The sequence below is a fragment of the Dickeya sp. NCPPB 3274 genome, from assembly GCF_000406205.1.
GTDB lineage: Bacteria > Pseudomonadota > Gammaproteobacteria > Enterobacterales > Enterobacteriaceae > Dickeya > Dickeya fangzhongdai.
Genome location: NZ_CM001979.1, coordinates 1,054,965 through 1,170,307 on the forward strand (window position 1 = coordinate 1,054,965; position 115,343 = coordinate 1,170,307).

The 115,343-nt window shown below is 55.8% G+C and carries 101 protein-coding genes and 1 pseudogene (2 of these 102 cut by a window edge); 56 read left to right on the forward strand and 46 right to left on the reverse strand.

Going from position 1 to position 115,343, the window contains the following annotated elements; genetic code table 11:
• The 15 genes from ispC to tilS form a co-directional block, all read left to right on the forward strand.
• Positions 1-1,036, forward strand: partial view of a 1-deoxy-D-xylulose-5-phosphate reductoisomerase gene (gene ispC / locus DXX3274_RS05515; protein WP_042858990.1) — the 3' portion only. 158 nt of this gene lie to the left of the window's left edge; the window shows 1,036 of its 1,194 coding nt (coding positions 159-1,194); the start codon falls outside the window, past its left edge; its stop codon occupies positions 1,034-1,036.
• Positions 1,037-1,217: 181 nt separating this feature from the next.
• A complete protein-coding gene (ispU, locus tag DXX3274_RS05520; protein ID WP_038661506.1) occupies positions 1,218-1,979 on the forward strand; it encodes a (2E,6E)-farnesyl-diphosphate-specific ditrans,polycis-undecaprenyl-diphosphate synthase in 762 nt (253 codons plus the stop codon).
• A 9-nt stretch (positions 1,980-1,988) separates the two neighbouring features.
• On the forward strand, positions 1,989-2,846 hold the full coding sequence (gene cdsA / locus DXX3274_RS05525) for a phosphatidate cytidylyltransferase (RefSeq protein ID WP_042858991.1): 858 nt from the start codon (positions 1,989-1,991) through the stop codon (positions 2,844-2,846).
• Positions 2,847-2,867: 21 nt separating this feature from the next.
• The gene (rseP, locus tag DXX3274_RS05530) at positions 2,868-4,223 is read left to right on the forward strand and encodes a sigma E protease regulator RseP (RefSeq protein WP_013316757.1); all 1,356 of its coding nucleotides are present in this window, start codon (positions 2,868-2,870) and stop codon (positions 4,221-4,223) included.
• 34 nt (positions 4,224-4,257) lie between these two features.
• A complete protein-coding gene (gene bamA, locus DXX3274_RS05535) occupies positions 4,258-6,675 on the forward strand; it encodes an outer membrane protein assembly factor BamA (protein ID WP_042858992.1) in 2,418 nt (805 codons plus the stop codon).
• Between the two features lie 139 nt (positions 6,676-6,814).
• Complete coding sequence (gene skp, locus DXX3274_RS05540) at positions 6,815-7,312, forward strand: molecular chaperone Skp (RefSeq protein WP_024104884.1); 498 nt, start codon at positions 6,815-6,817, stop codon at positions 7,310-7,312.
• Between the two features lie 3 nt (positions 7,313-7,315).
• On the forward strand, positions 7,316-8,338 hold the full coding sequence (lpxD, locus tag DXX3274_RS05545; protein ID WP_042858993.1) for a UDP-3-O-(3-hydroxymyristoyl)glucosamine N-acyltransferase: 1,023 nt from the start codon (positions 7,316-7,318) through the stop codon (positions 8,336-8,338).
• Positions 8,339-8,487: 149 nt separating this feature from the next.
• Positions 8,488-8,943 carry a 3-hydroxyacyl-ACP dehydratase FabZ gene (fabZ, locus tag DXX3274_RS05550; protein WP_013316761.1) on the forward strand — a complete coding sequence of 152 codons (456 nt, stop codon included), beginning with the start codon at positions 8,488-8,490 and terminating at the stop codon, positions 8,941-8,943.
• A 3-nt stretch (positions 8,944-8,946) separates the two neighbouring features.
• The gene (lpxA, locus tag DXX3274_RS05555) at positions 8,947-9,735 is read left to right on the forward strand and encodes an acyl-ACP--UDP-N-acetylglucosamine O-acyltransferase (RefSeq protein WP_042858994.1); all 789 of its coding nucleotides are present in this window, start codon (positions 8,947-8,949) and stop codon (positions 9,733-9,735) included.
• A gap of 3 nt (positions 9,736-9,738) precedes the next feature.
• Positions 9,739-10,887 (forward strand): lipid-A-disaccharide synthase, encoded by a 1,149-nt coding sequence (gene lpxB / locus DXX3274_RS05560; protein ID WP_042858995.1) that lies wholly within the window; start codon positions 9,739-9,741, stop codon positions 10,885-10,887.
• Positions 10,884-11,480 carry a ribonuclease HII gene (gene rnhB / locus DXX3274_RS05565; protein WP_042858996.1) on the forward strand — a complete coding sequence of 199 codons (597 nt, stop codon included), beginning with the start codon at positions 10,884-10,886 and terminating at the stop codon, positions 11,478-11,480. The genes lpxB and rnhB overlap by 4 nt, the downstream gene beginning before the upstream one ends.
• 75 nt (positions 11,481-11,555) lie before the next feature.
• The gene (gene dnaE / locus DXX3274_RS05570) at positions 11,556-15,038 is read left to right on the forward strand and encodes a DNA polymerase III subunit alpha (RefSeq protein WP_042858997.1); all 3,483 of its coding nucleotides are present in this window, start codon (positions 11,556-11,558) and stop codon (positions 15,036-15,038) included.
• A gap of 12 nt (positions 15,039-15,050) precedes the next feature.
• Complete coding sequence (accA, locus tag DXX3274_RS05575; RefSeq protein WP_038661476.1) at positions 15,051-16,010, forward strand: acetyl-CoA carboxylase carboxyl transferase subunit alpha; 960 nt, start codon at positions 15,051-15,053, stop codon at positions 16,008-16,010.
• Between the two features lie 185 nt (positions 16,011-16,195).
• Positions 16,196-16,585, forward strand: coding sequence for a VOC family protein (locus tag DXX3274_RS05580; protein WP_042858998.1), 390 nt, complete (start codon positions 16,196-16,198; stop codon positions 16,583-16,585).
• The gene (tilS, locus tag DXX3274_RS05585) at positions 16,575-17,933 is read left to right on the forward strand and encodes a tRNA lysidine(34) synthetase TilS (protein ID WP_042858999.1); all 1,359 of its coding nucleotides are present in this window, start codon (positions 16,575-16,577) and stop codon (positions 17,931-17,933) included. Before DXX3274_RS05580 ends, tilS begins: the two co-directional genes overlap by 11 nt.
• Positions 17,934-17,978: 45 nt before the next feature.
• Here the strand turns inward: tilS and rof are convergent, their stop codons facing one another.
• Positions 17,979-18,239 (reverse strand): Rho-binding antiterminator, encoded by a 261-nt coding sequence (gene rof, locus DXX3274_RS05590; protein ID WP_038661467.1) that lies wholly within the window; start codon positions 18,237-18,239, stop codon positions 17,979-17,981.
• Complete coding sequence (locus tag DXX3274_RS05595; RefSeq protein WP_042859000.1) at positions 18,226-18,426, reverse strand: YaeP family protein; 201 nt, start codon at positions 18,424-18,426, stop codon at positions 18,226-18,228. Before DXX3274_RS05595 ends, rof begins: the two co-directional genes overlap by 14 nt.
• Positions 18,427-18,665: 239 nt before the next feature.
• Here DXX3274_RS05595 and DXX3274_RS05600 point away from each other — a divergent pair, with 239 nt between their 5' ends.
• Both DXX3274_RS05600 and DXX3274_RS05605 read left to right on the forward strand, forming a co-directional pair.
• Positions 18,666-19,214 (forward strand): YaeQ family protein, encoded by a 549-nt coding sequence (locus DXX3274_RS05600; protein ID WP_042859001.1) that lies wholly within the window; start codon positions 18,666-18,668, stop codon positions 19,212-19,214.
• A 45-nt stretch (positions 19,215-19,259) separates the two neighbouring features.
• A complete protein-coding gene (locus tag DXX3274_RS05605; protein WP_042859002.1) occupies positions 19,260-19,862 on the forward strand; it encodes a copper resistance protein NlpE N-terminal domain-containing protein in 603 nt (200 codons plus the stop codon).
• 76 nt (positions 19,863-19,938) lie between these two features.
• Here DXX3274_RS05605 and mutS read toward each other — a convergent pair whose 3' ends face one another.
• The 3 genes from mutS to DXX3274_RS05620 all read right to left on the reverse strand — a co-directional run bounded on the left by mutS (position 19,939) and on the right by DXX3274_RS05620 (position 24,221).
• The gene (gene mutS / locus DXX3274_RS05610; protein ID WP_042859003.1) at positions 19,939-22,494 is read right to left on the reverse strand and encodes a DNA mismatch repair protein MutS; all 2,556 of its coding nucleotides are present in this window, start codon (positions 22,492-22,494) and stop codon (positions 19,939-19,941) included.
• Positions 22,495-23,015: 521 nt separating this feature from the next.
• Positions 23,016-23,651, reverse strand: coding sequence for an NAD(P)-dependent oxidoreductase (locus DXX3274_RS05615; protein WP_042859004.1), 636 nt, complete (start codon positions 23,649-23,651; stop codon positions 23,016-23,018).
• A 159-nt stretch (positions 23,652-23,810) separates the two neighbouring features.
• Positions 23,811-24,221: a DoxX family protein gene (locus DXX3274_RS05620; RefSeq protein ID WP_042859005.1), complete on the reverse strand. Its 411-nt coding sequence runs from the start codon at positions 24,219-24,221 to the stop codon at positions 23,811-23,813.
• Between the two features lie 94 nt (positions 24,222-24,315).
• Between DXX3274_RS05620 and DXX3274_RS05625 the strand changes: the two genes are divergently transcribed.
• Positions 24,316-24,690, forward strand: a complete 375-nt coding sequence (locus tag DXX3274_RS05625) for a helix-turn-helix domain-containing protein (RefSeq protein ID WP_042859006.1) — start codon at positions 24,316-24,318, stop codon at positions 24,688-24,690.
• A 226-nt stretch (positions 24,691-24,916) separates the two neighbouring features.
• On the opposite strand, the gene DXX3274_RS05630 is transcribed toward DXX3274_RS05625, so the two are convergent.
• The 5 genes from DXX3274_RS05630 to DXX3274_RS05650 form a co-directional block, all read right to left on the reverse strand.
• On the reverse strand, positions 24,917-25,477 hold the full coding sequence (locus DXX3274_RS05630) for an NADPH-dependent FMN reductase (protein ID WP_042859007.1): 561 nt from the start codon (positions 25,475-25,477) through the stop codon (positions 24,917-24,919).
• A gap of 73 nt (positions 25,478-25,550) precedes the next feature.
• Positions 25,551-28,592: an efflux RND transporter permease subunit gene (locus DXX3274_RS05635; RefSeq protein WP_042859008.1), complete on the reverse strand. Its 3,042-nt coding sequence runs from the start codon at positions 28,590-28,592 to the stop codon at positions 25,551-25,553.
• Positions 28,592-29,692: an efflux RND transporter periplasmic adaptor subunit gene (locus tag DXX3274_RS05640; RefSeq protein ID WP_042859009.1), complete on the reverse strand. Its 1,101-nt coding sequence runs from the start codon at positions 29,690-29,692 to the stop codon at positions 28,592-28,594. The genes DXX3274_RS05635 and DXX3274_RS05640 overlap by 1 nt, the downstream gene beginning before the upstream one ends.
• Before the next feature lies 1 nt (position 29,693).
• A complete protein-coding gene (locus DXX3274_RS05645) occupies positions 29,694-30,656 on the reverse strand; it encodes an efflux RND transporter periplasmic adaptor subunit (RefSeq protein ID WP_202960830.1) in 963 nt (320 codons plus the stop codon).
• Between the two features lie 166 nt (positions 30,657-30,822).
• On the reverse strand, positions 30,823-31,551 hold the full coding sequence (locus tag DXX3274_RS05650; protein WP_042859011.1) for a nitroreductase family protein: 729 nt from the start codon (positions 31,549-31,551) through the stop codon (positions 30,823-30,825).
• Between the two features lie 128 nt (positions 31,552-31,679).
• Here DXX3274_RS05650 and DXX3274_RS05655 point away from each other — a divergent pair, with 128 nt between their 5' ends.
• Positions 31,680-32,294, forward strand: a complete 615-nt coding sequence (locus DXX3274_RS05655) for a TetR/AcrR family transcriptional regulator (RefSeq protein ID WP_042859012.1) — start codon at positions 31,680-31,682, stop codon at positions 32,292-32,294.
• A 165-nt stretch (positions 32,295-32,459) separates the two neighbouring features.
• Here the strand turns inward: DXX3274_RS05655 and DXX3274_RS05660 are convergent, their stop codons facing one another.
• On the reverse strand, positions 32,460-33,296 hold the full coding sequence (locus DXX3274_RS05660) for a helix-turn-helix domain-containing protein (RefSeq protein ID WP_042859013.1): 837 nt from the start codon (positions 33,294-33,296) through the stop codon (positions 32,460-32,462).
• A 184-nt stretch (positions 33,297-33,480) separates the two neighbouring features.
• Here DXX3274_RS05660 and DXX3274_RS05665 point away from each other — a divergent pair, with 184 nt between their 5' ends.
• The gene (locus tag DXX3274_RS05665; RefSeq protein WP_042859014.1) at positions 33,481-34,059 is read left to right on the forward strand and encodes a YbhB/YbcL family Raf kinase inhibitor-like protein; all 579 of its coding nucleotides are present in this window, start codon (positions 33,481-33,483) and stop codon (positions 34,057-34,059) included.
• Positions 34,060-34,225: 166 nt separating this feature from the next.
• Here DXX3274_RS05665 and DXX3274_RS22375 read toward each other — a convergent pair whose 3' ends face one another.
• The 13 genes from DXX3274_RS22375 to DXX3274_RS05725 all read right to left on the reverse strand — a co-directional run bounded on the left by DXX3274_RS22375 (position 34,226) and on the right by DXX3274_RS05725 (position 47,615).
• Entirely contained in the window at positions 34,226-35,014 is a 789-nt protein-coding gene (locus tag DXX3274_RS22375; RefSeq protein ID WP_050569815.1) for an aspartyl/asparaginyl beta-hydroxylase domain-containing protein, read from the reverse strand.
• A 14-nt stretch (positions 35,015-35,028) separates the two neighbouring features.
• Entirely contained in the window at positions 35,029-35,589 is a 561-nt protein-coding gene (locus tag DXX3274_RS05675; protein WP_042859015.1) for a GNAT family N-acetyltransferase, read from the reverse strand.
• Positions 35,590-35,611: 22 nt separating this feature from the next.
• Positions 35,612-36,946: an MFS transporter gene (locus tag DXX3274_RS05680; RefSeq protein WP_042859016.1), complete on the reverse strand. Its 1,335-nt coding sequence runs from the start codon at positions 36,944-36,946 to the stop codon at positions 35,612-35,614.
• A gap of 3 nt (positions 36,947-36,949) precedes the next feature.
• Complete coding sequence (locus tag DXX3274_RS22380) at positions 36,950-37,618, reverse strand: TfuA-like protein (RefSeq protein ID WP_050569816.1); 669 nt, start codon at positions 37,616-37,618, stop codon at positions 36,950-36,952.
• Positions 37,619-37,620: 2 nt separating this feature from the next.
• A complete protein-coding gene (locus DXX3274_RS05690) occupies positions 37,621-38,787 on the reverse strand; it encodes a YcaO-like family protein (RefSeq protein WP_042859017.1) in 1,167 nt (388 codons plus the stop codon).
• Positions 38,784-41,801, reverse strand: a complete 3,018-nt coding sequence (locus DXX3274_RS22385) for a carbamoyltransferase C-terminal domain-containing protein (RefSeq protein ID WP_050569817.1) — start codon at positions 41,799-41,801, stop codon at positions 38,784-38,786. Before DXX3274_RS22385 ends, DXX3274_RS05690 begins: the two co-directional genes overlap by 4 nt.
• A 43-nt stretch (positions 41,802-41,844) precedes the next feature.
• Positions 41,845-42,678 (reverse strand): DUF692 family multinuclear iron-containing protein, encoded by an 834-nt coding sequence (locus tag DXX3274_RS05700; protein ID WP_042859018.1) that lies wholly within the window; start codon positions 42,676-42,678, stop codon positions 41,845-41,847.
• On the reverse strand, positions 42,675-43,259 hold the full coding sequence (locus DXX3274_RS05705) for a hypothetical protein (RefSeq protein WP_038661417.1): 585 nt from the start codon (positions 43,257-43,259) through the stop codon (positions 42,675-42,677). Before DXX3274_RS05705 ends, DXX3274_RS05700 begins: the two co-directional genes overlap by 4 nt.
• A gap of 2 nt (positions 43,260-43,261) precedes the next feature.
• The gene (locus tag DXX3274_RS05710) at positions 43,262-43,528 is read right to left on the reverse strand and encodes a hypothetical protein (protein ID WP_042859019.1); all 267 of its coding nucleotides are present in this window, start codon (positions 43,526-43,528) and stop codon (positions 43,262-43,264) included.
• A gap of 9 nt (positions 43,529-43,537) precedes the next feature.
• A complete protein-coding gene (moeB, locus tag DXX3274_RS05715) occupies positions 43,538-44,623 on the reverse strand; it encodes a molybdopterin-synthase adenylyltransferase MoeB (protein ID WP_050569818.1) in 1,086 nt (361 codons plus the stop codon).
• A gap of 101 nt (positions 44,624-44,724) precedes the next feature.
• Positions 44,725-44,847 carry a hypothetical protein gene (locus tag DXX3274_RS24390; protein ID WP_022632489.1) on the reverse strand — a complete coding sequence of 41 codons (123 nt, stop codon included), beginning with the start codon at positions 44,845-44,847 and terminating at the stop codon, positions 44,725-44,727.
• Between the two features lie 685 nt (positions 44,848-45,532).
• Positions 45,533-46,459 (reverse strand): ornithine cyclodeaminase family protein, encoded by a 927-nt coding sequence (locus tag DXX3274_RS05720; RefSeq protein ID WP_042859020.1) that lies wholly within the window; start codon positions 46,457-46,459, stop codon positions 45,533-45,535.
• A 10-nt stretch (positions 46,460-46,469) separates the two neighbouring features.
• Entirely contained in the window at positions 46,470-47,615 is a 1,146-nt protein-coding gene (locus tag DXX3274_RS05725; RefSeq protein WP_042859021.1) for a DSD1 family PLP-dependent enzyme, read from the reverse strand.
• Positions 47,616-47,716: 101 nt separating this feature from the next.
• Here DXX3274_RS05725 and DXX3274_RS05730 point away from each other — a divergent pair, with 101 nt between their 5' ends.
• The 4 genes from DXX3274_RS05730 to DXX3274_RS05745 all read left to right on the forward strand — a co-directional run bounded on the left by DXX3274_RS05730 (position 47,717) and on the right by DXX3274_RS05745 (position 53,499).
• Positions 47,717-48,628: a LysR family transcriptional regulator gene (locus DXX3274_RS05730; RefSeq protein WP_042859022.1), complete on the forward strand. Its 912-nt coding sequence runs from the start codon at positions 47,717-47,719 to the stop codon at positions 48,626-48,628.
• Positions 48,629-49,829: 1,201 nt separating this feature from the next.
• Complete coding sequence (locus DXX3274_RS05735) at positions 49,830-50,858, forward strand: L-tyrosine/L-tryptophan isonitrile synthase family protein (protein ID WP_238556086.1); 1,029 nt, start codon at positions 49,830-49,832, stop codon at positions 50,856-50,858.
• 13 nt (positions 50,859-50,871) lie between these two features.
• Complete coding sequence (locus tag DXX3274_RS05740) at positions 50,872-51,540, forward strand: HAD family hydrolase (RefSeq protein WP_042859023.1); 669 nt, start codon at positions 50,872-50,874, stop codon at positions 51,538-51,540.
• A 177-nt stretch (positions 51,541-51,717) separates the two neighbouring features.
• Positions 51,718-53,499, forward strand: a complete 1,782-nt coding sequence (locus tag DXX3274_RS05745) for an L-tyrosine/L-tryptophan isonitrile synthase family protein (protein WP_042859024.1) — start codon at positions 51,718-51,720, stop codon at positions 53,497-53,499.
• A 63-nt stretch (positions 53,500-53,562) separates the two neighbouring features.
• On the opposite strand, the gene DXX3274_RS05750 is transcribed toward DXX3274_RS05745, so the two are convergent.
• Positions 53,563-54,783, reverse strand: coding sequence for an MFS transporter (locus tag DXX3274_RS05750; RefSeq protein ID WP_042859025.1), 1,221 nt, complete (start codon positions 54,781-54,783; stop codon positions 53,563-53,565).
• A 349-nt stretch (positions 54,784-55,132) separates the two neighbouring features.
• Here DXX3274_RS05750 and DXX3274_RS05755 point away from each other — a divergent pair, with 349 nt between their 5' ends.
• Complete coding sequence (locus tag DXX3274_RS05755) at positions 55,133-55,474, forward strand: zinc ribbon domain-containing protein YjdM (RefSeq protein ID WP_042859026.1); 342 nt, start codon at positions 55,133-55,135, stop codon at positions 55,472-55,474.
• 64 nt (positions 55,475-55,538) lie between these two features.
• On the opposite strand, the gene DXX3274_RS05760 is transcribed toward DXX3274_RS05755, so the two are convergent.
• The 4 genes and pseudogenes from DXX3274_RS05760 to DXX3274_RS05775 all read right to left on the reverse strand — a co-directional run bounded on the left by DXX3274_RS05760 (position 55,539) and on the right by DXX3274_RS05775 (position 58,506).
• Positions 55,539-56,264, reverse strand: a complete 726-nt coding sequence (locus tag DXX3274_RS05760) for a GGDEF domain-containing protein (protein WP_038661390.1) — start codon at positions 56,262-56,264, stop codon at positions 55,539-55,541.
• A gap of 4 nt (positions 56,265-56,268) precedes the next feature.
• Positions 56,269-56,689, reverse strand: a pseudogene (locus tag DXX3274_RS24520) (DUF1987 domain-containing protein).
• 2 nt (positions 56,690-56,691) lie between these two features.
• Complete coding sequence (locus tag DXX3274_RS05770; protein ID WP_042859027.1) at positions 56,692-57,243, reverse strand: SiaB family protein kinase; 552 nt, start codon at positions 57,241-57,243, stop codon at positions 56,692-56,694.
• 27 nt (positions 57,244-57,270) lie between these two features.
• On the reverse strand, positions 57,271-58,506 hold the full coding sequence (locus DXX3274_RS05775; RefSeq protein ID WP_042859028.1) for a SpoIIE family protein phosphatase: 1,236 nt from the start codon (positions 58,504-58,506) through the stop codon (positions 57,271-57,273).
• A gap of 457 nt (positions 58,507-58,963) precedes the next feature.
• Here DXX3274_RS05775 and DXX3274_RS05780 point away from each other — a divergent pair, with 457 nt between their 5' ends.
• The gene (locus tag DXX3274_RS05780) at positions 58,964-59,557 is read left to right on the forward strand and encodes a hypothetical protein (protein ID WP_042859029.1); all 594 of its coding nucleotides are present in this window, start codon (positions 58,964-58,966) and stop codon (positions 59,555-59,557) included.
• A gap of 82 nt (positions 59,558-59,639) precedes the next feature.
• On the opposite strand, the gene DXX3274_RS05785 is transcribed toward DXX3274_RS05780, so the two are convergent.
• A complete protein-coding gene (locus DXX3274_RS05785) occupies positions 59,640-60,521 on the reverse strand; it encodes a LysR family transcriptional regulator (protein WP_042859030.1) in 882 nt (293 codons plus the stop codon).
• Between the two features lie 156 nt (positions 60,522-60,677).
• Here DXX3274_RS05785 and DXX3274_RS05790 point away from each other — a divergent pair, with 156 nt between their 5' ends.
• Positions 60,678-61,208 (forward strand): GNAT family N-acetyltransferase, encoded by a 531-nt coding sequence (locus DXX3274_RS05790; RefSeq protein ID WP_042859031.1) that lies wholly within the window; start codon positions 60,678-60,680, stop codon positions 61,206-61,208.
• On the forward strand, positions 61,201-62,397 hold the full coding sequence (locus DXX3274_RS05795; protein WP_042859032.1) for an MFS transporter: 1,197 nt from the start codon (positions 61,201-61,203) through the stop codon (positions 62,395-62,397). Before DXX3274_RS05790 ends, DXX3274_RS05795 begins: the two co-directional genes overlap by 8 nt.
• A gap of 44 nt (positions 62,398-62,441) precedes the next feature.
• Here the strand turns inward: DXX3274_RS05795 and DXX3274_RS05800 are convergent, their stop codons facing one another.
• Together DXX3274_RS05800 and DXX3274_RS05805 are read right to left on the reverse strand one after the other, a co-directional pair.
• Entirely contained in the window at positions 62,442-63,713 is a 1,272-nt protein-coding gene (locus DXX3274_RS05800) for an MFS transporter (RefSeq protein ID WP_042859033.1), read from the reverse strand.
• Between the two features lie 8 nt (positions 63,714-63,721).
• The gene (locus tag DXX3274_RS05805; RefSeq protein ID WP_042859034.1) at positions 63,722-65,149 is read right to left on the reverse strand and encodes a M20 family metallopeptidase; all 1,428 of its coding nucleotides are present in this window, start codon (positions 65,147-65,149) and stop codon (positions 63,722-63,724) included.
• Positions 65,150-65,575: 426 nt separating this feature from the next.
• On the opposite strand from DXX3274_RS05805, the gene DXX3274_RS05810 reads away from it, so the two are divergent.
• Entirely contained in the window at positions 65,576-66,523 is a 948-nt protein-coding gene (locus tag DXX3274_RS05810; RefSeq protein WP_042859035.1) for a LysR family transcriptional regulator, read from the forward strand.
• Positions 66,524-66,530: 7 nt separating this feature from the next.
• Here the strand turns inward: DXX3274_RS05810 and DXX3274_RS05815 are convergent, their stop codons facing one another.
• Entirely contained in the window at positions 66,531-67,187 is a 657-nt protein-coding gene (locus DXX3274_RS05815; RefSeq protein ID WP_042859036.1) for an HAD family phosphatase, read from the reverse strand.
• Positions 67,188-67,359: 172 nt separating this feature from the next.
• Positions 67,360-68,499 (reverse strand): alpha/beta fold hydrolase, encoded by a 1,140-nt coding sequence (locus DXX3274_RS05820; protein WP_042861914.1) that lies wholly within the window; start codon positions 68,497-68,499, stop codon positions 67,360-67,362.
• A 442-nt stretch (positions 68,500-68,941) separates the two neighbouring features.
• On the opposite strand from DXX3274_RS05820, the gene DXX3274_RS05825 reads away from it, so the two are divergent.
• From DXX3274_RS05825 to DXX3274_RS05850, 6 genes are all read left to right on the forward strand, one after another.
• Complete coding sequence (locus tag DXX3274_RS05825; RefSeq protein WP_042859037.1) at positions 68,942-70,042, forward strand: methionine synthase; 1,101 nt, start codon at positions 68,942-68,944, stop codon at positions 70,040-70,042.
• Positions 70,043-70,142: 100 nt separating this feature from the next.
• Entirely contained in the window at positions 70,143-71,819 is a 1,677-nt protein-coding gene (locus DXX3274_RS05830) for a multidrug ABC transporter permease/ATP-binding protein (RefSeq protein WP_042859038.1), read from the forward strand.
• 181 nt (positions 71,820-72,000) lie between these two features.
• The gene (locus DXX3274_RS05835) at positions 72,001-73,047 is read left to right on the forward strand and encodes an asparaginase (protein ID WP_042859039.1); all 1,047 of its coding nucleotides are present in this window, start codon (positions 72,001-72,003) and stop codon (positions 73,045-73,047) included.
• Between the two features lie 301 nt (positions 73,048-73,348).
• Entirely contained in the window at positions 73,349-73,870 is a 522-nt protein-coding gene (aroL, locus tag DXX3274_RS05840; RefSeq protein ID WP_042859040.1) for a shikimate kinase AroL, read from the forward strand.
• 36 nt (positions 73,871-73,906) lie between these two features.
• A complete protein-coding gene (gene ppnP, locus DXX3274_RS05845) occupies positions 73,907-74,191 on the forward strand; it encodes a pyrimidine/purine nucleoside phosphorylase (protein ID WP_012770784.1) in 285 nt (94 codons plus the stop codon).
• 609 nt (positions 74,192-74,800) lie between these two features.
• Positions 74,801-76,591, forward strand: a complete 1,791-nt coding sequence (locus DXX3274_RS05850) for a methyl-accepting chemotaxis protein (RefSeq protein ID WP_042861916.1) — start codon at positions 74,801-74,803, stop codon at positions 76,589-76,591.
• A 407-nt stretch (positions 76,592-76,998) separates the two neighbouring features.
• Here the strand turns inward: DXX3274_RS05850 and rdgC are convergent, their stop codons facing one another.
• The gene (gene rdgC, locus DXX3274_RS05855; RefSeq protein WP_039691541.1) at positions 76,999-77,910 is read right to left on the reverse strand and encodes a recombination-associated protein RdgC; all 912 of its coding nucleotides are present in this window, start codon (positions 77,908-77,910) and stop codon (positions 76,999-77,001) included.
• Between the two features lie 170 nt (positions 77,911-78,080).
• Here rdgC and mak point away from each other — a divergent pair, with 170 nt between their 5' ends.
• A complete protein-coding gene (gene mak / locus DXX3274_RS05860) occupies positions 78,081-78,992 on the forward strand; it encodes a fructokinase (RefSeq protein ID WP_042859041.1) in 912 nt (303 codons plus the stop codon).
• 37 nt (positions 78,993-79,029) lie between these two features.
• On the opposite strand, the gene DXX3274_RS05865 is transcribed toward mak, so the two are convergent.
• Positions 79,030-82,713 carry an AAA family ATPase gene (locus DXX3274_RS05865; protein WP_042859042.1) on the reverse strand — a complete coding sequence of 1,228 codons (3,684 nt, stop codon included), beginning with the start codon at positions 82,711-82,713 and terminating at the stop codon, positions 79,030-79,032.
• Positions 82,710-83,942 (reverse strand): exonuclease subunit SbcD, encoded by a 1,233-nt coding sequence (gene sbcD, locus DXX3274_RS05870; RefSeq protein WP_042859043.1) that lies wholly within the window; start codon positions 83,940-83,942, stop codon positions 82,710-82,712. Before sbcD ends, DXX3274_RS05865 begins: the two co-directional genes overlap by 4 nt.
• Positions 83,943-84,319: 377 nt before the next feature.
• Here sbcD and phoB point away from each other — a divergent pair, with 377 nt between their 5' ends.
• The 6 genes from phoB (at position 84,320) to proY (ending at position 91,930) form a co-directional block, all read left to right on the forward strand.
• The gene (gene phoB / locus DXX3274_RS05875; RefSeq protein WP_012770778.1) at positions 84,320-85,009 is read left to right on the forward strand and encodes a phosphate response regulator transcription factor PhoB; all 690 of its coding nucleotides are present in this window, start codon (positions 84,320-84,322) and stop codon (positions 85,007-85,009) included.
• A gap of 27 nt (positions 85,010-85,036) precedes the next feature.
• Entirely contained in the window at positions 85,037-86,359 is a 1,323-nt protein-coding gene (gene phoR, locus DXX3274_RS05880; protein ID WP_039691534.1) for a phosphate regulon sensor histidine kinase PhoR, read from the forward strand.
• A gap of 81 nt (positions 86,360-86,440) precedes the next feature.
• Positions 86,441-87,451, forward strand: coding sequence for a PstS family phosphate ABC transporter substrate-binding protein (locus DXX3274_RS05885; protein WP_238556089.1), 1,011 nt, complete (start codon positions 86,441-86,443; stop codon positions 87,449-87,451).
• A 172-nt stretch (positions 87,452-87,623) separates the two neighbouring features.
• On the forward strand, positions 87,624-88,730 hold the full coding sequence (locus DXX3274_RS05890; protein WP_042859044.1) for a cobalamin-independent methionine synthase II family protein: 1,107 nt from the start codon (positions 87,624-87,626) through the stop codon (positions 88,728-88,730).
• A gap of 429 nt (positions 88,731-89,159) precedes the next feature.
• Positions 89,160-90,479: a branched-chain amino acid transport system II carrier protein gene (brnQ, locus tag DXX3274_RS05895; RefSeq protein WP_042859045.1), complete on the forward strand. Its 1,320-nt coding sequence runs from the start codon at positions 89,160-89,162 to the stop codon at positions 90,477-90,479.
• Between the two features lie 98 nt (positions 90,480-90,577).
• The gene (proY, locus tag DXX3274_RS05900) at positions 90,578-91,930 is read left to right on the forward strand and encodes a proline-specific permease ProY (RefSeq protein ID WP_042861918.1); all 1,353 of its coding nucleotides are present in this window, start codon (positions 90,578-90,580) and stop codon (positions 91,928-91,930) included.
• Positions 91,931-92,023: 93 nt separating this feature from the next.
• Here proY and DXX3274_RS05905 read toward each other — a convergent pair whose 3' ends face one another.
• Together DXX3274_RS05905 and DXX3274_RS05910 are read right to left on the reverse strand one after the other, a co-directional pair.
• Complete coding sequence (locus DXX3274_RS05905; RefSeq protein ID WP_038661321.1) at positions 92,024-92,626, reverse strand: peroxiredoxin C; 603 nt, start codon at positions 92,624-92,626, stop codon at positions 92,024-92,026.
• Positions 92,627-92,804: 178 nt separating this feature from the next.
• Positions 92,805-93,410, reverse strand: coding sequence for an ACP phosphodiesterase (locus DXX3274_RS05910; RefSeq protein WP_042859046.1), 606 nt, complete (start codon positions 93,408-93,410; stop codon positions 92,805-92,807).
• A gap of 160 nt (positions 93,411-93,570) precedes the next feature.
• Here DXX3274_RS05910 and queA point away from each other — a divergent pair, with 160 nt between their 5' ends.
• The 5 genes from queA (at position 93,571) to secF (ending at position 99,206) form a co-directional block, all read left to right on the forward strand.
• Positions 93,571-94,638, forward strand: a complete 1,068-nt coding sequence (queA, locus tag DXX3274_RS05915; protein WP_042861919.1) for a tRNA preQ1(34) S-adenosylmethionine ribosyltransferase-isomerase QueA — start codon at positions 93,571-93,573, stop codon at positions 94,636-94,638.
• A 96-nt stretch (positions 94,639-94,734) separates the two neighbouring features.
• Entirely contained in the window at positions 94,735-95,898 is a 1,164-nt protein-coding gene (tgt, locus tag DXX3274_RS05920) for a tRNA guanosine(34) transglycosylase Tgt (RefSeq protein WP_042859047.1), read from the forward strand.
• 114 nt (positions 95,899-96,012) lie between these two features.
• Complete coding sequence (yajC, locus tag DXX3274_RS05925; RefSeq protein WP_042859048.1) at positions 96,013-96,348, forward strand: preprotein translocase subunit YajC; 336 nt, start codon at positions 96,013-96,015, stop codon at positions 96,346-96,348.
• A gap of 28 nt (positions 96,349-96,376) precedes the next feature.
• A complete protein-coding gene (secD, locus tag DXX3274_RS05930) occupies positions 96,377-98,224 on the forward strand; it encodes a protein translocase subunit SecD (RefSeq protein WP_071603917.1) in 1,848 nt (615 codons plus the stop codon).
• A 10-nt stretch (positions 98,225-98,234) separates the two neighbouring features.
• Complete coding sequence (gene secF / locus DXX3274_RS05935; RefSeq protein ID WP_042859050.1) at positions 98,235-99,206, forward strand: protein translocase subunit SecF; 972 nt, start codon at positions 98,235-98,237, stop codon at positions 99,204-99,206.
• Positions 99,207-99,294: 88 nt separating this feature from the next.
• On the opposite strand, the gene DXX3274_RS05940 is transcribed toward secF, so the two are convergent.
• Together DXX3274_RS05940 and mgtA are read right to left on the reverse strand one after the other, a co-directional pair.
• A complete protein-coding gene (locus DXX3274_RS05940; RefSeq protein ID WP_042859051.1) occupies positions 99,295-99,855 on the reverse strand; it encodes a DUF3251 domain-containing protein in 561 nt (186 codons plus the stop codon).
• Positions 99,856-100,033: 178 nt separating this feature from the next.
• Positions 100,034-102,745, reverse strand: coding sequence for a magnesium-translocating P-type ATPase (gene mgtA / locus DXX3274_RS05945; protein WP_042859052.1), 2,712 nt, complete (start codon positions 102,743-102,745; stop codon positions 100,034-100,036).
• Between the two features lie 468 nt (positions 102,746-103,213).
• On the opposite strand from mgtA, the gene nrdR reads away from it, so the two are divergent.
• The 6 genes from nrdR (at position 103,214) to pgpA (ending at position 107,404) form a co-directional block, all read left to right on the forward strand.
• Complete coding sequence (nrdR, locus tag DXX3274_RS05950) at positions 103,214-103,663, forward strand: transcriptional regulator NrdR (protein WP_012883737.1); 450 nt, start codon at positions 103,214-103,216, stop codon at positions 103,661-103,663.
• 64 nt (positions 103,664-103,727) lie between these two features.
• On the forward strand, positions 103,728-104,840 hold the full coding sequence (gene ribD / locus DXX3274_RS05955) for a bifunctional diaminohydroxyphosphoribosylaminopyrimidine deaminase/5-amino-6-(5-phosphoribosylamino)uracil reductase RibD (RefSeq protein ID WP_042859053.1): 1,113 nt from the start codon (positions 103,728-103,730) through the stop codon (positions 104,838-104,840).
• 120 nt (positions 104,841-104,960) lie between these two features.
• Positions 104,961-105,434, forward strand: a complete 474-nt coding sequence (gene ribE, locus DXX3274_RS05960; RefSeq protein WP_042859054.1) for a 6,7-dimethyl-8-ribityllumazine synthase — start codon at positions 104,961-104,963, stop codon at positions 105,432-105,434.
• Positions 105,435-105,456: 22 nt separating this feature from the next.
• Positions 105,457-105,876, forward strand: a complete 420-nt coding sequence (gene nusB, locus DXX3274_RS05965; protein ID WP_016941768.1) for a transcription antitermination factor NusB — start codon at positions 105,457-105,459, stop codon at positions 105,874-105,876.
• A gap of 60 nt (positions 105,877-105,936) precedes the next feature.
• Entirely contained in the window at positions 105,937-106,911 is a 975-nt protein-coding gene (gene thiL, locus DXX3274_RS05970; protein ID WP_042859055.1) for a thiamine-phosphate kinase, read from the forward strand.
• Positions 106,892-107,404 (forward strand): phosphatidylglycerophosphatase A, encoded by a 513-nt coding sequence (gene pgpA / locus DXX3274_RS05975; RefSeq protein ID WP_042859056.1) that lies wholly within the window; start codon positions 106,892-106,894, stop codon positions 107,402-107,404. The genes thiL and pgpA overlap by 20 nt, the downstream gene beginning before the upstream one ends.
• A gap of 105 nt (positions 107,405-107,509) precedes the next feature.
• Here the strand turns inward: pgpA and dxs are convergent, their stop codons facing one another.
• The 3 genes from dxs to xseB are packed head-to-tail and all read right to left on the reverse strand — an operon-like array spanning position 107,510 to position 110,561.
• Entirely contained in the window at positions 107,510-109,372 is a 1,863-nt protein-coding gene (gene dxs, locus DXX3274_RS05980; protein WP_042859057.1) for a 1-deoxy-D-xylulose-5-phosphate synthase, read from the reverse strand.
• Between the two features lie 32 nt (positions 109,373-109,404).
• The gene (gene ispA, locus DXX3274_RS05985) at positions 109,405-110,316 is read right to left on the reverse strand and encodes a (2E,6E)-farnesyl diphosphate synthase (protein WP_042859058.1); all 912 of its coding nucleotides are present in this window, start codon (positions 110,314-110,316) and stop codon (positions 109,405-109,407) included.
• Complete coding sequence (gene xseB / locus DXX3274_RS05990) at positions 110,313-110,561, reverse strand: exodeoxyribonuclease VII small subunit (protein ID WP_013316834.1); 249 nt, start codon at positions 110,559-110,561, stop codon at positions 110,313-110,315. The genes ispA and xseB overlap by 4 nt, the downstream gene beginning before the upstream one ends.
• Before the next feature lie 266 nt (positions 110,562-110,827).
• Here xseB and thiI point away from each other — a divergent pair, with 266 nt between their 5' ends.
• Positions 110,828-112,276 (forward strand): tRNA uracil 4-sulfurtransferase ThiI, encoded by a 1,449-nt coding sequence (gene thiI / locus DXX3274_RS05995; protein ID WP_042859059.1) that lies wholly within the window; start codon positions 110,828-110,830, stop codon positions 112,274-112,276.
• Between the two features lie 64 nt (positions 112,277-112,340).
• On the opposite strand, the gene yajL is transcribed toward thiI, so the two are convergent.
• The gene (yajL, locus tag DXX3274_RS06000) at positions 112,341-112,937 is read right to left on the reverse strand and encodes a protein deglycase YajL (RefSeq protein WP_042859060.1); all 597 of its coding nucleotides are present in this window, start codon (positions 112,935-112,937) and stop codon (positions 112,341-112,343) included.
• Positions 112,900-113,820 (reverse strand): 2-dehydropantoate 2-reductase, encoded by a 921-nt coding sequence (gene panE / locus DXX3274_RS06005; RefSeq protein ID WP_042859061.1) that lies wholly within the window; start codon positions 113,818-113,820, stop codon positions 112,900-112,902. Before panE ends, yajL begins: the two co-directional genes overlap by 38 nt.
• Before the next feature lie 169 nt (positions 113,821-113,989).
• Between panE and DXX3274_RS06010 the strand changes: the two genes are divergently transcribed.
• Positions 113,990-114,481, forward strand: a complete 492-nt coding sequence (locus DXX3274_RS06010; protein ID WP_038661264.1) for a YajQ family cyclic di-GMP-binding protein — start codon at positions 113,990-113,992, stop codon at positions 114,479-114,481.
• A gap of 404 nt (positions 114,482-114,885) precedes the next feature.
• Positions 114,886-115,343, forward strand: the beginning of a protein-coding gene (locus tag DXX3274_RS06015; protein ID WP_042859062.1) for an aldo/keto reductase. Its footprint extends 733 nt past the window's final position; only the first 458 of its 1,191 coding nucleotides appear in the window; the start codon lies at positions 114,886-114,888; the stop codon falls past the right edge of the window.

Sequence of the window (115,343 nt, forward strand, 5' to 3'; positions counted from 1 at the left end):
CGCCTCAATGGCAGACGAAGACGCGGCGCGTGAACTCCGTATCCGCTTAAGCGAAGCCGGTAGTCAGACGACCGTGCTGTCAGGCGAGAAGGCTGCCTGTGAGCTGGCGGCGCTGGACGAGGTCGATCAGGTGATGGCGGCGATTGTTGGCGCAGCCGGTTTGTTGCCGGCATTGTCGGCGATTCGCGCCGGCAAGCAGGTGCTGCTGGCCAATAAAGAATCTCTGGTGACCTGTGGCCGTCTGTTTATGGACGAGGTTTCGAAGAACGGGGCGCAACTGTTGCCGGTTGATAGTGAACACAGCGCCATTTTTCAGAGTTTACCTGAGCCAATCCAACGGCAACTGGGATATGCTTCCCTGAAGCAATACGGGGTTGAGCGGGTTGTGCTGACCGGTTCAGGTGGGCCATTCCGCGAGATTCCGTTTGCCGCATTGGATTGCGTCACCCCTGATCAGGCGTGCGCCCATCCAAACTGGTCTATGGGGCGAAAAATTTCGGTGGATTCCGCCACCATGATGAATAAGGGACTGGAATATATCGAGGCGCGCTGGCTGTTTAACGCCTCGGAAGCACAGATGGAAGTGGTTATCCATCCCCAATCAGTCATCCATTCCATGGTGCGTTACCGGGATGGCAGTGTGATGGCGCAGTTGGGAACTCCCGATATGCGGACCCCCATAGCCTATGCGATGGCCTACCCCGATCGCGTTTTTTCCGGCGCGCCGGCGCTTGATTTCTGCCAGTTAGGGGCGTTGACCTTCTCTGCGCCGGATTTCCAGCGGTACCCTTGTCTGCGTCTGGCGATCGACGCATGCAATCAAGGGCAAGCCGCGACGACGGCGCTCAATGCGGCAAATGAAATTGCGGTTGCGGCATTTTTACAATCCGGTATCCGTTTTACCGATATCGCCGCAGTCAATCAGAGCGTGATGGAACAGTTGACATTACCTGAGCCGCAAAGCGTTGATGATGTATTGTCTATCGATACCTGGGCAAGACAAGCCGCAGAAAATGTATTGCGGCGTTATCAGTAACCTTACGCTGGTGTGTTTGTTCACATGCGCCTGAAATGGTATAGTCTGCGCCGCTTGATGCAGGTGGTTATTAATAAAAGCCACGGTGATGGAAAGCTGTGTGTTCACAGCTTTTTTTATGCTGTCAGGTTTGGCGCGACTGGAATAATCATTTTCTTGCTCGAGGAAATCAATACACGCTATGCCCTCCGAAAATCAACAAGGTAGTCAGAAGTTGTTACCTAACGGTCCGCGCCATGTAGCGATAATCATGGATGGCAATGGCCGCTGGGCTAAACAGAGGGGAAAGCTGCGGATCTTCGGTCATCAGGCGGGAGTGAAGTCAGTACGCCGTGCGATCAGTTATGCGGTCGGCCAGAACCTTGAAGCACTGACGCTGTATGCGTTCAGCAGCGAAAACTGGAATCGTCCGGCGCAGGAGGTCTCTGCGCTGATGGAACTGTTTGTGCGCGTGCTGGATAGCGAAGTCAAGAATCTGCACAAGCACAATGTCCGCCTGAGAGTCATCGGTGATATCAGTCGCTTCAGTAGTCGATTGCAGGGACTTATTCGCCGTTCAGAGGCTGTGACGGAAAATAATACTGGTCTTACCCTGAATATTGCCGCGAATTATGGCGGGCGTTGGGATATTATCCACGGGGTCAGAAAAATCGCTGAACAGGTTCAGGAAGGATTGCTGCGTCCTGATACCATTGACGAGTCGACTCTGAGTCGTTACATGTGCTTGAACGATCTGGCTCCGGTTGATCTGCTAATAAGAACCAGTGGAGAACATCGCATCAGCAATTTCCTGCTGTGGCAGATTGCGTATGCAGAACTCTATTTTACCGATGTTCTCTGGCCGGATTTTGACGAACAAACCTTTGAAGGTGCCATTCATGCCTTTGCTCAACGTGAGCGTCGCTTTGGGGGAACCACGCCTGACGATGCGGATGCATCGTAGGGGGTATTTTTGCTGAAGTATCGCCTGATTACTGCGCTGGTTCTTATTCCTTTGGTTATTGCGGCGCTTTTTTTCCTGCCGCCGTTGGTTTTTTCTCTGGTGACGCTGGCTGTCTGTATGCTGGCCGCCTGGGAGTGGGGTCAACTGGCCGGTCTGGTTTCTTACACACAGCGAATCTGGCTTTCCATCGCCTGCGGCTTCGTGCTGGCGGCGATGCTGCTGACTCTGCCTGATTACCACTATTCCGTTGCGCTTGTACCGGTCTGCCTTTCTCTATGGCTCTCCCTTGCCTGGTGGGGCGTGGCGTTGCTGATGGTGCTGTTTTATCCGTCTTCCGCTGCGGTATGGCGCCATTCCCGCATATTGCGTCTGTGTTTTGGCCTGTTGACCATCGTGCCTTTTTTCTGGGGTATGGTGGCGTTGCGCCAGTTCGAATATGAAACCAACCCTTTTAGCGGCGCCTGGTGGTTGCTGTATGTGATGGTGCTGGTTTGGGGCGCCGATAGCGGCGCCTACCTGTTTGGCAAACTGTTTGGTCGGCATAAGCTGGCGCCGAAGGTCTCGCCGGGAAAAACCTGGGAGGGGTTTATCGGCGGGCTGGCAACGTCGGCGGTGATTGCGTTACTGTTTAGTCACTATGCGCCATTGTCTATTTCTACCTCTACCTTGCTGGTTTGCTCCGTAGTGGCGACGCTGGCTTCGGTATTGGGCGATCTGACTGAGAGCATGTTCAAGCGTGAGGCCGGCATCAAGGACAGCAGTCATCTGATTCCGGGTCACGGTGGGGTACTGGATCGTATTGACAGCCTGACCGCAGCCATCCCGGTATTTGCCTGCCTGATGCTGCTGCTGTTCAAGGCCGTTTAGGAATACAGGTAGAGTCTGTTTATGCTGAATATTCTCTGGAGCCTGGCCGCATTTATCGTCGCACTCGGTGTGCTGATCACCGTGCACGAATTTGGGCATTTCTGGGTTGCCCGCCGCTGCGGCGTCCGCGTCGAACGTTTCTCCATCGGTTTCGGCAAGGCGCTGTGGCGTCGCCGCGATCGTCAGGGAACCGAGTATGTGATCGCGCTGATTCCGTTGGGCGGTTATGTGAAAATGCTGGATGGTCGGGTCGATGAGGTGCCAGCGGGGCTTCAGCATCAGGCGTTCAATCATAAGACCGTCTGGCAACGGGCGGCGATTGTCAGCGCCGGACCGATCGCTAACTTCATTTTCGCCGTTATCGCCTATTGGCTGGTGTTTATCATTGGCGTGCCGGGCGTCCGCCCGGTGGTTGGCGAGGTTTTACCCGGTTCGATTGCCGCGCAGGCCCAAATTTCGCCGGGGATGGAACTAAAGTCGATTGATGGCATCGAAACGCCTGACTGGGATAGCGCGCGTTTGGCCCTGATCGGCAAGATTGGCGAACCTGACGTGGTGATTGAAACCGCGCCGTTGGGCGTCGCCAGGACCGAGAGTAAGCGGCTTGAACTGCAAGACTGGCATTTCGATCCGGAAAGGCAGGATCCGGCGGTATCGCTGGGGATTGTGCCCAAAGGGCCGCAGGTCGAAGCGGTACTGACGCAGGTTCAGCCGCGTTCCGCGGCTGAAAAAGCGGGTTTGCAAGTCGGGGACAGGATCGTTAAAGTCGATGGTCAGCTGTTGGCTCGTTGGCAGCAGTTTGTCATTGCCGTGCGTGATAACCCAGGCAAGCCGATTACGCTGGAGGTGGAAAGAGGCGGAGATTCGCTGTCCGTTGCTCTGACGCCTGATAGCAAAACGGTGGGGAAGAACCGGCTGGAAGGGTTTGCCGGTGTGGTGCCGAAAGTCACCCCTTTGCCTGATGAGTACAAGACCGTGCGCCAGTATGGGCCGTTCAGCGCCATCTATGAAGCCGGGAATAAAACCTGGCTGTTGATGAAACTGACAGTCAGTATGCTGGGTAAGCTGATTACCGGTGACGTGAAGCTGAATAATCTGAGCGGCCCGATCTCCATCGCGCAGGGAGCAGGTATGTCAGCAGACTACGGATTGGTGTATTACCTGATGTTTTTGGCGTTGATCAGCGTCAACCTGGGGATTATCAATCTGTTCCCTCTGCCAGTACTGGATGGTGGTCATCTGCTCTTCCTGGCGATTGAAAAGCTGAAGGGCGGACCGGTTTCCGAGCGTGTGCAGGACGTTAGCTATCGCATTGGCACGGTGTTGCTGATGATGTTAATGGGACTCGCACTTTTCAATGATTTCTCCCGCCTTTAGGTGTGGAACAGGTTAGGAAAAACGCATAACAACGATGGCGATGAAAAAGTTGCTCATAGCGTCGCTGCTGTTTAGCAGCGCCACCGTATACGGTGCAGACGGGTTCGTAGTGAAAGATATTCATTTCGAGGGCCTGCAGCGGGTTGCCGTCGGTGCGGCATTGCTCAGCATGCCTGTCCGGGTGGGAGATTCCGTCACTGACGAGGATATCGGTAACACCATTCGGGCTTTGTTTGCGACCGGAAACTTCGAAGATGTCCGTGTCCTGCGCGATGGGGATTCGCTGCTGATTCAGGTCAAGGAGCGTCCGACGATTGCCAGCCTGACCTTCTCCGGCAACAAGGCGGTGAAAGAGGAGATGCTCAAAGAGAATCTTGAGGCCTCCGGTGTTCGCGTCGGTGAGGCGCTGGACCGCACCACCTTGTCCAATATCGAGAAAGGACTGGAAGATTTCTACTACAGCGTAGGTAAATACAGCGCCACGGTGAAAGCCGTAGTGACGCCGCTGCCCCGCAATCGCGTCGACCTCAAACTGGTGTTTACCGAAGGGGTATCCGCCAAGATCCAGCAAATCAACATCGTCGGCAACAAATCCTTCAGCTCTGATGAATTGATTTCCCGCTTCCAGTTACGTGACGAAGTGCCGTGGTGGAACGTGGTCGGGGATCGCAAATACGAGAAGCAGAAACTTTCCGGCGACCTGGAAACCCTGCGTAGCTTTTATCTCGACCGCGGTTATGCGCGTTTCAACATTGATTCCACCCAGGTTAGCCTGACGCCGGACAAGAAAGGCATCTACATCACCGTCAACATCACCGAAGGCGATCAGTACAAGCTGTCCGGCGTGGTGGTGCGCGGCAATCTGGTTGGTCATGCCACCGAAATCGAAGATTTGACCCGCGTCCAGTCGGGCGAGCTGTATAACGGCACCAAAGTGACCCGGATGGAAGAGGACATCAAAAAACTGCTGGGACGTTATGGTTATGCCTATCCCCGCGTGGTGACCCAGCCGGAAATCAACGATACCGACAAGACCGTGCGTCTGAACATCAATGTGGATGCGGGCAACCGCTTCACCGTGCGCCGCATTCGCTTTGACGGCAACGATGTTTCCAAAGACCCCGTTCTGCGCCGCGAAATGCGTCAGATGGAAGGCGGCTGGCTCGGCAACGATCTGGTGCAGCAGGGTAAAGAACGACTGAACCGCCTTGGTTATTTCGAGAGCGTGGATGTTGAGACCCAGCGCGTGCCGGGAACGCCGGACCAGGTAGACGTGGTGTACAAGGTCAAGGAGCGTAACACCGGCAGCCTTAACTTCGGTGTCGGTTTCGGTACGGAAAGCGGCGTCAGTTTCCAGGCCGGCGTCCAGCAGGACAACTGGCTGGGGACCGGTAACTCGGTTGGCATCAGCGGTACCCGCAACGACTACCAGACCTATGTCGAATTGTCGATGACCGATCCGTACTTCACGGTGGATGGCGTCAGCCTCGGCGGCCGTATTTTCTACAACAACTTTAAAGCGCTGGATGCGGACCTGTCCGACTACACCAACCAAAGTTACGGTGCGGGTACGACGCTGGGCTTCCCGGTCAACGAGAACAACTCGTTGCGCGTCGGCGTTGATTATGTACACAACTCCCTGTCGGACATGAAGCCGCAGGTGGCGATGTGGCGTTATCTGAACAAAGCCGGCGTGGATCCGGATCCGCGTACCACGTCGAGCGCCAGTTTCGACGCCAACGACTTCTTCCTGACGTCTGGCTGGACCTACAATAACCTTGACCGTGGTTACTTCCCGACAGCGGGCAACCGCGCCAACCTGAACGCCAAGGTGACCGTGCCGGGTTCGGACAACGAATACTATAAACTGACCTTCGATTCGGCGAGTTACTTCCCGCTCAGCGAAAACCACAACTGGGTGCTAATGGCGAGAACCAAAGCCGGTTATGCCGATGGTCTGAGTGGTAAGGAAGTGCCGTTCTACGACAACTTCTTTGCGGGCGGCTCTAGTTCGGTGCGTGGTTTCCGCTCCAACACTATCGGTCCGAAAGCGGCTTACTACACAGGGTGTGGTACAGAGAGCGTGTCGTCTTGCAGCATTGACTCCACCAAAATGAGAGATGCGGTGGGCGGTAACGCGATGGCGGTCGCCAGTGCGGAACTGATCGTGCCGACGCCGTTTATTAGCGACAAGTACTCCAGTTCTATTCGTACATCTTTCTTCGTCGATGCCGGTACCGTGTGGGATACTCACTGGGAAAACACCGCTCAGACGCTGGCTGCCGGCGTGCCGGATTACAGTACGCCTGGTAATATTCGTATGTCTTCAGGTCTTGCTGTGCAATGGATGTCGCCGCTGGGGCCGTTGGTGTTCTCGTATGCCCAGCCGTTTAAGAAATACGATGGGGATCGCTCCGAGCAGTTCCAGTTTAACATCGGTAAGACCTGGTAAGCAGAACTGCCTGGTGCTTGAGATTGAAAGGAAGATGTACCGGCATTCGGCGGCGGTTTGAGCGTACAGCTCGGCTGCCGATGCCGCGATTACGATAAGCGCGATCAGCGCAGAAATACTTAGGGTGAGGAGTTTCAAAGTGAAAAAGTGGTTGTATGCCGCAGGTTTAGGTTTAACGCTGGCTGTATCTGCCGGCGCCCAGGCTGCCGACAAGATTGCGATTGTCAATGTTTCCAGCATTTTCCAACAGCTGCCGCAGCGTGAAGCGGTGGGCAAACAGCTGGAAAACGAGTTCAAAGGCCGCGCCTCTGAACTGCAGTCTATGGAGCGTGCTCTGCAGGAAAAAATGCAGAAACTGCAGCGTGATGGTTCTACCATGAAAGCCAGCGAACGCTCCAAAATGGAAAGCGACGTGATGGCTCAGCGTGAGCAATTCTCCAGCAAAGCTCAGGCGTTCGATCAGGACAACCGTCGTCGTCAGATGGAAGAGCGCAACAAGATCCTGAGCCGTATTCAGGACGCGGTCAAAGCGGTTGCCACCAAGCAGGGTTATGATGTGGTTATCGACGCTAACGCGGTTGCCTATGCTGACAACGCGAAAGACATTACTGCAGATGTGCTGAAACAGGTTAAATAATTCATGTTTTCAATTCGACTGGACGCCTTGGCTCAACAGTTGGATGCACAATTACACGGTGATGGCGATATCGTCATCACCGCTGTTGCTTCTATGCATTCAGCGCAGGCAGGACAGATTACGTTTTTATCCGATAGCCGCTATCGCGAGCAACTGAGCACTACTCAGGCTTCCGCCGTGGTGCTGACAGAGGCCGATGTGCCGTTTTGCGACAAGGCCGCTCTGGTAGTAAAGAATCCTTATTTGGCCTATGCGCGTATGGCGCAGTTGATGGATACAACGCCGGCGCCTGCACAGGGGATCGCACCTTCCGCGGTGATTGCTCCTGATGCGCGTTTAGGAGATGGGGTTTCGGTGGGCGCGAATGCTGTTATCGAATCCGGCGTGGAGCTGGGTAATGGCGCGATCGTTGGTGCGGGCTGCTTTATCGGCAAGAATGCCCGTATCGGGGCTGGAACCCGGTTATGGGCCAATGTCACGATTTACCATAACGTCGTATTGGGCGAACAGTGCCTGATTCAGTCCGGTGCGGTAATCGGTTCGGATGGATTTGGTTACGCTAATGATCGCGGTAACTGGATCAAGATTCCCCAGCTGGGAACGGTCATCATCGGCGATCGTGTCGAGATCGGCGCCAGTACCACCATCGATCGCGGCGCGCTGGACGATACCATTATTGGTAACGGTGTCATCATTGATAACCAATGTCAGATTGCACACAACGTTGTGATTGGGGACAATACCGCAGTTGCTGGCGGGGTAATCATGGCGGGCAGTCTGAAGATTGGCCGGTACTGCATGATTGGTGGCGCCAGCGTGATCAATGGTCACATGGAGATTTGCGACAAGGTCACAGTCACAGGGATGGGGATGGTCATGCGGCCTATCACTGAACCGGGCGTTTATTCTTCCGGTATCCCATTGCAGCCGAACAAGGTCTGGCGTAAGACTGCCGCGTTGGTGATGAATATTGACGAGATGAGCAAACGGCTCAAAGCTGTCGAGCGTAAGCTCGAAGACCGTTAATCACCCGTATTCGCAACTCCGCGTTTCGGACGCAAGACTGGCGCCATGTGCGCAATTTTTATTTGCGGCCTGCATGTTGTTCCTCCCTCGTTGGGGAATGTGCAGGCCGTGTTGTTGATGCTATCGTTTTTATTGACAGGAAGAGTATTTTGAATACAGACACGCATACTCTGCATATTGAAGAGATTCTGGATCTACTACCGCACCGCTATCCGTTCTTGCTGGTGGATCGTGTACTGGATTTTGAGAAAGGAAAATTCCTGCGCGCGGTAAAAAATGTCTCTTTTAACGAGCCGTTCTTTCAGGGGCACTTCCCTGGCAAGCCGATTTTCCCCGGCGTGCTGATTCTGGAAGCCATGGCTCAGGCTACCGGCATTCTGGCGTTCAAGAGCCTGGGCAAACTGGAACCGGGCGAACTGTACTATTTCGCCGCTGTGGACGAAGCGCGTTTCAAACGTCCTGTTGCGCCGGGCGATCAGATGATTCTGGAAGTCGAGTTCCTCAAGGAACGTCGCGGTATCGCGCGATTCAAGGGCGTTGCCAAAGTTGATGGTGAAATTGCTTGTGAAGCTGAAATGATGTGCGCTCGTCGTCGGGAGGGCTGATTCGTGATTGATCAAACCGCCTTTATTCACCCCAGTTCCATTGTTGAAGACGGCGCTGTTATCGGCGCCGGTGTGCATATTGGGCCGTTCTGCCATATCGGTGCGCAGGTTGAGATCGGCGCGGGTACGGTACTGAAATCTCATGTCGTCGTTAACGGTATCACCAAAATTGGTTGTGATAACGAAATTTATCAGTTTGTCACGATTGGTGAAGTCAATCAGGACCTGAAATACGCAGGCGAGCCGACTCGCGTTGAAGTGGGCGACCGTAACCGTATCCGTGAAAGCGTGACCATTCATCGTGGCACAGCGCAGGGCGGCGGGTTGACTAAAGTCGGTAATGATAACCTGCTGATGATCAATACGCATATCGCTCACGATTGCGTTATTGGCAATCGCTGTATTCTGGCGAACAACGCCACGCTGGGTGGTCATGTCTCCGTTGATGATTTCGCGATCATTGGCGGCATGACGGCGGTGCATCAGTTCTGCGTCATTGGCGCGCACGTGATGGTGGGCGGCTGCTCCGGCGTGGCGCAGGATGTCCCGCCGTATCTGATCGCGCAGGGCAACCATGCCACGCCGTTCGGCATCAACATTGAAGGGCTGAAGCGCCGTGGGTTTGAAAAAGAAACCCTGCATGCTATCCGCAACGCTTACAAGCTGATCTATCGCAGCGGTAGAACGCTGGACGAAGTGAAAGCCGATCTCGAAGCGCTGGCGGCGGATCATCCGGCGGTACAGGCATACCTTGATTTCTTTACCCGCTCGACGCGCGGCATTATTCGCTAAGTTATGACGCCGCGTCCCCTGACTATCGCACTGGTCGCCGGAGAAACCTCCGGCGATATTCTTGGCGCAGGACTGATCCGCGCGCTGAAAGCGCACGTACCCGACGCCCGCTTTGTCGGCGTGGCCGGGCCGCGTATGCAGGCGGAGGGCTGCGAAGCCTGGTACGAGATGGAAGAGCTGGCGGTGATGGGCGTGGTTGAGGTGCTGGGGCGCCTGCCGCGTTTACTGAAAATCCGCCGCGACCTGACGCAGCGCTTCAGCGAATTGCAACCGGATGTGTTTGTCGGCATCGACGCCCCCGATTTCAACATTACTCTGGAAGGTCGTCTCAAGCAGAATGGCATTAAAACCATTCACTATGTCAGCCCGTCGGTGTGGGCATGGCGCCAGAATCGCGTGTTTAAAATCGGTAAAGCCACCAATCTGGTGCTGGCGTTTCTGCCGTTCGAAAAAGCGTTTTACGATCGTTTCAATGTCCCTTGCCGTTTTATCGGCCATACCATGGCGGATGCGATGCCGTTGCATCCGGACAAAGCCGCGGCCCGGCGTGCGCTGGGGCTGGCGGAGGATGCGCGTTGTCTGGCGCTACTGCCCGGCAGCCGAAGCGCCGAAGTGGAAATGCTGAGCGCCGACTTTCTGAAAACGGCGCAATTGTTGCGACAAAGCTATCCCGGGCTGGAAGTCGTGGTGCCGATGGTCAACCAACGTCGCCGTGAACAGTTTGAACTGATTAAAGCTGAGGTTGCGCCGGAGATGGATGTTCGCCTGCTGGACGGGCTGGCGCGTGAAGCGATGATCGCCAGCGACGCCACACTGCTCGCGTCCGGTACGGCCGCGCTGGAGTGCATGTTGGCGAAGAGTCCGATGGTGGTTGGATACCGGATGAAGCCCTTCACGTTCTGGCTGGCGAAACGACTGGTGAAAACGCCGTGGGTGTCGTTGCCTAATTTGCTGGCCGGACGCGAGCTGGTCAGGGAATTGCTGCAGGATGACTGCACGCCTGACAAGCTGTCGGCGGCGCTGCAGCCCTGGCTGGCTGGCGGCGAAGCGGCGCAGCAATTGCAGCAGGTCTTTTTGCACCTGCATGAGCAGATTCGATGCGACGCCGATGAGCAGGCGGCGCAGGCTGTACTGGAGCTGTGGCGGTCATGAGTGAGGTTTTTGTTTATCCCCAGGCGCATTGTATTGCCGGCGTGGATGAAGTGGGTCGCGGTCCGCTGGTGGGCGCGGTGGTTACGGCAGCGGTAATTCTGGACCCCAATCGGCCGATTGCCGGGCTGGCGGACTCCAAAACGCTTAGCGAGAAGCGCCGTGTGGCGCTGTACGACGAAATCCGTGAAAAAGCGCTGGCCTGGAGTCTCGGCCGCGCTGAACCGGAAGAGATCGATACGCTCAATATTCTGCACGCCACCATGCTGGCGATGCAGCGCGCGGTAGCCGGATTGCCCATCACGCCGGATTTTGTGCTGATCGACGGTAACCGTTGCCCGTCGTTGCCGATGCCGTCGCAGGCGGTGGTCAAAGGCGACAGCCGGGTGGCGGAAATCAGCGCGGCCTCGATTCTGGCCAAAGTGACGCGAGATCGTGAAATGGAAGTGCTGGACCGGCAGTTTCCAGAGTATGGATTTGCGCAGCACAAGGGGTATCCTACGGCGTATCATCTTGAAAAGCTGGCGACGCTGGGCGCCACCCTTCATCACAGGCGCAGTTTCGCCCCGGTCAAGCGGGCGCTGGGCCTGGCATAACGCAAACGCATAAAACGCATATGTGCCTGATGTTGTTCACCAGGCGGGTTACTGAAGAGATTATGGGATCCGGAAATGGCCGAACCACGTTTTGTTCACCTGCGTGTTCACAGTGACTATTCCATGATCGATGGGCTGGCGAAAACCGGCCCGTTGGTAAAAAAAGCGGCTGCGCTGGGGATGCCGGCGCTGGCGATCACCGATTTTACCAACCTGTGCGGGCTGGTGAAATTCTATGGCGGCGCGCACGGCGCCGGCATCAAGCCAATCATCGGTGCGGATTTTTATCTGCAGAGTGAAGAACTGGGCGACGAACTGGCGCACCTCACTATTCTGGCGATGAACAACGAAGGTTATCAGAACCTGACGCTGTTGATTTCCCGCGCCTATCAGCGCGGGTACGGCGCCGCCGGGCCTACGATTGATCGGGCATGGCTGGTGGAGTATCAGGCCGGGTTGCTGCTGTTGTCCGGCGGGCGCAACGGCGACATCGGCAAGTTTCTGCTGCGCGGCAATCAGGTGCTGGTGGAGCAGAGCGTCGCCTTTTATCAGCAGCATTTTCCGCAGCGATTTTATCTGGAGCTGATCCGTACCGGTCGGCCGGACGAGGAAAGCTACCTGCATGCGGCGGTGGAACTGGCGACCGCGCACGGCTTGCCGGTGGTCGCCACCAACGATGTCTGTTTTATCAGTCAGGATGACTTCGAGGCCCATGAGATCCGCGTGGCGATTCATGACGGCTTCACGCTAGACGACCCGAAACGCCCCCGAAATTATAGCGTGCAGCAGTACATGCGCAGCGAGGAGGAGATGTGCGAGCTGTTTGCCGATATCCCCGAAGCGCTCATCAACACCGTGGAGATAGCCAAACGCTGTAATGTCACCATTCGGCTCGGCGAGTATTTCCTGCCGCAATTCCCTACCGGCGACATGTCGACCGAAGACTATCTGGTGATGTGCTCCCGAAAAGGGCTGGAAGAGCGACTGGAATTCCTGTTCCCGGATGAAGAGGTTCGCGCCCAGCGCCGCCCGGAATACGATGAACGTCTGGAAATCGAACTCAACGTCATCAACCAGATGGGCTTTCCCGGCTACTTCCTGATCGTAATGGAATTTATCCAGTGGTCGAAGGATAACGACGTGCCGGTAGGGCCGGGACGTGGTTCAGGCGCCGGCTCGCTGGTGGCGTATGCGCTGAAAATCACCGATCTGGATCCGCTGGAGTTTGACCTGCTGTTCGAACGCTTCCTTAACCCGGAGCGTGTTTCGATGCCTGACTTTGACGTCGACTTCTGCATGGAAAAACGCGATCTGGTGATTGATCACGTGGCGGACATGTACGGTCGCGACGCGGTGTCGCAAATCATCACCTTCGGTACCATGGCTGCCAAAGCGGTTATCCGCGACGTTGGCCGGGTGCTGGGGCATCCGTACGGCTTTGTCGACCGCATTTCCAAACTGGTGCCGCCTGACCCCGGCATGACGCTGGAGAAAGCCTTCGCCGCTGAACCGCAACTGGGCGAAATTTACGAGGCGGACGAAGAGGTCAAGGCGCTGATCGACATGGCGCGCAAACTGGAAGGGGTGACCCGCAACGCCGGCAAGCACGCCGGGGGCGTGGTGATTTCGCCTACCAAAATTACCGATTTTGCGCCGCTGTACTGCGACCCGGAAGGCAACCACCCGGTCACCCAGTTCGACAAAAGCGACGTGGAATACGCCGGTCTGGTGAAATTCGACTTCCTCGGCCTGCGTACGCTGACCATCATCAACTGGGCGCTGGAGATGATCAACGCCCGGCGCGCCAGGCAAGAGCTGGAGCCGGTGGATATCGCCGCCATCCCGCTGGACGACAAGAAAAGTTTCGATATGCTGCAGCGCTCGGAAACCACAGCGGTATTCCAGCTTGAATCGCGCGGCATGAAAGACCTGATCAAACGCCTTAAGCCGGACTGCTTTGAGGATATGATCGCGCTGGTGGCCCTGTTCCGTCCGGGGCCGCTGCAGTCGGGCATGGTGGATAACTTTATCGACCGTAAACACGGGCGTGAAGAGATTTCCTACCCGGATATCCAGTGGCAGCATGAGACGCTGAAACCGGTGCTGGAACCGACCTATGGTATCATCCTGTATCAGGAACAGGTGATGCAGATTGCCCAGGTGCTGGCAGGGTATACCCTCGGCGGCGCGGACATGCTGCGCCGTGCGATGGGTAAGAAAAAGCCCGAAGAGATGGCCAAGCAGCGCTCGGTGTTTAAAGAGGGCTCGGAGAAGATGGGCGTCGACGGCGAGCTGTCGATGAAAATCTTCGACCTGGTGGAGAAATTCGCCGGTTACGGCTTCAACAAGTCGCATTCGGCCGCCTACGCGCTGGTATCGTATCAAACGCTGTGGCTGAAGGCCCATTATCCGGCGGAGTTCATGGCGGCGGTGATGACCGCGGATATGGACAACACCGACAAGATCGTCGGATTGGTGGACGAATGCTGGCGTATGGGGCTGAAGATCCTGCCGCCGGACATCAACAGCGGTCTGTACCATTTCCACGTCAACGATGACGGCGAGATCGTCTACGGCATCGGCGCCATCAAAGGCGTGGGTGAAGGGCCGATCGAAGCCATCATTGAGGCGCGTAATAACGATGGTTATTTCCGCGATTTGTTTGATCTTTGCGCCCGTACCGATATCAAAAAGCTGAACCGGCGGGTGCTGGAAAAGCTGATCATGTCCGGCGCGTTTGACCGGCTGGGGCCGCACCGGGCGGCGCTGATGAATTCGCTGGCGGACGCCATGAAGTCGGCGGAACAGCACGCGAAAGCGGAAGCCATCGGTCAGGCGGATATGTTCGGGGTGCTGGCGGAAACACCTGAGCAGGTGGAGCAGTCCTACAGCACGGTGCCGCCGTGGCCGGAACAGGTGGTGCTGGACGGCGAAAGGGAAACGCTGGGGTTGTATCTGACCGGACACCCCATCAACCAGTATCTGAAGGAAATTGAACGCTATGCGGGAGGCGTGCGTTTAAAAGACATGCACCCCACGGAGCGGGGGAAAATGACCACTGCCGTCGGGCTGGTGCTTGCCGCCCGGGTGATGGTGACCAAACGGGGCAACCGTATTGGCGTCTGTACGCTGGATGATCGTTCCGGTCGTCTGGAAGTGATGCTGTTTACCGACGCGCTGGAAAAATATCAGCACCTGCTGGAGCAGGATCGCATTTTGATTGCCAGCGGACAGGTCAGCTTTGATGACTTCAGCGGCGGACTTAAAATGACGGTCAGAGAGTTAATGGATATCAGCGAAGCGCGGGAAAAATACGCGCGCGGGCTTGCTATCTCGCTGACTGACAGGCAAATTGATGACCAGTTGTTAAACCGTCTCCGTCAGTCGTTGGAACCCCATCGATCGGGGACGATTCCGGTGCATCTCTACTACCAGCGCCAGGATGCGCGTGCCCGGCTACGTTTCGGTGCGGCATGGCGTATCACGCCCACCGATGGGTTGCTGAATGATTTACGTACCCTGGTTGGTAATGAACAGGTAGAACTGGAATTTGACTAAAATAGGAATACTATGAGTCTGAATTTTCTTGATTTTGAGCAGCCGATTGCAGAGTTGGAAGCGAAGATTGATTCCCTGACCGCAGTCAGCCGCCAAGATGAAAAATTGGATATTAATCTGGATGAAGAAGTTAAGCGTCTGCGTGAAAAGAGCGTAGAACTGACGCGCAAAATCTTCGCCGATCTGGGCGCCTGGCAGATTGCCCAACTGGCGCGCCATCCACAGCGTCCTTATACCCTGGACTACGTTCAGCACATTTTCTCCGACTTTGACGAACTGGCCGGCGATCGCGCCTATGCCGATGACAAGGCGATCGTCGGGGGCATCGCCCGTCTCGACGGACGCCCGGTGATGATTATTGGTCATCAGAAAGGTCGTGAAACCAAAGAAAAAATCCGTCGCAACTTCGGGATGCCGGCGCCGGAAGGTTACCGCAAGGCGCTGCGCCTGATGGAAACGGCTGAACGTTTCAAAATGCCGATCATTACCTTTATCGACACCCCGGGCGCGTATCCGGGCGTAGGCGCGGAAGAGCGCGGCCAGTCTGAAGCGATCGCCCGTAACCTGCGCGAAATGTCCAGCCTGCGTGTGCCGATCGTCTGTACGGTGATTGGCGAAGGCGGCTCCGGCGGCGCGCTGGCTATCGGCGTCGGCGACAAGGTGAACATGCTGCAGTACAGCACTTATTCAGTTATTTCGCCGGAAGGCTGCGCCTCGATTCTGTGGAAAAGCGCCGACAAGGCGCCGCTGGCTGCGGAAGCGATGGGGATTACCGCACCGCGACTGAAAGAGCTGAAGCTGATTGACTCGGTGATCCCGGAACCGCTGGGCTCAGCCCACCGTGATGTAGCAGCAATGGCCGCATCGCTGAAATCGCAGTTACTGTCTGACCTGAACGAACTGGATACGCTGAGCGAACAGGAATTGCTGAACCGCCGTTACCAGCGTTTGATGAATTACGGCTACTGCTGATTTACCGCGCTATGCATTAGAGAAGTCCGCGATTGGGAACGATCGCGGACTTTTTGTTATGCTGATAACGGTGTTACGCGACGCGCCATCATCGCGGCGGCTTATTGCTCCACCCGCATTTTTCTTCTCAACCATGACATGGCATCGGCGAGCGTGGTGGCGCGCCATTTAGGGGAACCACTCTTATGCTGACATTGCTGGATGTTCACCATATCGCGATTATTGCCTCGGATTATGAGCGCAGTAAGCGTTTCTATTGCGACGTGCTCGGTTTTACGCTGCAACAGGAGGTCTACCGGGCGGCTCGTGACTCCTGGAAAGGCGATCTGGCGCTTAACGGCGGTTATCTGATCGAACTGTTTTCGTTCCCTTCGCCGCCGGCACGCGTCAGCCGACCGGAAGCCTGCGGGCTGCGCCATCTGGCGTTTGCGGTTGACGATATCGAACAGGCGGTCATTGCGCTGAACGAGGCGGAGGTGGACTGCGAACCGGTACGGACAGACGAGTATACCGGCCGCCGTTTTACCTTCTTTGCCGATCCGGACGGATTGCCGCTTGAGTTGTATGAACGCTGATACCGATATTTTCCCCGAGTTGCTGACGGCGATTGACGCGCAGATTGCGACGGATGGGCGCTATCTGGTGGCCTACAGCGGCGGGTTGGATTCCAGCGTGCTGCTGCATTTGATGACGCGTCTACGCCGACGGCGTGCATCGTCTTTACCGGTATTGTCTTTACAGGAATTGCCTCTGCGGGCGGTGTATGTGCATCATGGCCTGAGCGCGCATGCCGATGCGTGGGCTGAACATTGCCGCGCCCAGTGCCTGCGCTGGCAGGTGCCGTTCGATGTATTGCAGGTTCAGGTGGATGCCAGCGACGGCGGCGTTGAAGCCGCTGCGCGGGCAGCGCGTTATCAGGCGTTGCAACAGCATTTGCATGACGGGGAAACGCTGCTGACGGCCCAGCATCAGGATGATCAGAGCGAAACGTTCCTGCTGGCGCTTAAACGCGGTAGCGGGCCCGCCGGACTGGCGTCGATGGCGGCGACCGCGCAACCGAATGGCGTTCGGCTGCAACGCCCGTTGCTGGGGATAGCCCGTGAACAACTGGAGGCTTATGCCAACGCGTACCAGTTGAGCTGGGTGGAGGACGACAGTAACGCCGATGAGCGCTACGACCGCAATTTTCTGCGCCGGCAGGTGTTGCCGTTGCTGAAACGGCGTTGGCCTCATTTCCCTTCGGCGGTGGCGCGTAGCGCCGAACTGTGCGCGGAACAGGAACAACTGCTGGATGAACTGCTGGCTGAGTCGCTGGCGGCGCTGCGCAATGCCGATGGCGCGTTGAGTGTGGCGGCGTTGACGACAATGAGCGCCGCACGCCGGTTCGCCTTGTTGCGTCGTTGGCTGGCGGAGCAGGGCGCGCGTATGCCGTCCCGCGAACAACTCACGCGATTGTGGGAAGAGGTGGCGACCAGTCGTGACGATGCCAACCCTTGCCTGCCGCTCGGCTCGTGGCAGGTCAGGCGGTTTCGTCACTACTTGTATCTGCTGCCGGCGATGACGCCGGTAACCGGATATGTGCTGCCGTGGCAGCCAGCGGCAGCGCCCTTGCCATTGCCGGATAGCCTCGGGCAACTGCGGGTATCGACGCAGGGAACCAGGGTGCGGCAGCCGCGTCATGACGAAGTCGTCACCGTGCGTTTCGGTTTTCAGGGATATGTGCAGATAGTCGGGCGCGCGCATGGCCGCCCTATCAAGAAGTTATGGCAGGAACTGGACGTGCCGCCGTGGTTGCGGGAGCGCACGCCGCTGATTTTCTATAACGACCAGTTGATTGCGGCGGTCGGGCGATTTGTGACCCGTGAAGGGCAGGCGACGGCGGATGAGGACGGGTGGTTTATCGACCGGTGTGGGCTGAAATAAAAACGGACAACCCGCGTTGTCCGTCGCTGCAGATGAAGACGGCTGTCAGGGCTCGCTGACCACCACTTTACCAATTTCGGGATGACTGAAACTGAGAATATGGTCGAGACGGAGCTCGCGTTTCTGGCCCGACTCTTCAATCACCAGATATTCGATATTTTTTCGAGAGATCATATCACTGGCTTTACCGACCACGACCTCGCCAGTGCGCAGTTCAACCGTCAGCGTCAGATGCTGCTGGCAGGTGGCTTCCAGGTTATCGTAGTCATCACAATTGATGGGTTGATATTCATTACTCATTGACATAATCGCTCACCAATAAGTTAGCGGCGGCATAGGCCGCCTGTTCCCTGACAGAGGATGGTAATTCGCTGTTTGTCGCGATGCCATCCAGGGTTTTCAACACACAACCCAGCGCGTCGGGTATAAACCCCAGATTGCCGCTGGCGATCTCCGCGTACAGACGGCGTACTAATTCACTGTATTGTTGCATAATATCCTCCCTTAGAGCTTAACCCGGTAGAGATTCATGCATCCATCATTGTTATCGTGACTGCAATGTAAGTCTACGAAGATAAACTCTCATCTTCTTTCCGACTATAGCATAGGCCTCGGTAGGTTATCAGCATAATGCAACAGCATAATTCCGCTGTTACCGCCCATCACGCGTATGTGACTGTGATGTACGTCGCAGCTGGGGTAGACTAACGGCTCTGTAATTAGGGGTAGAGAATGGCCTTAAAAGCAACGGTTTACAAAGCCAACGTCAACATCGCCGATATGGATCGCGCGTTTTTTCAGGATGTCAGCCTGACGCTGGCCCAGCACCCTTCCGAAACCGACCAGCGCATGATGCTGCGGTTGCTGGCGTGGATCTGCCATGCCGATGACCGGCTGCGTTTCACCAAGGGATTGAGCGCGGATGACGAGCCGGAAATCTGGCAGCATAGCGACGACGGTCAACTGATGTTATGGATTGAGCTGGGCCTGCCTGATGAAAAACGCCTGAAAAAAGCCTGTAGTCTGTCGCCCGAGGTGGTGCTGTATGCCTATGGCGAACGCGCCGCCCGGGTATGGTGGCAAAACATGGCCGACAAGGCGGCGTCTCTGTCCAATCTGACCGTGTATTTTCTCGATGATCAGCAACTGGCGAGCCTGGCCGCGCTGGCGCAACGTTCCATGACATTACAGGCTACGTTGCAGGAAGGAACTATCTGGCTGTCTGACGATCAGAATAATCTGGAATTGTCGTTCAGTAGCTGGCAAATTGCCCAAGGTTAAGGATGATCTGACGGCATGCCAGCACAACACAGCAGGAGAATAAGGATGAAAAAACTGGCGACAGGGGTGGTGCTTGTTCTTTTATTATCGGGGTTGATGGGGTGCCATTCCCGCCCCCAGATTCAGGAAGAGCCATTACGCCCGATGGCGCAGTATTATCGCGGTAAGTTGCCTTGTGGCGCGTGCGGCGAGATGGATACGTCACTGTTTTTGAATACGGACGGCAGTTTTGTCATGCAGGAGAGCTACCCGTCCGGGGCTGACGGCAAAACCACCGTTGCGGAATCGGGCCGCTGGAGCCGTACCGCCGAACGGCTGGTTCTGACCGATAACTATGGCGAGAAACGCTATTTTCGCCCGTTGATCAATGGCCTTGAAGCCTTGGGCGATGACGGTCAGCCGTTGGGTGCGGCTACTCAACGTTACCGGTTGCTTGCCGTGGATAAGCAGGATAAACCGGTAGCGCCAGTATGCCTGAGCCAGTTTTCCGGCCATGATATGCGCGCGATAACGGCTGCGGTTGAGCGTTATATGACGAAGCAGCCGGGTGACCATGTGTTTTCCGTTGCGATGGAGCCGGAAATCACTGCCGTGCACGTGAGTTATTACTCGTATTCCCGCGTGATTGCCTATCCTGTGGCCCTATGATGTAGCCTTGATCCTTGGGCAGGCACATATAGCGTGAGCGGAGAACCCGAAAGCCGTTGTTCTCCGCTCAGTACTTTTACAGCATTCCTTTCAGCTTATACAACCAGTCCAGCGCCTGACGCGGCGTCAGCGTGTCCGGGTCGATGGCTTCCAGCGCGTCCAGCGCCGGCGACGGTTCTTCCGGCGTGAGCAACGCGAGTTGCGAGCCGTCGACGTGGCTGGCCGAAGCATGACCTGCCAGTGACTCCAGTTCTTTCAGCTTTTGCCTCGCCCGCTTGATGACCTCTTTCGGCACGCCGGCCAGTGCTGCTACGGCCAGCCCGTAACTCTTGCTGGCCGCGCCTTCCTGCACGCTGTGCATAAAGGCGATGGTGTCGCCATGCTCCAGAGCGTCGAGATGGATATTGATCACGCCTTCCATTTTTTCCGGCAGGTTGGTGAGCTCGAAATAGTGAGTGGCGAACAGGGTCATCGCCTTGATTTTGTTCGCCAGCGCTTCGGCGCAGGCCCAGGCCAGCGACAGACCGTCGTAAGTGGATGTACCGCGCCCGATTTCATCCATCAACACCAGACTGTGTTCGGTGGCGTTATGCAAAATGTTGGCGGTTTCCGTCATTTCCACCATGAAGGTTGAACGGCCGGAAGCCAGGTCATCGGCTGCGCCGACGCGGGTAAAGATTCGGTCTACCGGGCCAATCACCGCCTGTTCGGCCGGGACGTAGCTGCCGATGTGCGCCATCAGCACAATTAGCGCCGCTTGTCGCATATAGGTGCTTTTCCCGCCCATGTTGGGGCCGGTGATGATCAGCAGCCGACGCTGAGGCGACAGCGATAACGGGTTGGCGATAAAAGGCTCGCTCAGCACTTGCTCCACCACCGGGTGGCGGCCGCCGGTGATCTTGATCCCCGGTTTGTCGCTAAGAGTGGGGCAGACGTAGTTCAGCGTGTCGGCGCGTTCGGCCAGATTGGTAAGAACATCCAGCTCCGCCAGCGCGCCGGCGCTTTGCTGCAGCTCCGCCAGATGCGGCAGCAGCAAATCGAACAATTCTTCGTACAGGGCTTTTTCCAGCGCCAGCGCCTTGCCTTTTGAGGTCAGTACTTTGTCTTCGTACTCTTTCAGTTCGGGAATGATGTAGCGCTCGGCATTTTTCAGCGTCTGGCGGCGCACATAGTTCATCGGCACCAGATGGCTCTGCCCACGGCTGACCTGAATGTAGTAACCGTGCACGCCGTTGAAACCGACCTTCAGCGTGTCGATGCCAAGCCGGTCGCGTTCGCGGATTTCCAGTTTTTCCAGATAATCGCTGGCGCCATCGGCCAGCATGCGCCACTCATCCAGTTCTGCGTTGTAGCCGCTGGCGATAACGCCGCCGTCTCGTACCAACACCGGCGGCGCTTCCACCACCGCGTGTTCCAGCAGGTCGCGCAGCTCATCAAAATGGCCGACTTGCGTACGCAATTGTTGTACCGCTTCGGCGCTGACCGTTTCCAGCAGCGCGTGAATGTCCGGCAACTGTTGAAAGGCATGACGCATCCGGGCCAGATCGCGCGGACGCGCCGATCGCAGCGCCAGACGCGCCAGAATACGCTCCAGATCGCCCACCTGGCGCAAAAACGGCTGCAGTTCGGCCGCCACATCCCGTAATGCGCCGATGGCCTGCTGACGCCGCAGCAGCGCCTGAACGTCGCGAATCGGCGCGTGCAGCCAGCGTTTCAGCATCCGGCTGCCCATCGGGGTGACGGTACGGTCCAGCACCGAAGCCAGGGTATTTTCACCGCTGCCGGACAGGTTCTGCGTCAGCTCCAGATTGCGGCGCGTCGCCGCATCCATGATGATGCCGTCCTGCTGGCGTTCCACGGTGATGCCGCGGATATGCGGCAGCGAGGTTCGCTGGGTATCTTTGGCGTATTGCAACAGACAACCCGCGGCGCGCAGCCCCAGGTGCGCCTGCTCTACGCCGAAACCAGTCAGGTCGCGGGTGCCAAACTGCAGATTCAACTGCTGGCGGGCGGTGTCCAGTTCGAACTCCCACAACGGACGGCGGCGCAGCCCGTGGCGATGCTCAATCAGGGACATCGCTTCAAAGGTTTCCGGATAGAGCAATTCCGCCGGATTGGTACGCTGTAGCTCCGCCGCCATGGTTTCCCGGTCAACCGGCTCCACCAACCGGAAACGGCCGGAGCTGATATCCAGCGTGGCGTAGCCGAATCCCCGGCCTTCCTGCCAGACGGCGGCCAGCAGGTTGTCCTGCTTTTCCTGTAAGAGCGCTTCATCGCTGATGGTGCCGGGGGTGACGATGCGCACTACTTTGCGCTCCACCGGTCCTTTGCTGGTGGCCGGGTCGCCAATTTGTTCACAAATCGCCACCGATTCGCCCAACTGCACCAGTTTGGCCAGATAGTTTTCCACCGCATGGTGAGGAACCCCTGCCATCGGGATGGGTTCCCCCGCGGAAGCGCCGCGCTTGGTCAGCGAAATATCCAGCAACTGCGAGGCGCGTTTGGCGTCGCCATAAAACAGCTCATAGAAGTCGCCCATGCGGTAAAACAGCAGAATATCGGGATGCTGGGCTTTCAGCTTCAGGTACTGCTGCATCATGGGGGTATGCAAGCTAATGTCTTCTTTTTCCATTTAAATGAATCACTTATAAATTACGATGCCAGTTTTGGGGCAATTGGGGCATTTTGATCCCTATTTTTCATGTTTTCCCAGATGCGATCCAGTTCCCTGTGAGACTCTAAATCTATCCAGCATGCATAGACTCAACAAGCATTAAGTAATCTTGGTGTGCCGCTCGTTCACCCGGACGCGGCCCGGAATAGACAATCCACGTAGCGGCTGCCTTATCTCCCGGAGGCAGACAACCTTTTGCAATCAGCACGTTGTGCTCACCATCGTTGTGCTCATCATCGTTGTACCCACCATAGTTGTTCTCACCATAGTTGTACCCATCATAACTGAGTGGGGGCCGGGGCTTGGCTGCTTTTTGTGAATCGGATGCAATGTTTGCCTGACGCTTCGCAATAATGATTATTTTCACACCAGCAGATAAAGCCGGAGAACGTGGCTGGATACTGGGTTACGGCTTCCGGTTGCAATAGAAGCAGGGCGGCTGACCGGATGATGCACGATGACCCCGACAGAAGCCCACTTTATCGTGAGCTGATTCCGGGGGCTTTATTAACGAATTCGGTGCTTGAGAGTTGATCGAACATGAATATGGCAACGTCTTGACGAGAGACGGTCAACGTATGCGTTGAGCGGCCATACAGCCCGACATGTAGACGGTTGGACGCGGGACTGTTTTTCAGGAATGCCACACGGACCATCGTCCAGTCCAGTTCTGAAGTCCGTATCGCGTTCGCAAGCCTGATAATGTCTTGAAAGGAACTGGGCATGACAAACCTGATAAGCAATGCGGGATACCTGATTTTGGGGTCAAATCGGTCCTCAGGGTCCGGAGCAGTGCCGGTCGATACGGCAATCAGGCGCTTTACCCCCTCCTGCTTCATGACCGAAGTGATGGCATTCATGGCCGTGGTAATCGGCAGGTTTTTGGGATGTTTCAGCGAGGTAGGGCCGAGCGCTGACAACACGGCGTCTGAACCCGAAATGGCTTCTCTTAGACGATTTCTATCAGTGAGTTCTCCACGCACGACGCGCACGTTGGCGTTGTCAAACGGACTGCCCGGCCGTGCAAAGACCGTCATGTCCATGCCGCGTTTTAAGCCTTCATCAATCAGGTATCTTCCGGTTTTTCCGGTTGCGCCAAAAAGGGTTATTTTCATGCTAGACCTCGGGGAAATGGAATTGATGCTGCCAATAGATCGGCCAGGCTTATGGTGCCGGCCGCCATGTTGCAAACCTCGCCGATCGCGCTGCTTATACTGTGGCCGCCACCCGTGATAACCGCGGCTTTTCCGTTGAGGCGATTCTGCGGCGTCCTTTTAGTTAAGCCGCGCCTGGATTGCCGCTGCGGCCGGTGCGTTGGGCGACGGAGGTTCGCGCACCACGTTCTGCGTCGCGAAGGAGGCGGCCAGAAAGATGAGCCCCGCGGCTGCCGGAATGGCACCCCTGGGCTTGCGGGCGCCAAGGTGCGCCAGCCCGGACAGGATCAGGTGATACAAGATGCCGGCATACGCCAGATCGCTGAGGGCCACATTGAAGCGCGACAGAATCGCAATAGGGCCAAGCGCTTTTACCACGATCATGAAGGGTACGAGGTAGGAGGCTGAGTAGCCTAACTCCGTCAGTACCTTTCGAACATAAGCGCTTTTCGTGGCATATAGCGCGGCCGAAGCGAAATAGAGCAGAGATAGCAGGGCAGTACTGATCCAATAGGTATATGTAGCAGCCATAAGGTTCTCTCATTCACGTTCCTGGGTTAGACAAGTGGCAAGAATGTCGTCTAAGATGAAAATTCGCAAGTAGGATGAAATAGAGACTCCTAGTATGAATAATAAGACTAATGGCGATGACGATATCAATATGCACGAGGAGATGCGCCGTGCGTTCGGGCTGCTCTCGGGCAAGTGGAAGCTTGAGATCATGTGGCTGCTCAACCAGCGAATCTATCGCTTTGGCGAGCTGCGCAAGGCCATTCCCGGCATCACGCAGCACATGCTGACGACTCAGCTTCGCGAACTGGAAGCGGATGGTTTGGTATCACGCACGGTCTTTGCAGAAGTCCCGCCGCGCGTCGAATATGAGATTACGCAGAAGGCTCGTGGGCTTGGGCCAACGATGGAAGCGCTGACGGCGTGGTGGCAGACGTACGGAAGTAGCGTGCCGAAGCGCCCGACTTCTCGGGGGCGTAAGGCCCAGTAGCGCCGGGTGCTATCGGCCCCACTGAATACAAGCGTTTCGAAAGCCAGAGGCGCGTTTTTCGCAGGTGGTCTGCAAGCGCACGATAGCGCCAGTCGTGCCGAGCCTGAGGACGTTGCCTAACGGGCAACCCTTTCTGGCTGATATGATTTTGAATAGATGACGGCGCACCGCCTTCGGAAAGGAGATTCAGGGTATAAATCCTGTTCTGTTCAATAGAGCGAACCCGTCAGTCGCTCGTTCTGGGTTGCAGCAATTGTTCGTCTAAACTATGTGCTAAAGCTTGTAGAGCAGGCTGGTAAGCCATTAATTCAATAGGGTATTCATTGTCAGTATCAGAGAAATTAACCTCTGATAACTTGATTTCGATATTATTAGGAATAATTTTCATATGTACCCCCAGTAATACTTGATGCAACTGTGCCGCTGCTTTTCCTCCCCCTCGGTTAGCATAACTAATCATGGCGGCAGGTTTGTCTTTCCATTCATTATATAAATGGTCAATGGCATTTTTTAATGCTGCCGGATACCCCCAGTTGTATTGCGGAAATATAAAAATATAGGCATCGGCCTCTGAAATCTTGCTACTCCATAACGTGGTATGTTCCTGAACGTAAACGCCCTCTGCTGGAAGGTTAGGTTCATCGTCCATAGGTAAATACCATTCTTTTAAATCAATAATTTCATTTGTGTTCTCTTGAATATCATCAAGAACTTCTTTTGCCCATTTGGCAATTTTAGGGCCAATACGTCCCTTTCTTACGCTACCGATAATGATTTGAATGTGCATAAAACCCTCTTAAAGAAAATGAATAAGGTGATGGTCCTGCGTCATGTCATGAAATGTATGCATTTGGGGCTATTCATGCGTCATGCTTAATTCTGAACCAGGTAATATAGAGCGCAGGTAAAAACAATAACGTCAGTACCGTTCCAACAATAATGCCGCCCATCATGGCAAAGGACATCGGCCCCCAAAATATCTCACGTGAAATAGGGATCAGCCCCAGCGTTGCGGCAGCCGCCGTCAGCAAAATAGGGCGTATGCGGTGCTCCGTTGCTTCCACCACGGCTTGCCAGGGGGACATTCCCGTTCTTTTAAGCTCTTCAATTAATACGAGTAGGATGACCGAATTACGAATAAGTATTCCCGTCAGCGCCAGAACGCCCAGTAAAGCCACAAACCCCAACGGCGTGTTGCTCAGCAGCAAGGCAATCACTACACCGATAAGGGCCAGCGGCGCGACTGAAAAAACCAGGAACAACCTGGAGAAACCCTGTAGCTGAATCATGAGTAAGGTTGCCATAACGAAAAGCATGATGGGTACGACTCTGGCGATCGGCGCCTGAGATTTAGCGCTTTCCTCGACAGAACCGCCAACCGTGACGGAATAGCCGGGGGGTAAGGTCTGCTGAAAAGAGGCCACCTGATCAGAAAGTTCTTTTGTGATTGTTGCCGCCTGCTTCTTATCATTGACGGCGGCTTTGATGGTTACGGTTGGAATTCTGTCCCAACGCCAGATAACCGGCTGTTCAAGTTTATATTGAAAGGTGGCGACCGATGACAGTGGAATCGATTTTCCATTACGACTCGGCAACTGAAGATTATAAATACTCTCTATTGACCCTCGCTCTGCTTTTTCAGCGCGGCTAATCACATCAACCAGGTAAATATCATCCAGTACTTGTGTTACCGATGTCCCTTCAACGATGCCGTTAAGTGCCGTCGCGATACTCTCTGATGATACCCCCAATTGCCGCAACTTATCTTGTAATACATTAACTTTTACGACACGGGCCGGTTCGTTCCAGTCGAAAGCAATATTGGTCAGGGAAGGGTGTGAGGTGATGATACCGGCAAGTTGTCGGGAATAACTGCGCACCGTCTGGATATCAGGTCCTGAAATTCGATATTGCACCGGTTTGCCAACCGGAGGGCCAATATCCAATAGGTTCACATAAGCATCCGTACCTGGGAATGTATTTTTCAGATATTGCTGCAGGTCTATACGAAGCCGATCGCGTGCCTCGATATCTTTAGCCACAATGATGGTTTGTCCCCAAAATGCATTATCAGGTTGTACGTTGAAGGATAAAATAAAACGAGGAGCACTGCGTCCCACATAGGTTGACCAATGATCAATATCTTTATTCTCGGCTAATTTTTCTTTTTCGAATTTAAGCATTTGCCTGCTGGTTTCAGTAATGGAACTATTTTGCGGCAGGTTCCAGTCAACAATCAGTTCTGGACGGTCTGAATTCGGGAAAAACTGCTGTTGAACAAACGCCAGGCCCACAATCGACAGCAGAAACGTAGCGATAGTGGTAGCGATAGTCGCCCAACGATATTTCAGGCAATAGTTTAGTATGCGGGAAAACGCCCGCATGAACCTTCCCTTACCGCCAACTTGGTGGTGCGGCATGTTTTTTAATAATGTCACGCCTAACAACGGGGTAAATAGCACCGCTACCCCCCATGAGACGATCAACGAGACGGCCAATACTACAAATAAGGTGAAGGTAAATTCCCCGGCGTTGCTACTGTTAAAGCCTATTGGAATAAAACCGGAAACGGTAACCAGAGTTCCGGTCAGCATAGGAAACGCCGTCGAGGTATAGACGTATGTCGCTGCTTTACGCAGGTTATCACCGACCTCCAGCCTGGCAACCATCATTTCAACCGCAATCATGGCATCGTCAACCAATAATCCAAGCGCGATGATCAGCGCCCCCAGCGATACCCGCTGCAAGGTAATATCCGCGTACTGCATAATCACAAAGGTGATCGCAAGGACCAGCGGAATGGAGATGGCGACCACCAATCCGGCGCGAATTCCCAAACTGATAAAACTGATCGCCAGTACAATCGCTACCGCTTCAAAAAGCGCATGGGTAAAACCCGAGATTGCTTTATTAACCGTTTCCGGTTGATCCGCGACCCGGTCAATAGTGACGCCGATAGGAAGGCTCTGCGTTATCTTCGATAGCATGGCATCAAGCTCTTTACCGAATTCCAGCAGGTTCCGGCCTGTTTTCATACCGACTATCAACCCAATCGCCGGCTTACCATTAAATCGAAATAAAGAGTCAGGGGGATCAACATATCCACGAGAAATGGTAGCCACATCCGTCAAAGGAAAGAAACGATTGTTCACCTGCAGATTGATAGCGCGCAGGCTGTCCTCGGAGATAAAACGACCGCCGACGCGCAATGCAATGCGCTCGCCGTTGGTTTGAATAAATCCGGATTGCGTGACGGCATTCTGTGCCTGAAGTGTTGCCAGAATGTCCGATTTGTCGATACCGAGCGCAGCAATTTTTCGCGTAGAAAATTCCAGATAAATCACTTCATCCTGTGCGCCGATAATATCCACTTTCCCGGTATCAGGAAGCGTGAGTATCTGACTTCGAACATTTTTCACCAGATCCCGCAGCTGTCTGTGATTCATGTCCTCACTGGAGAAAGCAAATATATTGCCGTAGACATCGCCAAAATTATCATTGAAAAAAGGCCCGACGACGCCGGTGGGGAAATCATGCTGAATATCAGCGATCATATTTCTGATACGCAACCAGGTCGGTTTTACCTCTTTTGCTTTTGTTTCCGCCTTGAGATCAACAAATATGGTGGTTTTTCCGGCGGTGGTAACACTCCGGGTATGCTCAAGGTTATCCAGTTCCTGTAGTTTCTTTTCAATACGGTCAGTGACCTGTTGCGTCACTTCTTCAGCCGATGCTCCCGGCCACTGCGACTGTATGATCATCGTCTTTATTGTAAAGGACGGATCTTCTTCGCGGCCGAGTTGGTTATAGGCAACAACGCCGACAATGGAAAAAACTATCATGAAATACCAGACGAGAGCGCTATGTTCCAGAGCCCATTCAGAAAGGTTGAATTTCTTCATTATCGCATCCTCTGTCCCGGCATAATGTGTTGTCCTTCCGTTAGCTTATCGACGCCGGAAACAACGACTTTTTCACCAACATTTACTCCCTGCAGAACGCGGACATAGCGTGCGTTAAGCGAATGCGGATCGGTCAGAATTGATTTCAGCGAGACGGTATTTTTCTCAGGATCAATCGTCCAGATCTGCGCACGACCATCAATCTCGTTCTTTTGATACAGCGACTGTGCAGGTAAAACCACCATGCCGGATTGAGTCGTGGGGCTATCTGCGCATACTGTTACCAGTGCGCCGATCTTGAAAACCACTGGTGCGTGATCTATGGCGATTTTTACCCTGTGTGTGCGGGTACTGGAATCCGCTTCCGGGCCCACTTCCCGAATCACACCGGAGGTACCTATTGTCTCGTCAAGTTGCAGCGACACTAAAAAGCGAGAATCTGAAGGTATAGCAGGAAGTTTTGAACCGGGGATATCGATGACGGCGTCGCGTTGTTCGAGGCTCGCTAATGTCAGCACGGTTTGTCCGGCCTGCACCGTTTGACCGACTTCTACCGCGGTGTTGGTAATAACGCCATCAAAATCCGCTTTCAATCTGGTATAACTGAGCTGCTCTCTGGCCTTATCGAGATTAGCTTGCGCTTTATCAACATCTGCCTGCGCCGTCGCTAATGCTTGTCTGGCAAGATCATATTCTTCTTTACTGATGACAAATCTGGCGCTGAGTGCGCGCTTGCGTTGCTCCGTCAGTGCCGTATTCCTTAATTGAGCCTGCGCACTACGTAATTGAGCCTGCGCATTAATCACCGACTGTTGCTGAGGAAGGGGATCTATTTCGGCAAGAATATCGTCTTTGTGGACGATATCGCCGACATCCACGTTACGTGAAATAACGCGCCCCAATGTCCTGAATGCCTGTTCAGTTTCAATATGGGGTTTTACGATGCCCGTAAATAAAATATCGCTTAAAGGCGCCGCCTCCGCAGTCGTCCATATTACTTGTCGTAAGGCGGTGTTTTTTTCTGCGTGTCGGTCGCATGCTGAAAGTAACAGGCATGTCATGAGCAATAATGGAATAAATAGCAATCTGTATCGGCTCATATTAATTCTCACCCCAGGAGACCGTCTGGCCTTCCCGCAAAAACCTGCCGCCGTCAACGACAACCCATTCATTTGGCTGCAAACCCTTGGTGATAATGAAGTCTCTCGACCGATATTGCGCTACGGTAACGTTTCTCATTGATACCTCGTGATTTGAGGCATTGATAACCCACACCGCCGGCGCGCCATAATTAGAGTCCATCGATGTCCACGGCAGCGCGATGCCATTGCGGGCGTCTTGATGAAATGTTCCCGTTATCGGCGTCCCAAGCGGCCAGGGGGGTTCTTTCGGAAGTGATACCTTCACTCGAATCGTTCCGGTCGCGGAATCAATAATTGGCGAGACTTCCCTAATCACTCCCGTTGCTTGATATCCTGATTCATCGATAGGATGAATACTCACCGTTTTTGACGGCTCGCCATTGATGAAATAAGCCTCAAAAACATTAAACACGGCATCCCAGGCGCCATTATGCGCTAGCGTTACAGCGGATTGCGCCGCTGAAACCACCTGGCCGCTCTCAATATCAAGGGCGGTAATGACACCGTCTGCATCCGCCTTCAGCGAGGTGTCGGATAAATTATCCATTGCGGTAGCGAGGTCCGCCTGAGCGGAGGCAACGCTGTTTTGTGCCGCAATCATATCCGTAAGCGTTTGATCGTAATCCGCCTCAGCGATGACCCGCGCGGGTAACAATGCTTTATAGCGCTGATAAGTCAGCGTCTTTCTCTGCAAGGCAGCCTGTGCGGACTTTAGCGTTGCCTGAGCATTCTCCACGTCTGCGCGCTGCTCAGTATCATCAAGTCGGGCGAGAATATCGCCGGCCTTCACCAGCGTGCCGATATTCACCCGTCGCTCCGTCACTTTCCCTCCCACTTTGAAGGACAGCTCGGTTTGTATTCTGGCTTTGATTTCGCCGGTCACGTCGATATCCGGCTGGTATTCCGCCGAGGAGACTTGCATTGCGCGGACGGGGTGAATCGTACTTGTCGTATCATTTTTTTGCCGATCACAGCCCGCGAGGATAGGGAGAAAAGCACAGCACAACCCGTAAGCTACACACTGAATACACCGCATCGCTAACGTACCCCTGAAAAGAGAAAATCTGCGATTCATCTATCCGTTACGATTAATGCTCCACCACAACTTCCGACAGCGGACGACGCCATTGTTCCTCTATCCGGGCATCGTCCGCGCGATATCCCAGGGCTATCACGAGCGGAATAACTGATTCGCGCGGCAATCCAAGCAGCCGGACGATTTTCGTCGCTGAAAAGCCTTCCATTGGGCAAGAGTCAATTCCTCTTGCTGAGGCGGCAAGCATCAGCGTTTGTGCGGCAAATATGGCATTTCTGGCGGCCCAATGGCGGCTCCCGGTATGTCCGATGGGAAGTAATGATAAGCTCGGCTTAAACAATGAAATAATATTGATCAGCGGGGTCCATAATGCTGAGGAACCGATTGTCAGTATTTTAGTAAATTTCCCTATTTGCTTACGGTAATAATCTTTTGATTTTGGTTGTAATACGGGAGAGTCTTCAACATAGGAAAGTTGTTTATTGGCTGTGCTTCTGCCAATTTCAGGACTGGCGACAACAACAATAATCACTGCTGATGATTTTGCCGCTTTTTGTCCATTACAGGCTGCTGCAACTTGTGATTTTAATTCGGGAGTTTTAATCCAGTGAAGCTGGTACGGTTGAAGATTACCGCTGGAGGGCGCGTAGCCGGCTTCGGTAAGTAACGCGGTGATGATCTCATCGGCAATCGGAATATTACCGAAGTCTCTAATAGCCCTGCGCGAGCGATTGGTTGTCTGAAAGTCGGCCCATAAATACGGGGTGTCTTGCATAGGCATAAAGATAATTCCTGGTGAAAGTATGATAACCCAATTGGCAAATTAGATTTGTCAATTGGCTTGTGTGTTCATATTTTAAATAGTAAGCTTTAACTTTAATTTAATAAACTTATATTCCGGAGCACGGAATGAAACGCAGCCGACTCGTTGCCAACCCCAGAAAAATGCCTGTTCAGGCTCGTTCACGAGCAACTGTTGATGCAATAATTCAAGCCTCGGCTTACATTCTGAATGAGCATGGATGGGAAAGTCTGACTACTAACGCTATTGCCGAGCGGGCGGGAGTTAACATCAGCTCTCTGTATCAGTTTTTCCCTAATAAAGAAGCGATTATTAACGAGTTACAACGCAGGCATGCGCTTGAAATGCATACTGAGTTGCATGAAACACTCCAGTTGTTTCCTGAACAGTCTTCGCTCCGGGAAGCCCTGACGCTGATTGTCGAGAGGATTGTCGATAAACATCGTGTTTCACCTGTTGTGCATAAGGTTTTGACGGAAGAGATACCGCTGACGGCACGGCGTGTGCTGGAGGATGAAGAAGAGCTGCGTAAGTGCTTAATCGATGGGCTAAAACCTTTTATGAAGAATGTCCCCGATCCCGAGTTTGCTCTTTATATTATCGGTACCGCAACGCATGCGATCATACATCGTGTGACGGTAGAGCGTCCGACCCTTTTGCATACGCAGCTACTGGTTAGCGAACTGGTCACGCTGTTTGAGTTCTATCTGAATCGACCGTAGCGGTTTTATGATGTGAGTCATCTGCAAAGAGCGATTATCTCCCACTCACCAGCAAAACAGGTGACATTGAGCCCCATCAACCTTCTCCCGCCATAGGTCTGACAGCCATCCCCGCGTTGGTGTTCGGCGCGTTAACTATCATCGACAGAGCGTGCGAACGGCGTATCAGTCGCGCAACGCCGATGGCACTACGCCGAAACGGCGGCGGAAAGCCGCGGTGAATTTGCTGTGGGATTCGTAGCCGACATCAAGGGCGATAGCGGCGACCGGTCGATCCGATGATTGCAGCAGCACCATCGCCGCTTCCAGCCGGGTTTCCCGTACGCAGGCGGCGATGGTGTTGCCCTCCTGCGCCAGCCGGCGGTTCAGGGTGCTGGCGGTGGTGGACAGCGCTTGCGCCACCCGGTCGGCCGCCCAGTGGTCATACGGACGCTGCGCCACCAGCCGCCGCACCCGCTCGCTCCAGTTCAGCGCTCCCGGCGGCGTCAGCACAATGCCGGACTGCTCCGCCAGCAAGAGCAAGACTTCCAGCACCCGGTGCTCGCTCAACGTCGCCGAACAATCGGCGTCGCTCAGCGCGTCGGCGGCGCGCATAAACGCGGCCCCTATCGTGCGGCTATCCGTCACTCTGGCGAAGCTCCGTACCGGCGTCAGCGCGGTAAACTGACCGAAACACTGGTAAAAGCGCGTCACCGTCTCCGGTTGCAGGTTCAGAATCTGCGCTACATAGCGCCCTTGCGGCGCCGGGTCGTTGATCACGTCCCACTGGGTGCCGCGCGGCAATATAAATAACTCGCCGGGTGCAAACGCGTTGCTGCCTTCCGGCGCCAGCAGCTGTTTGGTGCCGGAGACGACCAGCCCAATCAGGTCGGTACGCATCACCACCGTACGCAGCGCATACTGGCTGCGGGCGATAATCTGATGGGAAAGCGGCAGCGCATGGCGGGGCACTGGCTCGGCCGAATGCATCAGAGGCAAATTAGGGGGGGCGGTCAGCGTCATCCGGTATCCGTGGTGAAAATGGAACAAAGGTTGCGCGAGCCGGAACAATGGAACTGGCGTCGGCGCGCTACCATTGGCAGCACAGTTCAGTCTGTGTCCTGACATTCATCCCCGATACGGCCGTCATGCGCGGCATGGCGATGAATGGCAAACCAAGCCTACCATGAGTCACAGGAATACTAATATGAAAACACGTTCACGCCTGATTCGCTCCTGCGCGCCGCTGCTCGCCGGTTTGTTGATGACCGCCGCGGCGCACGCGGATACCCTGACATTGTCCAGCCCATCCATCGTGCCTGATAGCGCGTTGCCTGCCAGCTTTGAGTTCAACGGCTTTGGTTGCAGCGGGCTGAACCAGTCGCCCGCGTTAAACTGGCGCGGCGCGCCGGCAGGTACTCAGAGCTTTGCCGTCACCGTTTATGATCCGGATGCGCCGACCGGTTCCGGCTGGTGGCACTGGATGGTGATCAATATTCCGGCGAATGTGAATAGTCTTGCCGCCAACGCCGGCGAAATCGGCGGCAAACATCTGCCTGCCGGTGCGCGTCAGGTGCGTATCGATTACGGCGTGGAGGCCTGGGGCGGCGTTTGTCCGCCGGCGGGCGACAAACCGCACCGTTACATCTTTACCGTTTACGCGCTGAAGACCAAAACGCTGGATGTCCCTAAAGACGCCAACCCGGCGCTCGGCGGCTACATGATTAACGGCAACACGCTGGCTAAAGCCAGCTTCACTGCCTATTACGGTCGTCCGGCGCAGTAGGGCGCTGAGGTATCTTGCTCTCCCCGCTGAACGGCGGGGATGTGACGTCTGGTCGGTTGGGCCGGTGGTGCGGTTAACCGCCATTTGTTACCTGCTGAGCCATTTCACCTGCTGAATAGTGTCGCCCCCCAGACTGCTCATGCTGGGGGAAAGATGATTGTCTCGTTTACCGGGGGGCGTCGCTGATTTTCGCCAGAACCGGGCCTAATAATTTAATTCCATGAACTTCTGCATCAGTGAGCTCAGGATGTAAAAGATTAATCAGCAAAATGTCACGATCACTAGCAGAATGGTTGTAAACGTTATGCAGGAAACTATGATCGAAAAAAATAGATTTCCCTTCTTCCCAGCGTCGCTCTTCTCCCGCAACGATTAGGCCGCAATCCTCGGGGATATTAATCCCAAAGTGGCAGGTTATTTGTGCATTCGTCCAGTCATAATGTTCAGGAAGCCAGGCTCCGGCTTTTAATCGCATAAACGTGACTTCTCCTCGCCACGGAAACAGAATGTCTTCAAATCTACCGATTAATTTTTCCAGGTTAGGGAAGTGAACTATTTTTTCACTGAATTTCCCACGGCTCCAAAGTGAAATGGAGGACCAGTCTTTTTCTGAAAGATTTTTAAACAGATTACTGGATGAATACTCTTTCAATTGGCTGGTTGCAGCAGTGAATTCCTCTTTAATCGCATGAAAGTTTTCAGCCAATAGCGAAGCGACATGTGCAGTCGCTTCACTGGAACTTTCATCAATCCACGGGCCGTTGCTAAGACCGGGGAAAAACAGCAAACGTGGCTTTTGCAGCGGGTGTGATGGCTTACTATGAGACTCACCTAACATGCCGGCCAGAAAATCGGATAATCGTCCTGTCGAATCAATGCCATAAATATCAGATAGCTGCGTAGTGATGTCAGCAAATGACTTCTTGAGATATAGATTGATTTCGCTCTTGTCCATGTTATTTATCCTTCTCATTTCTCAGGGGTTATGTATGAGTTCAGAACGTGATCCTGCCATGTTCCATTTATCTTTAAATAGGATTTAGCAAACCCTTCTTTCACAAACCCCAGTCTTGCTAATATATTTTGGCTACGTGTATTGTCGGGGAGGTGGTTAGCCATAATACGATGCAAGCCATAATTTTCATGGACGTAGGCGATTGAACTTTCCAACGCTTCATACATCAACCCTTTTCCCTGGTATGATTTATCGATTGAGAAGCCTAAATAACCAGCCTGGAACACACCATAAACAAAGTTGGTAAAATTAATGCTCCCAATGATCTTATCTTCTCCTTTGATGGTGAAAACAAGCAATAGACACTTTTTCGCTTTAACATCAGGCTGAGAATCGGCAATGCGCAGCCTGATGCTGTCAAGCGAGAAGTAATCTTCAGAACGCAATGGTTCAAATGGGGCAAAATTATCCTGGTTCTCGACCAGGAAAAGTTGAAGTTGCTCGGAAAAATCCGCTGTAAGGCAGTAAACATCGGTCCTTGCAGTGGAGAATAATTTTGCTTTTCCTGTGCTCATGTTTCTTTTTCCGGTCTGATTATTAATTTGACGGTTGTAGTTCAGAACCATCAGGTTCATTCAACGGTACTATTTTTAACGAAAGTGAGAAAACCCCGCCAATTAAAGCAATTACAAGAATTTCTATCAAAACATTCTGTGCGGGTTCTGCACCAATACCGATAAATGTTAAATAGACAGAGTAAGCTCCGTATAAAACAATCACGGAACTCATCACCAGACTCAGGGTGAACGCCCGAATCTCTTCAGGAAGACGAGCCAGTAAATTACTGATGGCGACGTCCTGTCCCATTGTTACGCATGCCCGGAAAAATAAAACATACAAAATAAGTGCAAATATGCCATCACAATAGATATAGAGGAGATAACAGCCGGCAGATAATAACGCGAGGCTGCCAAAGGACAGCATAACCAGAGATTTATCATCAAACTTCGCTGCGGCACGTGGCACAATGACACCTTTAACATAGTGGGCGGCGTCAAAGGAGGCAATAAACAGGAACAACGGGATAAGGTAAATAATGCTGATGTCCATGATATTGTATTCCCTAAACTCCGCTACCATCAGGTACGTATGAACATGGACCATTGAGAAGTTAAGTAAAACAATTATCAACGAAATTTTAATCAGCATGACCAATTGATCTCGGCTCATCGCTCTGAGACAAGAAATAAAATTTTTAAGCGTGTTCTTATCACTGGTTTGCTGGTTATTTTCAGCGTCAATTGCTGGTGCATTATTTCTTTGCGGATAACGCCACAGCCAGATACCTAAAATAATAAACATAGTTGCCGGGATAAACAGCATCGCTTCTGCATACCCGATAGTTCGATACATGACGAGCAAAATGAGCAGGAAGATGATCGGAACAATCGACACAATCTCCTTGCCGTATCGTTGTGAAAGCAGAAGTGCTTTGGTACGCAGCCCACTTTCTTCTCCATGCTTAATGATCTGGTTGTCTATCATGTCTTGCAGCATTGCCTGATAGGCCCCAGAAATCAGGCTCATGCCGATAGCGCTGAGAAATGAGCTGAGGATCAGCAGTGATATCTGCAAGCCGGCATCGTGGGTGCTTGTCAGTGAGAAAAACAGTGTGAGCAGGGCCGAGGCGGTAAAATAGCTACCCAACGCAACGCTTCTAAAATGCCCCAGCTTGTCGGCGAGTAAACCCGATGGCACTTCGAGGAGGATGGATGAATAAAATGCGATAGACACACGTAGCGATACTGCGGAATTAAACATCCCGCCTAAAGCGCCGACCAACAGATGGCTTAACTGATTTGATGTCGATTGCATCGCGCGAAAGGTGCTATCCAGATAGCCGATGCTTTTTAACCAATTACTATTTTTCATTTTTTATTGCTCACGCCTTGCCAGATAAAATTGAGTCAGATAGTTAATCGCCAGTTGCGCATCATTTTTTTTAGGATGCAAAGCATCATCACTAAATAGTGCTCTTAATTCACTGTCTTTGATCTGTGGTGAAAACGAGCGAATTATTTCCACTACCCGATCAATATAACGCTCATACCAACTAATAGAACGAACCTTTGCTAAAATAAGCCGGGCGGTGAGTGACGAAAATTGCTTTTGCATGACGAGATGACGCGTAATATGGTCTATATGCACCCATGATAGCGTTATCTCTTCATAACTTCCGGAATGATAACGTAATGCTACATCCGCATCAGAATGATAATAACCCATAATGTATCCCTGAAAAATCTGTCCCACTCCTACCATCCCAGCGGTATAACAATCGGCAGCGCGCAGTGCTCCCATACTGGAACAGCCCAGCAACAACCCTCCGGCCTGAATAAATTCCAGACACTCAACCACGGTTACAGACATTTTCGTGCCAAATAAACCATCAACGATTAATACTGGGCGACCGCTACCTGTTAATGCCGTCAGTTCTCCACCCTGAATCGGTGGGCGATATTCAATAATATCGTCACGCTGTTTAATCGCTGAAACTGACGGACCACCAAATACGATCGGTTTACGTTTAGGTGAAAAAAGCATAATTATCCCACCCGGCCCGGATTAACATGCCAGTCATACAGGCCAGGAATAACGGCTTTAACCGTATGAAAAGGGAGATCGTTCAGCGATAAGTCCACAATATAAACATCCTCTATCTCTTGCTTTTCGAGAACCTTCGCAAGAAATTGCGTCGCAGCTGTCAGCGTTTTGGGCGACTGTTCTGAAAGAGAGCATTCTGATGACGGCATCGCCACGTTGGCATAGTGTTTGTGGAATAGCGCCCTCAATTTGCTAAATTTCGATGTTTCAAAGAAGGATTGTGAGCGGTACTTCTTCTCCTGCCGGCTTAAATCTTCCCGGGAGGCTTGCAGGCTCACCACCAGCCCCTGAATCGCTTCCATCATTGCGGCATCCAGCGCGTCAGATTCGGTAAAACCCGACGCAGAACCAGCAATCATAAACTTTGGCCCCATACTGACGGGATCATACAGAGCAACGTAGTAAGTGGGTAAGGGACCGTGTATGCGCAACGCGAAACTTTCGTACCCTTTATCGTTAAGATGTTCCCACAACGTCATGGTCGATGCTCTGGAAATGGTCGAGAGATCAACGAAGTCAGCGCAGATTTTGGACAGGCAGTGCTGGTAGAACAAGGAGGTGGTATTACGTTCAATCGACTCCATGATCGCAAAACAGGTCGCTTCTTCCAGGCTGCCGCCGCAAGCCAGTCCGGAAGTATGCGCTTGTATATTAGAGTTATGTCTGTCGGAACCATGATACGGGAATTGTACTTCAATAGCCGGGAGGCGCAGCTCGCGGCCCGTATGCCACTCATATCCGTTTATCCACTGCTGAATATCACATTCCGGGGTGAAGCCTAATCGTTGCAGGGTCTTTTTATCGTCCCAGGTTGCCTGATGATGAAAAATGGCAGGCTCGCACCAGCAAGCACAGTGCCGTTCATACGCTTCCATCAGCGCGCTGCAGGTTGCAGCGATTAAACTACGGCCTTTACCCTGTGTGGATGATATCTGGCCTTTTTTTATCTCCGTTCTCACTGCATTGACGATGGATACCCCAGGAAGATTAATAAACTCGCCGACTGACGTGAGTCTTGAAATACCTAAACGTTTACGCAGCGGTAGCGCCAGCGCCAGCGCTTCTTTCTCGGTATAACGCCTTAAGCCGGGATGCGTTGCTGTTTTCAAGGTTCATTCCTCCCGACCGAAAAATCATGGGCAAGAGTCAGGCATTTCAACTGAATATATTTATTTATCTGCTTTCTGAGCGTTAAAGGCAGTTCAGCATAGACTTTCTGCGCATCGGCCAGAGCATGGAGTCTGAGCAGTTCCGTCAGTGAATGATAAAGTTGTGCGCTGATTAATTGCGACGTTCCCTGATAGTCATGAGTAAGCCAGTACTTTGCTTCATTTTTTTCCAGCGTGCTGTGCAGCTTGCAGCCGGGGCTAAGACGTAACAATCCCGGCAGGTTTTGTTCATCCAATTTCCACTCGCGCAGCTCAACGATATAGCCGCCAAATACCACGGCATCGATATGCGTTGAAAGCAGCATTTCTATTGCCTGCTGTGGCTCTTCAACGATCGGTTGTCCGCGGACATTGAATGAGGTATTCAGCAAAACCGGAAATCCAGAGCGTTCGCCAAAGGCATTCAACAGCGCGTGGATCTCGGCATTGTCATGCTCAGAGACCGTTTGTACCCGAGCAGTACCATCAACATGGGTGATTGCTGCGAGTTTATCGCGGTATTCTTTTTTAACCGGCAGAACTTCGAGCATGTATTTATGTTCACCATCCCCGTCAAAGTACTGGCTAAGATGTTCGGCGGCGACCATTGGGGCAAAGGGGCGGAAGTCTTCACGGAATTTCACCCACTTGTTGATGAATTTCCAGGTGTCCATTGAGCATGGACTTGCCAGTAATGAGCGAGCGCCTAATGCGCGCGGACCAAATTCAGAGCCTTTACTGCAGGAAAAATACCCGATGACCTGTCCGGCGTTTAATCGCCCCGCCAGCGCGGCAGTGTCAATGGGGGTGATGGTTATTCTGTCGGCAAAGCGGTTGGCGGCGAAAGCGATATCCCGGTAATGATAAACTTTGCCCAGATAGTCATGGCTAAAGGCATCATTCAGGGTTTTTCCATGCCTTTTGTAATAGGCGGCACTGGCCGCTCCGATGGAAATACCGGCATCATGTTGCGCGGGGAAGAGATAGAAGTCTTTTAATTTAAGATGGTTGCGAACCTTGAAGTTGACGACGGAATTTAACGCTACACCGCCGGTCATGACCAACGGTGTATTATTCGTAATCTGGTAACGCTCCAGGCGGGAAAATATTCCTTGTTCTAATACTGCCTGCACCGAAGCCGCCAGGTTAGCGTAATCCATGGGATTGGATTTCTTTTCAGTAAATTTTTGCTTCCACAAATAGCCATACGATATGCCTGACGGTGTTTCAACCGCGATTTCATTAGCATACTCAGGCGTGCCGTACGGCGCCAATCCCATCAATTTACCGGAGGCCTGCCAGGAATTAAATACGAACTGGCTCACGGAAGCATAGGCTTCTCCAAGGGAAAAGCTGCCATTTCTTATATTAAACGACGGGCTGTATTCCCGGTTTACTAGCTGATAGCCCTGCCGATCAAAAGAATAATGCGACACGACATGCAACAGCGGCTTAATTCCGTTTAGACCTGCATTCAGGTAGGCGGCAAATTCTTCGCCACTGCATAAAAGATCTTCCCGACCCACGACGGTTCCGCCTGAACCATCAACGACCAGCACATTCCCCTGGTTGAATTTCGAACCAGACCAGGCTGCAAAGGCATGACACAGATGGTGGCTGGCAAAGACGGCTTTGGCGGAGAACGGATCAAACAGGGTGAAATCTGCGGTATGGATCGGCTGATTAAGGCCGACATATTCCGGCGTGGCAGCCTGAATATTATAGGCAAAGCAGTTTACATCATTGTAAGTAAGGCCTGCGGCTGAAAGGCAGTAATCCACAGCCAGAGTACTGTCGAGAATATTTCGGCCATCATGTTTAATCCGCGTAAGGCGTTCCAGTTGAATACCATAACGAATTTTACCGTTGACCATCAGGCATGCCGACGCATCATGGCTGGCGGAAATGCCGACGATGACATCATCATCAGGTTTAATCAGAGGGCGTGAAGACGTTATATTTGTGGCTATGGTCGCCTGAGAGGCGAAGGTGATCCGATCGAACAGTCCTTCGGCTTGCAACGCTATCGTATGCTCGCCGGTGTGGCTTAGCCGCTCGGTAGAGATAAGCAGCGTTCCATTTTCCCCAATGATTTTCTGACCATCGACTATTGCCGTCAGCCGGGTTGTGCGTGCGATGCTGCCCTGAAAACTGGCGACCAGACCTATTTTCACTCCGGTGTTTGTTGATGGCAATGTGAGTGCGGTTTCCACCCGCGTCGATCTTTCGACATTGAGATCCCAACACTGCGGCATTGGTTGTGGAAGTGACTTATTTTCAAATAAGTACAATCCCTGATAAGCCTCGCTCAGGTAGATCATACCGGCGTGCAGCGCAAGGCGATCGTGAGGATTCCCCGATTTTATAAGAAAGTCGCGTAGGTTGGCTGCCAGTCCTGCGAGGTAAACAACGGCGGCGGAAGTGCCTTTGATGGAGTCTGACGCACCAGTATTATTACGTGTTGGATAGTCAAACTCCCTGACGATAAATTCTATATTGCCGTTACCTGCCGGCGTTTTTCCTGGAATGGTGTTGTTTGTTAATAACAGTGCAACGCCGATTGCTTCCGTCGAAGAGCCTGGAAAACGCTGGCGGCCGAAATCATGACCTACCGAGGCCAGTATGTAAGGCTTGTCAATTTCGTCGGAAAAGTGAGATAAAGCCGCATGCAGCGAATGAGAAAATTCATTTTCAGCAGAAGAATAAGCATGCGCTTCAATATGACAGTTGCCAAATTGTTTGGCGACACGCTTTCTCACGCTATCATAGCCCTGGGATAAGGCATCAAGGTAGCTGGCGGAAACAACGCGGGAAAAGTCCTCTCCTGAGCAAGAAAAAAGGTCACTGGACAGCAAACTGGCGATTTTAACAGTATGTGGATGTAGTATCTCTACATTTGATATTTCCGCCAGCCTTACGAGTTCGTTTTTTCTTGCACTATCAAATAGCAGGATATTGGTGTTGTTAGTATCCATACATTGCCTTATTAACCAGTACTGTTATATTTATTTTTTTAAGTCAGAATAAAGGTGAGAAATTCATTCTCTGACAGGATTTTTCTATATTTGCCAAATCTGTCACTATCACTTCAGTTGAGATACCTACCCCTAACTCATAGGTAATGGCTTTAAGGTTAGCGCATTGCGTAATGGCTTGCTCTAGCAGAGGAAAAACCTCGGCAACAATTTTTTCTGAGTGCGTGTCACGATATCGCCAATGATGTTTGGGGTGAACGCTGCCTCCGGCAATATGAATCTCATTAACGGCTGAAAGTGGCAGGCTATTCAGGACATCCTCCGGTTTCAGGCCATAATAGATCGCATAAGAAAATACATGGCTAATATCCAACACGACACCGCATTGAGTAGAATCAACCAGACGATGAAAAAACTCACCCAGCGTCATGTCGCCCGCTGCAATACTGAACGAGGGAATTTCAGCACAGAATGGAATGCGGGAGACTTGCTGAATACGTTTTACACCCTCGATTGTCATCGCAAGGACCGATTCGCAGAGTACCGGCGCGGCGAAATAGGGCAGATTATAAGGACCGACATTCCAGATGCCGATATCTTCCAGGCACCATGCCGCTTGCAGTACATTACTGATGTCGCTTTGACGTTCCAGCACATCAGGCCGTAATCCATCAATTCCCGCAGGCTCCATACCTGAAAAATGGTGTATGATTGGATAGTCAATAAAAGCCTGACGAAATGTTTTAGCTACAGCGAGATCTGGAATAGCGACGACTGACAGATGGCTGATTCCGTTTTGGGATAATTTCAATAGCTCACTTAATTTATGACCATAGCTGTGAGTGTAATCAATCCCTAATCCTACAAGTGAGCTCATGCTGTCTCCTTAAGTGAAATCGCTACTTTTCCGTTTTCATTGTGTAAGCGTAAACATGCTGTTTTATTTTCGAATGTGACATCTGAGAGATGATCCGCTTTGTTCAGCAATGATAATGAAAAATATCTGTCGAGAATAATCTCTTCAGTTGTCGACTTTTCGGCAACATGACTTATTTTCGATTTCCACGGTGAGTTTTCCGAGTTTGTTGAGATGCCAGAGTAAATGCCATCGATCAGGAATATGGTTTTCTCTTCTTCAGTCAGGTCGGATTTTTCGACAACAAATGAGCAAAAGCTTTCAATAAGCGTCCTGCTGTTCCAGTTCCAGAAACTGTCTGACTCACAATACGCTATTACCAGGGCAAGAAACTGCTCTTTGCTAAAAAAACGCGGGGAGAAGTGCATGTCTGAATAAAGCACGGTACGCAAATTTCGCTGTCTGGCCGCGCGTTCAACGATCAGTCTTTCGCTGTCCATGGTTTGGGCAAGGTACTGATACTCGGTATCTGCACCGCTTATCCGATAGTTGTTGCTATATAGCATCGATACATACGCTTTCTGTAACTTTTTCGCGTCCAAGATTAACCTCCCGAAATAGCTACTTCGAATGTCAAATGATCACCATCGGTTAGGATTGGGTTGCTATCAACTGACATCGTATTGTTAATAAAGAGGGTAATGAAAGGCTTTAACTTGCAGCTTTCATTTTTTTCTACGGCTATTAATTTAAATGCATCAGGGTTCATACCCCTGATTTCAAGTAAAATATCATTAAGATTTTTAGAATCTGTTGTTATCTTACTTGTGCTTTTTATTGATTCCGGCAGCGATATCTCAATCATCGTCATACAGTTCCATTAATGATTATGGCATTGACATCCAGGACGTTTCTTCGTGGTTAGTAACTGGTGTTGATTGTTGAGCATGTCTATTTTTAATAGTTTTCCATTTAAACAGTCGCCAATCCCAAGAATAATTTTTAGAACTTCGTTTGCCTGATATATCCCGAGCATTCCAGGGATAACACCAATAACGCCATTTTCTGTGCAGGATGGTGCTAATTCTGCTGGAGGGGCTTCCGGATAGACACAGCGGTAACAAGGCGCCTGGTTATTTGAGCGTGTCATGACTTGTCCGGAAAAACGAAATACGGCCGCGGAGACTACGGGTTTTCCTGCTGCGACAGCGGAATCGTTAATAATATATCGGGCTTTAAAGTTGTCGGTACAATCTACGATGACGTCGTAACCGTCTACTAATGCATCAATATTTTCCGGCGTTACTCGCTCATCGATAGTATTAACGGTGATCTCAGAGTTTAGTGCCCGTAGTGTATGCAATGCAGAATCAACTTTTTTCTTTTTCAGCATTTTTTCGTTATGAATGACCTGCCGTTGCAAATTGCTCAGGTCGACAACGTCATGATCGACGATGGCAATCTCACCAACGCCGGCGGCAGCGAGATACAGCAGGCATGATGAGCCAAGCCCTCCGGCACCAACAACCAGGACTTTCGCTTGCATAATTTTTAACTGGCCATCGGAGCCGATGTCTTGTAGCGACAGATGTCTTGCATAACGCTTTTTATCATTTTCGCTAAGGCTCAGCGGGTATTCAATTTGATTCCCCTGAGCTTTCCATGCTTCAAAGCCACCCTGAAGGGAGTAGATATTCGAATAATTAAGTAGCATTAAATTTAATGCAGCATACCTGGAGCGTAAGCCACTTGCACAAAAGAGGACTATAGGTTTATCTAATTCTATTTTTCTTTTCTTTAGCTCTATTTCTAAAAAACCACGTCCGATAGTAAGTGCTTTGGGAATAGTACCATCAAGATATTCATGGCTCTCTCTTACATCAATCAAAAGAAAGTCGTCGCTGTCTTTCAATTCATCTATCGATATCGAACGGATACTGTCAATTCCATCGACTATGTTGCTCATAAAAAAATACCTTTCGATTACTGAAAAGTAAAATATGGTTTTTATGTCTGCTTTAAAATGGATAGATTAAGGAAAGGTGGCCGCATCGCGGCCACTTTTTCTTACTCTTGCCACTCTTTATTCGAAACCATGCAGGTTACATCCAGCAGAATTTCATTTTCAGCTTCGGTATTTTCTGCATTCAGTTCAGCAACCGCCAACTCTAATTCTTGAGCCTTATCCATATTACTTTCCTTATAGTTTCACATTGAGTTTTTTGAATTAAGCAGAATGTGTTTATTCCGCGTGACAAATATTATTGGCTATAAATAATTGTGTCAATAATGTTAAAAAATGTCTTGTAATTTGAGATAAAACTCTGTTCACTTAGTTTCAGTGTGGTTAATGGGGTGTTTATGTCTTTTTTTTAACATGAAAGCAGAGATTAATCCCTTGGTTTGCCATAATGGTTACCAATGAATTTAATTGGTAATTAAAATGAAACTTCTCCATTAATGTCTTTGTGATTAAAAAATGATCTTGGCAGTTTGGGGATTATAGGTGCGTAACTAAAACCATATGTAGATATTTGTCTGCTATTAATTAGATTAATATTTACTTGTAATATAGTTGCGATAGTATATTACTCATTCAATATGCGTTGGCGGCTATCGCTACTCTTTTCCTTAACCCCCGTTATTTTTATTAAATAATAATCTGAGATATCGACCAGGCTTTTTGCTTGCAGATATCGCCCCAGCCATGCAGGTGGAATCGACGGTAAATATCTGCCCGCCGGGTGGTGTGGAATCAGGGGGAGCCGACGGTTATTCGGCGTGAGGAGTTTTGCCGATCGTCAAACCGGATGCCTGATGAGACGGCATCCGGTTTGATATGTCGTGTCCGGTTTGATGTGTCGTATATAGAGGCTTAAGCGTGCTGACGTCGCCAGGCGTCAATCACGGCTTTCGCTACATACAGGTCCTGAATCGCCAGGCCCGAACTGTCGAAAACGGTGATGTCCGACGCCGCTTCGCGGCCGGCGACGTTGCTGGAAAGCACATCGCCAATGGCGAAAACGGCCTTATCGTCGCCGGCGTGCTGGAATTCGCCAATGCGACGAGACTGTGCTGGAAGATCGCAGAACAATCGGCCGGCCGTCAGCAGTTCGACGGGCAACTCCTGTTTGCCGACGGCATCCGAGCCCATTGAGGAGACGTGCGTACCGGGGCGGACCCAGGCGGCATCAAAGAGCGGTGCTCTGGCTGTGGTGGCGGTGATGATGATGTCCGCCGCCCGACAGGCCGCTTGTGCCTGACACGCCCGCGCCGGCAGCGCGTCGGCGCGCAGGGCTTCCACCATGTTTTGGGTGGCGGCTTCAGAACGCCCGACAACGAGAATCTCCTTGATCGGGCGAATGCGCGCCACCGCCCCGACCTCGTAACGCGCCTGATGGCCGGTGCCGAAAACCGTCAGCACCGAGGCGTCGGCTCTTGCCAGCGCGGCGGTGGCAACCGCATCGGCGGCCGCGGTGCGATAGGCATTCAGGGTTCCAGCTTCTACCGCTGAGTCGATAACGCCTCTCGACTGGTCGAAAAGGAAGATTGTCGAGTTATGGCACGGTAAACCGCCGGTGAGGTTTCCCGGCCAGTAAGAACCTACTTTCAGCCCCGCCAGTTCCGGCGTGGCGCCTGACTTCACGGTAAACCGGTTGCCGGGGTCGGAGCCATGACCGTGGACGACGGGGAAGTTGGCGGTGGCGGGATGTACCGCATCGATCAGCGCGGCGCGCACCGCATCATAGGCCATCGCGTGGCTGGCCAATGCTGCACTGTCTTTCTCATTGATTAAAAACATGATGCTTACCTCACCATCCACCGAAACGTGACCATTGCGACAGCGGCGCGTCCGCTTGCGCAGGAATAACATGATAGGCGTCGAACTGGCCTGCCGTCGCGCAGGCGTGATTCGGCAAAATGCGCAGCCGCGTACCGACCGGCAGATCCGGCAACGGTCTGTCGCTGCCGGGGCGCAGTGCAATGATGCCGTGCTCCTGATTGGCCGCGGTGACGATAAGATCGGGGATGATCTTTCCGTGGTCATCGCAGACGAGGCCGTACCCCTGATCGACCGCCTGATTGGCGGTGCCGCGATCGCGCGAGAGCGCCATCCAGCCAGCGTCCACCATGATCCAGCCGCGCGCGGCCTGGTGGCCGATGACGGTGGTCAGTACGGACAGGGCGATATCATCGGTCCGGCACACGCCGATCCCGGCCATCACCAGATCGAAAAAGACGTAGACGCCGGCCCGCACTTCGGTCACGCCAGCCAGATTGCGGGCGGCGTGCGCGGTGGGCGTTGAACCGACGCTGACGATGGGGCAGGGCAGGTCGGCTTGCTGCAGGTTGTCAGCCGCGGTCACCGCCGCGCTACGCTCCTGTTCGGCAAACGCCGCGTGGGCGTCGGCGCCGGCCACGCCGTAGCTTTCTCCTGCATGCGTCAGTACGCCTCGCAGCAATCCGCCGCCGTCGTGCAGTACGCGACCGATCTCAATCAGCGTCGGCGATTCCGGCGGCAAACCGCTGCGGTGGCCGTCGCTGTCGACCTCAAGCAGCGCCGGGATCCGGATGCCGGATGCGCGAGACGCATCGACAACCGCCTGCGCCTGCTCCATAGAGTCCAGCAGTACGGTCAGGTCGCAACCGGCTTTGATCAACTGTACGACGCGGGGCAGCTTCTGCGGCGCAATGCCCACCGCGTACAGGATGTCCCTGATGCCGGATTCGAAAAACACTTCCGCCTCACGTAGCGTCGAAACGGTCGCCGGCCCGGTGCCGTCGGCGAGCAACCGGCGGGCGACCTCTACCGATTTTGCCGTTTTCAGGTGGGGGCGTAAGGTGATGCCGGCAAGTTCCGGGCGATCGCGCAGGCGCGCGATGTTGGCCAGCATGATTTTTTCGTCGAGTACCAGCGAGGGGGTAGGTAAAGTCGATAGCCGATCGGTCAATGTCATGGCGTAGTTCTCATTTTTGCTCTGTCGGTATGAGATTTTTACCCTGTCGCCATTTAGAATGGAATTTACCAAAACTGCATCTGTTGTTAAGACTGACATTAATGATCACCTCCCGGGACCTTCATTTCTTTTCCGTTCTTGCCAGCGCCCCTTCGCTGGCTGCGGCGGCGCGAGCGCTTGATGTGACGGCGCCTGCCGTGACGCAACGCCTGCAGGCGCTCGAACAGCGTCTGGGGGTTCAGCTCGTCGATCGTTCCAGTCATCGCTACCACCTGACGGCGGAAGGCGCCTTGCTGGCGGAGAAGGGGGCCGATGTGTTGGATCAAATTGAAGGTATCGCGGCCTTGCTTGCCGAACGGCGAAACGCGGTGATCGGCCCGTTGAGAGTGCTGGCGCCGCTGGGGTTTGGGCGAGCCTATGTGGCGGAGGCGGTGACGCGTATGTGTCGGCAGTTTCCGACCATCGAACCCTCGCTGATGCTGTCGGATGCGCCGATTGGTACGCTGGATATCGATGACTGGGATGTGTTGATTCATGTCGGTCCGTTGACCGATTCCAGCCTGGCGCTGCGGCCGCTGGCGCCCAACCGCCGTATTCTGTGCGCCGCGCCTGACTATCTGGCGCAACACGGGATGCCCGAGCATCCGCTGGATCTTCCCCGCCATGTCTGCGGCGTGCTGCGGGAAGACCGGGCGGATGCGTCGCTGTGGGGATTCGCCCGCCGTGACGATGGCGAGACGAAGACCGTGCGCATCAGGCCCGTTTTCACCAGTAATGACGGCGAGGTGGTCAGGAATTGGGCCGTCGCCGGGCTTTGCCTGATTCAGCGCTCAGAATGGGCTATCGCCGACGATCTGAAAGCCGGGCGTCTGGTCGAAGTGATGCCTGACTGGCGCCTGCCGAATGCGGATGTTGTCGCCCTGCTTGGGCCCCGGGCCGGGCGCGCGGCCCGTATGGAGCGGTTTGTTGAAATACTGAAAGCGTTACTGGTGCCGGTTCCCTGGCGCGTGTAGCGACGCGTGCGGATGATTCGAGCGCGTCACGCTATCTATCCTGACGCTTTCACCTATGGCGAGTCGCTCGTTACCGCAAGTCCCTGAGTCACTGCGTCGACGATGGTAAACACATTGTTACAAATATGTGGTGATGGAATATTAAATTCACTGGAAATAATTAGCGTCAGATTGAATGAATTATTTTCACTGCGCGTGATATCCGAACATTGTTCTGTATACGGAAAAGGAAATCACACCCTATAAGCCTGACGATGAGTAGCCAGTAATCATAGGGTAATTAGCGGGAAATAAAGGCGACAATAAACGTGTTAAATATATCAGTGCCGATGGTGTGATGAAAAATGGCGGTTTCGTTGACTATTATTCATCAGCTATTTTCATGGCGACAGGATTCGGGAGGGGTTTCTCTTCGTTAATGAATCGATTTAGTCGTAGGATAAGCATGCGGATAGAGCGACGGGATGGAAATTATTTTCTTATTATTTCCTTTTTAAATGTGTGGTTTTGTTATCGGTTGCGTGCGTCTTTTTTGGAAATGAATAGGTATATTTTAATTCTATTGATTAATTTATTATAAATTTCGCGTGTAAATGATTTGCAATAGAGAGATTATCATTATTCAAAAAAGATGAGTTTCATATTCAATAAGTTCTATTGACGACCTAAAAATATCAACTTAAGCTCATTGCGAAATTTTCCGCAGATAAGTCGTTTTTCATATTCTCATTTTTTGAAAAAAGAACCGGATTCTTAATCAAATAACTTGATTAGTGATGGTGTTATACCCTAAATAATTCGAGTTGCAGGACAACACGCTCGCGTGTTGAACAACGCAACGCGTTGGCCCTTTAGGGCAAGGCTCAGAATGAGCCTTGTAACGCGGCGACGCAGCGAATCCCCAGGAGCTTACATCAGTAAGTGACTGGGGTGAGCGACAACTCTGCCGGGAGCAGAGTTGAACGCTGCTGGCAGCGGCCCCGCAGGGGCGAGGCCCAGGGATGGGCCGAGTAATAAAGCCAGCGCACCTGCAACTTGAAGTATGACGGGTATATACCCTAAATAATTCAGGTTGCAGAAAAATGAGAGGCAAGTGAAAGCCCATACGCTCACGACAATCAGCGAATGGGGAACATAACGCCGCCGCTATACCCGTCATCGGATGTATGACGGGTATAAAGCATATATAAAGGTTATTCAGATGAACATTCAGAGAAAGGAAAGTCGGCTGAATGACGCCGATGATTTTCTGATGAAAACCGGCGCGAAAGAAATCGCGTTGGCGATTATTGAAAAGATATTTGCACGCCGCTGTCTGGTAGAAGAGGGAACCCGGGAAAATTGCCGGTATGAGGATGAAGTCGCACCTCATCTTGATACCGTCATGCAGGCGGTTAGCCATCAGCAGCCGATAGTCATGATTCTTCCCGCCTTTCCGGGGAAATCGCCGAATCGCAAGAAAACCCTCAGCCACCTTCCTGATTATGCAGAGCTTTACGCACTGGATAATTTGCATGAATTATGTCAGGAAATTCGCCGCGTTTACCAGCCTGGCGCCGTTATCGGTATTTGTTCTGACGGCTATGTCTTTTCCGATGTAGTCAGAATTCCCGATCGTCAGGTGAAAGCTTACACGGATATGATCAGCGACTATTGCACGAAAAAATATCCGGGCATGTTTTTTATGTATGACCTGATTGATACCTATCCGGGAATCAAGGATCTCGATTCCCTGCGGGAAGAATTGATGATTCAGTACGGCACGTCGTTATTGGCATTGAAGAACAGGGTAAAAGAGGAGCCTGAAGCCGCCTCCATGTATAGAGGCGTAACGCGTTTTCTGTGCGAGGACTACGGCGGCATGGATGAATTTGCCGGCGTCAGCAACGCGCAAATCCAGAAAGTGGCCCGCGTGGCCGCCTATCGCGTGATTCAGCGCAGTGAAGCCTGGAGCAAACATCTGGAAGAGAAATTCCCGCAGGCGGTGCGTCTGTCGATTCATCCGCAATTCCGCATTTCCAAAAAAATCGGCATCAGACTGGCTCCGGTAAAAGATCGCTGGCGGACGCCGTGGCATTCGGTGGCGGTGAAACGGGGCGCTGACATTTATCTGGAAAAGCGCAGCAATGTGGACGAACGCCATTATCAGCTGATCTTCAAGTCGGGACGCCCGTTTCATTACGTCAGTACTCAAATAAATGACGTCAGCACTCAAATAAACGCGGAGTAGCAGGGAGTAGCCTATGTCGGTAAATAAAGCCGCGATTTTCGATCTGGACGGTACGCTGGTCGATACCTTGCCCGGTATCGCGTTTGCGTTGCGTCAGGCGCTGGGCGGATTAGGCGTAACGCCGGACCCGGCGTTCATTGTCAGGGCGCATATCGGCGGCGGGTCGGGAAACATGCTGGCCGCCGCCGCCGGGCATCATGGCATCAGCGATACGGCGGCGCTGTCGCAACGCTACCACAAGCTGTATCAGGCGCATTGTCTGCACGAGACCGTCTGCTATGCCGGCGTGAAAGAACTGGTTGCGGCGCTAAAAGCACAGGGCGTCCGGCTGGCGGTATTGACCAATAAGGATGACGCCTTGTCCCACCGAATTGTGCAGGCGCTATTTCCACCAGATACATTTGAGCTGCTGTATGGCGCCCGGCCCGATCGGCCGCTCAAGCCGGATATTAGCGGCTTGCAACAGGTAATGGCCGCGTTGGGGACGACGAGCGAACAGTGTTTGTATGTGGGCGATACGTCGATTGACGTGCAAACGGCAAACCGTGCCGGCGTTGCCGTCGCTTATGTGACGTGGGGATATGGCGATGCCGATGACATGGCCGACTGGCGGCCAAATCATGTTTGTCATGACGTGGCGGAATTGAATACCTACCTGCGCCAATTACGCCTATTGGGATAGGCTCTAAGAATACGTTGGCTTTATATTTTATCTGGTCTTGTTATTTTTCTGGCGGCGCGATTTCAGTATGAAATGGCGTGCCTGTTTATTGGTTATGAGTGCAAGGAATATTCGACACATTGTTTTTTCCCGTGAGTGGAAACAATGGAAAATACCCAATATCAATGGAGTGGAATTATGCACGATAATTTGAATGAGACGATCGGCAAGATAGCCGATATCGTAAAATCTTATCTGGTTCAGGCACCGCATGATCGTTTTGAGCCGGAGGGGCGTGTATTTCTGGAGAAACAAATCAGCGCTTTCCTGCACGCGTCCAAACCCGTCAGGTTTGTCCTGCCCGGTTTTCCCTGCAAATCCCCCAATATTGTCGACAAGTCGTTCGGCATTTTGCCGGATTATGGCGACGTAATTTCCATCAATCGTCTGGAGTCGCTGGCGAAAGCGATTCAGGCGTTATATGAACCCGGCTGTCAGGTGACCATTCTTAGCGATGGCACAACCTTTAATGATATTGTCGAGGTTCCGGATCAAACCCGTAAAGAATATAACCATCAGTTACGAGCGCTGATCCAGTCGCCTTATATTGAATGGAAAGAACTCGGGGATTTCTTCCCGGAAACGCGCTCGGATGATGAAACGCGTAAAGCGTTGATCAAATCGGCCGGATTACCGTACAAGGGCATCGCTGACTTTATCAAACGCGTCGGGAATCATGACGAACTGGCGGCGACGCACGATAAAATCTGCAGTTATTTGTACAACGACGTGCGGCTGAACCGGCAGCCTCAGCAGTCTAATGAGGACTACCTGAGCAGCGTGGCGGAAAAAGCCTATCAGATGATGTACCGCGGCCAGGCGTTAAGTGCGCTGGTGGAGCGGGCCTTTCCTGACGATGTTCGTCTGTCGGTTCATCAGTATGACAACGACGGCCCGAAATTTACCTTTGGTTTTGCCGACGGCCTCTCCATCGTGCGTCAACCGTGGCACAGCGTGCCGGTGTTGTCGGCGTCGGGGAGCGTTTCCCTGCTGGGTCACGCCAGCGTTGATAAAGACCGCCACGTGCTGGTGACCTATCAGGGGCGCCCCTGGGTCTATGTAGAAGTCGGGGACGCCAGCGCCGGGAAATTCAACTATGCCGGGAAATTCAACTACGAGCTGCTCAAGCAACCGTTGTTCGGCCTGAAGATTGACGATCCGCAAGGTCTGGGGGTTGAAGCGCTGTCGCCGGCGTTTCTGGCTTTCCTGTCCGCTCAGTTCGGTTTTGTGTGTATCAAGGGCGTGCAGTTTGAGCGCAGCGAGCAACTGGAAACGTTTTGCCAGCCGTTCGGCGAGGTTTTCCAGTGGCAGTTCGGCGCGGTGCATGTGGTGAAACCGGAGGAAAAGCCGAGCGGATTCGTACATTCGCTGGAGAAAACGCCGATACACTGGGACCTGAGCATGATCCGGCTGGATCACGAACAGGTCGGCGGCAATCCCTGGTTTACCGCAGAGCGCTTCATGTTGTACTGCAAGACCCCGCCGAAGAAAGGCGAAGGTAGCACCACGGTGGTGGATGGCCGTATCGTGATGGAGATGGTCGGCCCGGACGTCGTGAAAAAATGGGAAGACGTTCACATCACCTATAACACCCCCATGACCTATTTCGGTGGCAAACCACGCACTTATCCGCTGGTGTATGCGCACCCGAAAACCGGCAAAAAGGCGTTCCGTTATCAGGAAGGCAGCGATTCTGAATTGCAGAAATTTACCGTCGAGGTGGAAGGCGTCTCCGGGCAGGAAAGCCGCGCCTTCATCGAAGAGCTTGACCGGCTGGTGTACGATGAGCGCTGCATGATTGCCCATAACTGGGATCAAGGCGACCTGCTGATCATCGATAACTGGCAGACGCTGCACGGCCGGCTGCCGATGACCGAAGCATCGCGCAGTCGTGAGTTGTGGCGGGTGCAGGTGTTTTAATCGTCACGGTACGATGCGTTGTTCGACGGGGCGAGTCCGCCCCGTTATTGATACCGGCAGGTCTTACGTGTTTTCTCCCGCCTCCAGCGTCTGGCGCTGGGTCAGCGTCGGGAAATATTTCATCCACAACGCCACCACCAGCAGGGTGCCGACACCGCCCAGCACGATGGCCGGCACTACCCCCAACCAGGCGGCGGTCACGCCGGACTCGAATTCCCCCAGTTGATTGGAGGTGCCGATGAAGATGGAGTTGGCGGCGCTGACCCGGCCGCGCATGTCATCCGGCGTTTCCAGTTGCACCAGCGTTGAGCGGATCACCACGCTGACCATGTCGGACGCGCCCAGAAACAGCAGCGCGAACAGCGACAGAAACAGATTGGTGGACAGGCCAAACGCGATGGTGGCGGCGCCGAACATCGCCACCGCCGAGAACATGATTTTACCGACGTTGCGGGTGAGCGGGCGCCGACTCAGGTAGATCGACATCAGTACCGCGCCGAGCGCGGGCGCGCAACGCAGCAGCCCCAGTCCCCACGGGCCGGTGTGCAGGATATCTTTGGCGACGATGGGCAGCAGCGCGGTGGCGCCGCCGAGCAGCACGGCGAACATATCCAGCGAGATGGACCCCAGAATCACCGGATTGCGGCGGATGAAGTTCATGCCGCCAAACAGGCTTTCCAGACTCACCGGCGTACGGGCCAGCGCCTTGTATTCGTAGCGAAGGTTGAGCAACACCAGAAACGAAACCAGAAAGCAGGCTACGCTGGCGGCGTAAAGGGTGGTGGCGCCGATCAGGTAAATCAGGCCGCCGAGCGCCGGGCCGGCGATAACCGTGGCTTCGCGGGCGGAGGCCATCAGCGCCACGGCGCGGGACAGCAGACCGGGCGCAATCAGGTTCGGCAGCAGCGCCTGCGTGGCCGGCATTTCAAATGCCCGGGTGGCGCCCAGCAGCGCCGAGCAGGCGTAAATCATGGTGGCGCTGATGGTATGGGTGACGTTGCCCAGCACCAGCACCAGTATGGTGGCGGCCATAAGCAGGCGGCAGCACAGGATAATCACGCGGCGGTTGTACTGATCCACCGCGTGACCGGCAACCAGCGTCAGCGCCAGCTGCGGCAGAAACTGGGCCAATCCGACCAGGCCCAGATTCAGGGCGCTGTTGGTCAGGTCATACATCTGCCAGCCAATCCCGACCACCAGCATCTGAAATGCGAAGGAGGAGGCGATTTGTCCGATCCAGAAGCACAGGAAAGTGGGGTTTTTAAGTGGGGAAGCAGTTTCCACAGGTTGTTATCCACGACGGCAGTTGTAATGAAAAGCGTTCAGTGTACCCAAGTTATTGTTTTATTAAACTGAAGTTTTCTCCACAGATGTAAGGAAAATATAACGGATTATGCGGACCGGCGCGTATTGAAAAGCCAGGCTCCGATGTGGCCGTTTAGTCTGTGCGGCGACGAAAAGAGAAATGAATGAATTGAGTGGCTTTGATGACAAAGGGTGAGGAATATTGATTTGTCTGGCTCTTTTTGCTGTCGGCGTGCGGGGAAAGGCGATAAAATAATAAACACAGGATTTTTTATCTATTGATATATTTAAATTTTATTTAACTTATTTGGTTTTAACGAGGATTTGTATGCAACAGTTGCCCGCTTGCCCGAAATGTCAGTCTGAATACACCTGGCAGGATGATGCCATGCTTAACTGCCCGGAATGCGGGCACGTGTGGTCGATGCAGGGCGACGGCGGCGCGCAGGAAGAAGGGCTGGTGGTGCGCGACGCCAACGGCAACCTGCTGGCGGACGGCGATACCGTTACCGTCGTCAAGGATCTGAAAGTCAAAGGCAGTTCGTCGACGCTGAAAATCGGCACCCGCGTGAAGGGGATTCGGCTGGTGGAAGGCGATCACAATATCGATTGCAAAATCGACGGTTTCGGCGCGATGAAGCTGAAATCTGAATTTGTGAAGAAAAGCTGACTTGAGAAACCGCGATCGATGAATGCCTCGCACTGCCCGGATTGCTCTGGGCAGCCCGGGTTGTTTAGCTGACAGCGTCGATCGGTATATATTCCACCCGATTGCGGCCCTGATGTTTGGCCTGGTATAGCGCGGTGTCGGCGGTGCCGTACAGCGTGTCGAATCCGGTGTGCGGCGGCGCCCAGCTGACGCCGAAACTGGCGGTCACCTTCTGCTGAGGCAGCGCCTCCAGCGCGGCATAATTCAGACTGGCGTGGATGTGCTCCGCGACATCTACCGCCGCCATCAACGTATAGCCATCCAGCAGGATGGTGAACTCCTCGCCGCCGACGCGGCCAATGCTGCCTTTCCCCTGCAATACGTCGCGGATTCGGGCGATCAGCGAGCAAATTACCGCATCGCCGGTCGGATGGCCGTAAGCGTCGTTGACCTGCTTGAAATGGTCGATATCCAGCACAATCAGCGCCGCCTGATCCTGCTCCAGCGCATGGTCGACCAGATCGATGATCGCGCTGCGGTTGAATACATCGGTCAGCGGGTCATGGGTGGCTTTGTATTCCAGCTCCACCGCCAACTGATGCAACTGGGTATTGAGGCGGGTTAGTTCCCGCTCCGCGCGGTCGCTGCGGGTAATCAGGCGGTGGGTTTCCCGCACCAACCGTTGATAGTGTTCCGCCAGCATAATCAGGCTTTCCCGGTACACCTCCGCCGGCATATCGGCCTGCGCGGCGATGTTGCGGGCTGACAGCAGGATGTCATATTCGGGGGTGAACAGTTCATAGCTACTCATGCCGTTACTCCAGAATGTGAGGGTGGAATTCGAGCGCCGAAAAATCGATATGCAGTTCCTGCCCGAACTCCTCGGCGATGTCGTCTTCCTGGTCGTAATACCAGTGCAGCGCGATGGGAAGCTGCTGCTGCGCGGCCTGATCGAGAATATTGAACAGGCTGAACAGCATTTTGGTGCTGGAACTGTTGAAGTAGGGCAGCGATACATGCACGTCAACGCCGCGTCGATTGCGCCGTCGCGCTGGCAAGACGAGTCTGCAGATAGCGCTGAAGGCGCTCAATCAGCGGACCGTAAAATGCCGCCGCGTTTTCCGGGTAGGACTCCCCTGATAACGAAAGCTGATGTGTGTCAAAGTGAAAATCCACTGTCGGCGTACTGGCTGTGCCGGCGATATGGAGATTGTCCGTTGTTATTATGTCTGTCATGGTTAAATCACCGCCTTCAGATAAAACGTGGAGAGCCCGGTGGTGGCATCGCTACGAAAGGTGAATTGCAGTGGCTCGCTGGCGTCGCGGGCCACGGTCAACAAGCCGATATCCGCGCCTTTGCTGGAAGCCGGAATGTCTTCACGCAGCGAGGCCTTATAGGCAAGGCGGATTTCATCAAGCGTCATCGCGCACAGCGGCTCCAGCCGCTGGCGCAGCGTCTCCGCATCCGCCGGATACACCCGGTTGGCGCTCAACAAAAAGTATTTTCCCGCCTCAAAACCGATACACACCGAGCCGTGGCGGATTTCATTTTCCTGTTCTTCCGAGGTGAGCGCCGAGGCGGAGTAATGGATGATGTTCTGCACCATTTCCACAAAGCTGGAAAACAGTTTGCGGCGCACGCCGGGCGGCACCCGGCTTTTTTCCAGTTGCAGCCGCACCGTTTCCGCCAGCGAGCAGATGATGTTTTGCGAGAAGTACCCCACGTAGTACAGCGCGATATTTTGCTGTTGGGTGAGGTCAAAGAATTCAGCGTACTTCGTTTCGGACATGTTCCGGTTTTACCTGGTTGATAAAGTTCACGGGTGCCTGAAGCCCCAAAATGTAAGATCGTCCCGTCTTTCCTGAGCGCCCTGCCAGGTGTGATGGTGTTGTAATAGTTGGCTTGCCAGCGCGCTCATGGGTAACTCTTTGACGCGTTGCAGCAGGTTTTGCAGGCGGCGTTTGCCGAATTTGATCTGCCGCTCGCCGCCAATCTGATCGAGCAGGCCATCGGTGGTGGCAAAGAACAGATCTTGCGGCGACAGCGGACGCTGAAAGGCCGGCCAGCTGTAATCGTATGGCGTGTTGGTATAGCCCACGCCCATGCGGTCGCTGTCGAGCGTCAGCAGCTCGCCGCTTTGCGCCTCGATCAGAAACGCCGTCATTCGGGCACTGGCCCAGTTGAGAGTTTGTTCGGCGGTATTCACGTACACCACCAGCGCGTCGCAGCCGTCGTCGGAGGCCGTGGTTTGCCCCGGATAACCGCTCTTTTGGCCCAGCGTGTCCTTGATATAGCGGTTGATGCCGCCAAGCAGCAGCCCCGGTTGGTCCGGGCGGTGTTGCGTCAGCGCCTGTTCCAGCGCCGAGTTGAAAATCAGCGTCATGAAGGCGCCGGGCACGCCATGACCGGTGCAGTCGGCGAGCACCGCCAGCCAGCCGTGGTCATAGCGCCTGAAGGCATAGCTATCGCCCCCGACGCAGTCGCGCGGTTCCCAGACCAGACACCAGTCTTTCAGCGTGTCGGCCAGCGTCTGCCGGAACGGCGTGAGCATCGCCCCCTGAATCACGCTGGCATATTCTATACTTTGTACGATGTGCTGATGCTGGCGGACATGGGTGTCCGACACGATGCGGAACAGATCGATACCCAGGCCGATACCGAGGTAGCGGCCGTTTTCGGTAATAATAAAGCCGTCGGCCAGAAAGCGGTCGCCGCTGATTACCGCCTTGTCCGCCACGTCGCTCAGCGAGGCCGCGGCTTCGACGATCAGCGGGGTTTTATCCATGAAGGCGATACAGCTTTTTCGGTCATACAGTTCGCGGTAGTAAGGGCGGGCCATCTGCGACAGAAAGCTGTGACGGTTGATCAGGCCGAACGGCCGTCCCTCTTCCACCACCGGCAGGCTCACCAGATCTTTGTGGCGGCTGAACAGGTGCAATACGGTGGCGTTGTCAGTGGTGGGGGATACATCCGGCGTGGTGATACACAAGTCGCGTGCACTTGGGAAGGAAACGAAGCGTAACCGATGTTCCTGTGGCGGTAAGGCACTCATTGTCTTGTCTTTCTGGGAAAATAAGCTGCCGTTAAGGTAACAGCGGCAGATGACGAAAACATGACAAGCCGCTGAAATGCTAAGGAACTGTCAGGTTTGTCTTTACACTCATGACTAAATATTGCTGAGGTGGTCGTTTCATGAGCGTTTTTATGCCTTTTTCGTATTAATAAAAAAATAAATTGGCCGATATATTTTAGAGGTAGGTCTGTCTTTTCTATTTCGCTAGCGTGATGCAAAAAATGCGGCGTGAAAAAATGAGACTGCGCCGTGTGGTTCGTCAACCACTCTTCTATTTCCTGATAGCTTTGGACGGCATAAATCTGTTGAGCCGTCCTGCTGATACTCGCTTCGGCGGGTATGCTGTTTTTCTTTCGGTGTGCAGGTGTTGGTGCGTCGTAATAAATCAGTGCCCTTAGAGGCATGCTATCGTTAAAAAATAAAAAGGAGTGACATCGTGGCCATATCAGGTATTCAGAGTCAAAACATTACATCTTCTTATACACAGCCGACTTATGTCGCCAATAGCAATCCCGGTCTTGGGGACAGCGCCAGCGCCGATGCTATCGGAACAAATAAATCCGGTTCCTTTAAAACCGGAAAAATGAATGATTCGCAAAATAATCAATTTGCGGATAACAATTCTGGCGATACCAGTGATGTGAGCGATCGTACTAAATCGCTGGATGATCGACTAACTAAAGAAAAACTTCAGAAACAGCAAAGCGAACCTTCCGTTGAGCGCTCGCTGCGCATGACCGGTATCCCGCTTTATGGCGGCGTGCTGGTTTCCGTAGTGAAATATCCGGATGGTCAAAGCGAAAGTTATGACGTATTTACCGGTAAACGTATTACGTCTCCTGAAGCGAGCCTGATTGGTTCCCGTTCGCAAGTGGGTAATGCCGAGTTTGGTTATTATAGCCAGGGCTTATATAGCGGCATGTCGGCGGCTGAAGTTTACGAGAAAATACAGCAGATGATGGGCTCGAAATCCGGCGATGTTTCCTGGACGCTGCCGGGTAGCGGCGGTGAATTACCGCAACCAGGATGATAAGCAAAAAATAATCGACGCTATTTTTGTTATTTCGAAAATATATTAAAGGCCTGATAAATTATCAGGTGGTTAACTATTTTTATGTATTTCCTTTTTTCAGCCTTTCCAGGACCAGGCGCAACGCCTTATTCAGCGGTTTATCCTGCCGCATGACAATGGCCAGTGTTCGGTGTAGCGCCGGACTCAGTGGCCGGATATGAAACGCCGACGCCAGCGCGTCAGAACCCACCGACATTTTCGGCACGATGCTGCATCCCAGCCCGGCCAACACCATTTCCTTGATTGCTTCGATACTGCCCAGTTCCATCACCGGTTGCGGTTGTGTGCCTGCGTCGTTGAACCAGCGGTCGATCAACGTGCGGGTGCTGCTGCCGCGCTCGAATAGAATCAGCGGCCGGGAATGCAGAAACGCCGGCGAGATGCTTTCGGGAAATGCGGGGCCGTTGCTGATGGCGACCAGTTCGTCTTCCATCACCGGCGTAACCGCCACGTTGGCGCTGGGGATAGGCAGGGTCACCAGCCCGGCATCGATGCGGTTGTCAATTACCGCCTGAATGATGTCGCGGGTGTTGCCGGTGCGCACGCCCACCGTCAGTCGGGGGTAGTCCTGTCGCAACTGACGCAGTAACGACGGCATCAGGTGAATGCAGGCGGTGGCGCCGGTGCCCAGAATCACATGCCCCATGACATCTTCGGTATATTCGGCGATGGCCTGACGGGTTTCACCCAACAGCCGGTGAATCTGTTCCGCTTTGATCAACAGCATATCGCCCGCCGGCGTTGGCCGCAGGTTTTTACCGCTGCGCTCGGCCAGCCGCACGCCAAAATAGTGCTCAAGTTGACGGAATTGCTGGCTGACCGCAGGCTGACTCAGATTGAGCCGGTTGGCCGCCGCGGAAAAGCTGCCCTCCCGTATCACCGTGGTAAAGGTTTCCAGCAGTTCCAGATTCAACCTGGCCATATCAAACTTTCCTTTATGACGGGCATAAGTGTTTGTGTCTGTTGCCGATATCGGGCGTTGGTTAAGCTAGCTGCTGTCCCGTTTTCGCACACGTTGGTTGGTGCGGTAACGGGTTCAGCCTAATCGCTAACTCGCTGTTCTGACAAGGATACACCAATGAGCGCCATTGTAATTGAGGATGCCCAGGCGGAACATATCGTCGCCATCAGGGATATTTATGCTCAACATGTCCTGCATAGTATCGCCACCTTTGAAACCGAACCGCCCGATGAGGCGGAAATGCGCCAGCGCTGGCAGAAAATCCGTGATGCCGGGCTGCCCTGGCTGGTGGCGACGCAAAACCAACAGGTGCTGGGCTACTGTTATCTGGGGATGTACCGCACCCGCTTTGCCTACCGTTTCACGCTGGAAGATTCGATCTATCTGCACCAGGACCATCTGGGGAAAGGCGTCGGTAAGCGCTTGCTGTCCGCCGCGTTATCACGGGCGGAACAGCAGGGATACCGCCAGGTGATATCGGTGGTGGGCAACAGCGAAAATCAGGCCTCGCTGCAGCTGCATCTGTCGCTGGGATTTGAGCGGATCGGGACGCTGCGTTCGGTAGGCATGAAGCATGGGCGCTGGGTGGATACCGTGTTGCTGCAGCGCGCGTTGGGGGAGGGGGATGCCTCTTTGCCGCATGTCTGAGCCCGCCGGACGCCGCCGGGTTACCGTCTGCATCGGCATGACCCAACTGATTAACTGGGGAACGGCGTTCTACCTTCCCGGCGTGTTTTGCGCCGCCATCGCGGCGGATCGCGGCTGGAGCCCGACGCTGGCGTTTTCCGGCGCCACGCTGGCGCTGATGGTCATGGGGTGCCTGTCGCCTTACGCCGGTCGGTTGCTTGACCGGGTCGGCGGCCGACGGGTCATGATGCTGGGCGGCGGCAGCAGCGCCGTCGGCTGTATGCTGATGGCCGCCAGCACCGGTATGGCGGACTATTTTATGGCCTGGGCCATGCTGGGCGTCGGGATGCGGCTGTCGCTGTATGAAGCAGCCTTCGCCACGCTGGTCGCGCTGTATGGAGGCGAGGCCCGACGCGCCATTTCGCTGGTTACGTTGTTTGGCGGCATTTCATCGTCCCTGTTCTGGCCGTTGGGCATGGCGTCGCTGAACGGGCTGGGCTGGCGCTGGGGCGTGGCGATTTACGGCGTCATCGTGTTATCGGGCCTGCTGTGGTTGTGGGCGCTGCCGCAACCGGCGTCGCGGTTGGCGCACCGGGCGGAGGAACAGATCCAAACTTCGCTGACCGCGGAGGCGCGGATGCTGCTTCCCGCGGTGTTGTACGCGGTGCTGATGGCGTTGTTTAGCTTTCTGTCCGCCGGTATTTCCGCGCATCTGCTGGCCATACTGAGCGGATTTGGCGTATCGGCCTCGCTGGGCGCGTTGTGGGGCGTGGGGCAGGTGTGCGCCCGGGTGGGCGATGTGCTGATGGGCGGACGTCTTCCGGCATTGAAGCTGAGTCTGTTTCTGGGGGCGGGGCTGCCGGTCTGTTTTCTGCTGGCGCTGTTGGGGGAACAATCGCTGATGGCGGCGGTACTGTTTGTCGCCGGATACGGCGCGGCGAATGGACTCAGTACGCTGGTGAAGGCGGCGTTGCCGCTGGAGTTGTTTGGCCGGGCGGGGTATTCCTCCCGGATGGGGTTGTTGCTGACGCCGGGGTTCTTTTTTTCTGCCGCGGCGCCGTCGGTTTACGCGGCGCTCAGGGCCTCGATCGGCGATCGGGGCGTACTGATGTTTTCTTTCGGCGTGGCCTGTCTGATCATCCTGACCGCGTTGCTGCTTTATCTGACGCGGCAGCGTGCAGCGCAGTCGGTTCTGCTATCCGATGAATGACCCCGCCAGGGCGTAAACGTGACGCCCTGGCGGGAACCGTGCGGTCAGCGCTGGCGCTGCTGCGCCTGCCACAGCGCCAGTACGCTCAGCAGCGCGGTGATCATCAGGTAGTAACTCGGCGCCAGGCTGCTGCCGGTGGCGCTAATCAGTAGGGTACAGATGAACGGGGCGAAACCGCCGAACACCGTTACCGCCACGTTGTAGCTGATCGCCATGCCGCTGGCGCGGGTGGAGATCGGAAACAGGTCGGCCATCATCGACGGCACGGTGGAGAAATACACCGACTTCAACAACGCCATCCAGCCTACCACCACAATCAGCGACGCGGCCGACAAATGCTGGGTCATCAGCCAGAATGCCGGGTAGATGGTGACCGCCAGCAACAGCAGCGCCCCCCACATCAGCGGCAGCCGACCGACTTTCTCCGCCCACAGCCCCACCAGCGGCGTGACGACCGTCAGAATAATGCCGGCGATCAGCGTGGCGCTGAAGGCGGCGCCGGACGGCAGGTGCAGCGTTTTGGTGGCGTAGGTAGGGACATAGTTCAGCATGTAGTTGATGGCGGTGGAAATCACCATCAGACCGACCGCAATCAGAAACAGCGCTTTCTGCCGGGTAAACAGGATTTTGATCGGCGCATGGCTTTTCTCGGCCTGTTCGAAGCCTGCCGGTTCATGCACGTGGCGGCGGATATACAACCCTACCGGCCCAATCAGCAGACCGAAGGCAAACGGGATACGCCAGCCCCACTCCTGAATCTGGGCTTCGCTCAGCGATTGCGATAATCCAAGACCGAACGCCGAGGCCAGCAGGGTACTGGCGCCCTGGGTGGCGAACTGCCAGCTGGCGATAAACGCGCGGCGCTCCGGAAAGTGTTCCACCAGAAAAGCGGTGGAACTGCCGAACTCGCCGCCGGCGGAGAAGCCCTGAATCAGGCGCGCCAGCATAATCAGCAACGGAGCGGCCAGGCCGATGCTGGCGTAGCTGGGCATAAAGGTAATCATCGCGCCGCCCAGCATCATCAGACTGATGGACAGCAGCAGCGATGCCTTGCGCCCGGCGCGGTCGGCGTAAGCGCCCAGCACGACGGCGCCCAGCGGCCGGATCAGGAAAGAGACGCCGAAGCTGCCGAAGGCCAGCAGCAGCGATACTGCCGGATCCTGCGTGGGGAAGAACGCATGAGCGATGTAATTGGCGAAGAAGCCGTATACCGCAATGTCAAACCATTCCAGCGCGTTGCCGATACAGGTGGCGAACAGCGTTTTGTACAGGCTGGGGCGCGCGGTGCTGTAGTGCGAAACGGATGCAGTCGTCATGATTCACCTCAGTTCTGCTCGTGTGCGGCACGGTGCGCGCGGTGTTGCGCCAGAACGGCGTGGCCCTGTTCCCCCAGTTCCCAGAACAGGCGGGTCATGATCTGCAAGCCTTCGCGGGCAACGCTGACCAGCATGTGCTCATCCACGGCGTGCTGGCCGCAGGCCGGGTAAGAGTGCGGGATCCACAGGGTCGGCAGGCCGAGAATGTCGGCAAACACTTCGTTGGGCAGCGAGCCGCCGAGGTTGGGCAGCAACGCCGGCTTTTTATCGCTGGTCTGGCGCATCAGGTCGAGCGTCCAGTTCACCAGCGGGTCGGTCGGGTCGAGACGGGTCGCCGGCGTACCGCGCACGTCGCTGATCTCCACCATCGTGAAGCCGTGTTCGTCGAGGTGCTGGCGCAGATGCTGCGCCAGTTGCTGCCAGTCGGTGCCGACGACAAAACGCAACTGACATACCGCGGTGGCGTGACCGGGAATAGCGTTCATCGGCCGCTGCGGGTTGCCGGTCAGGAATGACAGCACTTCCAGCGTGTTCCAGCCGAACAACCGCTCGGACGGGCTCAGACCCGCTTCGCCCCACTGCGGATCGATGGCCGGATCCGTCGCTTGCCCGCCGGGCGCGATGTCCGCCAGAATCGTGCGCAATGCCGGAGTCAGGCGCGGCGGTTTCAGCGCCGCCACCTGCATCTGACCGTGCTGGTTGACCAGACAGGCGATGGCGTTGGCCAGTTGGGTGCCGGGGTTGCTCAGCAGCCCGCCCCAGTTGCCGGAGTGGTAATCCCGCTCGCGGGCGCGGATGGTCAGGCGGAAGTTGACGCAGCCGCGCGAGCCGAGGAACAGCGTCGGGCGTTCGGCGTTGAGGCGCGGGCCGTCCGAGGCGATGAACAAGTCGGCTTGCAATGCCTGCGCATGCTGGCGGCACACGTCGGCCAATCCCGGCGAGCTGATCTCTTCGCCCATTTCGAACAGCCACTTGCAGTTAAAGCCGAGCCGCCCCTGACGGGCCTGAAATACCTGCTCCAGCGCTGCAATATTGATCGAGTGCTGGCCTTTGTTGTCGGCGCTGCCGCGACCGTACCAGCGGCCTGCCTGCTCCACCAGTTGCCACGGGGAAAGCCCTTCGCTCCAGTGTTCGTCGTCGCCGAACACCACATCGCCGTGGCCGTAACACAGCACGGTAGGCAGGGCGGCGTCTTCGATGCGCGAGGCGATCAAAAACGGGCGGTTGGCCGCGGCCGGATTATCGATTTGCTGTAATTCGAAACCCAGCGCTTGCAGGGCCGGGATGATTTCCTCGGATAAATACTGTTGCAACGCCGCGTCCCGGTCGGTGCGCTGGCTTTCGCTGGCGATAGCGACGCGACGCGCCAGTACATCCCGGAAACGGCCGCTGTCGAAATACGCCAGCGCCTGTTGCATAACCTGTGGTGTTGTCATGTTGTGCCTGTCTGTCTGTGGTGATGTTTTTTTAGTGATGTGATTAACCACGTTCTATACCCGTCATACTTCAAGTTGCAGGTGCGTTGGCTGCGTTACTCGGCCCATCCTTGGGCCTCGCCCCTTCGGGGCCGCTGCCAGCAGCGTTCAACTCTGCTCCCGGCAGCGTTGTCGCTCACCCCAGTCACTTACTTGAGTAAGCTCCTGGGGATTCACTCGGTTGCCGTGTTACAAGGCTCAAATGAGCCTTGCCCTGAAGGGCCAACGCTTCGCGTTGTTCAAAACGCAAAACGTTTTGTCCTGCAACTCGAATATTTAGGGTATAAATCATCGCCAGCATTGCCACAATAATAATAATTGCAAGCAAGCTTTGCTTTTAATATAAAGCTTGCTTGCACAAAAACGAGGCAGGCGGAGGGCGATGCGATGCATAGTAATGAAATCAGGTATTTTCTGGCGGTCGCCAATACCGGCTCCCTGAGCGCCGCCAGCCAGCAGCTGTTTGTGGCGGTGTCGGCCATCAGCCGACAGATCCACAAACTGGAAGAACGCATCGGCGCGCCGCTGTTTGAACGCCATGCCCGGGGCATGGTGTTGACCGACGCCGGGCAAATTCTGGAAAACCACGTGCGTAAAAGCATGATGGACATGGAGTACGCTATTGCCGAGATTCAGGGACTGAAGGCGGTGCGGCGAACGTTTGTGCGGGTCGCCTGTACTGACGGCATGGCGTTTGATCTGCTGCCGGGGCTGTTTGCCCGTTTCCGGCAGGACAACCCGGCCGTGACGTTCTTCCTGCAGGTCGGCACCGCGATACAGGTGTCGGAAATGGTGCGCAACGGCGAATGCGATGTGGCGTTTCAGTTCAGCCTGTCGCCGGAGCGCGGCGTCGAAGTGATGGCGTCTTACCCGGCGCCGGTGCTGCTGCTGATGCGGCCGGATCACCCGCTGGCGAACAAAGCGGTCCAACTGGCGGATTTGCACGGGTTTCCGCTGGTGCTGCCGCAGCAGGGCACCACCATTCGCCAATTGTTCGATCTCTCCTGCCGGATGAGCGGCACCTTTCTGGAACCGGCGCTCAGTTGCAACAACTTCTCCGCGCTTTACTACTTCATGCAACAGACGCCGGATGCCGTCACCGCCTGCAGCCATTTTTCGGTGCTGTACCGGGCGCGGGAGGACGGTTTGCTGCTCAAACCGGTACGCAGCGAACCGTTGACCCAGCGCAGCCTGCAGGTGCAGACGCTGGCGGGTAAGCATCGTTCCGCCGCGTTAAGCCATTTCATCACCTTTATCATCGACGAGCTGGATCGTGAGCACGCGCGTCTGGCGGCGGATATCGGGCTGACGCCGATACGTTCCGTTAGCCGATAAACGCCGGCTAACGCTGCCAGCGGCAGATGCGCCAGCCTTTCTCCTGCGCCAGCGCCGCCAGTTCAGGCGCCGGGTTGATGGCGTAAGCCTGATCGACGAATTCCAGCATCGCCTGGTCGTTGAGCGAATCGCTGTAGCCGTGCAACTGGTCGAATGGTTCGCCATCGCGGTGCGCCAGCCATTCGCGTATGCGGATCACTTTTCCGTGCTGATACGTCGGCATGCCGTAGATGTCGCCGGTGAAACGCCCGTCTTCCAGCGTAACGCCGATCGCCAGCGCGTGATCGGCCCCCAGATGGTGGGCGATGGGTTGTACCAGATGCTCGCCGCTGGCGGAAATAATGATCAGGGTATCGCCGCGCTGACGGTGCCAGTCCATGCGCTCGCGCGCCGCCGGGTAGAGCCGCGGCAGGATGTCGCGCCGGATAAAGCGGTCCACCCAGCCGGAGACTGTTTCGGCGCTCAGGCCAATCAGCGGCGACAGCGAAAGATACATGTAATCTTCGATCGCCAATGTGCCCTGATAGTAACGCTGCATCAGGTGTTGTTCCTGCTGTAGCAGTTCCTTGCCGGCAAATCCCTGCGATTCCAGCCAGCGCAGCCACAAGCCGGTGCTATCGGCGCAGATCAGGGTTTCGTCCAGATCAAACAGGGCTAAATCCATCGGGGGCCTCCGGAAGTGAAAAACAGTTAATTTAGAAAAAGTAATTTAAAAACAAATAATTGAAAAAAAGTAAGTGAAAAACAGGTATCAGGCGGTCGGTTCGCGGCGGATGGTGCGTCGGGCGCAGCGTCGCCGACGCACCAGTGTATTGGTCAATGATGACAGTCGCGCGTCAGCGCAGTTGTGTCTGGTCAGACGCCGCCAGAACCTCCCGCATGATACCGTTCTGCCAGTCAAAATAGGGGTTGAAGGTTAGCCGCACATAGGTTTTACCCGCTTCCTGATAGCCCCAGTCGGAATACCAGAACCGGCTGCGATCGCGGCATTGGTCGGCAGCAACAGACGTAGGACCATTGTTGCAGAGTATCACCGAGCCGTTGCTGCCATACAGCGGGTTATCCGGCGAGAACAGCACCGACATGTGTGAGAACTGGCTGATGCGCCAATCCGGCAGACGATCGTCGCGTATCTGTTCCCGACTGGTTATGGCGTTGTCCGGCTGACCGTACCAGATCAGACGGCTGGCGGGGTGGGTGAAGTGGGTGCGGAAAAGCTGTCGCAGGTAGGGGGTATCCAGCACCGAGTCGTGTTCGGCAACCACCATCAGCACCGGGCGGTCGTAATCATGGCGCCACAGCAGGCGGCGCACCGCCAGGCTGGAGAGATAGTACTGGGCCAAGCCGTTGGTGGGCACCCGCAGGTAGCGCGTCGTCAGTTGCGCGGGCGCTCCCGGTCGCGGCGTGCGCAACCACTCCCGAAACGGGGCAATCAGCGGCGTCAGGAAGTCAAAGGTTTCATTAGAGCGGATAGCGGGGGAAAACAGCGCCAGCCCGCGGATCTCAGGATGTTCCAGCGCATACTCCAGCGCCAGATTAGCGCCGGTGGAGAACCCGCCCAGATACACTTCATCCACATCACGTTGCAACAGTCTGGCCTGCTCGGCGACCACCCGTCGCCAGTCGTCGAGCGACACCGGGATCATATCTTCCGGCCGTGTGCCATGTCCGGCCAGTAGCACCGTGCGAACAAGGTATCCTTGCCGCGCCAACTCCGGGGCGACATCGCTGAAGGTGCCGGGCGCATCGCCCAGTCCGTGTACCAGCAGGATGCCTTTACGGGGGGAGTCCGCCGGGCGGATTTCCTGCGGCGTGTTCCAGAGCAGCTCCTGCCCGAGATCGTCGGACTGAAACGCCCGATGTTGCCGTACCCACTGTTCGGTTTGCTGTTGGTAAGCATCGAAAGAAGGCTGCCCCAGCGGGGGAAGCGCGGTACGACCACAAGCGGCAAGCAGCGGCAGCGTGATTGCCAGCATCAGCGCCAGCGTTCTTGCCGTTAACAACCGGCGCGAGACAGAGAGGATCGTATATTCCATAAAGCCATCCTTGCGAGTAAGCGCGCACAATAACAAGACGGTATGACGGGTGGATTGACGGAAACCATCCGTTGAATCATAACGATAGCGGCCGGTAGGGACAATTTTCCTTTGCATGAAAAAGCGATGCCGGAAAAACGGCGATAGCAGGCAAATACGCTATCGCGGAATGGGCTAAATGGATAGCAATGAAATAATTAAATTTTGTTATTTGTCGATGAGGAGGAATCGGTGCGACAATCATCGCCCCGTCGATTGACATCGGTGAACGGATCAGTGACAGTCCGCCGCCTGGACGATAACCCGAGTAAACAGACGCGCATTGAAGCGCCGACACTGCCGTTGAAACAACCGTGTCGTGTAAACCAAAAGGACGCGTGAAATGCGCACAGTGAAAAAACCTTATCCGCCGTTTCACGCCGAGCATGTAGGCAGTTTTTTATTGCCGCGCCGTCTGAAGCAGGCCCGGCAGGCATGGCGGCAAGGTCTCATAACCCACGATCGGCTAACGGAAATCGAAAACGAAGAAGTGCTGAATGTGGTCGAGCGCCAGAAAGCTTGCGGCCTGAGCGCGATTACCGACGGCGAACTGCGTATTCGCGACGGTATCACCGATTTCTTCTCCTGTCTGACGGGCATTGCCGTTGATGACACGGCCCTGCCGGACGGCGATACGCCTTGCCGGTTGCGGGTGGTGGGCAAACTCGATTTTGACGACGCACACCCTTTTCTGACCCACTATCGCTTTTTGCATCAGGCGGTGGGCGACGACGGGGAAATTCTGGCGAAACAGACGCTTCCCAGCCCAAATATGCTGATGTATCCGGCTATCCGCAACAATGACGTTTACCCGTCGCTGGACGCGTTTTGCGATGATCTGGTCGCGGTGTACCGCAAAGTGATCCAGGCGTTTTACCGTCAGGGGTGCCGCTATCTCCAACTGGATGACCTGTTCTGGGCGCGCCTGTGCGACGGTCAGGTGATGGACAGGGAAAACGCGGCCGGGTTCGAATGGCGCGATCTGCTGGAGCGTTGCACCCGTACTCTGAATCAGGCGCTGGCGCAACGCCCGCCGGATATGTTCATCAGCCTGCATATGTGCTGCCGGCGTTTTTCTCCCAACTGGGTTTATGGCTGTGGGCGTGAAGTGATGGGGCATGCGATGGCGAATCTGGCGGTGGACAGCCTGTTCATCGAATACGATGACCGGCGTCCGGTCGGGCTGGAGCCGTTGCGTCAGGTGAGTTGTCAGAAAGTGGTGCTGGGCGTGGTGGATTCCTGCAGCGCGGCGCTGGAAACGCTGGATTCGGTCAAGATGGCGATCAATACCGCCTCGCTGTATGTGCCGCTGCAGCAACTGGCTATCAGCCCAAAATGCGGTTTTGGGCACTGCGACAAAGATGCCCTCACGGAAGAACAACAGTGGGCCAAACTGCGGCATATGGTGAGCGTTGCCCGCGAGATCTGGACGCTGCCGGAGTAAGACGCTGAAAGACGGCGTAATTCATGGTGAGAATAATTCTTGATATCGCTTCGGGGCTGACTAAACTGGCTGCGCTCGTTGTTACAGAAAAGCGGATATTATGGAGTTACTTCACCTTGTCTACCGGCAGTATCGCTGGCCGTTCCTGACCGTTATCTTTCTTAGCCTCGCCAGCGCGGCGCTGGGGATTGGCCTGATCGCCTTCATTAACCAGCAACTGATTGAGACCGTTCGCCCGACGCTACAAGTATTGCCGGGGTTCATCGGCTTGCTGATATTGCTGATGGCGGTGACGCTGGCTTCGCAACTGGCGTTGACCGTGCTGGGCCACCATTTCGTCTGCCGCCTGCGCGGGCAACTGATCAAACGTATTCTCGACACCGGGCTGGAGCGGCTGCGCCAGATTGGCCCCGCGCAGTTGCAGGCCAGCCTTGCCAGCGATATCCGCACCATCACGCTGGCGTTTGTGCGCCTGCCGGAACTGGTGCAGGGCATCATTCTGACCTTCGGCTGCGCTGCCTATCTGGCCTGGCTGTCTCCCCGCATGATGCTGGTGACGACGCTGTGGGTGGCGGTCACCATCTGGGGCGGCTACTGGCTGGTTTCCCGCGTGTACCGTCATTTCAATCAGGTGCGCGAAGAAGAGGACCGGTTGCATGAGGATTACCAGCGGGTGATCGACGGTTGCAAAGAGTTGTCGCTGAATCGTGACCGGGCGCGCCAGCTGTATGAGCAGGATTATCAGCGCCATGCCGACGACTACCGTCACCATATTATCCGGGCGGATACCTACCACCTGAGCGCCATCAACTGGTCGAACATCATGATGCTGGGCGCGATCGGTGCGGTGTTCTTTATGGCCAACAGTCTGGGCTGGGCCGATAACGCGGTAGCCGCTACCTATTCCCTGATTCTGTTGTTTTTGCGCACGCCGCTGTTGCAGGCGGTAGGCGCGTTTCCTACGCTGGTCAGCGCCCAGGTGGCGTTTGACAAGCTGCGCCAGTTGAAGTTGGTCGATTATCAGCCGGGGTTTTCGTCGGTATCCGCCCCCCGCCAGTGGCAAACCCTGACGCTGCGCGATGTCTGCTTTCGCTATGACGACGGCGGGTTTGAGGTCGGGCCGATCAATCTCACGCTGCGGCGCGGCGAGCTGGTGTTCCTGATCGGCGGCAACGGCAGCGGCAAGTCAACGCTGGCGATGCTGCTGACCGGGCTATACACGCCGATGTCGGGCGAGCTGATGCTGGATAACCGGCCGGTGCCGCTGGCGCAGTATCAGACGCTGTTTTCGGCGGTGTTTACCGATTTCCACCTGTTTGAGCGCCTGATGGGGCCGCAGGGCGGTGCTCCGGACACATCGCTGGTATCCGACTGGCTCGATCGGCTCAATATGCGCCAGAAACTGCATATCACGGAGCAGCGCATCCTGAATCTGTCGCTCTCGCAGGGGCAGCGCAAGCGGGTGGCGCTGCTGCTGGCGGTAGCGGAGCAGCGCGATATCCTGCTGCTGGATGAGTGGGCCGCCGATCAGGACCCGCAATTCCGCCGGGTGTTTTATCAGGTGCTATTGCCGCAACTGCGCTCGGCAGGAAAAACCGTTATCGCCATCAGCCATGACGACCACTATTTCGAACAGGCGGACCGGCTGCTGGAAATGCGCGCCGGCACGCTGGTGGAACTGGTTGGCGACGCCCGCCGCGAGGCCAGCCGCGATGCGGTTGCCCGCATCAGCCTCGCTGAAGAGGATGCCGCTGAAAATAGGCCGCTTATTCAGTGATCTGGCTCTCCTGTTGGTCATCAGACGCTATACAGCCTTTGGGGGGCGCTGCAACATAAGCGCCGATGCCAGCCTTCCGGCTGGCAGATAAGGAGTTTTTCGATAAAAAAACGATCGGCTGATGCCGGTTTTCGGGCGGGAACAGCCCGATCGTCCTCTGACCCATTAAAGAGAATCTGTTATGGAACGATGGTTTAAATCTCTGTTTATTCTTGTTTTCTTCTTTGTTTTTACGGCCAACTCGGCAGATAAGCTGCCAAATATCGTCATCCTGGCAACCGGCGGTACTATTGCCGGCTCGGCGGCGACGGGTACCCAGACCACCGGTTACAAGGCGGGCGCGCTTGGCGTGGATACGCTGATCAACGCCGTGCCTGATGTGAAAAAACTGGCTAACGTGAAAGGCGAGCAATTCGCCAACATGGCCAGCGAAAACATGACCGGCGATGTGGTGTTGAAACTGAGCCAACGGGTGAACGCGCTGCTGGCGCGTGACGATGTGGACGGCGTGGTGATTACCCACGGTACCGACACGCTGGAGGAGTCGGCTTATTTCCTCCATCTGACGGTGAAAAGCGACAAACCGGTGGTGTTTGCGGCGGCGATGCGTCCGGCTACGGCCATCAGCGCCGACGGTCCGATGAACCTGCTGGAAGCGGTCCGCGTGGCGAGCGACAAACAGTCTCGCGGCCGCGGCGTGCTGGTGGTGCTCAATGATCGTATCGGTTCCGCCCGTTATATCACCAAGAGCAACGCCTCGACGCTGGACAGTTTCCGGGCGAATGAAGAAGGTTATCTGGGAGTCGTGATCGGCAACCATATCTACTACCAGAACCGTCTCGACAAACTGCATACCAACCGCTCGGTGTTCGATGTGCGCGGCCTGACCTCGCTGCCGAAAGTCGATATTCTTTATGGCTATCAGGATGACCCGGAATACCTGTACGACGCCGCCATCAGCCACGGCGTGAAAGGCATTGTCTATGCCGGTATGGGCGCGGGTTCGGTATCGGTGCGCGGCATCGCCGGGATGCGCAAGGCGCAGGATAAAGGCGTGGTGGTGATGCGCTCCTCCCGCACCGGCAACGGCATCGTGCCGCCGGATGAGGCGCTGCCGGGTCTGGTCGCGGATTCTCTTAACCCGGCCCATGCCCGTATCCTGTTGATGCTGGCATTGACCCGTACCAGCGATCCGGCGGTGATCCAGGACTATTTCCACACCTATTGAGCGGCGCTTTTGCCGTACCAACAGGCCGCCGACCGGCGGCCTGACTGTTTGTCATGCGGCCGGCGGCATAACGCCGGTTTTTACGGCGTAACTTGCCATATTTGGTAAGCATTATGGCGTGTTGTGCTGAATTTAAACGGAAAGCTGGCGTGAAGTGGCTTTCCCCATGCCGGGGCAGCGCGGAGGCTTTCTTAATGAGGATTATTGCCTGTATGATTCTGCTCTTGGTACGACAGGCGCCGGCTGGCAGCAGTCCTCGCTGCGGCTGGCAGGCCTGAGAAAAATAAGGACTGGTCGTGACATGACACAACCCATTTTTATGGTCGGTGCCAGAGGGTGCGGAAAAACCACGGTTGGCGGTGAGCTGGCGCGGTCGCTTGGCTATGAGTTTGTCGATACGGACATTTTTATGCAGCATACCAGCGGCCTGACCGTGGCGGATGTGGTCGCCGCTGAAGGGTGGCCGGGATTTCGCCGCCGGGAAAGCGATGCATTGCACGCGGTAACGGCGCCGAGCCGGATTGTAGCGACCGGCGGCGGTATGGTGCTGCTGGAACAGAATCGTCAGTTTATGCGTACGCAGGGGATCGTAATCTACCTGCACGCGCCGGCACAGGCGCTGGCGCAGCGGCTGCAGGCCAGTCCGCAGGCGCATCAGCGACCGACGCTGACCGGTCGGCCGATAGCCGAAGAGATGGAAGCGGTGCTCAGGGAGCGCGAGGCGCTGTATCAGGATGTGGCGCACTATGTGGTGGACGCCACCCGGGCGCCGGCCGTGATTGTTTCGGAACTGGTGCAGACGCTGCGTCTGCCGGCGGCCTGACGGTCAATCGATTTTTTAACAGAAAGGTTGGGCATTATGCTGAATGTAAATGAGTATTTTGAAGGGAAAGTAAAATCCATCGGTTTTGACGGCAGCCGCATCGGCCGCGCCAGCGTCGGGGTGATGGAAGCCGGCGAATATACCTTTGGCACCGGGCAAGCGGAAGAAATGACGGTAGTCAGCGGCGCGCTGAACGTGCTGCTGCCGGGTGCGCAGGAATGGCAACTGTTTGAAGCCGGTGCGGTTTTCAACGTGCCGGAAAAAAGCGAGTTCAAACTGAAGGTGTCTGAACCGTCGTCCTATCTGTGCCGTTATCTCTGATTCCAGTCATCTTTTCCTTTCGTGATAATCGGCTGTCGATGATATCGACAGCCGTTTTCTGATATTACCTTACGCTCCCAGCTTATCCATGCCGCAGTGCCATCTGTTTGTCATCCTGCCGCCATATGATGGTCGAAACGTTTTGCTATTCCATTTTATATACCCGTCATACTTCAAGTTGCAGGTGTGTTGGCTGCGCTCATTCACCCGAATCACTTACCTGAGTAAGCTCATCGGGATTCACTCACTTGCCGCCTTCCTGCAACTCGAATTATTTTGGGTATAGTGATAATGACGTTTGGTAATTATCTGGCGAAACGATGGTGATTTGAAAATATATATTTAAATATATTATTGATTTGTTATTAATTGCGGAATTCATATTGTTTTCTTATATAAAAAATTTCAGATAAATCTGTAAATCTGATAGCGGCCATTGTATTTTCCTGTGAGAGGGCCCTTCTGTTGGTTGCGGTGTCGTTAGTCCGTGTGATTGAGAGGAGATACTTCTGCAAACAGTTTCACTTTCTCGAATGGAATGCCTCGTAACTGATGAGGCGATCGTTGTGGTTATCTAAAAAAAAGCATTTCAATAATTACGTGGTCACTATGCTTAAAACTACTCGCGCTCGTATTCTGGCCGTGTGCACGGCTATCATTGTGGTTGCTCTGGTAATTAATACTTCTTTGAATTACCGGGTGACTGATAAATATAACGATGAATCCATCAACAACCTGCTTACCGCCGTGACCGCTGGCCACAGCCTGGCCATCAGCGACTGGGTAGCCGCTAAAAAACAAATCATTACGTCGCTCAATAACGTGGTGCTGACCAACGATGATCCGATTCCGGTGTTCAAACAGATGACGGCGGCGGGCAGCTTCATCAACGTGTATATGGGTTATGCCAACCACACCGCTAAATTTGCCGATCCCGGCGGTATTCCGGCCAATTATGATCCCACCGTCCGCCCTTGGTACCAGCAGGCGGTGAGGGAAGGTAAAGCCATCGCGACCGCGCCGTATCTGGATATGGCGACCAATACCATTGTGGTGTCGTTTGTGGCGCCGGTGCTGGACGGCGGCAACGTCAAGGGCGTGCTGGGTAGCGACGTGACCATGGACAGCGTCATCGCCAACGTCAAAGCCATCCATCCGACACCCGCCAGCTACGGCATTCTGATTCAGGCCGATGGCACCATCATCGCCCATCCGGATGCCAAACTGACGCTGAAAAAATTGACCGAGATCGCCCCGCAGGTGAACCTGGGGCAGGTGCTGAAATCCGACCGCCCGGTGCAGTTGAGCATCAGCGGGCGCGACATGCTGGTAAGAACTCAGCCGGTAGCCGGCACCGATTGGTATGTGCTGGTCGCGCTGGACAAGGCGGAAGCCACAGCCGGTATGGGTTCGCTGCTGTGGACGTCGGTGATCGCGTTGGTGATCATCAGCGTTCTTGGTTCGGTGGTGGTGGGCGTGCTGATCAACGCCTCGCTCAAACGTCTGCTGCAGATTCGTGATGCGATGGACGACATCAGCCACGGCACCAACGACCTGACCCTGCGTCTGCCGGACGACGGTCATGATGAAGTGGCGCAGATCGCCCGCTCGTTCAACACCTTTGTCGACAAACTCAGCATGATCATGCTGCAGATTCGCGATATCAGCGCATCGCTGCAAACCGCGACCGACGAAGTGGCGACCGGCAACAACGATCTGGCGTCCCGCACCGAAGCGGCGGCGGCCAGCCTGCAGCAAACCGCCGCAGCGCTGGAGCAGATTTCCGCCACCGTTACCCAGTCGGCCGGTTCCGCCCAGCAGGTGAACGATCGTACCCGCTCGCTGGCGAACGATGCCAGCGCCGGCGGCAAAGTGGTGGCCGAGGTCGTCGACACTATGCAGGAAATCGAGGTGGCTTCCGGCAAGATCGGCGATATTATCGGCGTAATCGACGGCATCGCCTTCCAGACCAATATCCTGGCGCTGAACGCCGCGGTGGAAGCCGCACGCGCCGGCGAACAAGGCCGCGGGTTCGCGGTAGTGGCGGGAGAAGTGCGTTCGCTGGCGCAGCGTAGCGCGCAGGCGGCGAAAGAGATCAAGGCGCTGATCGAGTCCACCGTAGAGAGCGTGAATACCGGTTCGCGGCAGGTGCGTCAGGCCGGCAACACCATGACCGAAATTGTCGACGGCGTGTCTTCCGTGAGTACGGTGATGTCGGAAATCACCCATGCGTCAGGAGAACAGATGCGTGGGATTCAGGAGATCAACAAAGCGGTGGCGCAGCTGGATTCAATGGTGCAGCAGAACGCGGCGATGGTGCAGGAAGCGGCGTCCGCCTTCGCCTCGCTGCAATCGCAGTCTGAAGAACTGCACTCCTCGATCAGTCACTTCAAGCTGTAACACGACAGGGTGCTGTCCGGCACCCTATGATTGCCGACAAACCTTGTGGCTACAGATAATGGGGTTTACGGCGTCAAAAACTGCGCTGAGGTGGGCGACTTCGCCGGGTGAGCGACAGGACGTCGCGAAAGCCCGTGCCGCTCCGGGAGAGCGTCACGGGCGGCCCGAACAGCGAAGGCGAACGCCGAAGGAACCGCGCAGCGGCGCAGTTTAGCCTTTAGCCAGTGGTCAAGGAGAGGCGGCGTCTGAGCCTCTTCTTGTCGTGCGTGCGATGAAATAGACAAGGAAACTACATCATTTATCCCGCACGAAATCACTCACTGGTCGGACAGACATCACCATCCGCAAAACAACCCGGCTGATTTGTCTACAGCCCAACGCGCTGATTTATCAGCACTCTGGTGTGATTACCGCTGCGCCTCGCCCCCCAACGCTTCCGTCAGGTTGGCGATCAATGCCGCCACTTCACCGGTCATCAGCGTAAAGTCGGCGTCAAACCGCTGAGCCACGTCTTCCCGGTCGATATCGTCGTTCTGCTCGCGCAGGGTATCGGCGAATTTCAGACGCTTGAGCGAACCGTCGTCCGCCAGCACCAGCTGGATGCGCTCCTGCCAGTCCAGCGCCAGTTTGGTCACCACTTTGCCCGCTTCGATGTGGGTGGCGATTTCATCGCTGACCAGTTCCTGCTTCTTGCAGCGAATGACGCCGCCGTCTTCCAGCACCGCTTTCAGCTCGGCTTCGTCCTGCAGCGTGAAACCGGCGGGCGTCTGGCCGGAACGGACCCACTCGGTCAGCGTCAGCTCGATCGGGTTTTCCATGGTCAGCGGCACCACCGGCAGCGACCCCAGCGTTTTACGCAGCAGCGCCAGCGTATCCTCGGCTTTCTTGGCGCTGGCGGCATCCACCATGATCAGGTGATTGACGGTGTCGATCCACAGCGAAATCTGGCTAAAACGGCTGAACGCGCGGGGCAACAGGCTGTGCAGCACGTCGTCTTTCAGCGCGTCCTTTTCGGTTTTCTTCAGTTTGCGGTGCTGTTCGCCTTCCAGCTTGTCGATCCGGGCTTGCAGCGCCTGCTTGATGACCGGCGCAGGCAGGATCTTCTCTTCTTTGCGGGCGCAGATCAGAATCTGACCGTTGACCACGTGGGTCAGGGCATCGCCGTGCGGCCCCATCGGCGAGACCCAGCCGGTTTTGGCCAGATCCTGACTGCCGCAGGGGGTAAAGGCGAAGGAGGCCAGCTGTGTCTCCATGGCGTCCGCAGAAAGGCTGATATCGCGGCTCAGGCGATAAATCATCAAATTTTTAAACCACAGCATTTTTCTTCCCAGACTGGCGCGTCGCTGGCGCGGCTCCACGTGATAACGTGGGGCGAGTATCAGGACGCAGGGGTTATTCGCAGCGGGCATGATAACGAATTGTGGTGAGGGACGGTACGATAATGTCATCATCAGGAATACGCGAGTTCGGTGGATAAACAGGAGGCAACGTGCGAATAGGTATTGATTTGGGCGGCACCAAAACCGAGGTCATTGCGCTGACGGACGAGGGGAGTGAGGCATTCCGCCACCGGATGGCGACGCCGCGCCACGATTATCGTCAAACCCTGCAAGTTATCGCCGATCTGGTTGGCATGGCGGAGCAGGCCACCGGACAGCGCGGCAGCGTGGGCGTCGGTATTCCCGGCACGCTGTCGCCGGTGACCGGCCGGGTCAAAAACGCCAATTCGGTGTGGCTGAATCAGCAGCCGCTGGATCAGGATCTGGCGCAATTGTTAGGTCGGCCGGTACGGGTGGCGAACGACGCCAACTGCTTTGCAGTATCCGAAGCGGTGGATGGCGCGGCGGCTGGCGCCGGCAAGGTGTTTGCGGTGATTATCGGCACCGGTTGCGGCGCCGGCATCGCCCTGAACGGGCAGGCGCACATCGGGCGCAACGGCGTGGCGGGCGAGTGGGGGCATAATCCGCTGCCGTGGATGGATGCCGACGAATGGCGCGACCAGCAGTCGATGCCTTGTTATTGCGGCCGCACGGGGTGCATCGAGACGTTTATCTCCGGCACCGGCTTTGGCATGGATTATCAGCGCCTGAGCGGCCAGGCGCGTCAGGGCCATGAGATTATTGATCTGGCCGGGCGGGGCGATGCGCTGGCGGAACAGGCATTGCAACGCTATGAGCAGCGGCTGGCCAAGTCGCTGGCGCATATCGTCAACCTGCTGGACCCGGATGTGATTGTGCTGGGCGGCGGCATGAGCAACGTCAAACGACTGTATGACACCGTGCCCGATTTGCTGAAACAGTGGGTGTTCGGCGGCGAGTGCGATACGCCGGTTCGACAGGCGATGCACGGTGACTCCAGCGGCGTGCGCGGCGCCGCCTGGTTGTGGCCGCAAGAGCGATAAACGTCCAGCGGGGACGCCAGATGCGCCCCCGCTGAATTTATTTCACCGCATACGCGCTGTCGAGCTGGCTGACGCCCAGACCGTTGCGCTTTCTGACCCGGATTTGCACCTGGATACGATCTTTCATCGCTTCCACATGACTGATGACGCCGATGCTCTTGCCGGAAGCGTTCAGGTTATCCAGTACGTCCAGCGCGGTATCCAGCGTCTCGCCGTCCAGCGTACCAAAGCCTTCGTCGAGGAACAGCGAGTCGATGCGGGTTTTGGTGCTGACTAGATCGGATAGCGCCAGCGCCAGCGCCAGGCTGACCAGAAAACTTTCGCCGCCGGACAGCGTGCGGGTATCGCGTACCGCGTCGGCCTGCCAGGTATCGGCCACCTGCAATTCCAGCGTGTCGGATGCCTTGCGTTGCAGCAGATAGCGCCCATGCAGACGCGATAGCTGGCGGTTGGCCAGAAACACCAGATGATCCAGCGTCAGCCCCTGCGCGAAGCGGCGGAATTTGTCGCCTTTCTGCGAGCCGATCAACTGATTGAGGTAACCCCAGTCATCGCACTGTTGCTGGCCGCGGGCGATTGCCTCCAGCAACAGCCGCTGCTTGTCGCGGCGTTGCTGATCGCTGGCAAGCTGCTGGCGCAGTTCGCCCTGATGTGCGGCTTCGGCTTTCACCATGTCCCCGAGGCCGGAAAGCAGCTGACGGATGTCATGGTCGCTGATGCCTTCCGGCATCGATTCCGGCCGGGTCGCCATGTGTTGCTCCAGCGCGCTGTCCGCCTGCTGCAATAGCGCGTCCACCTGCTGCTGACGCTGGCTGAGCCGCTCTTTTAGCGTCAGGAGATGATGGCGCTCGGCCTCGGTCAGCAAGGCATGGCGGAAGGCGGCTTCATCGTCGAATCCGACGGCGGCCAGTTCTTCCGCAAACCCGGTCTGAAGCTGCTGCAATGCGGTTTCGGCATGCTGGTTTTGCTGTTCCAGACTGCCGATTTCCCCGTTCAGGCGGCTGTGCAACGACTGACCCTGTTGCCACTGCTGCTGCGCCTGCTGGCTTTCCAGCTCCAGCGTCTGGCTGACCTGCCGCAACTGCTTCAGCACCTCATTTACCGCCTGATTGCCCATCAATTGCCAGCGCTGTTGCTGCGCCTGTTCCAGCGTGCGTTGGGTGTCGGCCAGTTGCTGCTGGTAGGTTTTGATGGCGACGTCGGTTTCTTCCTGCCGCTGCTGGCTGGCGATGATTTCCGCTTCCAGCGCGGCGAGTTGCGGCTGGCACTGATGCTGTTCGTGTTCGTTTTCCTGCCAGCGCAGCCATTCCGTCTGGCGCTGACGCAGCCAGTCTTCCTGCTGCGCCAGCGTGGGCGCCGTCAGTTCGAACGTTTCCAGCGTCTGGTTGAGGCTGTCGTGCAGGCGTTGCAACTCGCGTTCGGTTTTTTCCAGTAGCAGCCGCAGCTCTTCCCGCGATGCGTGCAGCGACGCCTGTTGCTGGGTGTTCAGCTCCAGTTGCTGTACGGTTTGCGCCAGCAGTTGCTGTGCCGAGGTGAGTAAATCCTTACTTTCCTGAATATGGCGCTGATTACGCTCACGACTGGCGATCTGCGCCTGCAACGACTGCTCCTGCGCGTTGGATTCTTCAATCCACTGATGCAGGGCCGGCAGTTGCAGCGGATCGAAATCAACAAGTAAGCGTTCACTGACTGATTTGCACTGCAATTGCAGCGACTCGTAATCGCGCCGGACGCCGTCGAGCGCGTTTTGCTGCTGCTGGCGGTGCTGTTTTTGCAACTGAAGTTGAGTTTCGGTCTGCACCACGCTGGCTTTCAGCGCTTCTACCTCCTGACGCAACGCATGCAGCCGGAGCTGGGTTTCCGAAGGGCGCAGCGCCTGATAGCGTTCTACCGCCGGATGATGCGGGGAGCCGCACAGCGGGCACTCTTTGCCCGGTTGCAGTTGCTGGCGCTCGCGCTCCAGACTGACGATGCGCAGCTCCAGTTCGTGACGTTTGTCGAGGTCGGTCAGATGGTCGGCCTGGCGCTGATAGTCCTGACGCTGCTGAGTCTGTTGATCTTCCAGCGCCTGAATGCGGCGCTGGGTATCCAGCTGTTGCGCTTCCAGCAGGGTGCGTTGGCTAATCAGCTGCTGCAGCACGGCGGCGCTGGTGGCCAGTTGCTGGCGATCCGGCCGTTCAGCCATGAGCCGGGCCAGTTGCTGGCGTAGGTTCGTCAGCGGTTGCTCCGCTTCCAGCTGTTCATCCTGCTGCAGATGTTCGCTTAGCAGTTGGCTTGCTCGCTCGCAGGCGCTTTGCTGCGCCTGATGTTTTTCGGCGAGCGAGGCACGTTGCTGGTCAAGGTATTCCGCCTGAATCCGCTGCTGCGCCGCTTTTTCCTGCAGCACCTGCAAGTCCTGCTGCCATTTCTGCTGCTGGGGAAATTGCGCCTGCCACAGCGGAATATGGCTGCCCAAATGCTGGTGGCGGCTATGCTGCTGGCGATAATTTTCGATGTCTTCCAGCCGTTGCCGTGTCTGTTCCTGCTGGCGTTGTAGTCTGGTCAGGCTGGCGATCAGCGTTTTCTGCTGTTCGAGCAGGTTATCCAGCGCTTGCTGTTGCTGGGCGCGCTGGGCCTGATGGGTGGCGATGTGATGGTCGAGCGGCAGGATACGTTCATTGATCAAGGTTTCCTGTTGCTGGCGATGCTCGGCGTGCTGCTGTCGGGTGGCCTGCGCTTTTTCCAGCTGGATTTTCAACAGATTGAGCGCATCCTGCTGGCGGCTGATCTGCTGGCGGACGCTATTCAACTGTTGGGTCAGGCGCTGTTTTTCCCGTAGCGCGCGCTCGCGTTCATCAAAGCGCGGACGCAGTTTTTCCGCCGGTTCGCTGCGCTGCAGTTTATCCATCTGCGATTGCGATTGTTGCTGCAATTGATCCTGCGCGGCGCGCTGCTGCTGGGCCTGCTGTTGCGCCTGCTGGAGCTGCAGCAGCGTGTCGTACCAGCGCTGATGTCCCAGCACCTCTTCCCGGTGCAGCGACAGCGATTGTTCCTGCTGGCGGATGGCTTCCAACTGCTGCTCCAGCGCCTGGCGCTGTTCGTCGCTCAGCAATTCCAGCGTAGCGACCTGCGCCCGCAGGGTTTCCAGCTTGGTTTGGGCGTCTTTGTGTTTCTCGAATACCCGCTCCGAAATCTGGCCGTAAATGTCGGTGCCGGTCAGTTCTTCGAGCAATTCGGCCCGCTGATTGGCATCGGCGTTCAGGAAGGCGGCGAACTGCCCCTGGGACAGCATCATCGATTTGGTGAAGCGATCGAAATCCAGCCCGGTGATATCGGCGATCATCGTCAGCTTGTCGTTCACCTTATCGGTGAGGATTTTGCCGTCGACGCACAACGCCAGCTCCACCTTGGGCGGCTGCAGATTGCCTTCCGGGCTGTTATGGGCGCGACGCTGGCTCCAGAAGGCGCGGTAGGCGACGTTCTTCACCTCGAACTCCACTTCCGCCAGACATTCGGCGGTGTGGCGCGTCATCAGCTCGTTCTGGCTGGGGCTGACTTTCAGGCGCGGCGTCTGGTGGTACAGCGCGAGGCAGATGGCGTCCAGCAACGTGGTTTTACCCGCGCCGGTAGGGCCGGTGATGGCGAACAGACTGTTGCTGGCGAACGGCTCGCGGGTGAAATCGATTTTCCACTCGCCTTGCAGCGAGTTGAGGTTTTTCAGGCGCAGGCTAAGAATTTTCATGCGGACGCCTCCCGTCGCTGCTCGTCAATTTCCTGAATGACCCGGTCGAACAACCCTTTCAGGCGCTGCTGGCGCGCCTCGTCCAGATCGCTCTCCAGCGCCAGCCGTCGGGCAAACACCTCGGCGGGTTGCAGCTCTTCCAGCGTTTCCTTCTCCAGTTGCACCAGCATTTGTTGCTGCTGTTCCCGCGCCCGGCGCAGCAACAGCACTTCCACATTCATCGGCTCGGTCAACGCCTGAATGTGCTGCTGAATGTCGCTCAGATAATCCTGGGTGGCGATCTCAATGTCCAGCCACACCGGTTTGTCGCCGTGATAGTCGCGGAATCCGGCCAGCCGACGTTCGATCTCCGGCAGATTGCCTTTCACCAGTTGCATCGGTTGTTCGGTCGGCACGGTCAGCGCGGTGACCTCCTGCAGTTTTCCCTGCTCGAAATGCACCAGATACACCGATTTCTCATGGTTCAGTTCGTCAAAACTCAGCGGAATCGGCGAGCCGCTGTAGCGGATGTGTTCGCATTGCGCCACCCGCTGCGGGCGATGAATATGGCCGAGCGCGATGTAGTCCGCCGGGGGGAAGGCCTGCGCCGGGAAGGCGTCCAGCGTGCCGATATAGATATCACGCACCGAGTCGGACGTGGCGACGCCCACCGTGGTGAGGTGGCCGGTCAGCACAATCGGCAGTTCGCGGCCCAGCGCTTCACGCTGCTCGCAGGCGAGCTGGTAACAGCGCTGATAATGATGGGTGATGGCATCCTGCAACGCCTGCTGTTTTTGCGCGCCGGACTGGCCGGCCTGGCTGGTGAGCACGTCGCGCGGACGCAGAAAGGGAACGGCGCACAGCAGCGCGCCGGGCTCGCCCGCGCGATTGTTCAGCACCAGCACCTGTTCGTGGATATCGCCGTCAAAACCGGCGATCACCCGGGTATTCAGGCAGGCCAGCAGCGCGCGTGATTCATTCAGGGTGGCGACCGAATCGTGGTTGCCGCCCATCACCACCAACTGGCAGCCGGTGCGCTGCAACGCCACCACAAAATGGTTATACATTTCACGGGCATAACTGGGCGGTGCGCCGTTGTCGAACACATCACCTGCTACTATTACTGCATCGGCCTGATACTGCTCAACCTGCTGAACCAGCCATTGCAAAAACGCCTGATGCTCAGGCGCACGGCTCCGGGTATAAAAGTACTGACCGAGATGCCAGTCAGACGTGTGAATAATTCGCATGAGACTCCCTGCAGGTGAGTGCAAACGATATGGTTGTTTTGGCGGTGCTTGCGGACAATGGCGGTCAGTGAGGCAAGGCGCTTGTTCGTCATGGCGAAACACCGCGTCTTTATCATCGGCGATTATAGGCGTGCAGTTTAGGGCATGTCCCATAATATCTGTGTGACCCCGGCTACTCGGGAGTATTTGGCTGTGTCGTCGCGGACGGATAATGTGAGAAATTAAGCGTACCGGCGGTCTCCGGCAGCGGCTGGGGGCCGCAGCCGTCGGGGAGTAAACGTGCCGCGGGCAGGGGCGCCATTTTTCATAAATCTGTCATAAAACTGACGCATAATGCACACCGCACGCTAACCGTGACGATTAACGGCAGGATTGATATGGCAAGACGTATTTTGGTGGTGGAAGATGAAGCGCCGATTCGCGAGATGGTGTGCTTCGTGCTGGAACAGAACGGCTATCAGCCGGTTGAGGCTGAGGATTACGATAGCGCCGTTACCCGGCTGGCCGAACCTTATCCTGAACTGGTGCTGCTGGACTGGATGCTGCCCGGCGGGTCCGGTTTGCAGTTTATCAAGCACATGAAACGCGAAGCGCTGACCCGTGATATTCCGGTCATGATGCTGACGGCGCGTGGAGAAGAAGAAGATCGCGTGCGCGGTCTTGAAGTGGGCGCCGACGATTACATCACCAAACCGTTTTCGCCTAAAGAGCTGGTGGCGCGCATCAAGGCGGTGATGCGCCGGATTTCGCCGATGGCGGTTGAGGAAGTGATTGAAATGCGTGGGTTGAGCCTGGACCCCTCTTCGCATCGGGTGACCACGGAAGAACACGCGCTGGATATGGGGCCGACGGAGTTCAAGCTGCTGCATTTCTTTATGACGCACCCGGAACGGGTATATAGTCGTGAGCAGTTGCTGAATCACGTATGGGGCACTAACGTTTATGTTGAGGATCGTACTGTGGACGTCCATATCCGCCGCCTGCGCAAGGCGCTGGAAACCAGCGGACACGACAAGATGGTCCAGACCGTTCGGGGAACTGGATACCGTTTCTCAACACGTTATTGATAGCGTGAGTCCCGGAGAAAATCTGACGTGCTAGAACGTTTGTCCTGGAAAAAGCTGGCGCTGGAGCTGGCTTTTTTTTGTTTGCCCGGTCTGCTGCTGGGGCTGATTATCGGCTATCTGCCCTGGTTTCTGCTGGCGTCGGTACTGGCGGCGCTGTGCTGGAACTTCTATAACCAGCTGCGCCTGTCCTACTGGCTGTGGGTTGACCGCAGCATGACCCCGCCGCCCGGCCGCTGGAGCTGGGAGCCGCTGTTTTACGGCCTCTATCAGATGCAACTGCGCAACCGCCGCCGTCGGCGCGAGTTGGCGCTGCTGATTAAACGCTTTCGCAGCGGAGCGGAATCGTTGCCGGATGCGGTGGTCATCACCACTGAAGAGGGCGGCATCATCTGGTGTAACCGGCTGGCTCAGCACCTGCTCAGCTTTCGCTGGCCGGAAGACAACGGCCAGAATATCCTCAATCTGCTGCGTTACCCGGAGTTCACCCAGTACATGCAACAGCAGGATTTCAGCCGCCCGCTGACGCTGACGCTGAAAAATTCCCACCACGTGGAATTCCGGGTGATGCCCTACTCGGAAGGGCAGCTGTTGATGGTGGCCCGCGATGTGACCCAGATGCACCAACTGGAAGGCGCGCGCCGCAACTTCTTTGCCAACGTCAGCCACGAGCTGCGCACGCCGTTGACGGTGTTGCAGGGCTATCTGGAGATGATGAACGACGAATCGCTGGATGGCGCGTTGCAGTCCAAGGCGTTGCACACCATGCAGGAGCAAACCCGCCGCATGGACGGATTGGTGCGGCAGTTACTGACGCTGTCGCGCATCGAAGCCGCCGCCGCTATCGATCTCAACGAGAAGGTGGATATCCCGCTGATGCTGCGGGTGCTCAAGCGTGAAGCCGATACCCTGAGTCAGGGACGCCACGAGATTGTGTTTCGCGTCAACGAGCAGCTGCAAGTGTTCGGTAACGAAGAACAGTTGCGCAGCGCGGTGTCGAATCTGGTGTATAACGCCGTCAACCATACGCCGCAGGGCACTCGCATTGAGGTGTGCTGGCAGCAGACGCCGCAGGGCGCGCAGTTCCAGGTCAGCGATAACGGCCCGGGCATCGCCGCCGAACACCTTCCCCGCCTGACCGAGCGTTTTTATCGTGTCGACAAGGCCCGTTCGCGCCAGACCGGCGGCAGCGGGCTGGGGCTGGCGATCGTCAAGCATGCGCTCAGCCACCACGACTCCCGGCTGGAGATCCTCAGCGAAGAGGGCGCAGGCTCCCGTTTCATGTTTACGCTGCCGAACCGGCTGATTGTCCGTTCGGTGCTGAGTCAGAACGCCGCGAATCCACAGCTGTAATGGCGGCGGCGGGGCTTGATTGTCCCCGCCGCTGTGCCGAAAATAGCGTGCTCTTGTCTTTTACCCCGATGGAAACCGCACATGATACCCACCCGCCGCCTGCTTGCCTTGCTGTTGTGCCTGTTCGGTCAGGCCGCCGCCGCCGCACCGCAGGCGATGCTGGCGGGCAACCTGTCCAGCGCCGGCTCCGACACGCTGGCGAACCTGATGACCTTCTGGGCGGCGGATTTCAGCCAGCATTACCCCGGCGTTAATTTGCAGATTCAGGCGGCCGGCTCGTCGTCGGCGCCGACGGCGCTGGCGGCAGGGGCGGCGCAACTGGGGCCGATGAGCCGGCCGATGAAGAGCAGCGAAATCGAAGCGTTCGAGCAGCATTACGGGTACGCGCCGACGGCGGTGCCGGTGGCGCTGGACGCGCTGGTGGTGCTGGTTAATCAGGACAACCCGATTACCGGGCTGACGGTGCGCCAGCTTGACGCCATCTTTTCCGTGACGCGCCGCTGCGGCGCCGGGAAAACGGTGCAACGCTGGCAGGAACTGGGGCTGAACGGCGTCTGGCGACAACGATCGCTACTGCGCTATGGGCGCAATTCGGCCTCCGGCACCTATGGCTTCTTCAAACAACAGGCGCTGTGCGGCGGCGATTTCCTGCCGCAGGTCAACGAATTGCCCGGTTCAGCCTCGGTGGTGCAGGCGGTGGCGGCGTCGGTCAACGCCATCGGTTACGCCAGCATCGGTTTTCGCGCCAGCGGGGTACGGGTGCTGCCGCTGGCGGCCAGCGACAAAGACGATTACGTGCTGCCGACCGCCGACACCATCCGCAGCGGGCGTTATCCCTATACGCGCTATCTCTACATTTACGTCAATAAAATGCCAGGCAAACCGCTGGAGCCGCTGACCGCCGCGTTTCTGGGCCGGGTACTGTCAGCGCCGGGGCAGGCGCTGGTCAGTCAGGATGGTTACCTGCCGCTACCGGAAATGACGCGCGAGCAGGCCAGACAGTTGCTCGGGCTTGACGATGCTTGTTTCGTCGTCGAACGGCGATTCTGCAATAAACTGATGTCTAAGATGAATTTTTTTCACGTGACGTGAAAATTCTTCCATTGTCGCTGAGAAAAACTCATGACAGGATAGCTCCACGTCTAGCCGTCTGGATGGCTATAAAGTTCAGCGGCGTAACTATTTCCTATAAAAACCAATTCATCTAAAAATCGACTGACTGAAACCGATCTGTTTCGCGTCAGCTGAAGTGCAGGAGCTAAACATGACACAAGCCCTTCCTCCGTTCCGTGCCGATGTGGTCGGCAGTTTGTTGCGTCCGGCTGCCATCAAGCAGGCGCGTTTGCAGTTTCAGGCCGGTAAGATTGATGCGGCAGCGTTGCGCCGCGTCGAAGATCAGGAAATTCAGCGTGCGGTGGAGTTGCAGCGCGCGGCGGGTCTGCAACTGGTGACCGACGGCGAGTTTCGTCGCGCCTGGTGGCACTTCGACTTCTTTGACAATCTGAATGGCGTGGAACGTTATGAAGCGGAGCAGGGCATCCAGTTCAACGGCGTGCAGACCAAAGCCCGCGGCGTAAAAGTGACCGGCAAGGTCAGCTTTAATCCGCAGCACCCGATGCTGGACGATTTCCGTTTCCTCAACAGCGTGGCCGGCGACGCCGTCGCCAAAATGACTATCCCCAGCCCGAGCGTGCTGCATTTCCGCGGCGGCCGTAGCGTAATCGACAGTACCGTATATCCGGATCTGGCCGACTACTTCGACGATCTGGCGCAGACCTGGCGTGATGCCATCCATGCGTTCTATGACGCGGGCTGCCGTTATCTGCAACTGGACGACACGGTGTGGGCGTATCTGTGCTCCGAAGACCAAAAGCGCCAGATCCGCGAACGCGGCGATGATCCGGATTATCTGCGCCGCACCTATGCGCAGGTGCTGAACAAGGCGCTGGAAGGCAAACCGGCCGATCTGGTGGTGGGCCTGCATGTTTGCCGCGGCAACTTCCGCTCCACCTGGATTTCCGAAGGCGGCTATGAGCCGGTGGCGGAAACCCTGTTTGGCGAAGTGAAGGTGGATGCGTTCTTCCTCGAATATGATACCGAACGGGCGGGCGGGTTCGAACCGTTGCGTTTCATCAAGCCGGGCCATCAGAAAGTGGTGCTGGGCCTGATTACCACCAAGACCGGGGCGCTGGAAAATGCGGACGACGTGCAGAAGCGCATCGCCGAAGCGACGCAATATATTGCGCTGGACCAGCTGTGCTTAAGCCCGCAGTGCGGCTTTGCTTCTACCGAAGAGGGCAACACGCTGTCGGAAGAGCAGCAGTGGGACAAGCTGAAACTGGTGGTGGATATCGCCAAACGCGTCTGGTAACCACCGGCGCTGCAAGCCAGGATGCTTTTTTATAACGCCGGTGCGTATTACCGGCGTTTTTTATTTCTATAAGTTTTTAATATGGATAATTATTGCTCGCCGCTGTAATTTTGAGCTGATTCTTCGCGCTGCAAACTGTTTTAATGCACAAATCATGTATAAGCCTGCCCGTGAAAAGATAAATCGAGATGCTGTATTTTTACAAAATATCAGATTAATGTTCTGGTTTACCGATCGCGTATTGCCTTTTCTTGCTATAAACGTTTTACTTAGCCCCCATTAACGCTGTGCAATAAAACCTCACATCCATAATCCTGCACATCGCACGGACGTCTCGCTTTTCGCGTGCGCCGCTTTAGCGCCCGGTTTCTGCCGGCAAAACCATTTTTTACAGACAACAACATTTTTACAGGCAACAACAACATACATATGAGTCATCGTTTAACTTCCAAAGATATCGTGGCATTGGGCTTCATGACCTTTGCTCTGTTTGTCGGCGCCGGAAACATCATTTTCCCGCCGATGGTCGGTCAGCAGGCCGGTGAACACGTGTGGATCGCCGCGCTCGGTTTCCTGATTACCGCGGTGGGCCTGCCGGTGCTGACGGTGATCGCGCTGGCCCGCGTGGGCGGCGGCATTGATACGCTGAGCAGCCCGATCGGCAAAAAAGCCGGCGTACTGCTGGCGACGGTCTGTTATCTGGCGGTCGGGCCGCTGTTCGCCACGCCGCGTACCGCTACGGTATCGTTCGAAGTCGGGATCGCGCCGCTGGTAGGCGAAGGCGCGTCGCCGCTGTTGATTTACAGCCTGATTTACTTCGCCATTGTGATCGCGATTTCGCTCTATCCCGGCCGTTTGCTGGATACCGTTGGGCATATTCTGGCGCCGGTGAAAATCATCGCGCTGACCGTGCTGGGCATCGCGGCGCTGCTATGGCCGGCCGGCACGCCGGCGCCGACCGCCGAAGCGTACCAGCAGGTGCCGTTCTCCAGCGGTTTCGTCAACGGCTATCTGACTATGGACACGCTGGGCGCGATGGTGTTCGGCATTGTGATTGTCAACGCCGCCCGTTCACGCGGCATCACCGATGCGGCGCTGTTGACCCGCTACACCATTCTGGCCGGGCTGATTGCCGGTCTGGGGCTGACGCTGGTGTACCTGAGCCTGTTCCACCTCGGTTCTTTCAGCGGTTCGCTGGTGCCGAACGCGCAGAATGGCGCCGAGATTCTGCACGCTTATGTGCAGTACACCTTCGGTAATATGGGCAGCAGTTTCCTGGCGTTGCTGATTTTTATCGCCTGTATGGTGACCGCGGTAGGTCTGACCTGCGCCTGCGCCGAATTCTTTGCTCAGTACCTGCCGTTGTCCTACCGTACGCTGGTATTTGTGCTGGGGCTGTTCTCGATGGTGGTATCCAATCTGGGGCTGAGTCACCTGATTCAGCTGTCGGTGCCGGTGCTGACCGCCATCTATCCGCCGTGTATCGTTCTGGTGCTGTTGAGCTTCACCCGCCGCTGGTGGAATAACAGCACCCATGTCATCGCGCCGGTGATGCTGGTCAGTCTGCTGTTCGGTCTGGTTGACGGCATCAAGTCGTCCGCCTTTCAGCCGTTGCTGCCGGGCTGGATGCAGAGCCTGCCGATGAGCGAGCAAGGGCTGGCCTGGCTGCCGCCGTCGCTGATCATTCTGCTGGTGGTGGCGATTTATGACCGCATCACCGGTCGTCAGGAAGTTACCGCACATTCCTGAGTACGGTTTGACTGATGTTTTTCACCACAGGCGTTTGCCTGTGGTTTTTTCGTTTGTAAAGACAGGGTTGCTCATTTATGGAACAACAATCCAAACCTATGGAACAACAATCCAGACTCAAGCGCGGTTTAAGTACGCGGCATATTCGTTTTATCGCGCTGGGCTCCGCCATCGGCACCGGGCTGTTTTATGGTTCGGCCAGCGCCATCCAGATGGCGGGCCCGAGCGTGTTGCTGGCGTATCTGATCGGCGGCGTGTTCGCCTATATCATCATGCGTGCGCTGGGCGAGATGTCCGTCAACAACCCGCAGGCCAGTTCCTTTTCCCGCTACGCTCGCGATTACCTCGGCCCGCTGGCCGGCTACATCACCGGCTGGACCTACTGCTTTGAAATGCTGATTGTGGCGATTGCCGACGTTACCGCCTTCGGTATCTATATGGGCGTCTGGTTTCCGGCGGTGCCGCATTGGATCTGGGTGTTGAGCGTGGTGCTGATCATCGGCGCCATCAACCTGATGAACGTTAAAGTGTTCGGCGAGCTGGAGTTCTGGTTGTCGTTCTTCAAGGTCGCCACCATTGTGGTGATGATCGTGGCCGGCATCGGCATCATCGTCTGGGGGATCGGCAACGGCGGCGAGCCTACCGGCATCCATAATTTGTGGACCAACGGCGGTTTCTTCAGCAACGGCGTGATGGGGATGATTCTGTCGTTGCAGATGGTGATGTTTGCTTATGGCGGCGTGGAGATTATCGGCATCACCGCCGGCGAAGCCAAAGAGCCGCATAAATCCATTCCGCGCGCCATCAACTCGGTGCCCTGGCGTATTCTGGTGTTCTATGTCGGCACTCTGTTCGTGATCATGTCGATTTATCCGTGGAATCAGGTAGGGACCAGCGGCAGCCCGTTCGTACTGACCTTCCAGCACATGGGCATCACGGCGGCGGCCGGTATCCTTAATTTCGTGGTGATTACCGCTTCGCTCTCCGCCATCAACAGCGACGTGTTCGGCGTCGGCCGCATGTTGCACGGCATGGCGGAGCAGGGACATGCGCCACAGATATTCGGCCGCTTGTCCCAACGCGGCACGCCCTGGGTGACGGTGCTGGTGATGGTGCTGGCGCTGCTGGTGGCGGTGTACCTCAACTACATCATGCCGGAGAAGGTGTTTCTGGTGATCGCCTCGCTGGCGACCTTCGCCACTGTCTGGGTGTGGATCATGATTCTGTGCTCGCAGATTGCCTTTCGCCGCAAACTGAGCCGCGCGCAGGCCAAAGCGCTGGCGTTTCCGTTGCCGGGCGGCGCGGCGACCGCGGTGGTCGGCATCGTGTTCCTGGTGTTTATCATCGGCCTGATTGGCTACTTCCCGGATACCCGCATTGCGCTGTACGCCGGCATGGTGTGGATTGCACTGTTGCTGGCGAGTTACGCGCTTCGTCGGCGCCGTAGCTGAGCGTACTGACCTGCATTGCCCGCCGCCGGATGGCGGGCATAAAAAAGCCAGCGGACGAAGCCGCTGGCTGATTACTGATATCGAATACGCCGATTACAGGTTGTTGGCGTTTTCTTTCAGGTATTTTGCAACGCCGTCCGGAGACGCGCCCATACCCGCTTTGCCTTTTTCCCACTGAGCCGGGCACACTTCGCCGTGCTCTTCATGGAACTGCAGCGCGTCAACCATACGTACCATTTCATCGATGTTACGACCCAGCGGCAGATCGTTCACCACCTGGTGACGCACGATGCCGTTTTTGTCGATCAGGAAAGAACCACGCAGCGCTACGCCGGCTTCCGGATGTTCGATACCGTAGGCTTTCTGGATTTCGCGTTTAACGTCAGCGACCATCGCGTATTTCACTTCGCCGATACCGCCGTTTTCGACCGGGGTTTTACGCCAGGCGTTGTGTACGAATTCGGAGTCAAAAGACACACCAACCACTTCAACGCCACGCTTCTTGAACTCTTCGTAGCGGTGATCGAACGCGATCAGCTCGGACGGGCATACGAAGGTGAAGTCCATCGGCCAGAAGAAGATCACAGCCGGTTTACCGTTGATGTGCTTTTTCAGATTGAAATTCTCAACGATTTCCCCGCTTCCCAGTACGGCAGCGGCAGTGAAGTCGGGGGCAGGACGAGTTACCAGGACCATAATTACTCCTGTAAATAGCTGTTAATGATAGGTGAATGTAATGAACGCCGTAAGTATAGGTACAGCCTGCCGGTGAATAAAGCGAAAGCGACCAATCAATAAGATAGCTTTTGTCTATCGAATCAATTGATAATTCTTTTCACTGACAGATGAACAGCCTGGCGTGCTGTTCCTCGTTTTACCGTGCGGCGTCAGCCGGGCCATCAAGCTGACCTGTTTTTGCCAGATGCATCATACGAGGATAGAACTGCCAGAATAATGTTTCAAATTGATGGTAGTGATGCTCAATATCGCCGAATGAACCGGAAAGCGCCGCCAGCTTCGGCCGACGTACCGACATGCGGTGCAGCACGTCGGCGATAAACGGCAGTTCGGCGTAGCGTTCCAGCCAGCGTTCCGGCCACAGATAATGATTCAGGTTGCGAAAGCGCTCTGGGCTGTCGGCCAGATGGGGCGCGATCTGCTGCTCAGCGTCGGCGACGAAGCGCGTCAGCGGTATCGCCGGTTCCAGCTCCGGCCAACTGCGCGCCAGATAATGGTCCCACAGCACATCCAGCGCTATCGGCGCGACCCGGCGATAGTCGGCGCTGAAATGGCGGCAGGCGGTACGCACTTCCGGCAGGCTGTCGGTCAACACGTCGATGCGACGGTGCAGACGGATACCGGCGACGATGTCGGGCGGGTACAGACTGTCGGGGTTGCCGCGCACGAAATCCGCCATCAGGTTTCCGGTCAGCGAGCTTTGCGCCAGCGTGGCGAGGTGCAGATGCGCGAGAAAATTCATGGCGTCGGAGCGGTCCCTGAAAGGCGAAGAGGCGTAATCAATGCGGCAAGTATAGAGGAAGGCGGCGCTCTGTCCCGCTTATTTCTTGCAGCCGGTCCCGACGGGCTCTAGACTAGGCCGCTTCTTTTGTTCCACTGTGCCGAAAATTAAGTGAATGGTCATGCGTGTTGCCGATTTTTCGTTTGAATTGCCTGAGTCTCTGATTGCCCGTTATCCGCAGGCAAAACGCAGCGGTTGCCGTCTGTTGTCGCTGGATGGCCCCACAGGCGCGCTCGCGCACGGCGTCTTTACCGATCTGCTCGATAAATTACAGCCGGGCGATCTGCTGGTGTTCAACAATACCCGGGTGATTCCGGCGCGCCTATTCGGACGTAAGGCCAGCGGCGGCAAGCTGGAAGTGCTGGTGGAAAGAATGCTGGATGACCAGCGTGTGCTGGCGCATGTGCGCGCATCCAAGGCGCCGAAACCCGGTACCGAACTGCTGCTCGGCGAAGACGAAAGCGTGAAAGCCACCATGCTGGAACGCCATGACGCGCTGTTCGAAATCCGCTTTGACGATACGCGCGATGTGTTGACCATTCTCAATGACATCGGGCATATGCCGCTGCCACCCTATATTGACCGTCCGGATGAAGCGGCGGACCGCGAACTGTACCAGACGGTGTACAGCCAGCGCCCCGGTGCGGTGGCGGCGCCGACCGCCGGTTTGCATTTCGATGAGCCGCTGCTGGCTGCACTGAAAGAAAAAGGCGTGGAAATGGCCTTCGTTACCCTGCATGTCGGTGCCGGTACATTCCAGCCGGTGCGGGTGGAGTCCATCGAAGATCACATCATGCACGCCGAGTATGCCGAGGTGCCGCAGGCGGTGGTGGATGCGGTGCTGGCCTGCAAGGCGCGCGGCAACCGCGTTATTGCGGTCGGCACTACCTCGGTACGTTCGCTGGAAAGCGCGGCTCAGGCCAGTGCCGGAGAGGTTATCGCGCCGTTTTTCGGCGATACCCGTATCTTTATCTATCCCGGTTATCACTACCGGGTGGTGGATGCGCTGGTGACCAATTTTCACCTGCCGGAATCGACGCTGATTATGCTGGTTTCCGCATTCGCAGGTTACCGCCACACCATGACCGCCTACCGGCAGGCGGTGGCTGAACAATACCGCTTTTTCAGTTACGGAGATGCCATGTTCATCACCCGTAATCCGTCGGCGGAACAGGAGCAGGTGGGGTAGTCCGCCGTCGATTCATTTTCATGTTTCATACCGCAGGCCAGGTTCTGTGGGTATATCAATAATGTCATCAGACTGTTTTCTGATGCTGGAGGTTAAGTGAAGTACGAACTGTTGCAAACGGACGGCCGCGCGCGTCGCGGTCGCCTGGTTTTTGATCGTGGTCTGGTGGAAACGCCGGCGTTCATGCCGGTCGGCACCTACGGTACCGTCAAGGGGATGACGCCGGAAGAAGTTAAAGACACCGGCGCTCAGATCATTCTGGGTAACACATTCCACCTGTGGCTGCGCCCGGGGCAGGAAATCATGAAACGGCACGGCGATCTGCATGATTTTATGCAGTGGCATGGCCCGATCCTGACCGATTCCGGTGGTTTTCAGGTCTTTAGCCTGGGTGATATCCGCAAGATCACCGAGGAAGGCGTGCACTTCCGCAACCCGATCAACGGCGACGCTATTTTCCTTAGCCCGGAAAAATCCATGGAAATTCAGTACGATCTCGGTTCCGATATCGTGATGATTTTCGATGAGTGCACCCCTTACCCGGCAGACTGGGACTACGCCAAGCGATCGATGGAAATGTCGCTGCGTTGGGCGAAGCGCAGTCGTCAGCGTTTTGATGAATTAAGCAACAAAAACGCGTTGTTCGGCATCGTTCAGGGTAGTGTTTACGAAGATTTACGTGATGTGTCGGTAAAAGGGCTGGTGGACATCGGCTTTGATGGTTACGCTGTGGGCGGCCTTGCGGTCGGCGAGCCGAAGGCCGATATGCACCGCATTCTGGAGCATGTCTGCCCGCAATTGCCGACGGATAAACCCCGCTATTTGATGGGGGTGGGTAAACCGGAAGATTTGGTGGAAGGGGTACGCCGCGGCATCGACATGTTTGATTGCGTGATGCCGACCCGCAACGCCCGTAACGGCCACCTGTTCGTCACGGACGGCGTGGTCAAAATTCGTAACGCCAAGCACAAAGATGACACCGGACCGCTGGATGAACACTGTGATTGCTACACGTGTCGCAATTATAGCCGCGCCTACTTGCACCATCTGGACCGTTGTAACGAAATACTTGGCGCGCGCCTCAATACCATCCACAACCTGCGCTATTATCAGCGCCTGATGGCGGGTTTACGTCAGGCTATCGAGGACGGTAGATTAGAGAGCTTTGTGACCGAGTTTTACCAGCGCATCGGTAAACCGGTTCCGCCGTTGGCCGACAACGCGGCGGGAAATGATCATGAAGGTCATGCGCCGCAATAAGCACGTTTGCGTGGCATGAACGTTTTACCGATAACTTTTCGTATTGGTAATTTTTCGTTTTGATAACTTTTCGTGTTGATAACTGTTGTTTTGATAACTAAAGAGGACATTTAAATGAGTTTTTTCATTTCCGACGCAGTGGCAGCAACCGCAGGTGCTCCGGCTCAGGGAAGCCCGTACTCTCTGGTGATTATGCTGGCCGTGTTCGGTCTGATTTTTTACTTCATGATCCTGCGCCCTCAGCAAAAACGTGCCAAGGAACACAAAAAGTTGATGGATTCGATCAGCAAAGGCGACGAAGTGCTGACCAACGGCGGCCTGGTGGGTCGTGTGACCAAAGTGGCTGATAATGGATTTATCACCATCGCCCTGAACGAGACCAACGAAGTCGTGATCAAGCGTGACTACGTGACGTCCGTACTGCCGAAGGGTACCATGAAGGCCCTGTAATTTTTCGACTTTCCCGAAGGGAACTACCGTGTTAAACCGCTATCCTCTGTGGAAGTACCTGATGCTGATCGTGACGATCGTCGTTGGTCTGCTCTACGCACTTCCTAACCTGTATGGTGAGGATCCGGCAATTCAGGTCACTGGCGCGCGAGGAACCGCCGCCAGTGAATCTACGCTGGTCCAGATCCAGAATGTTTTGAAAGAACAAAATGTCGCCAGCAAGTCTATTGCGCTGGAAAACGGCGCTATTCTCGCGCGTTTCTCCACGCCGGACGTACAGCTCCGCGCTCGTGAAGTTTTGCTGACCGCGCTGGGCGAGAAGTATGTGGTTGCGCTCAACCTGGCGCCCGCTACCCCTACCTGGCTGAGAATGCTGGGGGCGGAACCGATGAAACTGGGTCTTGACCTGCGTGGCGGCGTGCACTTCCTGATGGAAGTGGATATGGACACCGCGTTAGGCAAGCTGCAGGAGCAGACGATGGATTCCCTGCGCAGCGATCTGCGCGAGAAAGGCATCCAGTATGCTTCTGTTCGCAAGTCAGACAATTATGGCGTGGACATTCTGTTCCGTGACGGCCAACTGCGTGACGACGCGGTCAATTACCTGACCTCTCGCCATCGCGATCTGGTGATCAATGCCAGCGGCAGCGATACGCTGCGTGCGGTCATGAGCGATGCCCGTCTGCGTGAAGCCCGCGAATATGCGGTGCAGCAGAACATCAACATCCTGCGCAATCGCGTCAACCAGCTCGGCGTAGCCGAACCGCTGGTGCAGCGTCAGGGCGCCGACCGCATCGTGGTGGAACTGCCGGGGATTCAGGATACCGCGCGCGCCAAAGAAATTTTGGGTGCGACCGCCACGCTGGAGTTCCGTCTGGTCAACAGCAATGTCGATCCAGCCGCGCTGACCAGCGGCCGCGTGCCGGGCGACACCGAAGTGATGAATATGCGTGATGGCGGACCGGTGGCGCTGTACAAGCGCGTGATTCTGACCGGCGACCACATTACCGACTCTACCTCCGGCAACGATGAATACAACCGTCCGCAGGTAAATATCTCGCTGGACAGCGCCGGCGGCAACATGATGTCCAACTTCACCAAGGACAACATCGGCAAACCGATGGCGACCCTGTTCGTGGAGTATAAGGACAGCGGTAAGAAAGATGCCAACGGCCGCGCGATTCTGGAAAAACAGGAAGAGGTGATTAACGTCGCCACTATTCAGTCTCGTCTGGGCAACAGCTTCCGTATTACCGGCATCAACAACCCGAACGAAGCTCGTCAGCTGTCGCTGCTGCTGCGCGCCGGCGCGCTGATTGCGCCGATCCAGATTGTGGAAGAACGCACCATCGGCCCAACCCTCGGTATGCAGAATATTACCCAGGGGCTGGAAGCCTGTCTGGCTGGCCTGGCCGTGTCTATCCTGTTCATGATCTTCTTCTACAAGAAGTTCGGCATGATTGCGACGTCCGCTCTGCTGTCGAACCTGGTGCTGGTGGTCGGCATTATGTCGCTGTTGCCGGGTGCCACGCTGACCATGCCGGGTATCGCGGGTATCGTGTTAACCCTTGCCGTCGCGGTGGACGCCAACGTACTGATTAATGAGCGTATCAAAGAAGAGCTGAGCAACGGGCGTTCCGTTCAGCAGGCGATCGACGAAGGTTACAGAGGCGCATTCAGCTCCATCTTCGATGCGAACGTCACGACGCTGATTAAGGTCATTATCCTGTATGCGATCGGTACCGGCTCGATTAAAGGATTTGCGATTACGACCGGTATCGGCGTGGCGACGTCCATGTTTACTGCGATCGTTGGTACCCGTGCCATCGTAAACCTGTTGTACGGCGGCAAACGCATCAAAAAGCTGTCTATCTGAGGAGTGCGTTGTGGCACAGGAATATACTGTTGAACAATTGAACTACGGCCGTAAAGTTTATGACTTTATGCGCTGGGACTACTGGGCCTTCGGCTTCTCCGGTTTGCTGCTGCTGCTGTCTATCGTCGTGATGGGCGTGCGCGGCTTCAACTGGGGGCTGGATTTCACCGGCGGCACGGTTATCGAAATTTCGCTGGAAAAATCCGTGGATCTGGAGCAGATGCGCGGGGCGCTGGAGAAGGCCGGCTTTGCCGATCCGCTGGTGCAGAACTTCGGCAGCAGCCGCGACATTATGGTGCGCATGCCGCCTGCTCACGGTGAAACCGGCGGTCAGGTGCTGGGCAGCAAGGTTGTCAGCGTGATCAACGAAGCAACCAGCCAGAATGCGGCGGTTAAACGCATCGAGTTCGTCGGGCCGAGCGTGGGCGCGGATCTGGCCCAGACCGGCGCTATGGCGTTGCTGGCGGCGTTAATCTGTATTTTGGTTTACGTCGGCTTTCGTTTCGAATGGCGTCTGGCTGCGGGGGTGGTTATCGCGCTGGCGCATGACGTTATCATCACCATGGGCGTGCTGTCGCTGTTCTATGTTGAAATCGACCTGACCATTGTGGCGTCGCTGATGTCGGTCATCGGCTACTCGCTGAACGACAGCATCGTGGTTTCTGACCGTATTCGTGAAAACTTCCGCAAGATCCGCCGCGGTACGCCTTACGAGATTTTCAACGTGTCGTTGACCCAAACGCTGCACCGGACCTTGATCACGTCGGGGACGACGCTGGTGGTGATCCTGATGCTGTATCTGTTCGGCGGCGCGATGCTACAGGGGTTCTCGCTGACGATGCTGATTGGTATCACCATCGGTACGGCGTCCTCTATTTATGTGGCATCGGCTCTGGCGCTCAAGCTGGGTATGAAGCGCGAGCATATGCTGGTGCAGAAAGTGGAAAAAGAAGGCGCGGACCAGCCGTCGTTGCTGCCGTAACCGCTTTTTCACCGTCCGAGATTACAAACGCAAACCCCGCCATCCGGCGGGGTTTTTTTATAGTTGGCGCTGGGGCGATGCAGGTCTGTCACTGACTCGGTTCGCTGCGACGCAGCGTAGGGGCCGCCGCCACATCATGCACACGCACGAAGCCGAGCTGCTCCGGCGTCAGGCCGGAAAGCTGCACCTCTACCGTGATTTCCGAGACCGGCGTCAGCGTTGGTGGGATAGTCAGTAACTGCGTTTGCGTGTCGCCGGTTAACGGTTTACCGCTGACCGGATCAAGCGCTCCCCAGTCAAGTTGCGCGCGGAAGGCCGGCAACGTCAGCGTGTTCATGGTGCGGATCGTCAGCAAGGCGCGCGTGCCGTTGGCTTCCGGTTCAACCTTGCTGAGTTCCAGGCTTAACTTGCCGATGCTGCTGTCGAGCAATGCCCGATTGTAGGCGGCAGGCAGCAAATACACTCCGGAGGTAGAGTTGGCGTTTAGCGTATTCTGCTGTTCCAGCGCAACGGCGCGGTTGGTGAGGTCGCGCAGTTTCTGGTTAATCTGACCAAGTTCGTTCTGTACGCGGGTGGTTTGCGGTTGCGCACACCCGGCGAGCAGCACCATGACGGATAACATCGGGATAACGCGGCGGTGAAAAATCATATCCTGTTTCTCCCTAAGCCCGTAGCGGGTCATTTCATTATTCAATTTAGTGTCAGTGTAGACGTGATTTGTTGTCCCTTATAGTGAATGACGTTTTGGGAAAAAAGGTAAGCAGAACAGGCTGAATCAAGAGAGGAAATCAGGGCGCAGCGGTAATCAGCCGCTGCGCCGGTTGTTGTTATTGCCAGCCGTAGCGGCGGGCAAAGAAGCCTTTCATCGCCTGAGTGAGCAGCAGGTAACCGCTCAGGATCGCCAACAGCCACGGGAAGTAGCCTAATGGCAGCGCCTGCAACTGCAGGAAGCCGGCCAGCGGCGAGAACACCAGCCCGATACCGGTCGCCATGATTAACAACGTCATCACCATCACCGGCCAGGACGGACGGCTCTGGATGAACGGGATGCGGCGGGTGCGGATCATGTGCACAATCAGCGTTTGCGACAACAATCCTTCAATAAACCAGCCGGACTGGAACAGCGTCTGAGAGTCCAGCGTGTTGGCGTGGAAGAACCACCACATCAGCGAGAACGTCAGAACGTCGAAAATAGAGCTGATCGGGCCGAAGAACACCATAAACCGCCCGAGATCGCCGGCATTCCAGCGCTGCGGTTTTTTGACCTGATCGTCGTCCACATTGTCGAACGGGATGGCGATCTGCGAAATATCGTACATCAGGTTCTGGATCAACAGATGCAGCGGCAGCATCGGCAGGAACGGCAGGAAAGCGCTGGCGATCAGTACGCTGAAGACGTTGCCGAAGTTGGAGCTGGCGGTCATCTTGATGTATTTCAGCATGTTGACGAAGGTGCGTCGACCTTCGATGACGCCTTCTTCCAGCACCATCAGGCTTTTTTCCAGCAGGATGATATCCGCCGCCTCGCGGGCGATATCCACCGCCGAATCTACCGAAATACCGATATCGGCAGCCCGCAGAGCCGGCGCGTCGTTGATGCCGTCGCCCATGAAACCGACCACATGGCCTTCCGAACGCAGCAGGCGCACAATCCGTTCTTTGTGCAGCGGCGTCAGGCGGGCAAACAGCGTGGTATCGCGGGCAGTGCGCGCCAGTTGTTCATCGCTCAAGGCGTCGACGTCGCGGCCGGTCAGGACGCCGGTCAGTTCAATATCCACTTCACGGCACACCTTGGCGGCGACCAGTTCGCTGTCGCCGGTGAGGATTTTCACCGTCACGCCGTTGTCTTTCAGCGCCTTCAACGCAGGCGCGGTACTCTCTTTCGGCGGATCGAGAAAAGCGATATAGCCTTCCAGAATCAGGTCGGATTCATCCACCCGGCCGTAATCCTGGCGATCGGCGGACATTACTTTGCTGGCGACTGCCACTACACGCAGTCCCTGTCGGTTAAGGTCATCCGTCAAATGACGAATGCGCGACAACAGGGGAGCATCCAGCGGCAACAACTGCTCGCCGTGACGTACCCGAGCGCAGGCGCCAAGGGTTTCTTCCAGCGCGCCTTTGCAGATCAGCCAGTGCTGGTCATCGTTTTCCGCCACCACCACCGACATGCGGCGGCGCTCAAAATCAAACGGGATTTCGTCCACTTTGCGCCAGCGGGATAAGGCGACCTGTTGTTCCTGCGGCGGGATTCCCTCCAGCACCGCCTGATCCAGCAAATTGCGCAACCCGGTCTGGTAGGCGCTATTCAGCCAGGCGTGGCGCAGCACCCGCTGGCTGGCGTTGCCAAACGCATCGGTATGGCATTCCAGCACGATTTTATCCTGCGTCAGCGTGCCGGTCTTGTCGGTGCACAGGATATCCATAGCGCCGAAGTTCTGGATGGCATCCAGCCGTTTGACGATGACTTTTTGACGCGATAGTTTCACCGCGCCTTTAGCCAGCGTAGAAGTGACGATCATCGGCAGCATTTCCGGCGTCAGACCGACGGCGACCGACAGGGCGAACAGCGCGGCTTCCCACCAGTCGCCTTTGGTGTAGCCATTGATAAGCAACACAATCGGCGTCATCACCAGCATGAAACGGATCAACAGCCAACTGACGCGGCTGATGCCTTGCTGGAAGGCATTTGCTTCGCCGGGCTGCTGCACCACGCGGCCGGCCAACTGGCCGAACCAGGTATTGCCGCCGGTGGCAATCACCATCGCCAGCGCGGTGCCGCTAACCACGTTGGTGCCCATAAAACAGAGCGTGTCACATTCCAGCGCCGTCGCTTGCTCGCTCTGGCGGCTGTTCGCCACTTTTTCCACCGGCAGCGATTCGCCGGTCAGCGATGCCTGACTGATGAACAGGTCACGGGCCTGCAGGATACGCAGGTCGGCCGGGATCATGTCGCCCGCCGCCAGTTTGACGATATCGCCCGGCACCAACTGATCCAACGGAATGTCCTGATAGTCGCTGTAACCGGTCTGGGCATCGCTGCGCAGCACGGTCACCTTGTTGCTGACCATCGCTTTCAGCGCATCGGCGGCTTTGCCGGAACGCGCTTCCTGAATGAAATTAAGCAGGGTGGAAATCAGCACCATCAGCGCGATGACCAGCGCGGCGGTCAGGTCTTCCGTGGCGTAAGAAATCAAGCCCAGCAGTGTCAGCAGCAGGTTGAACGGGTTGCGATAGCAACGCCATAAGTGTCGCCACCAGGGTGCCGCTTGCTCGCCGGGAATCCGGTTATCGCCGTGGCGTGCCCGCGCCTGCTCGGCTTCAGCCGGCAGCAACCCTTCCGGATGGCTACCGAATTCCTGATATAGGGTGGTTTCGTCAAGACGGGCCAGCCGCAGACAGCGCGACGCCATAGCGTCGCTCATGGCCTGACTGATGCTCGCTTTTCCGTCCGGCATGGGATCGCGCTGGAACAGACGACGCGGTAAATGGTGATCGAGCTGTGAGAGCCATTGCCGTGTGAGCCGAATTAAACGCATACAAATATCTCCCTGCCGCAGCCAGAGAAGGACGGCGGCCTGATAACACGCAGAGGCAACCCGTCCGCGTGTGGCTTATAACGCAATCAGCAGGGACGATCGGGGCGTCGCTGCCTTGCCTGTAGTAACCGGCAAGGCAGCGTAAAAGCTGACTTACCGGTGAATGACGCTTTGTCCTGGGTGAGGATTAGGGTCAGGTCCCATTGAGGGGGTCTCCGGTAGTGAAACAATGCGAAACCGGGCGGTTTCCGTTTGATAGTCCGGGCATGCTAAACGGCAGTGGCAATCCACGTGTCGTTTGCAAACAGCATGACCAGAATGCGGCGCTACTTTAGCGTAAATCACTTCAATCGAACCTAAACCGCGGTGAGGTCGGCGGGAAAAAAACGCGTCATGTCGGGATTTGGGTTATAGGCGAAATTCGGGGTAAACTAGGACAAGGTTATAAGGCTATGGTCTGGAAACGTTATGCATTGTCCTTTTTGTGCCGCAGTGGATACCAAAGTGATTGATTCTCGCCTGGTGGGGGAGGGTTCTCAGGTTCGTCGTCGCCGGCAGTGTCTGGTGTGCAACGAGCGCTTTACCACCTTTGAAGTGGCGGAACTGGTGATGCCGCGCGTCATCAAGAGTAATGATGTGCGCGAGCCGTTCAATGAGGACAAACTGCGCAGCGGTATGCTGAAGGCGTTGGAGAAACGTCCGGTCAGCTCTGACGACGTGGAAATGGCCATCACTCACATCAAATCTCAACTGCGCGCGACCGGCGAGCGGGAAGTGACCGCCAAAATGGTGGGCAATCTGGTGATGGATGCGCTGAGAAAGCTCGACAAGGTGGCCTACATCCGCTTTGCATCGGTGTACCGCAGTTTCGAGGATATCCGCGAATTCGGCGAAGAGATCGCCCGTCTGCAGGATTAACGGCGCGTCGGTTTTTACGCAGCGTGCTCTCCCTATATGGCTCTGAATCCAGGATACGCACAGGATGGCTACACACTCTGATGAATTTTACATGGCCCGCGCGCTGGAGCTTGCTCGCCGCGGGCGCTTCACGACGGCGCCGAACCCGAACGTTGGGTGCGTGATCGTCAGAGATGACGAGATCGTGGGGGAAGGATATCACCAGAAAGCGGGTGAGCCGCATGCGGAAGTGCATGCGTTGCGCATGGCAGGCGACCAAGCGCGCGGCGCCACCGCGTATGTGACGCTTGAGCCGTGCAGTCATCACGGCCGCACGCCTCCGTGCGCCGATGCGCTGATCGCAGCCGGTGTGGCGCGGGTAGTGGCGGCGATGCAGGACCCGAATCCGCAGGTGGCTGGTCGCGGTCTGCACCGTCTGCAACAGGCCGGCATCGAGGTGCGGCACAGTGTGATGATGGAGCAGGCGGAAAAAATTAACCGGGGTTTTCTGAAACGGATGCGCACCGGTTTCCCTTACGTGCAGCTTAAACTCGGCGCCTCGCTGGATGGCCGTACGGCGATGGCGTCCGGCGAAAGCCAGTGGATCACCTCGCCGCAGTCCCGCCAGGATGTGCAGCGTTTCCGGGCGCAGAGTTCGGCGATCCTCAGCAGCAGCGCCACCGTGCTGGCGGATGACCCGTCGCTGACCGTGCGCTGGTCGGAACTGGATGCGGATACCCAGCGGTTTTACCCTGAAAACGCCGTGCGCCAGCCGGTGCGCGTCATTGTCGACAGCCAGTCGCGCGTGACTCCGCAGCATCGTCTGGTTAGCCAGCCGGGACAAACCTGGCTGGCGCGTCCGCGTCAGGATGGTCAGTCATGGCCGGACGGCGTGGAGCAACTGGATATGCCGCTGCACGGCGGCGGCATTGATTTGGTCGCCCTGATGATGTCGCTGGGCAAACGTCAGATCAATACGGTGTGGGTGGAAGCGGGCCCTCGTCTGGCCGGCGCGTTGTTGCAGGCCGGCGTGGTGGATGAGCTGATCGTCTATCTCGCGCCCAGATTGCTGGGGGAAGCGGCCCGGCCGCTGTGCGTGCTGCCGGGGCTGGAGCAGCTGTCGCAGGCGCCCGCGTTTGCCATGACGGACCTCTGTCAGGTGGGGCCGGATATCCGCCTGACGCTGAAACCTCAATAACACATCCCTGCGCGTGTCATGCGATGGATATCCGCCACTGGGTCAAAAGCGGATACGCGCCCGGAAGAATATGATAGAATCCGCCCCCCTGCGGGGTCGTAAAACAGTCAAAGGAAAGCTATGAACATTATTGAAGGTGTTGTTGCCGCTCCGAATGCCCGCGTGGCGATTGCTATTGCCCGTTTCAATCACTTCATCAATGACAGCCTGCTGGAAGGCGCGCTGGACGCTCTCAAGCGTATCGGCCAGGTGAAAGAAGAAAACGTCACCGTCGTGTGGGTGCCGGGCGCCTATGAATTGCCGCTGACCGTGCGCACGCTGGCCAACAGCCAGAAATATGACGCCGTAGTGGCGCTGGGTACGGTGATCCGCGGCGGTACCGCGCATTTTGAATTTGTTGCCGGCGAATGCAGCTCCGGTCTGTCTCACGTCGCGATGAACAGCGACATTCCGGTCGCCTTCGGTGTGCTGACTACGGAAAGTATCGAGCAGGCCATTGAGCGCGCCGGCACCAAAGCGGGGAACAAAGGGGCGGAAGCCGCTCTGACCGCGCTTGAAATGATCAATGTATTACACTCAATCAAGTCAGCCTGATTTATTTTGTAAGGGGTATTCCGTGAAACCTGCTGCTCGTCGCCGCGCTCGTGAATGTGCGGTTCAAGCGCTTTATTCCTGGCAGTTGTCCAAAAACGATATTGCCGATGTTGAACTCCAGTTCCTGAGCGAGCAGGATGTCAAAGGCGTGGACATCGCCTATTTCCGCGAGTTGCTGGCGGGCGTTGCCACCCAGGCGGAAAAGCTGGATGCCCAGATGGCGCCGTATCTTTCCCGCCAGTTGGACGAACTCGGGCAGGTGGAGAGAGCCATTCTGCGTCTGGCGGTGTATGAGCTCAGCAAACGCGAGGATGTGCCTTACAAGGTTGCCATCAACGAAGCGATTGAGCTGGCCAAAGTGTTTGGCGCCGAAGACAGCCACAAGTTTGTGAACGGTGTGCTGGACAAAGCCGGGCCTCACCTGCGGCCGGGTAAAAAATAAGTCAGTCAGGGCCGGTTTTCCGGCCTTGGTTTTTTTAGGTTACCACGATCTGGAAAGATTATGGCTCAAGGTGAGTTTGATGTGATTGCCCGCTATTTCAACCGGGGGGGCTATTCACGACGGGATGTTGAACTGGGGATCGGCGATGACTGCGCCCTGCTGAACATTCCGGACAAACAGTTGCTGGCGGTCAGCACGGATACGCTGGTATCCGGTATTCATTTTCTGCCCGACATCGATCCGGCCGATCTGGCGTACAAATCCCTGGCGGTTAATCTGAGCGATCTGGCTGCAATGGGAGCCGACCCGGCCTTTGTCTCGCTGGCGCTGACCTTGCCTGGTATCGATGCCGACTGGCTGGCCGCCTACAGCGACAGCCTGTTTGAACTGCTTGCTTACTACGATATGCAACTGATTGGCGGCGACACTACGCGCGGGCCGCTCAGCATGACGCTAACCATCCAGGGGCTGGTGCCGGCGGGCCGGGCGCTGAAACGCAGCGGAGCGCGCATCGGCGACTGGATTTACGTTACCGGAACGCTGGGCGACAGCGCCGCCGGCTTGGCTATTTTGCAGGATCGGCTACAGGTGCCCGACGCCGACGATCGTCAATGGCTGCTGCAGCGCCATTTGCGCCCCCAGCCTCGTATTCTACATGGGCAGGCGCTGCGCGATCTGGCCAGTGCGGCTATCGATCTGTCTGACGGGTTGGCGTCTGATTTGGGGCATATTCTTAAGGCCAGCGATTGCGGCGCGCGTATCAATCTGGATGCGTTGCCGTATTCCAGCGCGTTGCTGCAACATGATGACCCGGAGCAAGTGATGCGATGGGCGTTGAGCGGCGGTGAAGATTATGAACTGTGCTTTACCGTGCCGGAGCTGAACCGGGGGGCGCTGGAGGTGGCGATCGGCCATCTGGGCGCTCGCTATACCTGTATCGGCCAGATCGGGCCGGCGTCTGAAGGGCTGAGCTTCTTCCGTTCAGGGCAACCGGTGACCGTTAATCTGAAAGGGTATGACCATTTTGGCGCATGAAAACAAAGGATCGCTGGTCGCCAAAAGCCGCTTACGGATGAGTAATCCGTGGCATTTGCTGGCGACCGGATTCGGCAGCGGCCTGTCGCCGTGGATGCCCGGCACCGCAGGCTCGCTGGCGGCTATCCCGGTGTGGTATCTGTTGATGCTGTTGCCGTTGCAGCTCTATTCGCTGTTGGTGATGCTCAGTATTTGCATCGGCGTTTATCTGTGTCATCGCACCGCGAAAGACATGGGCGTGCATGACCACGGCAGCATCGTCTGGGACGAATTTGTCGGGATGTGGATCACCCTGATGGCGGTGCCGTCGACCCACTGGGGATGGGTGGCCGCCGGGTTTGTGATTTTCCGGGTTCTGGACATTTTCAAGCCCTGGCCGATTCGCTGGTTTGATCGCAATGTACACGGCGGCATGGGCATCATGGTCGACGATATTGTCGCAGGGGTGATTTCAGCCGCGGTTTTGTATGTGGCTGGGCACTATGTGATATAGCCGTTGTACGCACGAGCGCTGCTCTTCTCGTTACTGTAAAAAATCTGTTGCTGTAAAAAAACCGGGTTAGCCCCGGTTTTTTTATGTCCGCCTGATTGGCATCAGTCAAGCCAGCCAGTCGCGGATGCGGCGCTCGATGCCTGCCGCGTCCAGCGCCAGGTCGGCGCGGATTTCCGCCTGAGTGCCTTGCGGAATGAAGATATCGGGCAGGCCGAGGTTGAGCACCGGCACCGGCAGGCGTTGCGCCATCAGATATTCGTTCACGCCGCTGCCGGCGCCGCCCATAACGGCATTCTCTTCCAGGGTGACCAGCACGTCATGGCTGGCGGCTAGCGAGGCGATTAGCGCTTCGTCCAACGGTTTGACGAATCGCATATCCACCAGCGTGGCGTTAAGCGCTTCAGCCGCCTGTTGCGCTTCCGGCAGCAGGGTACCGAAATTCAGAATGGCGACCTTCTCCCCCTGACGCTTCATCACGCCTTTGCCGAGCGGCAGGGTTTCCAGCGGCGTCAGCGCTACGCCCAGCACATTGCCGCGCGGGTAGCGCACCGCACACGGCCCCTGTTGGTAGTGGTAGCCGGTATGCAGCATCAGCCGGCACTCGTTTTCGTCGCTGGGCGTCATGATCACCATCTGGGGGATGCAGCGCAGGAACGAAAGATCAAACGCGCCCTGATGGGTCTGACCGTCGGCGCCGACGATGCCGCCGCGATCGATGGCGAACAGCACCGGCAGGTTCTGGATGGCGACGTCATGAATAACCTGGTCATAGGCGCGTTGCAGGAAGGTGGAATAAATCGCCACCACCGGGCGATAACCGCCGATCGCCAGCCCGGCGGCAAAGGTCACCGCATGTTGCTCGGCGATGGCGACGTCGAAGTACTGTTGCGGATATTCACGCGAAAACGACACCATGCCGGAGCCTTCGCGCATGGCCGGGGTAATCGCCATCAGGCGGTTATCCGCCGCGGCGGTTTCCTTCAGCCACTGGCCGAAAACGGCGGAGTAGGTAGGCAGCGCTTCTTTGTTCTTCGGCAACGTGCCGCTGGCCGGATCGAATTTCGGCACCGCATGCCAGCTGATCGGGTCCTGTTCGGCCGGCGCATAGCCTTTGCCTTTCTTGGTCATGATATGCAGCAGTTGTGGGCCTTTCAGACTGCGCATGTTTTTCAGCGTCTGGACCAGCGACTGCACGTCATGCCCATCCACCGGGCCGATATAGTTGAATCCCAGCTCTTCGAACAGCGTACCGGGCACCACCATGCCTTTCAGGTGCTCTTCGGTACGTTTGACCAATTCCTTGATGGGCGGCAGGCCGGACAACACTTTCTTGCCGCCTTCGCGCAGGGTGGAATAGAGCTTGCCGGACAGCAATTGCGCCAGATGATTGTTCAGCGCGCCGACGTTTTCGGAAATCGACATTTCATTGTCGTTCAGCACGACCAGCATGTCCGGTTTGATATCACCCGCGTGGTTCATGGCTTCAAACGCCATGCCGGCGGTGATGGCGCCATCGCCGATCACGCAGACGGTTCGGCGACCCTGTCCTTCACGTTCGGCGGCCACGGCCATACCGATACCGGCGCTGATGGACGTCGAGGAGTGGCCGACGCTTAGCACGTCGTACTCGCTCTCACCACGCCAGGGAAACGGGTGCAGGCCGCCCTTCTGACGGATGGTGGCGATGCGGTCGCGTCGTTCGGTCAGGATTTTGTGAGGGTAAGCCTGGTGGCCCACATCCCATACCAGATGGTCGAACGGGGTGTTATAGACGTAATGCAATGCCACGGTCAGCTCGACCGTACCCAGACCCGAGGCAAAATGCCCGCTTGAGCGGCTGACGCTGTCCAGCAGATACTGTCGCAGCTCGTCGCACAATTTGGGCAGGCTTTCCCTTGGCAGCAGGCGCAGTTCCTCGGGGTTTTCCACCAGCGCCAGCGTGGGGTATTTCGCTATATCAAAGGTCATCGGATACTCATCAAGCGGTATTGATATTAAAATTATTTATCACGTTCAACGACATAGTTCGCCAGCGCCCGCAATGGTGCAATAGCGACGGGTCTGTCCAGCGTTTCTTCCAGTTCATTCAGCGCCGAGAGGGATTCCTGACACAGTTCCCGGGCTTTGATTTTGGCCTGCTCCAGTCCCAACAACGCCGGGTAGGTGCTTTTACCGAGCTGCTGGTCAGCGCCCTGGCGTTTGCCGGTGGTGGCGCTGTCGCCAATCACATCAAGAATATCGTCCTGCACCTGAAAGGCCAGTCCGACAGCGTTGGCGTAGCGGTCGAGGCAAGGCAGGGCGAGGCGTCCGCGCTCGCCGGCGGCCAGCGCGCCTAATCGTACCGAAGCCCGAATCAGCGCGCCGGTTTTATGGCGGTGGATGCGTTCCAGCGCCAGCAGGTCAACCTGATGGCCTTCCGCTTCCAAATCCAGCGCCTGACCGCCGCACATGCCGGCCACGCCGCTGGCGTTGGCCAGTTCGGAAATCATCGCCAGCCGATCGCGGTCGCTGACTTCCGGCATCGGCGCATCCGCCAGAATGGAGAACGCCAGCGTCTGTAAGGCGTCGCCCGCCAGAATCGCCTTGTCCTCGCCGAATCTGACATGACAGGTAGGCTGACCGCGCCGCAGATCGTCATCATCCATAGCCGGTAAATCATCGTGAATCAGGGAATAGGCATGAATACATTCAACGGCGGCGGCAGGCGCGTCGAGGTTATCCTGCGAGATACCGAACAACTGGCCGGTGGTGTAGACCAGAAAAGGACGCAGACGCTTTCCCCCCAACAATGCGCCGTGCGCCATAGCTTCCACCAGTGGACTACTCTGAAAAGGCAGGGTGGCAATAAACTGGTTGAGTGTGGCGTTGATGCGTTGATGGTGAGCAGTGAGCTGCTTGAGAAAATCTGTCATAACGACTCATTATCCGGCGTAAAAGGTGTCAGGGCTGCATCGGGATCGTCATTCAGCAGAATCTGAACGCGCTGTTCGGCCTGCTGCAATTTCAATTGCCCCTGACGGGCAAGCTGGACACCCTGCTCAAAGGCGTTCAGCGCCTCTTCCAGCGGCAGTTCGCCCGATTCCAGACGCGACACGATCTGCTCCAGTTCGGCGAGCGAGCTTTCAAAGCTGACGGGTTGTTCAGTTTTTTTCGGCATATTCGTTTCCGGATCTTGTTTATACGCGCCTGTCGGCGCCGACGCCACCGGATTGTCACGGCAAGCGCCTCAATGGTACGCAATTATGCGCTTAATCCGCGCAGCTTACCGCAATATGGTGGTATACTCCGCGCCCTGGATGCTATTGGTAACGCCACCCGGACAAGGATGGTTTTACCGATAACGTAATTTTAGCGCTCAGGGTACCTGCGTTTTATCCACGTACCTGTGTTTTACGCCTTCAGAACCAACTAACGATAGCCGCCATGAAGTTTATCATTAAATTGTTCCCGGAAATCACCATCAAGAGCCAATCTGTGCGATTGCGCTTTATAAAAATTCTTACCGGTAACATCCGTAACGTTTTAAAACAGTATGATGAAACGCTGGCGGTTGTCCGTCACTGGGATCATATCGACGTTCGCGCCAAAGACGAAAATCAACGTATAGCGATACGTGATGCGTTGACGCGTATCCCGGGCATTCACCACATTCTTGAAGTGGAAGAGTGCGCTTACACCGATGTCCACCATATTTTTGAACAAACGCTGACCACCTACCGCGAGCAACTGGAGGGTAAAACCTTCTGCGTGCGGGTGAAGCGCCGCGGCAAGCACGATTTCAGCTCTCAGGATGTAGAGCGCTACGTCGGCGGCGGACTGAATCAGCATATCGAGAGCGCGCGCGTTAATCTGACCGCTCCGCAGGTCACGGTGCACCTGGAAATCGAGCAGGATCGCCTGTTGCTGATTAAAGGGCGCTACGAAGGGATCGGCGGTTTTCCGATCGGTACGCAGGAAGACGTACTGTCGCTGATCTCCGGCGGATTTGACTCCGGTGTTTCCAGCTACATGCTGATGCGCCGCGGGTGCCGGGTCCATTACTGCTTCTTCAATCTGGGCGGCGCCGCGCATGAAATCGGCGTGCGTCAGGTCGCGCATTACCTGTGGAACCGTTTCGGCAGTTCACACCGGGTGCGTTTTGTCGCCATCGATTTCGAACCGGTGGTCGGTGAAATCCTGGAGAAGGTGGACGATGGTCAGATGGGCGTGGTGCTCAAGCGCATGATGGTGCGGGCGGCGTCGCGCGTTGCCGAACGCTATGGCGTGCAGGCGCTGGTGACCGGCGAAGCGCTGGGTCAGGTATCCAGCCAGACGCTGACCAACCTGCGGCTGATTGATAACGCCTCGGATACGCTGATCCTGCGTCCGCTGATTTCTCACGATAAAGAGCACATCATCCGCATGGCGCGCGAGCTTGGCACCGAGGATTTCGCCAAAACCATGCCCGAATACTGCGGCGTAATCTCCAAAAGCCCGACGGTGAAGGCGGTGAAGGCCAAAATCGAGCATGAAGAAAGTCTGTTTGATTTCTCGATTCTTGAACGGGTGGTCGCGGAAGCACGTAACATCGATATCCGTGATATTGCCGAACAGACCCGGCAGGATGTGACCGAAGTGGAAACGGTTGGCGCCTTTGCCGCGAGCGATATTCTGCTGGATATTCGTTCGCCGGACGAGCAGGATGAGCGCCCGCTGGCGCTGGCGCAGGTAGAGGTAAAATCGCTGCCGTTCTACAAATTGGGGACGCAGTTCGGCGATTTGGATCAGACCAAAACCTACCTGCTGTATTGCGAGCGTGGAGTGATGAGCCGTTTGCAGGCGCTGTACCTGCGCGAACAAGGGTTCAACAACGTCAAAGTGTATCGTCCCTGACAGGCCGTTCATGACGTAAACCAGAAAAAAGCGCCTAACGTGGCGCTTTTTTTGTCTCTGAGCGTCAGGCCGGGTCCTGATAGTTGTAAATTCCCGGCGGCAGCACCAGCTGCGCGGCGATTTCCGCCGCCTTGTCTTTACCCAGCAACAGATCGATCAGCTTCAGGGCGAAGTCGATACTGGTGCCGGGGCCCTGGCTGGTCAGCAGATTGACGCGCGGGTCGAACACCACGCGCTTTTCCAGCCATTTTTCCGGCGAAATCCGCGCTTTCAGCGTTGGATAGCCGGTCATATTGCCGATCGGAAACAACTGGTGGTGTTCCAGCACCACCGCGGGCGACGCGCAGATCGCCGCCACGATTTTGCCTTCCTGATGGGTTTGCCGCAGACGCTCAACCAGCAGCGGGCTGTCGCGGAAACATTCTGCGCCTTGCAAACCGCCGGGCAGCACGACGGCGTCAAAGTCATGATCGGCAACGGCCACCAGCGGCGCGTCGGCAATCAGCTTTACGCCGCGGGAGCAGGTGATTTCCGTGCTGCCGTCGCTCGCCACGCTGGCCGTGGTCACGCGGATTCCTGCCCTGACCAGCAGATCGATGGTGGTCACAGCTTCGATTTCTTCGCTACCAGGTGCCAGACAGACCAGAACCGAGGCGGTCATATTCACTCTCCTTTCGTTTGATATAGTCGAACAGACGGCTGTTTTCCGGCAGGGAAAGCCCGTGGGCACGGGCGCGGCGCAGCAGGTAACCGGTGATGTAGTCGATCTCCGTATGGCGCTGCGCCAGCACGTCCTGACGCATCGAGGAGGTATTGGCCGCCGTGTTCTGGATGATTTGATTGACGTAGAGTTGCAAGCTTTCCGACGAAGTATGGAAGCCTTCGCGGTCCATGACCTGCGCCACTTCCTGGCAGAGCGCCTCAACCTGCTCCGGGTAAGCCTGCAATTCGCCGTTGGTGCATTGATACAGCACGGTCAGCGGATTGATGACGCAATTGGCGGCCAGTTTTAGCCAGCAGGTTGCGGTAATGTGGTTATGCCAGGCGACGTCAGGCAGCGCCTGATGCAGGGTTTCCGCCAGTTGGCTTTGTTCTTCTTCCCGGTTTGTCGAACGGTCGAGCGTACCGATATGGGTGATGCCTGCCGCGACGTGCACCACCGTCGTCGGATCCCGCCGTGCCGCGTGCGTGGTCACCCCCAATAGCAGCGGCTGACTGATTGCCGGCAGTTCTTCCCAGGTTCCCATTCCGTTGTGCAACAGCAGAATGGTGCAGTCGGGGCGTAACCGGGGCAGCAGGGCGGAAACCGCATCGGATACCTGCCAGGCCTTCAGCGTGACCAGCAGCAGTTCGCTTTGCGCCAGATGTTCGGCGTTGTTGGCTGTAAGATTAAGGTTACAACGCTCGCCGGAGAGCATCGTAACGTTAACCTGACAGGACGTTTGCGGGATACGCAGCCAGCCTTGTACATCATGCCCTTGCCGGTGTAACGCATTGAGCCAGAGTTGACCGATGGCGCCACAGCCAAGAACAGTAATTTTCATCCGCAGTTTCCTTTGTCGGGGGCCAGCCTGTGTTTATCCGGCTTATCATAAAGTATTCCGCCGCCGTCCGCCCGCCGCTTGTTGCGCGAGTCGCAGTAAGCAGGGCGAATTTTGCTTATTTGGCGTGAGCGGTTATCATGCTCGGCAGCTATTGTCAGGAGAAAAAATTATGCCATCTTTCGATATTGTTTCGGAAATCGACATGCAGGAAGTCCGCAATGCGGTGGAAAACGCCACCCGCGAGCTGGGCACCCGCTGGGACTTTCGTAATGTGCCGGCCAGCTTCGATCTGAATGAAAAAGCACAAACCATCAAGGCGGCCAGTGAGTCGGATTTTCAGGTTAAGCAATTGATTGAAATTATTCGTGAAAAGCTGGCAAAACGCGGAATTGAAGGCGGTTCGCTGGAAATCCCTGAAGAAATGGAGCACAGCGGCAAAACCTACAGCGTGGAAGCCAAGCTGAAACAGGGTATCGAAGCCACGCTGGCGAAGAAAATCGTCAAACTGATCAAAGACAGCAAGCTCAAGGTTCAGGCGCAGATTCAGGGCGAACAGGTGCGTGTTACCGGGAAATCCCGCGACGACCTGCAAGGCGTGATTGCGCTGGTGCGTGGCGCCGATCTGGGGCAACCTTTCCAGTTCAATAACTTCCGCGATTGATCCACGCTATTCCTGTTGCGGTTAATCAGCGACAGAAATGTATGGTTTGTTAATAAGGCGCCAGCGGCGCCTTTTTCATTGCCAACCTTAAACCACTTCCTGGGGAGGTGGTGATGGTTTTGCGGCAATGTTCCGGTTCTGTTCCCTTCGCATTGTAAAGCCCTCCCGTCCTGTGTTGACAAAAAATAAAATAAACTTTTCAAATCATATTGATACATAAAAAACAAACGTATTCATGCTGCTAACACGACTGTAAGTACTTCACAGCCAGTAGGTGTCGACGGTAAAAGAATGCGAACTCATACCACGTCTGGGACAACATAAAGCAGAGGACAGGGATGTCCTACTGCCTAACGTGCTGAGTGTGCCGAAGTTATCAAAAAGTCTGTTACAAGGAGAGCGCAATGAATCGTCGACACTTTCTCAAGGTTGCCGCTGGCAGTGCCATTACGACACTGGCTTTTAACGGCATCGCTCAAGCACAAAGTAATAACGGTACTCCGGCGGTGCTTCCGGCATCGCTGAAAGAACGTGGTTCTATTTTGCCAACCCGGGGAAACATTATTCGCACCAGCCTGCCGTTAAATCAGTCGATACCTGGCATGCGCTACCGTACGCCGTATCGCTTTGGTATGGGAGGGACGCAAATCGGCAATATTTTTGCGGCGATCAGCGATGAGCAGGCGCATAGCGTACTGGAGGCCGCCTGGGATTCAGGGGTACGCTATTTCGATACGTCGCCGTTTTATGGCTACGGGTTAAGTGAGTACCGTCTTGGGCGATTTTTGCGCAGCAAGCGCCCGGATGAATACATTATTTCCACTAAGGTCGGCAGGGTACTGAGACCGACGACAAAACCTAC

Coding starts and splice junctions, on each gene's coding strand:
- ispU (WP_038661506.1), top strand. CDS start 1,218: ATGCCCTCCGAAAATCAACAAGGTAGTCAGAAGTTGTTACCTAACGGT.
- rseP (WP_013316757.1), top strand. CDS start 2,868: ATGCTGAATATTCTCTGGAGCCTGGCCGCATTTATCGTCGCACTCGGT.
- bamA (WP_042858992.1), top strand. CDS start 4,258: ATGGCGATGAAAAAGTTGCTCATAGCGTCGCTGCTGTTTAGCAGCGCC.
- lpxD (WP_042858993.1), top strand. CDS start 7,316: ATGTTTTCAATTCGACTGGACGCCTTGGCTCAACAGTTGGATGCACAA.
- lpxB (WP_042858995.1), top strand. CDS start 9,739: ATGACGCCGCGTCCCCTGACTATCGCACTGGTCGCCGGAGAAACCTCC.
- rnhB (WP_042858996.1), top strand. CDS start 10,884: ATGAGTGAGGTTTTTGTTTATCCCCAGGCGCATTGTATTGCCGGCGTG.
- dnaE (WP_042858997.1), top strand. CDS start 11,556: ATGGCCGAACCACGTTTTGTTCACCTGCGTGTTCACAGTGACTATTCC.
- accA (WP_038661476.1), top strand. CDS start 15,051: ATGAGTCTGAATTTTCTTGATTTTGAGCAGCCGATTGCAGAGTTGGAA.
- DXX3274_RS05580 (WP_042858998.1), top strand. CDS start 16,196: ATGCTGACATTGCTGGATGTTCACCATATCGCGATTATTGCCTCGGAT.
- tilS (WP_042858999.1), top strand. CDS start 16,575: ATGAACGCTGATACCGATATTTTCCCCGAGTTGCTGACGGCGATTGAC.
- rof (WP_038661467.1), bottom strand. CDS start 18,239: ATGTCAATGAGTAATGAATATCAACCCATCAATTGTGATGACTACGAT.
- DXX3274_RS05595 (WP_042859000.1), bottom strand. CDS start 18,426: ATGCAACAATACAGTGAATTAGTACGCCGTCTGTACGCGGAGATCGCC.
- DXX3274_RS05600 (WP_042859001.1), top strand. CDS start 18,666: ATGGCCTTAAAAGCAACGGTTTACAAAGCCAACGTCAACATCGCCGAT.
- DXX3274_RS05605 (WP_042859002.1), top strand. CDS start 19,260: ATGAAAAAACTGGCGACAGGGGTGGTGCTTGTTCTTTTATTATCGGGG.
- mutS (WP_042859003.1), bottom strand. CDS start 22,494: ATGGAAAAAGAAGACATTAGCTTGCATACCCCCATGATGCAGCAGTAC.
- DXX3274_RS05615 (WP_042859004.1), bottom strand. CDS start 23,651: ATGAAAATAACCCTTTTTGGCGCAACCGGAAAAACCGGAAGATACCTG.
- DXX3274_RS05620 (WP_042859005.1), bottom strand. CDS start 24,221: ATGGCTGCTACATATACCTATTGGATCAGTACTGCCCTGCTATCTCTG.
- DXX3274_RS05625 (WP_042859006.1), top strand. CDS start 24,316: ATGAATAATAAGACTAATGGCGATGACGATATCAATATGCACGAGGAG.
- DXX3274_RS05630 (WP_042859007.1), bottom strand. CDS start 25,477: ATGCACATTCAAATCATTATCGGTAGCGTAAGAAAGGGACGTATTGGC.
- DXX3274_RS05635 (WP_042859008.1), bottom strand. CDS start 28,592: ATGAAGAAATTCAACCTTTCTGAATGGGCTCTGGAACATAGCGCTCTC.
- DXX3274_RS05640 (WP_042859009.1), bottom strand. CDS start 29,692: ATGAGCCGATACAGATTGCTATTTATTCCATTATTGCTCATGACATGC.
- DXX3274_RS05645 (WP_202960830.1), bottom strand. CDS start 30,656: ATGCAAGTCTCCTCGGCGGAATACCAGCCGGATATCGACGTGACCGGC.
- DXX3274_RS05650 (WP_042859011.1), bottom strand. CDS start 31,551: ATGCCTATGCAAGACACCCCGTATTTATGGGCCGACTTTCAGACAACC.
- DXX3274_RS05655 (WP_042859012.1), top strand. CDS start 31,680: ATGAAACGCAGCCGACTCGTTGCCAACCCCAGAAAAATGCCTGTTCAG.
- DXX3274_RS05660 (WP_042859013.1), bottom strand. CDS start 33,296: ATGACGCTGACCGCCCCCCCTAATTTGCCTCTGATGCATTCGGCCGAG.
- DXX3274_RS05665 (WP_042859014.1), top strand. CDS start 33,481: ATGAAAACACGTTCACGCCTGATTCGCTCCTGCGCGCCGCTGCTCGCC.
- DXX3274_RS22375 (WP_050569815.1), bottom strand. CDS start 35,014: ATGGACAAGAGCGAAATCAATCTATATCTCAAGAAGTCATTTGCTGAC.
- DXX3274_RS05675 (WP_042859015.1), bottom strand. CDS start 35,589: ATGAGCACAGGAAAAGCAAAATTATTCTCCACTGCAAGGACCGATGTT.
- DXX3274_RS05680 (WP_042859016.1), bottom strand. CDS start 36,946: ATGAAAAATAGTAATTGGTTAAAAAGCATCGGCTATCTGGATAGCACC.
- DXX3274_RS22380 (WP_050569816.1), bottom strand. CDS start 37,618: ATGCTTTTTTCACCTAAACGTAAACCGATCGTATTTGGTGGTCCGTCA.
- DXX3274_RS22385 (WP_050569817.1), bottom strand. CDS start 41,801: ATGGATACTAACAACACCAATATCCTGCTATTTGATAGTGCAAGAAAA.
- DXX3274_RS05700 (WP_042859018.1), bottom strand. CDS start 42,678: ATGAGCTCACTTGTAGGATTAGGGATTGATTACACTCACAGCTATGGT.
- DXX3274_RS05710 (WP_042859019.1), bottom strand. CDS start 43,528: ATGACGATGATTGAGATATCGCTGCCGGAATCAATAAAAAGCACAAGT.
- moeB (WP_050569818.1), bottom strand. CDS start 44,623: ATGAGCAACATAGTCGATGGAATTGACAGTATCCGTTCGATATCGATA.
- DXX3274_RS24390 (WP_022632489.1), bottom strand. CDS start 44,847: ATGGATAAGGCTCAAGAATTAGAGTTGGCGGTTGCTGAACTGAATGCA.
- DXX3274_RS05720 (WP_042859020.1), bottom strand. CDS start 46,459: ATGTTTTTAATCAATGAGAAAGACAGTGCAGCATTGGCCAGCCACGCG.
- DXX3274_RS05725 (WP_042859021.1), bottom strand. CDS start 47,615: ATGACATTGACCGATCGGCTATCGACTTTACCTACCCCCTCGCTGGTA.
- DXX3274_RS05730 (WP_042859022.1), top strand. CDS start 47,717: ATGATCACCTCCCGGGACCTTCATTTCTTTTCCGTTCTTGCCAGCGCC.
- DXX3274_RS05735 (WP_238556086.1), top strand. CDS start 49,830: ATGAACATTCAGAGAAAGGAAAGTCGGCTGAATGACGCCGATGATTTT.
- DXX3274_RS05740 (WP_042859023.1), top strand. CDS start 50,872: ATGTCGGTAAATAAAGCCGCGATTTTCGATCTGGACGGTACGCTGGTC.
- DXX3274_RS05745 (WP_042859024.1), top strand. CDS start 51,718: ATGCACGATAATTTGAATGAGACGATCGGCAAGATAGCCGATATCGTA.
- DXX3274_RS05755 (WP_042859026.1), top strand. CDS start 55,133: ATGCAACAGTTGCCCGCTTGCCCGAAATGTCAGTCTGAATACACCTGG.
- DXX3274_RS05760 (WP_038661390.1), bottom strand. CDS start 56,264: ATGAGTAGCTATGAACTGTTCACCCCCGAATATGACATCCTGCTGTCA.
- DXX3274_RS05770 (WP_042859027.1), bottom strand. CDS start 57,243: ATGTCCGAAACGAAGTACGCTGAATTCTTTGACCTCACCCAACAGCAA.
- DXX3274_RS05775 (WP_042859028.1), bottom strand. CDS start 58,506: ATGAGTGCCTTACCGCCACAGGAACATCGGTTACGCTTCGTTTCCTTC.
- DXX3274_RS05785 (WP_042859030.1), bottom strand. CDS start 60,521: ATGGCCAGGTTGAATCTGGAACTGCTGGAAACCTTTACCACGGTGATA.
- DXX3274_RS05790 (WP_042859031.1), top strand. CDS start 60,678: ATGAGCGCCATTGTAATTGAGGATGCCCAGGCGGAACATATCGTCGCC.
- DXX3274_RS05795 (WP_042859032.1), top strand. CDS start 61,201: ATGTCTGAGCCCGCCGGACGCCGCCGGGTTACCGTCTGCATCGGCATG.
- DXX3274_RS05800 (WP_042859033.1), bottom strand. CDS start 63,713: ATGACGACTGCATCCGTTTCGCACTACAGCACCGCGCGCCCCAGCCTG.
- DXX3274_RS05805 (WP_042859034.1), bottom strand. CDS start 65,149: ATGACAACACCACAGGTTATGCAACAGGCGCTGGCGTATTTCGACAGC.
- DXX3274_RS05810 (WP_042859035.1), top strand. CDS start 65,576: ATGCATAGTAATGAAATCAGGTATTTTCTGGCGGTCGCCAATACCGGC.
- DXX3274_RS05815 (WP_042859036.1), bottom strand. CDS start 67,187: ATGGATTTAGCCCTGTTTGATCTGGACGAAACCCTGATCTGCGCCGAT.
- DXX3274_RS05820 (WP_042861914.1), bottom strand. CDS start 68,499: ATGCTGGCAATCACGCTGCCGCTGCTTGCCGCTTGTGGTCGTACCGCG.
- DXX3274_RS05825 (WP_042859037.1), top strand. CDS start 68,942: ATGCGCACAGTGAAAAAACCTTATCCGCCGTTTCACGCCGAGCATGTA.
- DXX3274_RS05830 (WP_042859038.1), top strand. CDS start 70,143: ATGGAGTTACTTCACCTTGTCTACCGGCAGTATCGCTGGCCGTTCCTG.
- DXX3274_RS05835 (WP_042859039.1), top strand. CDS start 72,001: ATGGAACGATGGTTTAAATCTCTGTTTATTCTTGTTTTCTTCTTTGTT.
- aroL (WP_042859040.1), top strand. CDS start 73,349: ATGACACAACCCATTTTTATGGTCGGTGCCAGAGGGTGCGGAAAAACC.
- ppnP (WP_012770784.1), top strand. CDS start 73,907: ATGCTGAATGTAAATGAGTATTTTGAAGGGAAAGTAAAATCCATCGGT.
- DXX3274_RS05850 (WP_042861916.1), top strand. CDS start 74,801: ATGCTTAAAACTACTCGCGCTCGTATTCTGGCCGTGTGCACGGCTATC.
- rdgC (WP_039691541.1), bottom strand. CDS start 77,910: ATGCTGTGGTTTAAAAATTTGATGATTTATCGCCTGAGCCGCGATATC.
- DXX3274_RS05865 (WP_042859042.1), bottom strand. CDS start 82,713: ATGAAAATTCTTAGCCTGCGCCTGAAAAACCTCAACTCGCTGCAAGGC.
- sbcD (WP_042859043.1), bottom strand. CDS start 83,942: ATGCGAATTATTCACACGTCTGACTGGCATCTCGGTCAGTACTTTTAT.
- phoB (WP_012770778.1), top strand. CDS start 84,320: ATGGCAAGACGTATTTTGGTGGTGGAAGATGAAGCGCCGATTCGCGAG.
- DXX3274_RS05885 (WP_238556089.1), top strand. CDS start 86,441: ATGATACCCACCCGCCGCCTGCTTGCCTTGCTGTTGTGCCTGTTCGGT.
- DXX3274_RS05890 (WP_042859044.1), top strand. CDS start 87,624: ATGACACAAGCCCTTCCTCCGTTCCGTGCCGATGTGGTCGGCAGTTTG.
- brnQ (WP_042859045.1), top strand. CDS start 89,160: ATGAGTCATCGTTTAACTTCCAAAGATATCGTGGCATTGGGCTTCATG.
- proY (WP_042861918.1), top strand. CDS start 90,578: ATGGAACAACAATCCAGACTCAAGCGCGGTTTAAGTACGCGGCATATT.
- DXX3274_RS05905 (WP_038661321.1), bottom strand. CDS start 92,626: ATGGTCCTGGTAACTCGTCCTGCCCCCGACTTCACTGCCGCTGCCGTA.
- DXX3274_RS05910 (WP_042859046.1), bottom strand. CDS start 93,410: ATGAATTTTCTCGCGCATCTGCACCTCGCCACGCTGGCGCAAAGCTCG.
- queA (WP_042861919.1), top strand. CDS start 93,571: ATGCGTGTTGCCGATTTTTCGTTTGAATTGCCTGAGTCTCTGATTGCC.
- yajC (WP_042859048.1), top strand. CDS start 96,013: ATGAGTTTTTTCATTTCCGACGCAGTGGCAGCAACCGCAGGTGCTCCG.
- DXX3274_RS05940 (WP_042859051.1), bottom strand. CDS start 99,855: ATGATTTTTCACCGCCGCGTTATCCCGATGTTATCCGTCATGGTGCTG.
- mgtA (WP_042859052.1), bottom strand. CDS start 102,745: ATGCGTTTAATTCGGCTCACACGGCAATGGCTCTCACAGCTCGATCAC.
- nrdR (WP_012883737.1), top strand. CDS start 103,214: ATGCATTGTCCTTTTTGTGCCGCAGTGGATACCAAAGTGATTGATTCT.
- ribD (WP_042859053.1), top strand. CDS start 103,728: ATGGCTACACACTCTGATGAATTTTACATGGCCCGCGCGCTGGAGCTT.
- ribE (WP_042859054.1), top strand. CDS start 104,961: ATGAACATTATTGAAGGTGTTGTTGCCGCTCCGAATGCCCGCGTGGCG.
- thiL (WP_042859055.1), top strand. CDS start 105,937: ATGGCTCAAGGTGAGTTTGATGTGATTGCCCGCTATTTCAACCGGGGG.
- pgpA (WP_042859056.1), top strand. CDS start 106,892: ATGACCATTTTGGCGCATGAAAACAAAGGATCGCTGGTCGCCAAAAGC.
- dxs (WP_042859057.1), bottom strand. CDS start 109,372: ATGACCTTTGATATAGCGAAATACCCCACGCTGGCGCTGGTGGAAAAC.
- ispA (WP_042859058.1), bottom strand. CDS start 110,316: ATGACAGATTTTCTCAAGCAGCTCACTGCTCACCATCAACGCATCAAC.
- xseB (WP_013316834.1), bottom strand. CDS start 110,561: ATGCCGAAAAAAACTGAACAACCCGTCAGCTTTGAAAGCTCGCTCGCC.
- thiI (WP_042859059.1), top strand. CDS start 110,828: ATGAAGTTTATCATTAAATTGTTCCCGGAAATCACCATCAAGAGCCAA.
- yajL (WP_042859060.1), bottom strand. CDS start 112,937: ATGACCGCCTCGGTTCTGGTCTGTCTGGCACCTGGTAGCGAAGAAATC.
- panE (WP_042859061.1), bottom strand. CDS start 113,820: ATGAAAATTACTGTTCTTGGCTGTGGCGCCATCGGTCAACTCTGGCTC.
- DXX3274_RS06010 (WP_038661264.1), top strand. CDS start 113,990: ATGCCATCTTTCGATATTGTTTCGGAAATCGACATGCAGGAAGTCCGC.